The organism is Shimia sediminis (genome assembly GCF_003990645.1).
Classification (GTDB): Bacteria; Pseudomonadota; Alphaproteobacteria; order Rhodobacterales; family Rhodobacteraceae; genus Shimia; species Shimia sediminis.
The window spans coordinates 1-115,343 of sequence record NZ_RYZK01000002.1 but is presented as its reverse complement, the minus strand read 5'-3'; the positions used below and the strand labels follow the sequence as shown (position 1 = coordinate 115,343).

Genomic DNA, 115,343 nt, shown 5'->3' with positions numbered 1-115,343 from the left:
CCGCACAAACGACATCCGGCGTCAATCAGCACCACCATGTCGGGCTGCAAGACATCGAGGCTCGTGTGATGGTGCGGATAGGCACTGTTCCTGCCAAAAGCAACGATGCAAAAGGCAGGCTCCGCCCCATTTGCCATGTAGTGATCGATGATGATATCGCGCACTTCGAGTTCGGTTATGCCAGTGCGCAAGGCGTTGAACGCCTGCTCAAAGGCGGCATCGTTCAAAAGGGCGCTGTCTTTCAAGAGCCTACGCTCCTCGGCATCTTTCTCCGCGCGTAAGAGGCCAACTGTGTCCAGCGTAAAGCGGTGTGTTGGGGCATCGAGCTGATCAAGCAAAAGGAACGAGAAATCGGTGCGCATCATCTCGTCCAGCACGATGTTGAGGCCGGGACGTGTGGCGTTTGCATCGCTTAAGAGATGCTTGAAGGCACCGAGAGGACCGTCGGCGTCGCTCCATTCATAAAACGGCACGTCTGCGCATTGGGCGCGCGACGCCTCGGCGTTCAGAGAGGGCATAAGTACGCCAATGTGGTTGGCAGTGACAATCGCCATGACCGGGCGTTCGTCGCCATGGGGGTTCAGCCCCAGAAGCCATTGCATGTGGCTGCCCGGTCCGATGGCGACCAGATCTGTGTTGGTTTCAGCCATGCGCTTGCGCAGCCGCGCCAACCTGTTTTCTTCAATGTCAGACATGGAACTTCTCCAGAGTGGCGCAGTATTTGATGGGGTCAATCCCGATGGCCGGGCAGGCGACTTTTCTGTCCACCTTGCAGAACAACCAAGGTGCCCGTCCACAGCATGCGGGCAGGGGCATCTCCCAAGGTTTTCCACGCATGAGGCGTCATTCCGTTGTAATGCAGACTGTCGCCTTCGCGCAGGGTAAAGGTTTCGCCATCCAGGCTTTGTTCGATAGAGCCGCTGAGGATGTAGATGAACTCTTCACCCTCGTGTTGAAAGGTCTCGGACTGAAATCCCGGAGGGCAGTTCATGATGAAGGCGGACAGCTCGTAACCAGGAAACTCGGTACTAAGCGCCTCATAGGTTACACCAGAGTCCGAAATCGAGAACTTGCGCCGATGGTCAGCGTAGGAAACCGCATCCCCTGGCCGGGGGCGGGTAACAAAGTAATCAAGCCCGAGGTCAAGCGCGCGTGCAATCTGTGCCAAGGTGCCAAGTGAGGGCGTCGCATTGCCCCGCTCGACCTGCGACAGGTAGCCGACAGATACCCCCGCCTGGTTGCAGAGCTCTTTGAGCGTCAGCTTACGCTTCTGGCGGCAATTGCGGATCAAATTGCCCAGCTTGGCCGGTTCGATCTGATCAGATGCTAACATGCAACTCTTCTCCGATTTCCAGAGTAATGGCCCACGCAGGCGGTCGGGGGTATAACAATGCGATGCATTCCGTCAGCTCGACAACTGCGCCAGTCGAGGCATTAGATCGAGCAACTGCGCCGTATAGTCCTGCTCTGGATTGGCAAAGAGAGTTTCAGTGTCCTGTACCTCAATCAACTGTCCTTGCTTCATCACGCCAACGCGGTCACACATCTGACGCACAACTGGAAGGTCATGGCTGATGAACAACATGGTAAGGCCAAGATGTTCCTGCAAATCCTTAAGAATATTGAGGATTTGCGCCTGAATGGACACGTCCAAGGCACTGGTGGGTTCATCGCAGATCAGGAAACGTGGCTGAGTCGCCAAGGCGCGGGCAATCGAGATTCGCTGCCGTTGCCCACCGGAGAACTCATGCGGATACTTGGCTGCTGCGGCGCGGGTCAGGCCGACACGATCCAGCAATTCATGCACCCGCCCGCTGATCTGATCCGGCGGCAAGATTTTGTGGTGCATCAGAGGCTCGGCCACGATGCTTTCCACTTTCATGCGCGGGTTCAGGCTCGAGAATGGATCCTGAAAAATCATCTGGATCTGTTTTCGATAGTTCGCCATTTCAACCTTCGACATCTCGGTGACGTCATCGCCATCAAAATGGATTTGGCCACCGTCAACCGGCAAAAGCGTGCCGATCATGCGCGCGACGGTGGATTTGCCCGATCCGCTTTCCCCGACCAGGCCAAAAACCTCACCGTCCTTGATGTCGAATGACACGTCATCAACGGCGGTGAAGTAGGTGCGCTGCGATGGCAGAATGGCGGATTTTTCGAGAAACTTCTTGGTGATGCCTTTGACCTCAACCAGCTTGCCGGATTTGGACGGCTCTGGTTTGTGCCAGTTGCGGGCGAGGTCTTCGATCTTGAACGTGGTTTCACGGCCGCCATAGCTGACCTGCGGGAAACGATGCAGTTTCACCTGCGGGCGCGGCACGGCAGAGATCAGCGACTTGGTATATTCATGTTCCGGGGCGCTGAGGACCTTGTCGGTCGGCCCGCTCTCGACAACCTCACCCGAATACATGACGGTGACCTGCTCGGTGGTGTCGGCGATCACACCCATGTCATGGGTAACAAGGATTACCCCAACTTGCGTTTCCGAGGCCAGCTCCTTGATCAGGTCCAATACCTGCGCCTGAATGGAGACGTCCAATGCTGTCGTCGGCTCATCAGCGACAATGACCGAGGGTTCGGAACATAGGGCAAGCGCGATCACAACTCGCTGGCGCATGCCGCCCGAGAACTGGTGCGGATACTGGTCGAACCTCGTCTTTGGGTCCGGGATGGATACCCGGTCCAGCAGGGCGAGCGCGCGTTCCTTTGCCTCAGCGGCAGAGACCTTGAGGTGCAGCTGAATGGTTTCGACCAACTGCTCGCCAATGGTGAACAACGGGTTCAGCGAGGTCAGGGGATCTTGAAAGATCATTCCGATCTCGCGGCCGCGAATGGCGCGCTTTTCCTCGGCGCCGAGGTTGTCGATGCGGCGTCCCTTGAGCCATATCTCCCCGGATGCGATGCGCGCGGGATCATCCAATAGGCCGATAACGGCATTGCCGGTCATCGACTTGCCCGCGCCACTTTCGCCGACAACACCGCGAATTTCGCCGGGGTGGATGTCATAACTGACATTCTGCACGGGTTTGAACAGCCCGTGGCGGGTGGGGATTTCGACCGTCAGGTTACGAATGGACAATACGGGTTCGGTCATTTCAGCCTCGGGTTCAATACATCACGCAGCCAGTCACCCAGCATGTTCACACTCAGTGCTAGGGCCAGCAGGGTGCAGGCCGGGAAGAACAGGATCCACCATTCGCCGGAAAACAGGTAGCCTTGGCCGATACGGATCAGGGTACCCAAAGAGGGCTGCGTCGGCGGCGCACCCACGCCGAGGAAACTGAGCGTGGCTTCGGCGATGATCGCCAGCGCCAGTGAAATGGTGGCAATCACCAGCACAGGCGACAGGATATTGGGCAGAATGTGGCGCACCATAATGGCCGAAGGGCGCCGCCCGATCAGCCGGGCCGCTGACACATAGTCCTTGTTCTTTTCCACCAATGTCGCGCCGCGTACAACGCGGGCAAACTGCACCCAGTCACTCAGGCCAATAGCAAGGATCAGTACCCATATCGCCATTTGGTCCCGGTGTTCGATCGGAGTGATGCCCTTGGCAATACCAAAGATCAGCATCGCAACAAGGATGGAGGGAAAGGTCAGCTGCACGTCGGCGGTGCGCATGATGAAACTGTCGATCCAGCCTCCGAAGTATCCGGCCAAAAGACCGAGAAAAATGCCCAGCACCACCGCGAACAGCACGGCTGCAAAGCCCACGAACAGCGAAATCCGCATGCCGTAAAGGATGGTGGAAAACACATCCCGTCCCTGATCGTCGGTGCCCATCAGGAAGGTCTCGCCAGTAAAGGCATTCTGGGCCATCGGCGGTGTGAACCCGTTCATCAGGTTCAGCGACGTAGGATCGAACGGGTTGGTTGTCGCAATCAGAGGCGCGAATACGGCTGACAGGATCAAGAGAAGTGCCACGGCGGCCGACACCATCGCGACAGGCGAACGCTTAAAGGCGTAATAGAGATCGCTGTCCAGTGCGCGACGTAGTCTGGACGGGGTCACGGATTGCGGTTCGCTTTGCGCTGAGAGGGGTTGATCGGTCACTTGGCACTCACCCTTAAACGTGGATCGATGAAGGCATAGAGGATATCAACCAGCAGGTTGATGACGACGAACATCACCGAAATCATCATCAGGTATGCGGCCATGACCGGGATATCGACGAACTGGATTGCGTTGATGAACAAAAGCCCGAGGCCGGGCCACTGGAAAACAGTTTCGGTGATAATCGCAAAGGCGATGATGGCCCCCAACTGTAGGCCGATCACGGTGATGACCGGCACCATGGTGTTTTTCAGCGCATGGCGGTAATTGATAACCCGGTTGCTCAGGCCCCGTGCACGGGCAAAACGGATATAGTCCTGACGCAGAACTTCGAGCATCTCAGAGCGTACCAGCCGCATGATGAGGGTCATTTGATACAGCCCCAGCGTGATCGCTGGCAAGATCAGAGCTTTGAGGCCGGATTCGGTTAGAAAACCCGTGGTCCAGCCGCCGATCTTGGTGACCTCGCCGCGGCCAAAGCTGGGCAACCAGCCAAGCTCGACTGAAAACAGATAGATCAGTAGAATGCCGATCAAAAAAGTAGGCAGGGACACCCCAATCAGCGAGGCGGACATGATGAAATTGGCTGCAAACCCGTCGCGGCGAATGGCGGTAAACACTCCGAGCGCAATGCCCATGACCACGGCAAAGATCGCCGACAGAGCGGCGAGTTCAAGCGTGGCTGGAGCGCGTTCCATGATGATCTCGGAGACTTCGCGGCCCTGACGGTAGCTGACGCCGAAATTGCCTCTGACCGCTTCGTTGAGGAATTTGAAATACTGTACGGGAACCGGTCTATCGAGGCCCAACTGCGTGCGCAGACGCTCAACGTCTTCCATCGTGCGTTCCTGACCGAGCATGTTGTCAATCGGATCACCAACGAAAGTGAACATCGAAAACGCAATGGCGCCGGTAACGACCAGAACCAGAAATGACTGAAACACGCGTTTGAGGATGAATGGCAACATCGCAGAGGCTTTCTTATACCAATGGGCGCGGAGGCGCGTGGCAATTTATCGGGTCGCGGAAGGGATGCCTGCACAGGCGGAGGCATAACCCCACCCTGCAAAGAATGGGCCGCCGGCAACAGACAGGCGGCCCAGATTGGTTTAGTTCATAGTGAAGTATTTGACGCGCGGCTGATCTTCGGGATCAACCTCGATACCAACGCCTTCGCTCATGCCCCAGTTCAACACCTGGTGGTGAATCGGGATGTAGAGTTGTTCGTCCTGAACTACGCGCCAGATGGCGGCGATATCCGCGTTACGGGCGTCCAGATCGGTGTTGGAGGCCAGCGATTTGATCTTGGCGTTGATGTCGGCATTGTTAAAGCCGGTTCCGTTCCAAGTTCCGATGTCGCTTTCACGACCGTGCACGAGGAAGTTGAAAATGTACTCCGAATCGTACGTCGGAACACCCCAACCCAGCATGTAGAAGTCAGTCTTGCTGTCGGTGATCTTGGGGAAGTGCTGAGCCTTTGGAATGGCATCCAGGTTCACTGTGATGCCGATCTGACCCAGCATGCCAACGGCGGCCTGACAGATCGCTTCGTCATTGATGTAGCGGTCATTCGGGCAATCCAGACGGATCGAGAAACCGTCGCCGTAACCGGCTTCGGCCATCAGCGCCTTGGCGCCTTCCATGTCGGTGGAGCTTTCACCGTCCATCGCGGCGGTCCAGCCGTTCACGAAAGGCGGAGCGATCATGCCCGCGGGCTGGGACTGGCCACGCATCACGACCTGACGAATGGCGTCGCGGTTGATGGCCATGGACATCGCCTTGCGCACGCGCACGTCTGCCAGCGGGTTCTTGCCTTCGACGTTATCAGCCTCAAGGTCATCCGCGCCCTGGTTCATGCCAAAGAAGATCACGCGGTTTTGCGGGGCCTGTTTGACCACCAGGCCATCGGCGCTGTCCACGCGGGCCAAATCCTGTACCGGCATATCCTGGAGGAAGTTGATCTCACCCGACAGAAGTGCAGCAACGCGGGTCGCGGCGTTCTGGATTGGTGTATAAACGATTTCGCTAACTTCCATCGGGAAATCGTTGCGGCCCCAGTAATCTTCGTTGCGCGACATGACGGTTTTCACGTCTGGTTCGCGGCTGACCAGCCTGTAGGCGCCGGTGCCGTTCACATTGGTGGTCGCGAAGGTGATCTCGCCACCTTCAAAATCCTGCACGTTGACCGTGTTGTTCGCCTCGGTCCAGCCCTTGTCCATCATGAAAAGGTTGGTCAGGTTCGACGGCAGGATCGGGTTTGGACCGTCGGTTTCGATTTCAACCGTGTGGTCGCCGACTGCGCGCACTGCGGTGATAGAACCGATCAGTTCCTTCATATCCGAGTTTGGCTGTTTCGCACGTTCAAAGCTGAACACCACGTCTTCTGCGGTGAAGTCCGCTCCGTCGTGGAATTTAACGCCCTGGCGCAGGTTGAATACCCAGACGTTGGGGTTGTCAGCCTTGGGGGCCCAGTCTGTTGCCAGCGTTGGCACGAACGCCCCACTGGTGTCGCGGATAATCAGCGGCTCATACATCTGGTGACGCATGGTGTGGCTGGGACCTTCGTTTTGTGAGTGCGGATCCAATGTCAGAGCGTCACCCGCGCGTGCCCATTTAAGGGTTTCCGCGTTGACCACGGCCGTTGACGACAAAAGCGCCGCAACCGCCAGGATTGTTGATGTTTTTTTCATGGTTTCCTCGCTGTTAGTAAGTGTTTTCCACAAGCAGTTTTTTGTTTCTCCTGATCGAAAACTCGTCAGAAATGCTTCTTTGATACTCTGGGTCGCTTGTTTTTTTTTGAACAAGAACGCCTCATCTCAGTGAATGTCGCATGTGTTTTAGGCTTGCAGGTGCTGCTCCGCCAAAGCCTGACGTTGCGCAGGCAGGACACTATGAAAATTAGTTGAGGTATACAATAATAATTTTTCTACCCTATAGGTGGTGGACTTTCGTCGGTTTCTTTCGAGAGGCCTAAAAAGAAGTCGAGATCGAGACGTACGAGGCGTTGTGCGAGCGGTTCCATTCGCCAACACACCCTCTTTCCCGCTAAAGCGCCCGATTAAAAACCTGAATCGCGAAGGATTCCCATAAGCGCTGATTTGTGATTCACCCTGTTTGGGAGGATGGATCATGTCAGCACCGATGCCGTATGCGCTTCGAGCGCGGTTTCAGGAACTGGTTGAAGGAGGGTTGAGCGGGCGCGCCGCGGCGTTGCGCCTGAAGCTCTCGCCTGCCACCGGGGCGCGGTGGGGTCTTGCGATCCGGCGCACGGGACAGGCCAGAGCTGCGCCTCAGGGACGCCCGCGCGGCAAGGGCAAGCTTGATCCGCATCGCTCATTTCTGATCGAATTGATTGATCAGGACGGCGATATGACCATGCCCGAACTGGCAGGTGCGCTGGCGGATGCGACCGGAGTTCAGGCGCACCCGGATGCGATTGGCCGGGTCCTGCGCAAGCTTGGCTTCACTTATAAAAAAAGACGCTGGTCGCGACCGAGCGACGCCGTGCAAAGGTAAGGAAGCAGCGCGAGGATTGGGTCAGATACCGCCTGCCAGCGGTCGCAGCCCGGCCGGAACGTGTTGTCTTCATTGACGAAACCTCTGTCAAAACGAACCTGACCCGCCAACGTGGGTGGTCACAACGGGGCGCGCGGCTGGTGATGGGTGCGCCCTTTGAGTTTTGAGGAACGCAGACCTTTATCGCAGGCCTCGGCGCTGACGCGCTGATTGCACCTTGGGTCATCAAGGGCGCGATGGATGGCGAAGCTTTTGCTGCTTACATTGAACAGGTGCTGATACCAGAACTGGAACCGGGCACCGTCGTCATCCTGGACAACCTGGCCACGCACAAGAATGCCGCAGCCGCCAAAGCCATGCGTGAAACTGGGTGTTGGGTCTTGTTCCTGCCGCCATACAGCCCCGACTTGAACCCGATCGAGATGGCGTTCTCGAAGCTGAAAGCTTACCTGCGAAGGGTCGGCGTGCGAACCTACACGGACATGTTGCACGCTCTCACAGAAATCTGCGACCTCTATAAGCCAGAAGAATGCTGGAACTACTTCAAGGCTGCCGGGTATGTCTCAGGTTAAAGGTCGGATGCTTTAGGGCAGATCAAAACTCATGGTGAACCGCACTGCAGCACTGACCGAGCCGTGCGGTCTTTGCGAAAAATAGGGACAGTGATCTTGTCCATTTAGGGAAGGTTTCGAGTTGGCTGGCAGTGCCTTTCAAAAAAATCAACTCGATTGAGCGTCGCAAGTATTTAGTTGTTCGTGGATATGCTTGCGCATCCTGTTGGCAACCGCAGACCAGTCATAGCGGTCCTCGGCGAGCTGTCTGCCGGCGTTTCCCATGTCCGCCCGCATTGTTTGATCGTTCAAAATCGTGTCCAATCGGTTGGCTAGCGCGTCGACATCGCCAGGCTGGATCAGAAAACCGTTAAGACTGTCTATGACCATATCCGGAACCGCGCCGACGCGGGTGGCGAGGATGGGCAGCGATTGCCACATCGCCTCAACGAAAACGATGCCAAAGGGCTCGACGCGGGTAGGCAGGCAGAAGACAGATGCCTCTTCGTACCATTTCGGCATTTCCTCCAAGGGCACACGCCCAACAACTTTGCATTGCGGCGTTTGCCCAATGTCAGGTGAACACCCAACAATGGTAAGGCTAGCATCAGGGTGGCGCGGTAGTATCTTTTGAAACGCTGCCAGCAAGGTTGGTCCACCTTTTCGAATCCAGTCCACGCCAGCGAAAAGAATGTTCTTCTGACTATACCGGTCAGGGGTAGGCATTGGCGTGGTCGGGGCCGCTGCATTGCTGCCTGCGTACACACATCGGATCTTGTCCGCCCCGCATTGGTATTGGTCCTCAAGCGAGGCGCTCACATTGGAACTGCGTGTGAACACTGTTGTCGCGTTTTGGTAGATAGTTTTTTCACAGTCGATCCAGCCCTTGCTATAGAGCGCCGAAGGGTCGAAGTCTTCGAAGTTAAGGTTCTCCAGATGGGTGTGGTCCGTGTAGATAAAGTGCGGCACTCCCTTCACACTGGCGTCAAACAGAGACTGCATCTGAAACGTGAAGGCATATTGCTCCGGGTCAATCAGCTTTCCGGCTTGCTGTTTGATCCAGTCAAAAACCCAAGGTGTTCGAAAGGCGGCGTACTTGAATTTCTTGTGCCCTCTCAGCAAATCGGGGGCGTACGTTACTCCGGCAACTCCGGCTGCAGTGAGCATCGCCAGCGGTGCATTTTTTAAAAGAGGCAGAATGTAGAACTCGTCAATTTGAGAGTCGGGATACGCTGCCTTCAACGCTTCCAGCGTCTTTTGGTTGGCAGGAGGTGCTGGTGGGGATGGCGTAAGGGAAAAAAAAGCAATTTTGCGCAACGATCCACCTGTTCGCACTGGGGTTTGCTAATGCTGCGCAGACAATAGAGAATTTTCAAGCTGAAACGTGAAAGGGCAATCGTGATTTACAAAGGCTGGAAATCCGACGATACTTTTCCGTCAAGGGGCGAGACAGCATAGACAGGATATGTCTCTGCTGTACTAAACGAGGTTTTCAAGGTTTGATCCAGTGGCGCTCGATTTCAATCTCCGAAGCACGTGGAAAAATTTTGAAATCCAGCGGTTGGTTGCTCGCACGTCAGGCGATCAACATGCTCAACACGTTGGTTCTTGGAATCCTGATCGCCCGACACTTGGGGCCAGAGGAATTTGGTGTTCTGAGCTACGCGACCTCGCTTGTGGCTGTACTCGCTCCTCTGACGACCCTCGGGTTGAGAAACCTGTCTTTGCGCGAGTACACACAGAAGCCTGAGGAAGCGGACCGCATTCTGGGAACAGTCGCGGTTATGCGAATGTGTGGGGCACTGCTGGCTGTTGCCGCCGCATATTACGTCGCGACCCGCTTTCCTATCGAGCACGAGAATATCGCCATGCTTTGTGTGATCCTCGCCGGAGCCGTTCTGTTCCGGACGTTCGACACTATACAAGAACACTTTATCGCGGATCAGAATCCTCGGCCGTTTGTGGTCTATTCAGTGATAATCCTTTTGGCCTTTTCGGTGATAAAGATTGCGCTCATTGTGGGGGATGGTTCCGTAAACGCCTTCATCATGACCAATGCAGCACAGACAGCTGCCCAAGGTGTGGGCATTGCTGTTGCTTACCGCCGCAATCGTGGGTCTTTTCCCGGGTTCAAATTCGAATGGAGCCGGATGAAACTCTATGCACGGCAGGGCTTTCCACTCATGCTGGGTGCGATGTCTGCTGTTATCTACCTTAAGATCGACATTCTGTTTCTTTCAAACATGGCGGGAAAAGAAGTCACGGGTCTTTACAGTGTAGCGGCGCGACTTTCAGAGGCCTGGTATGCATTGCCTGCTACCCTTGCGCTGGCAGCGTTTCCCAGAATGGTTCAGCTCCGGGCTGAGTCACCGCGACGGTACAGGCGCCGTATGCAGGATGCTTTGGATCTTTTTGCGGCATTCGGCACATTGGTGGCGATCACTTCAATATTCTGGGCCGAACCGTTGATAGCTCTTTTGTTCGGAGCACCATATGTTGGGTCGGTCCTTGTATTGCAGATCTATGTTTGGGTCGGCATCGTATTCGCAACACGATCGCTGCTGCACAAATGGTTGTTGGCTGAGGGCTTTTTCTGGGGGTCCGCAATGATCAACATGACCGGTGCAGTCACCAACATAGTTCTGAACCTGCTCTTGATTCCGCGCTACGGAGCCGAGGGGGCGGCGGTTGCGACAGTTTTGTCCTACACACTCGCCCCACTATTGCTGGCGCCTCTGGTACCCGGTTTACGCCCAGTTGCAGCTATGCAATTGAAGGCGATAGCCTGGCCGCGGAGAGTTTTCTGGCCTGAGGGTCGCACAGGTGCGGGAACGGGCTGACAAGGAGTTTTGGGATGGCGATCAGTAAACGAAAGGCACTGGCGAGGGCAATTACGCCTTTTCGGGCTATCTTTGGACAGGGGTTTCGCAACTGGACAACCCGAATGTTAAACCGCAAGGGAAAACTGTATGTTCCCAGACATCTGGGTGTTGCTGGTTTCTTTCGGGCTCTGAGCGATGCCGATGCGGATCATGTTGTTTTGAGGTGGTTCGAGGATCTGCCACATGTTGATCGCGGCCACGATCTGGACATTCTCGTTTCAGACCGCTCGATAGATACTGTGCGCAACCTATTGTCGGAGTGGCCAGATGGCCAGATTATCGATTTCTACTCTGAGACTGGATTGCGTGGCACTGGGTACAAGCCGAATTCAATCCATAATGTTCCGGCTTTTGCGCCCCGCATCGCAAGAGAGATTCTTGTATCCGCACAGCCACAGGACGGGGGATGGTCGATACCGGACGCACGCACACATTTCCTGGGACTTGCCTATCACGCCGTTTATCTCAAGGGATATGCATCGGGCCTTCCGCCCGACGAAAACTCGCCACCGCGCCGGGAAGGGTCACGTGATTACGCATCCGTGCTCACCGAGTTAGGCCAGCGCGCAGGCTTTGAGCTGGCCCAGCCGGTGACACTCGCCAGTCTGGACGCATTCTTGCGCTCTGAAGGATGGTATCCGGATGATGCGCATTTGAAGGCTCTCGCTCCAACCAATTCATGGATAGAAGTTCTGTCGTGAAGGAGCTCCTGGTCATCCTGCTTGCCAAGACCGACCTGCCGCGAATGCGTGCGCAAGTTGAGATGTCATTGCGCGATAGAGGGTTTGAAGTTTTTACGGAAAAGCCATTCAAACATCTTTCGTCAGTGCATTTACCTGATGGCTTTGCGACGGGTGGTGCCGCCATCATTGCGTTTAACCCGTTAATGCTTGGGAAGCAGCGTCGGGATAAGTCAACTTTCCCTGATCTGGAAATCGAAAAGGCGGCCCATTTGTTGGCTGTCTCAGTCGGAGGCGCCAAAGAAACATTGCGCGTGGCGACGGACACGATGCAGGCCGAAGCGCTTGCCAGACATCTACTCACTACGCACGAAATTAAGGAGTTAGAAGACCGCATTCTACAAAGCCAACGCGAACTGGAAACACCAGAGCCCGTCCTTGCTGACTTGAGCCGGTTCAAGTACCGGGCCAAAGTTGAGTTGATCGAGTGGAATGGAAAGCCCGCCGTGAAAAAGACGTTCAGGCCCTCGGCATTGGACGCAATGGAGCGCGAACTGGCCTTTTTCGAGGATATGTCGCCAATCAGCGATGTGCCGGCCAAAATTGTTTCAAGGACCGGCAATGCATTGATTTATGAGTTCATCGATAATGGTTTGCGGTCGCGGCGGTTGTTTGGATTTCGTTTGCCGATACCCTTGCGTTTGAAGGCGGTAAGGGAGCTGGCAGAATTTGTTCACCTTGTCGCTGACCGAGGATGGGACCCATTGGACCTCACTCCAGGGAACAATGTTTTAATCGAAAAGAACACGGGCCGTTTGCGTGCGATTGATTTTGAATTTGCTCACCATTGGGACGATCCGGTCCCTGCTCATCTAGCCTACTTTCTTGCTGGTGTGCCTGCCGAAGCTACCGTGGCGCGCCCGTTGAACAATGATATGGAGCGAGACCCCTACCCCTCAAAATGGCGTCCATACACGGGGTTGAGCAAGACCAGCTTTTTGAATGATCCCATCTGGTTGCAAGCGTCAAAAAGGGTATTTGTTCATCCGGTATGGTTGATAGTCCACGCGCTGCGATCACTGCTCAAAAGACGCCGTTCAACGTCTGGACGCGATGCTGATCTGCTGCAGATAGCGTTGAGTAAATGAACGACGATTTAGCTAACGGCGCAGCAGAGATTTTGCTCGGGAGCGGGTTCTGCGGTAGGTTTTCTTACAAAAATCGGCAAAACGCTCTACAACTCTGACGGACGGCGAAATCACTATTCGGAACATGGCGATGGTTGCTGTGTGCCCATTTACTACAATGATCTTGGGCACGCCGAGTTGCTTCGTCCACTGTGTATTGTACGACTGTTGAAGGGCTTGCCGGTGGAGCGACGACGGTGTCGTGCCAATTATCTGTTCCGATTCAGAGGTCTCCAGCTTGTCAAATCCTACGATCATAGAGCCTGCATGCTCTGAAGATAGGCAGATGTCGCATTCGGGATTCCAAGCAACGGGGGCAAATCCCGCGCTCTTGACGGCTTTCAATACCTTGCGCAGTCTGAGAATTGTAGCAAGCCGGGGTAGTTCGGTCGCAGATCCAAGCGGTTCCATCGATATGTCTGATACCGCTAAGTCCAGATAGCCGTCTTGCTGGTCTATAACAGCTGGGATTTCCGGCCAGTCGTCTGAAAGCGCCTCATGCAGCCTTGCAACATTGTCGAGACACTCGGCGAACTGCGGGCGAAAAACCTTTCGCAGGCGAACTTCCCCCTGCTCTTCAACCCAGAAGCTTGCGGAAATAGGGGTGGTATTCCATAACAACCTACCGTCGCCAATCAGTTCCGAAGCTCTTCCACTGCTGGAGAAGAATTCATCCGAAAGGGATTTGAACTCATTTTTGGGAAGGACCATTTCCGCCAAATGCAGGGCCTCTGCGGAATTGTCGGAGGAATGCAGTGGGTTGAAATGTTGCGACGAAGGTAAAGTGGACAGTACATTGTCTCGTGCAAAATTCTTGGTTGACAGGCTCGTTTCATTGTCGAGAAACGGGTGCTGACCCAATAGCGAACGGGCCGGTTTGACCGGAAATACATCCACTGCAAAAATCAGGTGAACCGGAGGGCCTCCGCTGACCGGAAATGGGCCTGCCCCCCAGTTTCCGCCGCGGGTTGAATCCCGTAGCTTTCGGGCAATTTCGCCCTCAAGCGGCGTTGAGAAAAGGATTTTGTATCCCTTTGCCTCAATGGAGTTGCGGATCGTCTCAAAAAAGCCAAGTTCAATGGCATGTTTCCGGCAAAAAAAGACAGCCAGCCCAGGGGGGACGTCCCTGTATTGTGTCAGGCTGGGCAAAAGCTCTTCTGCAATCCAGGGGTCGGTCAGACCAAGCCTTTCCAACATGTCGACTGGAGGCTGCCACCCGATAGATGCAAGGTACCGATCCTGAGACGTTCGGTCTGTGCCAAGCGACGGTACCAAGCCGACGTTATCATCGGAATTGGTGATTTCACGTTCATCGCAACTTTCCACAGAAAGCCCAACAAGGCGGGCGACTGAGCCGAAATAGGTTTTGACGTATATTGCGAGCTGGTGCCGCATCAACGCATTTACCCCACCATTGTCACCTGCGTGTTTCAAAAGCTCTTGGGCGATCCTGACCGGTAGCACTGCCATTGAAATCGCGTGATATCTGGGATCTTCAAGCCGGAAAGAACCACCTTTCCTGCCGCTGGACGTCAAAAAATGAACCTTGGACGCGCCACTTTTTCGAGCAACAAGTTTTGCGGCCTCGGCGTCGTCGTCATCAACAAGAATGGCAACGTGATCACGACCGTTCAAAATAACCGCTCCGAAGGTAACCGAGGCGATTCCAGAGGCAGCCAGTTTATCTTCTAAGTACGTGAGAAAAGCGGGCATCTCGTCATCAATCGGCAGTTTACGAGTCATTTACCAGCTTTCTTGCGTCTAATTCGGGCTTTGGCATCAGGTTCATCTAGGCCCAGAACCAACTAGCACACGCACGTAGTCGTCAACAACCGAGCGGGTAGAAAAGCTTTTAGCGCGCGTCAATGATTTGTGTTCGAATTCTGTTCTTTTTGGCTGGTCATCCAAGTCGTCCATCGCCGCAGTAATGGCTTGAATGTCGTCAACCGGAAAAAGGATCCCCCATCGTGCCTGCGTCATCTCACCTATTTCGCCAGCCCTGGTTTGAGCGAGGATTTCTGCTGGTCCTGCATGACAATCGGAGACTGCGATGGGACGGCTCAGTGCCATCGCCTCAAGTAATGCATTGGGAAAGCCTTCACTTCTGGAGGCGGACACATAGGCTGTGGCTCGACCCACGATGGCGTGCGGATTGTCGACATAGCCGGGCATTACAATACGATCTGAGATGCCAAGTTGATTTGCCAGAGCCACAAGCTTCGCCCGATCTGGGCCTTCTCCCAACATGACAAGATAGCGCTTCTTGTTTTTGTGTGCTGCAAAGGCTCGTAGCAGTGCTTCACAACCTTTGTTGGGGACAAGGCGGCCAACGCTCACAAAAAAATCCTTTGGCAGCTGAATTTCTGGCTCCAGTGCTGCCTTCTGTTGCAACTCGGTGAGGTCGACCGGGTTATGAATGGTCACGAGCTTGCTTTCCAAGACGTTGTATTTGTGGCCGAGTTCGTCGGCAACGCCCTGTGATACCGCAACAACGGCGTCTGCTCTCGGATACAACATCCCAACGATGCCGCGTTGAAGACGCGCGCGGAAACCAGTGCCAAGATGGCTGGTTGTGTGGACGCGCTCGCTTATGACGCATCGGAAGGAATGAGTGCGTCGCGCAAGCACGGCCGCACAGTTGGCTCTTGTCAGGAAGCTGAGGACATAATCTGGTTTGACACGTTGGAAGAGTTTTCGGGTCTCAAAGACGCTTGTTATCAGTGATCCCTTGCAATCAAGGCGGTGCAACACAACATCCGCTGGCGGGGCATAAGCATCAGGCAGGCTGTCCAGAAGAGCCAAGTGTACTTCACAGTTCGCGAACCTTGTTGAGAATTCTGCCGCAAGCCGCGCCATTACTTTCTCGGCGCCCCCCCCTTCGAGAGAGTTGATCAGAAGCATTATCCGTTTTTTCAAATCAAGACATCCCTTTGGTGTTCGCAGCCGAGTTGTCCTGGGACAAAAGAGTTTCTCCCGCCGGGGCTAATTCTTCAAATTCATTAAGCGTGAGTTGGGCGATCCTGGCCCAATCAAAAACTGTGGGATCAAAGTTTCGCACGACATAGTTTTCATAGTTAGCCGCAAGCTTTTCACTCAAATCGGAGATGGAACCGGTCTTGAAATAGTGGTGTTCCGGGAGTCCGATATCGAGGTTCGGCCTGATATCGCTCAGCAACATGGGGGCTTCCGAGAAGAGTGCTTCGAGGGCCGCGATCGACAACCCCTCGTGATAGGATGGAAGAACGAACAACGCAGCTTGTTGGTTAAGCGCCATGACAGTGTCTCTTGGCAGGCGTCCGGCGAAGATGATGCTTTGATTGGCCCTGGCAGTTAGTTGCTGAGTGTAATCGCTTTCATGGTCGGCAGCGCCAACGACCAGCAATTTGAGAGGCACGTGTTCTTTGGAGAGCTCCGAGCGTTCAAAGGCCTCGACAAGATCGTCCTGCGCCTTTTCCGGTACAAGCCGTCCGACAGTGATAATGTACTGCCCAGATGTGAGACCTAGCTTTTCCAAAACAGAATCAACATTTTCTATCTGCCGCGGTGGAGTAATCCCGTTCGGAATATGGGTGATCCGGTCCGCTTTTTGTGGAAAGCGCTCTCGAAGAGACTCGGCTGTGGACATGGAAACTGTAATAACGCGGTTGGCAAATGTGACGGCAAGTACTTCGCCGACGCGCAGCATTGCTTTTGCCAACCGTCCCCATTTTTGTCGCTTATAGTCCTCGCCGTGGTGTGTAAAAAGCAGCTTTAATCCAAACAGGCGGAACAACGGTGCAGCGAGACCGGGTCCAATTCCATGCAAATGTACGCAATCTGCGCGCAACACAAAACGCGCATAGAATGCGGCAACAAATGTATGGGCAATTGTTTCGAGACGACTGTGACGCGGTGACCAAAGCGGGATTTGCCTGATACCATCGTGGTTTTTGGATTGCGTTACGTACGGACGTCGCGCCAGAACGGTTACTGTCAAGTTTTTGTTGCCCGCTTGGGAAACCATTCTTGGTAACAAAACAGCGCAATGGGTTTCGATACCGCCCATGACGTCTGGAACACCTCTCAGTCCGATGACGGCAATGTGCAAACCCAATACTCCCCTTTTCTCCTTAGCAGGCATTAAGCCACGGGCCTTCACAACCGTGGTGCTTGTGACGCGGTGGTTATGCATACATACTAAATACTGATGGGACACGCAGAGAAAGCGCTATGTTGGTTTTTCACTCTGACGCTGACACTTGGGCTGAACTAAAAAAACGAAAGCCCGTCGAGCCAGAAAAGGTGAACCAGAATACTGATGGCCGATCCTCATGAACCATTGTGTTTTCCGGTCATACTTTGTGAAATCCAGGCAATAATACATGCAGTGAGAATTGTCAGAGGAGCCAGATGGCTGAGCTAAAGATCAGTGTCGTCGTTCCAACTTGTGATCGCCACGAGTTGTTGCAGCAAGCCGTGCGAAGTGCATTGGAGCAAACCGTCGAAGTTTCTGAAGTCATTGTTGTTGACGATGCGTCTGGCCACGACCCGGAAGCGGTCCTGAAGAAGTTCGGTCCGAAGGTTAGGCTGGAGCGACTCGAGGAGAAAGGTGGCGCAAACGTTGCCCGCAACCGCGGCATTGAGATGGCCTTGGGCAATCTGATTGCGTTTCTTGATGACGACGACGTGTGGCTTACAAACAAGCTGGAGCTTCAAATCGCTGCCATGGGCGACAGCTACGAGGCATGTCTTTGTACAAGCCGTGAGGCATCTGGGGCGCCAAGGCCACCGAAGGGTTGGCAAGAAGTGCGGGAAGAACACTTAAAGTACCGCACGCCATGCGGGACCAGCGGCCTCCTTGCAACCAGTGAGGTTCTCAAGTCAGAGAAGTTTGATCCAGCCATTCCTCGTGGGCAGGACTGGGATTTGTTTGTCAGGCTGGTGCAGCGTCAGCCGATCGCCTTTGTGGATCAGCCGCTTTACATTAGGCAAACCGGGCACGACCGCATAACAACGCTAGCGCGGGATAAGACGCCGGAGGAACTGCTTACTCGGGCCGCTGCGGTCGTCAAGCACCGCGCTTGGTTGGGTGAAGAGGCCTATCGGCAGCGGATTGCTGGAAACCTGTTGGCGTTCATAACACATCGAAGCGGTAAAATGCGCTATCTTCAAGCGTCACTCAAACACGCAGGGCTTCGGGCGACTGTTAACCACTTTGCCAAAACTGTCAGGAAAAAATCAGAGCAAAGAGGAACGGCATCGAAGTCACGGCAGCCCTGAAAATGCTCAACAATTCTTCAAAACCCACAATGAACAGCGGTAAAGACAAAGTCGCTGGTGACGACGATCAAAAACAAATCCCCGCAAACCGTTGCAAGGGCAGATTCTGCGCGCGCCAGGAGTTTTGGGTCGTTTGTTTTTCTTTTGCTCTTTCCCTTCCCTTTTTGTGGTTTGGGCTGCCCGCACAAGGACAGGAGCGAGACAGCGAGCTTCCCGTAGTTGGGGCAACCTGTGAAGACTCTCTGGCAGCCGGGTGGATACAAAAAAATCTGGCGGAAGTTCCGATTTTGTCAGGGGAGTTTGAGGGGCGTGTCGAGGTTGAGGCGCCCATGGTGTTAGATGGGGTAATGGTTTCTGAGGCGCGCTATGCGCTGTCGGTTCGCGATCAAAAACTGCCATTCGATCCTCGGGCTGCGTTACTGAATGTCCATGTTTCCGATCTTCGTTCAAAAACCAAGTTTGGAGGGGGAATCAAAACGCATAAAGCCAGTCCAAATATGGAATTGTTTCTCGTCAACGTAACAATTGACCCGAATTGGCCGCATTGGATCTCATACGCGAACACAAACTATGACGGGCTTGTTCTGGATGGGGCCGAGGCGATTTATGCGCAAAACTTAACCATTATGAACTGGAACGCAGACGCCGCAATCGACAACAAGGCGCGCATGTCGCAGCTGGTTGATCTCACAATCTCAGGCCCAGGGTACCGACCGATAAGATATTGGCGCCCCGGTCCTCATTATCTCGTCAATGCAAGTATTCGGCGAGAAGGAGAAGGCATTCTTTTCTGGTTCAAGGAGTGTGAGGGGACCACAGTTTTTGTTCATAACTCTGTTTTTAATGGCGAACCACAAGTGCCCAACGACATGATTGACTGTGAGCAGGGGAGCAGTCCAAACATCGTTTACCTGCCTGAAGACCCAAGAATTAAAGGGGAAATGCACCCAATGTTCCAGGTCTGTGCCAAAGAGTAGCACGGGTTTTCAGATCAGTCCGCGCATTTTGCGCGCGAAATGCCAACTACAGTTGAAAAGCCCAATGAAAGCCTTGAAGCTCAGCAGGCTACTGCCACATAGATCTGCGGTCGAGGCCGCTGTTGCTCGGAGTGAGGGGCGGCTTCGTCACATGAAGATGTGTGTTTATCGGGTCTGTCCGTCTCACGGATCAGAGGATTGTACAGGGGTGGTTTTCGCAGGAATTTTTTACCCAAAAGCTCAAATAGGAGTGCCAAAGGGTTGAGGATTTTGGCACAATTTTTCGCGAAATTGTAAATTAGGCCTGCCAGTTTACGTCGGAAGCAGGTAAGTTGCGTCTCGGGTGGGTGCTGAATGTCTATTGAGGGTTGAGAATAGTTTCCTATGGAGCGATCGGGAACACCTGCTTACACATCAAACGACCAACAAACTTCGACCGCTGGACAAATGCATGACGAGGGTTCCACTTTGTGGAGCGTCGCCTGGCAATCCCGGTGGGCCTTGGTTGTTGGAAGTATTCTTGCAGCCGCGATAACCTTTGTCGCGCTCTTGTACGTAACACCCATCTATCGGGCCAAGACACATGTATTGTTGGGCGGTAGCGGGATGGTCATTGAGATGCCGACCTCCGTACAACAACGTCCAGTCAACGCGGCACTTTCGGAAAGCGCCGTGATTGTCATGAAGTCAAATGACGTCTTGAGGGCAGTTGTCGAGGACCTGGAGTTGAACAAGCGCGCGGAATTCAACCCAGCTCTGCGCGACAAGGGGATCTCGGATCGCGCAAAAAACTGGCTCTCAGGAATTGCTGCAACTGTTAGGGGGAAGGCAGACCAGCTCGAGTCTGAAATGGCTGACCCATTGCGACCCAGCGACCCACTTGCTGGCACAGTAAGAGGGCTTCGCTCAAAGGTGACCTCCAAGGTTCTTGGGGAATCATTTGTTATTGAGGTCGCGGCTCAGTCCAGCGACCCGCGGCTGGCTGCGATGATAAGTGATAAAATCGCTCAAGAGTATCTTGAAAAGCAGCTTGAGCAGAACGCGCGGGCTGGCGGGAAGGCGACAGTATGGCTGGAGGAAAGGGTTTCAGAACTCCGGGCTGATGTCGCCGCAGCAGAATTAAAAGTAGCTGAATTTCGAACTAACACTTTGAATTCTGGCGAACAAATGACCCAAGATTTGGAACCTCGGATTGAAGAGCTGAATGCTCATTTGGCCCGTCTCACGACAGAGGCATCTGACCTGAAGGCTCGGACAGACGAGATTCGGGAGCTGTTTGAAACCTCAAACTACATCGCATTAACCGAAATCCTTAACCTTGCCGTTGTATCCGAGCTAATTGGGGAACTAAGTGAAGAGGAAGCACGAGTCGCTGACCTGAAAGCGCGCTACGACGATCATCCCGGGGTTGCCAAAGCGATCGAGGAACGCAATCTGGTCGCCAGGCAACTGGACGAACAGATTGAGCGAGCTCTTTCAGGGTTGGATATTCGCAGCGAGATCATTGCTGAACAACGCGAGACTCTTAGAGCCGAATTGCAATCGGCACGTCGTGCGCTTGCCGACTCGCGGCAAAAGGAGCTTTTGTTTCACGAACTTGAAAGAGAGGCTGAAGCGTCTCGTGATGTGTACAACCGGTTCTTGCTTCAACTGAAGGAAGTACGGGAACAGAGCCTGCTCCAGGCGCCCGAAGCCTCTATCGTGTCATATGCCGAAGTTCCGGTACATCCAGTTGCACCGCAGAAAAAGAAGATGGCAGCTGTCGCGGGTGTTGGCGGCGGCTTGTTTGTTTTAGCACTGATCGTTTTGACAGGTGGGTCCGTTGGGCGCGTTAGAACTCCGCTTGCGGTCTCTGCCCAAACCGGTGTGTCATCAGTCATACAAATCCCCTATGTGCGTGGCGCGAAATCGCCGATCGAGCTTCTTAACAAGGCCCGTCAGCCTTCGGGTTCTGACTTGCTTCGGGCTGTAAACTGGCTCCGACTGCGGATATCGGGGCGTGAAACCAACGGTGTTCAGGTCATTATGATTACCTCAACTGCTCCGGGAGAAGGTAAATCGGCCCTTAGCCTGCTTTTGGCGGAGGCGTATGAGGCGGGGGGGTATGAGACGCTATTGGTTAACGCAGATCCGGCCCAAGGTGGCATTTCGGAACTGGAAGGAACGGAAGAGTTTCGCAAATCAAAATTTAGTTTTCTAGACTACTCTGAAGAGGCAGTGCATTCACTGGAAAGCAACGGTGGTCTAGAAAACGCTTTGAAGAAACGGCAACGAGAAATGAGGCGAACGGACGCGATCATTGTAGATGGGCCAGTCGCTTTATCGTCGCCCGAATTCATCGAATTCGGTCTGTTGGCTGATCATGTCATTATGGCATGTGAGTGGAACAAGACCGGCACCGAAGAATTGAAACATAGCATTGATCTCCTCAAGGCTGAGGGATTGAACGTCACTGCCGTAGCCATCAACAAAGTTCCAACCAAAGAGATGACTCCCGTTACGGTACCCTTGTCCACAACTCGACGGCCTTTGTCTTTGCCACCGCCGAACGCGACTTGACTGCTGAGTATTTCGGACCGGTTCCGTGTTACAAGCTGCCATATACCTGCTGATACCAGCCAGCCTTGCCCTTCTGTCCGTGCAACTTCGCAATTTCGGAACTGACAGGCTGTCAAAGCTTGCAATGATCATCATCTGGGGCCGGTTCGCTTTGTCGTCACTTGGCGAAGTGGGGGTCAAGACGAGTGTTGCTGGTTTTTCTCTGGTCGCTCTTGGGACGATCATTATGACTGCAGTCTGCATTCTGGCCATGCCAATGCGGATGTTTCGGGTTAGCTGGATACTGCCCTTTTACGCCATCATTGCTCTGGGTGCTTTGAGTGGTTTTCTGAACGGCCAATACGTCGAGCTTGTTTCGTTTGTGGTGACGTGGTGCTATTTTCTCGCCTGCGCCTTGTTGCTTTTCAGAGCGTACGGTTTGCATGATTTTCGAGTTGTCGTCGGATGCCTGCTTTCGGTTTTTTCCCTGCCATTGGCGGGGCAGGCCCTGTCCTTTGCGCTAAGGGCGCCAAAAGTGGGGCCAGACGGGTCATTCAGCTATATCGGGGTCTATGGACACGAGGCAGTGTTCGCTTTGGTTCTCATGGGTGCCCTGTTTCTCGTGGCGATCTATCCTTGGCAACGTCGGCGCGACGTGCTTGGAGTGTTGCTTCTTATGGTTGCGAGTTTCTTGATTGCAAATTATCGGACCATGATCATTGCCGCCCTGCCTTTGATCACTGTCATCGTCATTCAAGCCACACAGCCTAAGCGGCATGCGTTACGAAAATTTGCTGTGATCGCTCTCGTACTTCTGCTTGTGGCCCCCGAGGTGGTTCCAAGGTTGGTTGGTGATCGGTTTGACGAGATCGGTACATTAACCAGCAGCAGCTCAGAGCTGATCAAACCACCTGAAGAATACACCGCGCGTGAAAAGGACATTCTCTCTGCACGGTTATACATCTGGGCATCTCACCTTTACGGTACGACGCGCGCAAGTCCCGTTCAGCTATTGATTGGCCATGGGCCCGATGTGCGTGCGCCAGATTTGACTGTTCATGCCCATAACGAGTTTTTGAGAATTCTTTTTGAGTTCGGGTTCGTTGGCTTGTGTTTGTGGTTCGGTGTTTTCGCTTTTCAGGTTTCGCTTGTTCTGCGTGCACGTGAGTGTCCCGCAAGGCTACCCGTTTTAGCGGGATACGCCTCGGTTTTCCTTGGATCTCTGGGCACAGCGTTTTTTAATCGACCTGAAGGCATGATTTTCGTCGCATTGTTGTGTTCCGTGACGTGGTTCATTGCGAATCGCGACCGCGTGCAGGGCAATGGAACGCCGCAGCGGTGAACCTCGTCGTGTGAATCCCGTCAGGCAAAGTCACAAAAAAGACATTTTTCACACAACTTCTGCTTATTGAGGCGGATAACAATTTGTTTCTTTTTTTATGATAATTCAACAAGTTTAGAGCTCATTTACAGACAATGTGCCAGTTTCTAATCTGACTGTTTCCTCAAGCAATACAGTTGCACTTAGAAACAGTGAAAATCCTGATAAGTCATTATCTTCAATTTGTTTTTTCCAAACTTGGAATGGTCGAATTGCGGCGAAAGTGATACCAATTGTGACAGCAATATGGCGAAGATATGACGTGTTTGGGGGCTGACACGTCACAATTCACATTCATGGCGCCGTAGATTGCTCATTTCTTTGGGGGGAGTGACAACCATTGAGTTATCAAGACTGGGAGCGATCCGAATACGCAAGTAGGCCCCGGATCAAGCTGGCGTTGCCTTGGAATCAAGGATTTTACAACCGCCTGGGAAAACGAACGCTAGACATCTGTGTCGTGCTTTTCGTTGCACCATTTGTTTTACCGATTGTCGTCTTTTCGGCGCTCGTCATTGCGTTAGACGGAACCAATCCGTTTTATGTGCAGGAAAGGGTCGGTTTCGGTAACAAGGTTTTCAAGATGTGGAAGCTTCGAAGCATGGTTCCCAATTCCAAGAAGGTGCTGGAGGACCTTCTTGAGAATGACCCTAAATCCCGCCACGAATGGGGTGAGAACCAAAAGCTGAAACGCGACCCGCGCATTACTTGGTTTGGTCGTTTCATTCGAAAATTCTCGATCGATGAACTTCCTCAGTTTTGGAATGTGGCACGAGGTGACATGAGTGTTGTAGGTCCGCGTCCGATGATGCCGGAACAGCGCTGCTTGTATCCAGGTACGTCCTATTACCGACTGCGTCCGGGCATCACCGGGCTTTGGCAAGTGACTGACCGCAACAAGAGCACCTTTGCCGCGCGGTCCGAATTTGACCTCACTTATGCGAACTCAGTTTCAGCCAAACTCGACATTCTCATTCTGCTGTTGACGTTGAAGGTTGTGGTCAAAGGGACAGGGTACTGATCCGAAGACACTGATTGGGCTTTTAGATTATCCCGACTTGGGGGAGATATGGCAGGGCGCCAGCGTTCTGCCGTACCAAACCATCACCTCCACCTCCACCCCTGTTTTCACCATCTCTGGTATTGGGAAGGCTGTTCCTCTTCTAAGGCACAAAATGAGTTGAGCAGTTCTGCTTTGCACACAGAAGAGAACATTCTTTGTGAGGTACAAGACTGGCAGAGTGGCTGCTTGCACTGAGCCGGGGCTGAGACCGTTCGACAATACCCCACAAGTCCATCTGCCTGTGCCAGTGTTTCAAGGCCGATTTCTCAGGTCGATCGCCTGTATCCCTTGCTGAAGGCAATTGCTCTAATATGAACAGGCGTGTCATATTAGAACCGGAAACCTCATATGAAGCAGCAGTCACGGGGCAGTGCATGAAACCAGCGAAACTTGACACTGGCTACTCTGTTCCTCCAGTTGAGCGTGCAATTGCACTGCTGCGGTACATCGGGAATGGCAACCGGGGCCGCAACATAAGCAAGACGTCCAAAGAGTTGGGGATCAATCGCACCACGCTGATCCGGCTGATTCACACGTTGTTGTCCAGCCGGATGATCGAGGAGATCGAGGAGGGCGCAGGCTATCGACTGGGACCTGGCCTGATTGGTCTCGCGGCGCAGGCCATACATTCCCGCGACATCGTCCGCGTCACGCAACCCATTCTGGAAACGCTTTCGGCGGAAACAGGGTTGTCGGCGCATATGGGTATCCTGGATGGTCGCGATATTGTTTATCTCGCGCGCGAAGCGCCCAACACTCATCTGGTCAGTAACATGCACGCAGGCTCCAGGTTGCCGGCTCATGCCTCTTCCATCGGCCGGGCCATCCTGTCGGAAATGCCCGAAGATGACATAAGGAAGTTGTTTCAAGGTCATACTCTGACTGCGCTTACCGACAAGACGCCCGTGTCGGTCGATCAGCTACTGGAACAGGCTCACCAGGACCAGGAACTGGGGTATGCGTGGAGTTCGGGGAACTTTGAACGCGGCATTGGGTCGTGCGGCGCCGCGATTCTTGATCACAGTGGTGCGCCGGCAGGCGGTTTGAATGTGTCGGGTCCGCAAGAGTTGTTTGCCGACTCAAAAAACGAGGACGCGGACCGAGTTCGGGAATCAGTTGTCAAAGCTGCCCGCGACGCATCGATCGCGCTGGGTTTCACCGGGAGCCGCTGGTTGCACTCCCAGCAGGATAGCTGACCAGCGGCTCACGGTGCCGTTTCAGGAAGATCCGGTCTGCGCGTCGGACCACGGGTTGGGCTGCCCAGTCAGGTCGAAATAGAAGGATTTCTGTGCCATATAGGCGCGAATGCCATCTCGTCCTTTCTCTCGTCCCATTCCGCTGTCCTTTTCACCTCCAAAAGGTGTGGATATTGAAAACTGCTTGTAAGTGTTGACCCAGACCGTGCCGCTGTTGATCGCGCGCCCGATGCGCCAGGCTTTGGCCATGTCACCGGTCCAAACCCCGCAGGCCAAACCGTAGTCGTTGTCATTTGATTGCGCGATGACGTCTGCTTCATCATCGAATGGCAATGCAACGAGAACAGGACCAAATACCTCTTCGCGGCAAATCCGGGCTGTGTTCGGTACATCCGCAAGAATGGTTGGCAGGTAGTAGGCGCCGCCTTGATACTTGTTGCCCCGAGGTTCTTCGCCGCCGCACAGCACCGTTGCCCCCTCTTGCTTTGCCATTTGGACAAAGTCCGCAACGCTGTCGCGGTGGTCGGGGTGCACCATACAGGAGACTTGTGTTTCCTCGTCAAAAGGATGCCCAACTGCCAGGGCCCGGGTCGACGATACCAGACGCTCAATGAACCGGTCGTAGACTGAGCGTTGCACAAACAAGCGCGCGCCCGCAATGCAGCTTTGACCGGTTGAAGAAAACACCCCGAACATTACGCCTGCAACTGCCACGTCAATATCAGCGTCGTCAAACACGATCGTCGGTGACTTACCTCCCAGTTCTAGGGAGACGGGCATCAGTTTTTCCGCGGCTTTCAGGGCTAGCGACCGACCTGTTTCCGTCCCTCCTGTAAAGCTGACTTTTGCGATGTCGGGATGCTCTACAAGGAGGTTTCCGATCTCGCGTCCTGCGCCGGGCAGAACCGAGAGCAGACCTTTTGGCAACCCGGCCTCTTCGACAATCCGAGCCAATTCGAGGCTCACCAACGGTGACCACGAGGCAGGTTTCAGCAGTACTGCGTTTCCCGCGGCCAGGGCAGGGGCCACTTTTTGAGCGTCAGAGGCGATCGGTGAGTTCCACGGAGTGATTGCTGCCACGAGGCCAAGGGGCTCATGAACCGACATGGTCAGTGCGCCCCCTCGCTGCACGGTCAAGGCCTCATCCGAAGTCTCCAAGACGGCGCCAAAATACCGGAACGTACCGGCGGCTGATTTGGCCAGGAGTGCGGTTTCACGCAGGGTTTTTCCGGTATCGCGACTCTGAATATAGGCGATACGATCGCAGTTAGCTTCAATGCCGTCGGCAATTGCATACAGGTATTTGGCGCGCTCATGCGGCAACATCTGGCGCCAGGCAGGATCGGCTTGTGCTACTTTGGCCCGGGCAATGGCGCGCAAACCATCTTCGCGCGAAGCACCATGGAAGATCCGGTTTACCGTACCGTCAGCCGGAAAGATCGAAGTGATCTCGGCACCTGAACCTGGCTCCCATTCACCGGCGATGAACAGGTTGCCTTGGGGGAGTTCAAACATGGTTTTGTCCTCTAGATGGCCAGCGGGCCAATGCGATTTGTGATTTCCCGTAGCAAACTGTACACAGTCGAAACCGACGTTTTGGCGTTGCCATGGGAGGGTTGGTTTTCGACCCGTAGAGTGTAGTGTGCCAGGGGGGAGGTCACCGAGTATTCATGGATGTTCCCAGCGGCGTTCGGGTCCGCGACCAATTCGGCCCTCGTCTGATCAAACCCGGCACCTGCTAGCGCCAGAGTTGCCGCCACATTGGCATTTTTGGGAAAGGCAGAGGCCGCTTCCCTGGCTGTGCCTGTAAAGAACACTGTCTTTTCCTGAACACTCTCCAAATCCAGTTGCGCCTCGGCCTTGGTACCCTTCCAGGCATTCGGGGGTTTGATCCCGCGGTAGGTCACTTGCAGGTTTCCCGCTGGACGCAATGCAGCCAAAAGATCAATACCGCCAATGGCGCCAGCGGGTAACACCAGCCGAGACTTTGCATTTTCAGCGGCTTGGATCAGGTCCAGTTCAAGTCTGGCATCTGATAGGGCTCCGATAGAGGCCAATACAAAGTCGACACCCTGCGCGAGAACGGCAACGCCATGTGTCTTGACCGCTGTATGGGAAGCACATTCCAAAACAAGGTCCGGGCGGGTTGCCAAAAGATCCTGTGTCGTTGAAACGACCTTCAGCGTATCTGCGATGTCAAAAAACCTGGCCAATGCCTCGGCTTCAATCGCTTTTTCTCGCCCTGGGCTGCTGACAATGGTCAGATTCTCCAAGGGAAATTTCTGAGTGCTTTGCAACAGCCCGAGCAACGTCGTGGCAATGTTGCCAAACCCAATCAACGCAAGGCGCATGGTTTAGACCTTATTGCCAGCAGCACCGGCGGGCGGCCCTGAGAAAGCTTCAGCAAAAGGCCCAATCGTGCACATATCGATTTCGATGACCTGCGGACCTTTTGCGGCGACGGCGGCATCAAACGCCTCTTCAAAATCCCGAATGTCCCGCACAGAACGGTGCGGCATGTTGATTGATTTGCAGAAAGTTTCGAAGTCCGGAACTGCCAAGGCCGAATAGTGCTTTCGGCAGTCGTATTGAGCGTCCTGTATGTTTTGAATGACGCCATAGGCCTGATCGTTCATCAGAACATAGACCAAGGGCGCCTGTTCATCGACTGCAGTGATCATTTCTGCCAACCCCAACATCGTGCCTCCATCGCCCAAGAGAGTGATCGCCTTGGCGCCGTCAGAAGCAATAGCTGCTCCAATTCCCATGGACACACCCTGACCGATCCCGCCGCCCAATGCATGCACGCCGTGTTGGGGTTTGGAGAACGGGATGTAGCGATTGCCAAAAGTTGAATTGGATATTGTCACATCGCGAACCCAAGGATGCCCGCCTGCAAGAACCTTCTGAGCCAGAACGTCTGCAAGTTCGCGGTATGGGCCAAGAGTGTCTCGAAGCCGCCCTTCGGACATCGCCCGGGCTTTCGCGATATCAAAGCCAAACTCGGGATCAATGTCGAGTGTATCCGGGAGCAGATCAAGCAAACGTTGCAGGGTGTCAGTGGCATCACCGTGTGCGAATATCTCTACAGGATAATTGCGTCCGCCCTGATAAGCCTCGGCGTCGATCTGGATCAGAGGTTTTGGCAGCGGCATCTTGTTGTTGCGCGTCTCATTGCCCCGCAACCTTGATCCGACGACAATCATCAGGTCAGAAGTGGCGAAGAGATCAGCCGCTTCAGGCGTCATGTTGAACGCTCCGAGACTGGCTTTTTCGTCTTCCGGCACGATGGCGCGGCCATTGGTAGAGGACACGACACCAAAACCTTTTGCCATCAACTCTCTGGCTTGCCAGCTTGCCTCTCGAGCCCCCCCGCCGAGCCAAAGCAGGGGACGTTTGGCAGATTTGACCAGATCAGCAATCTCGGCAATCACCGAATCCGAGGCAAGCGGCACGATCGGGCGGGGTTTGCTGATCCGAGTTTCCTTGATCGCAGGGCTACGTTGCACGTCTACCGGGATCTCCAGACTAACTGGGCCAGTTGGGGCTGAACATGCGGCTGAGACCGCGGCAGCCAGGGCGCCAATAACGCCATTCGCATCCCACATTCTGAAATAAGCTTTGGAAACGCCTTTCAGCATTTCGGGCTGGCGGGGCACATCATGAATGGCGGCGCGATCCCTGTCGGCAAACTCGGTGTCGACCTGCGTCGTGATGTGGAGCAGACGAGAGCCTGCGGTCAGTGCTTCGGCTTGGGCCCCTGCAGCATTCCCAGCAGCGGTTCCTGTGGATGTCACACAGACGCCAAGTTTGCCCGAAACGCGTGCATATGCATCCGCCATGTTCAGCGCCCCGGCCTCTCCACGCGCTGGGACAAAGCGGATTTTCCCTTGTCGGGCGATCGCGTCAAGGATCGGCATGTTGTGGATTGATATCACCCCAAAAATTGTTGTGACTCCAATTTCAGCCAGGTAGCGGGCAATGAAGTCGCCAACGGATTCCGTTTGGTCTATAGTCCCGAGTTTCATTGGTCGGCTCCTTAAATATGACGCGACAGGCCGCCCGAGACTTCGAGCTGCGCACCGGTGATGTAGCTGGCACTGGTTGAGCCCAAAAAGGCGATAGCGTTGGCGGCTTCCACGGGATCGCCCAATCGGGCAAGAGGAATGCCTTTTTGCTTTGCCAGAATGCCATACCACTCGGAGCGGCTTTGGTTCTGGTCTTCGCGTTCTGCAAAGCGCCGGGTCCATTGGCCGGATTCAACCAAACCCAAAAGTACGGAATTGACTCGAATATCCGGTGCCAGCTCAATGCTGAGAGATTTCAGCAGGTTCTGCACACCTGCCCGCGCCGAAGAGGTGCAGACCATGTGCGGTTCCGGCTGGTAAGCCAAAAGCGAATTGACGGCGACAATCGCACCATTTGCCTGCTTGAGCATCGGCTGAAAGGCCCGGATCGGATAGATCTGGCTGAAGAGCTTCAGTTCATACTCGGCCCGCCAATCGTCATCCATGGTGTCTGCAAAAGTTGAAACCCGTCCTTGTCCGGCATTGTTGACCAGCAGGTCACATTGGCCGAACCGGTTTTCAACATCCTTGGCAAAACTGGAGACCTCTTCCGGTTCAAGCACTGAAAGGGATTTGGCAAACACCTTGTCGTTACCGAAATCCCGCTGCAGGACACTGAGGACATCGTTCAGGCGTCCTTCATTGCGAGCGCAAAGCGCGACCCGGGCGCCCGAACGCAAGAGCACTCTTACCGTTGCAAGCCCAATGCCTGAAGATCCGCCTGTCACCACTGCAACCCGGTTGTCATAGTCGAAATTGATCACGTCGCGCCCTCTTGGCTGAGGAGCTCAGGAAAACCTGGGTCGGGCCGACCTTGCATCAACGCACGCTGAGCGGTTGTTGGCGGGCCTGCAGTCATCCATTGGTCCATGGCTTCGGGGTCCGTTCGTGACCAAACCTGCGCCTGATGTGTTTCTTCGTCGATCAATGAAAGTTCGGTCGTGAACTCGATCACAAAGCCGGACGGAGACACAAAATAGGCAAAGGGATTGTTGCCCGGCCCGTGGCGGCCGGGGCCCCAGGAAGGCACGTGTCCCTTGTGTTTCATGCGACCGATGCCGCGCATGAACTCATTCATGGTCGGCATCTCAAAGGCCACGTGGTTGACCGAAGGATACTGTCCGCGAACAAGGGCAATCGAGTGGTGATCCGAGTTGCAGCGCAGGAAAACCATCTGGTCAGCCGAATAGTCGGACACACGAAACCCAAGCACGCCTTCATAGAATGCCTGCAGACCTTCCATGTCCGGAGTGTTCAGGACCACATGGCTTATTTTTCGTGGCTTCGCAAAGTCGCCAGTATCCTCAAGCGTGCGAGCTTCTGTGCGAAACCGCAGGCGGCGGTTGTCAGGGTCAAGAATCTCGAACCCATAGCCACCGGCAAAATCATCAAACAGAGCAGGATCACCAAGAACTTTTGCCCCCTTGGCGGAAACCTGGGCGTGCAGCGCATCCATCGTGACCCGGTCGTCCATGGCAAAATGTACATAGTCGATACCAAAGACGGGGCCATCTGTCAGACCATAGAGAAATGGTTCCGGTCCGGTTCCTCGCAAGAGCGCGGTGCCATCTTCGGCATGAGACAAACTCAGGCCCCACAGGTCCTCGTAAAAGGGCAATGTCTCGGTGATCGCCGGGCCACGCATCATGATCCCGCGTAAACTGTGAACACGTACTTTTTCGGTCATCTCATGGTCCTTTCGTCACGCCGAGCCGGGCTCAGCGAGGGTTTGAAGGGCAGCAGCAAACGCCGCGGGGTTTTGTTGGTGAATGGCGTGGCCAGTAACCGGTAGCTGGGTCAGAGAGCCCCGAATGTCTGGATTCAACGCGGCATGTGTTTTCAGAGCGGAGCTGGGGGGGGTCACCACGTCTCCTGAACCAACCAGCACGTTGGTTGGCACCGTGATAGATGCGGCATCATCGAGCAAACGCCCTGACGAAAGCATTTTTGCCGCCTGTGAATATCCACGAAGATGCACCTTGGACATGCCGCCCTGGACAAGCTCAACAACATCCGGATTGTTGGCAGCATCATAGACAAGGCGTGCAGCTCGGCTGTGAGCGAAAGCATCAGCACCAAGGTTGGAAAGGTCATTGATACGCGCCTGTGTCGCTTGGTCCATCGAGCCACCGGGTTCAACACCGTACCCAAGCGCAGGAGAGGCAAGTAGTAGTTTCGCCAACCTATCAGGGTATTTTTTTGCAAACGCGGCACCGATAAGCGTGCCTAGGGAATGCCCGGCCAAAAAGGGAGAGGCCAGGTCAAGGCGGTCCAGAAAACCCTTTAGAGCGTCGGCGTAATCTTCGGCAGTGGGCCAGTCCTGTTGCAGCGAGTCCGACGCGCCGTAACCTGGAGCATTCCAGGCAATCACACGCCAGCTTTGGGGGAGCAGTCTCATCACTGCCCCGAACGCCGCCGCGTTTGATCCGATCCCGTGCAACAGGACGACCGCAGGACCGTCACCTTCGCTTTCGAGGTACTCCACCGAGAGTGGGGTATGTGTTTGAAAACTCAATATCACCTCACGCAAACACAAAGCCTTTGTTGACCGGCAGGATCTGCCCGGTCAGGGTCAACGCCCCTTCACTCAACAAAAACGCCACAACGTCAGTTACGTCTCTGGGCGTTTGCGACCCCGGGACGGCGCTGCCATTGGCATAGGCGTCGTGTCGTTCTTGCGGCACATAGTCAGTGGATTGGGTGGCCAGGATGCCAGGCGCAATCGCTGTAACACCAACCTGATCCGGCCCCAGCTCGCGCGCCAAAGAGCGTGTCATCGAAATCACGGCACCTTTGCTAGCGACATATGACATCAGGTTCGGCGCGCCCCACAGAGCGGTGTCCGAGGCCACGTTGACCACCCGGCCCGATCCGGAGGCCCGCAACATGGAGGCCACAGCACGGGTCATCAGCCAAGTGCCGCGCACATTCACACGCTGAACCAGATCCCAACTGTCAATTTCTATCTCATCAAAGGGAACGCCGCCGATGCCAGTGGCAATGGCTGCATTGTTAACCAGACCGTGGAGGGTTCCGCCCGTGTTTTCGCGCACAGTTCCTGCCAGTCTGCCAATGGAATCCGGATCTCCGAGATCGACGGCGACAAACCGGGCCCCAACGCGCTCTGCCGTCGCGCGCCCATCATCTTCGGAGACATCAGCGACGATCAGATTTGCCCCATGCTCAGCCAGAGTGCCAGCGATCACGGCACCAAGACCGCGGGCGGCGCCGGTCAGCAAAATTGTGCGGTTCCTGAGTAGCATTTAAGGCCTTTCGAAAAGGGGCTGGGGCGCGAAGCAAGCTGCGCCCCCCAATGATCTAGATCAGAGCTTTGGGCGCTTGATTTTGGACACCGGATGATTGGGCGGGTAAGTCGGCGTGACAGGTTTTGGATTGCCGATCATCACACACATCAACGCTTCTTCGATGCCTTCATTGCGCAAGCCACGATATACTCCTGGAGGAACCGAAATGATATCGCGCTCGGTCAGCACAGTTTCGATCTCTTCACCCTGATGTTCGATAAACAGGCGAATCTTGTGCCCTTTGAGGATGAAAAACACCTCTTCCGCATCACGGTGAATGTGGCTCGGGCCTTCGCAACCGGCGGGCAGGACCATTGTGGAAAAGGTAAAATGTTCGGCTGGCACAACATTGTCATCACTGGACACACCAGTTGCGCCTGTCCCGATATAGCGCATTTGAGCACGTTTGTATTTGGGATCATGGTCAGCCTGAAACTTCAGGGCATTCCAGTCCAGCGTACGCGTCTCGTAGCGCGCGACGCGGCTTTCGATCCATTCACCCAGCGACTTACCCTCAGGGATCTGAACATCATCCGGTTCAACCGTGGGGAAATTGGTCGAATTTGCAGACATGGGTCTTCCTTTCTTCTTCAATGTGCAATTGTTTAAAGATCAAGGACCAGACGCTTCCCTGCACAGCGGGAAACACAGATCATCATTGTTCGATTGCTTTCCTGTTCTTTCTTAGTGAGGACCGAGTCACGATGCTCGGGCACGCCTTCTAGAACGCGGGTTTCGCAGGTGCCGCAAATTCCATCTTCGCAAGATAAATCCACTTTGACGCCAGCGGCTTGAATAGCTTCAGCCACCGTCTCTTCTGCGTCGACTTCGACGGTCTTACCGGACTTGTTCAGGACCACGGTGAAGCCATTGGCCTCGGTGACATCTTCGATCACCTTGGGCGCGAAATACTCAACATGGATGTTCTCGTCAGGCAGATCTGCCGTTGCTGTCTCGAACGCGGTCATCATACCCGCAGGGCCACAACAATAAAAATGCGTGCCTTTCGGTTGGTCGGAGATAACTTCCGCCAGGTTGATCGGGCCGCCGTTTTCATTGTCGATATGCAGTCGCAGGTCGATATCCAGCGCTTGCAATTCGGTCAGGAACGCCGCCCGGTCATTGCTGCGGATGGCATAGACAAGTTGGCAGGCTTGCCCCAGTTCTGACAGACGACGCGCCATGCAGACCATGGGGGTGGCACCGATGCCACCGGCGATCAGTACCACCTTTTCTGCGGTCTCGATGAGCGGGAAATGATTGCGTGGTCGAGATACGTTGATCACATCGCCAACGCGCATGTTTTTGTGAATGTATTTTGACCCACCGCGGCTGGCAGTATCCAGACCGACACCGACGACATAGCGATCGCTTTGCGCTGGGTCGCCTTTTATCGAATAGCTTCGGGTAATCCCGTTTGGTAGTTCCAGATCAATGTGTGCCCCAGGTTGGTAGGTGGGTATCTCGCTGCCATCAGGCAGGCGTAGTTCCAGTTCAATAACGTCTGTCGCAGCCCACTCCATGCGTTGTACGCGCATAATCAAGTTTTGGGCCTGCTCCCCGGCTGTATGGGACATGATGAGTTTCCTGCATTGGTAAAGGCGCGAAAGGCCTGGGCCATCTGGGGCCGGAACGCCGTGGTCGCGTTCCGGCATTAGCAAACGATGTTAGCCCGCGTTGGCTTGCGCTTCGGCTTCCAGCTGTTCCCGCGCGAGATTGGCCAGGCGGCGGCGCAACCTGACAAGGCCTATGTCATGCGAATAAAGGATCTCTCGTCCACGTGGATCGCACTGAAGGTCTTCCAACATCACTCGGTCCTGCTCCAGAACGTGGTGGTGCCGCGCTTCCAGTCGGTTTTTGTACAGGAACCGCCAAGTGTCGCGCTGCCAGCCGTCGACTTTGCGGGCGCGCCAGAAAAACACGGCCACTTTGCCGTCTTCACATGGCGTAAACATTCCAACGATGTGGAAGTTGCCGCCAGGACCGCCGGTTTTTGGATAGGGGATTTCCAAACGCATCCAATGGCATCCGGTTTCTCCCCATTCGGCGAAATCGAAGTTGACGCCACGCTGCCCCTCTTTTTCAAAGATAAAGCCGGTTTCAGTCGGAGTAATCACAAAGTCCGCCGAGGCTTCTCCTTCGGCCATCGAATGCGATTGCTTGTGCAGGTAGGTGCCGTGCATCGGGTCCATGACATTGTCGATAACAAAGCGATAGTCGGCAAACCACTCACAGTAGTTGATGAATGAACTGTACTCCGGCGAAGTCAGCTGTTCAGGCAACTCCAAGGGGGGTGCCGAGGGATTGGGGGTGTTCTTGTCTGAGAGGTAGGCAAAGATTACGCCATTGCGTTCTTCAACAGGGAATGTGCGAACACACTTCATACCTTCGAGTTTGCACCCCGGGCTGCCGGGCACACTGACGGCGGTGCCAGTTTCGTCGACTTGAACACCGTGGTATCCGCAAGCAATACGATCATCCATCGCAATGCCGCGAGACAGTGGTACTCCGCGATGCGGGCAGAAATCTTCCAAAATCACGACCGATCCGTCCAGCTTTCGCCACAGAACAAGCCGGTATCCCAACCTGAACAACGAAATCGGTTTGTCTTGGAGCATGGTTGACGGGCAAAGAGCCCACCACTGATTGCGAAGGCCAACTTTGAGGCGCGCTTCAATGTCTTCGTCTGTGATTTCCGGGACGTCCGGCAGAGCTGTATCGTGCATCTGATTTCCTCCAATCAGAATGGCGCTGCATAAGCGCCGGGAATTAGCCTAGGCGCTCAGGCGCTTCATTTCGGCGAGAAACAAATCTGTCGTCCACGTCTCGTTGCGTGGTGACGGCGCGTCCAAAGCGTTCAGTGCAGCGACGAGGCTATCTAGGTCACTGATGCCATCAGCAAAGGCACGCTCCAACGCGTCGCCTAACAGATCCTCGTACTCTGTCGGCTCGCGGTCTCGCGACTGGTGCACAACTAGGTATCTCTCAGGTTTCATCAGTTCCTCCATAACCTGTGTATCTATTTTTTCGTGCTTCCATCCCGGCGCGGGATGACGGTCTTTTGGGTGATTCGTCCCGTATTGAAGTTTGTTCTCCCCCGCCTTCGTATTTGGTTGCCCTGCTTTTCATGCTTTCCCCAGAAAGTCGGCGTTCAATTGAGTGCGCATCCAAGGGCTTGCGTTGTGATGATCTCTAGCATAGTATTAATTCGTGAACAACATGTTCATTATTGAACTTTTTCTCAAAACCAGCCAGGCGCCGAGTTTCGGCGTTTCAGTCGGTAGCGGGTCGAAACAAGGTAAGGGAAATCCCAATGGCGCTCGAATTTTGCTCTGTCACAAAGACATTTGGGGGTGGGGCCTCGCCAGCGATCACAGCCGTCGAGGATGTCAGCTTTAGGATCGAGGAAGGTGAGTTTGTGGCAGTTGTGGGCCCGTCAGGGTGCGGGAAGAGCACAATCTTGAATATGACTGCTGGCCTTTATCAACCTACAAGCGGAAAGGTATTTGTTTCCGGCGAGCATGTCACAAAGCCCAACTCCCACGTTGGCTTCATGCTACAGAAAGACCTTTTGTTGCCGTGGCGAACCATCGAAAAAAACGTCAGCTTTGGCCTGGAGGCGCGTGGTGTACCCCGCAAGGAGTGCAAAGAAATTGCGGCGAAGAAGCTGGACGAGTGTCACCTGCACGGATTTGGCGCCTACTATCCACATCAGCTTTCTGGAGGCATGCGCCAGCGCGCGGCTCTGGCTCGCACACTCGCCATCGAACCAGATGTCATTTTGCTGGATGAACCGTTTTCGGCTCTGGATGCACAGACAAAAATCATCATTCAGCGCAACTTTGGCGAAACCATTCAGGAAGAGGGAATCACAACTCTTCTTATCACGCACGATCTGGCTGAGGCCGTCTTCATGGCCGACCGCATTCTGGTGCTGAGTGGTCGCCCCGGAACCGTGGCCGAGGAAATTGAAGTTGATCTGCCTGATCGTGGCAATCCAACGGCACGCCGACAAAATCCTAACGCGCAAAACTACATCAACCAACTGTTCGATCTGCTCAAACTCCGTGACGCGGAAGAGCTGGAATAGAACTATCTAACAGGAGACCGTCAATGAAACTTCGTACACTGATCGCCGGGATTGGGATGTCCATTCTCGCAACAACCACACTGGCACAGGAAAAGATGACCTATCTTTTTCCAGCGCCTGACTTCTTGCCGGCCTTCGCTCCGTTCAAGCTGGCGCAGGCCCGTGGGTATTATGCCGAGGCGGGACTGGACGTGACGTTCCAGGTTGGTAAAGGTGGCGCCGATGTGGCGAAACAAGTTGCGGTTGGCAATGCCGACCTGGGCGGTGGCATCGGTGATACCCCACTGATCGTGCGCGCCAACGGGCTGGGTGTCAAAAGTGTCGCTGTGCTTGGAAGCAAGGCGCTGACCCAGATTAACTACCGTACTGACGCAGGAATCACCTCGATTGCCGATCTTAAAGGCAAGTCCATCGGTGTTCTCTCGTTTAAGGACACCACCTACTACAACCTTCTGGCGGTCCTTGCTGATGCCGGCCTGAGCAAGAATGATGTTGATATTCAAGCAGTCGGACCCGGAGGGATCATCAAACTGATGATTTCGGGGGACATCCAAGCAATGTCCGGTGTTCCAGAATGGGCCGCGGCCATTCGGGGCGCAGGTGTCGAAATTGTCACTGTTCCGATCAACGATATCTTTCCGGCCATGGCACAAGCCATTCTGGCATCGGACAGTGCGATTGCCGAGCGTCCAGAGGTTGTTCGGGCCTTTGTACAGGCTACTGTTCGTGCCTATCGCGATGTGATTGCTGATCCCGAAGCTGCGGCCAAAGACTATGTCGCTGCGGTTCCTCAACATGAGGGCAAGGAAAAGATCATGGAAGGAATAATGCGTAGTTACATCGATCTGGTTTACGGATCTGACAGTGACCAGTTCGGTATGATGGACGAAGCGCGCTTGCAAGACGTCCAGGAATTCTACGTGGCAAACGAAATTGTGCGCCAGGCTGTTCCCGTTGCAGAGGCATACACCAATCAGTTTGTTATGAACTGAAGCCCTCCATACCGGGGTAGCCCAAGGGCTCCCCGGTTTTGATGCTCGAAGGATCAATACGCATGAAAGCCCCCATCGCCTTGATGACCGCCCTGGTCGCCATTGTTTTTCTCGCTCTATGGGAAATCTTGCCGCCTGTGTTCGGTATTCCCCAGTACATTATCCCCACAGCAAGTCTGTGCCTGGAAGAAATGTTTCGCATGCTGCGGTTGGACAACCTTGTGGGACACTCGCTATCGACATTCTGGATGACGCTGGTCGGCTTTAGTATCGGCAGCGCCATGGGGGCCGCGATTGGTTACCTGCTAGGACTGTCTGAGTTCTGGGAAAGAGTTCTATCTCCGTATATTCTGGCCCTTCAGATTGCACCAAAAGTGGCCTTTGCACCGCTATTCATTATGTGGTTCGGCTTTACGTTCTGGCCAAAGCTCTTGGTGACGATCCTGATTGTCTTCTTCCCCATTCTTGTCAACGTCCTACAGGCGATGAAAACAGTAGACCGCGATATCATCAACCTGGCGCGAGCCTACAACCTGACACGCATGCAGATTTTCTGGAAGATCGAGTTTCCCTCGACGCTGCCTGCCTTGATGGCTGGTTTGCGCATTGGGTCTACTTTAGCCGTGATTGGCGTCACGGTGGGCGAACTGGTCGGCGGCAACACGGGGTTGGGATTTCTCATCTCTTATGGCGAAGGCCAGGCGAATGCGGCGATGGTTTTCAATGCGATTCTTTTGCTGACCCTGATCGGTATTCTGCTCTACTCTGTCGTGACATATGTCGAGGCAAAGTTGCTGCACTACATCCCGAAAGCCGAACACTGACACCGTTTGGCGGCCCAGATTTGCAAGGGCTGCATTTGAAGACTATCTGGCCTGTCCGATTGTCACTGGGCGGGCTTTGATATTGAGTGTTTTGCTCTAGGAGACGCTATGAGCAGTGGTGAACCTACTTCGCGCGCCCTGCACTTACTCTAGGGCGATGACCGGCCGTACATCCAGGCAAAAAATCGCTATACCGTTATCGTGTAAATGGGTCTGAATGGGGTCGAGAACAGCCCAATACATCACCATCGACGTCCTTTGACCCTTACAGGTTTCACTTCGTTCTGTGGTTTGCGAGAACACCGTCTGGTTGTCTTGGGGCAGGTGTCAGGTCAATTGTGTTCGGGAAAGGGTTCCAGCATGCGCTCTATGAAGTCGCGGGCGCCTTTGATGGCCATTTCGCGTGAGCAGCTTTCCGGAAAAAGGTGCATTCGTTGCCAATAGCCGTCGGTCAGCGTATCGATCCAACGGGACAATTCTTGAGCTTTTGCCCGGTCTTCCGTTGGGAACAGTTCCTGGCAAACCTTTTCAATCGCTTCGGTCCGGTTGTTGTCAAATCGCTGGGTGATGCTGGCATATTGCGGTGTAAAGTTCTGTTCACCCCAAAAGGCAAACCAGATTGAGAGCGACGCGCGGTTGCAGATGGATTCGTCGAAATCGGCATCAGTCAAGGCCAGCAAGCGTTCTTTTGGTGTGTCTCCGGAAGACACAAGTGCTTTGCGCCAGTGGTTTTCGTATTGCAGATACAGATCTTCCAGCGCGGCCATGAGTAAGCCATTCTTGGACTTGTAGTAGAAGACAGCGACACCCTGCGACAAGCCGGCCTCGTTGGCGACAGTGGCCAATGTCGTTTTGGCCAACCCATTACGCTCGACCGAACGCAGCGTTGCATCCAAAAGCTGCCGCCGACGCTTGTCAGCATTTTCCTTGCGTTCCTTGCGCGGGCCCTTGCCCGGAAATTCCTGTGCGGTCATTGCGAAAGCTCTTTTTGTTCTCAACGCTGTTCTTTCACATAAGCGTCAGACTGTCAGCCCCTTCGTGGGTTTAGGAATAAATTTGTTTAAGCGCTCAAAAAAACTCTAGACCGGCATTTGGCGATCCCCTACAGTCTGTGCACGCAAGGGGAGTCTCATGGGCCAACACGACAAATTTGATGCGATTATCGCAGGTGCCGGGCACAACGGTCTGACAACGGCTTGTTATCTGGCCAAGGCCGGTCTCAAGGTATTGGTGGTAGAAAAGAACGACTGGATCGGGGGCGCTTCGGTGAGCCGCTCGTTGCATGACGGCTGGACCTACTCCAACTGTTCGTACGTTTGTTCGCTGCTTCGCCGCGAAATCGTGCGCGACCTTGAATTGCCGCGATTTGGCTTGCAGGTCATCCCCTATGAAGGTGGCGCAAGCTTTACTCCGGATGGCGATTACTTTGCCTACTACTCGGATCACGATGCGTTGCGTCGCGAGATGTTCCGTCACAGCCCCGCAGATGTGGATGCTTATGAGCGCTTCAGCCAAACGGTTATTCGTCAATGTCGTTTCATTCGGCCGTTCCTGCTGAGAAACGCGCCTGACCCGTCTTCGTTGAGGCCTCGTGACCTGAACGAATTGCTGTTTCTCCTGAAAAAGGCGCACGGTCTAGGAGCGCGCGAACTGGGCGAGACATTGCGCTTTTGGACCATGTCGATTGGTGACTTTCTCGACGAGCATTTTGAAAGCGATCTCATCAAGGCCCATATCGCCGGGGCGGGGATCATTGGCACGGGTCTTGGCGTCTATTCGCCCGGTACGGCCTATGTCCTTTTGCACCACTACATGGGGGATGTTGACGGCTCGATCGGGGCTTGGGGCTTTGCCCGTGGCGGGATGGGTGCGATCGCAAATGCGCTGGGTGCGTGTCTCGAAGAGGCTGGCGGAACAATCGTTACTGGCTCGGGTGTGGATGAGTTTCTTGTGAAAGACGGCAGGATCACAGGCGTCGCATTGGAAAACGGAGACACCTACGAGGCGCCGATCGTGGCGTCGAACATGGATGTGAAGCGGACATTTCTGGAGCATACAGAGGAAAAGCATCTGCCAGAGGATTTCACGCGCGCAGTGAAGCGGTTCAAGATCCGAGGGTCGTCGGGCAAGTTGAACATCGCATTGGATGCTCTGCCCGAGTTTCCTGCCGCCCCCAAGGGCGCGCCGTTCCTGCGCGGTGATATGCATTGCTCTCAGTCTCTTAACGAGCTTGAGCGCGCTTATGACGACTGGAAAGAGGGGCGCTGGTCGCAGCAGCCCTATTTCGACATGCTGATCCCCAGTCAGATTGACCCGACAATGGCACCTCCTGGCAAGCATATGATGACAGTATTCGTGCAGTACGCGCCCTATGATCTTGAGGTGAATGGGATCCGGTCGGGAGAGAACTGGAATGACGAGACCCGCAAGCAGTTTGCAGATTGCGTGTTCGACAAGATCGAAATCGCAATGCCGGACATTCGCAAACATGTTTTGCACGCTGAAATTCGCACGCCTTGGGACATTGAAAACGAAGTCGGCCTTACCGAAGGTAACATTTTCCAGGGCGAGCTGACCTTTGATCAGCTTTTGTTCAACCGTCCGGTGCCGGGTTACTCCCAGTACAGAACTCCAATCGACGGCATGTATCTGGTCGGTTCGTCGGCGCATCCGGGCGGAGGGGTAATGGCTGCTCCGGGCGCCAATGCGGCACGTGAAATTCTTCGCAACGTTGGCAAGGGCAACCTGATGCCCAGCCACGCGGCATAAGAGGGCAATCATGACAGTTTCTGCAACCTATGACGTGCTGGTGATCGGCGGCGGGCACAATGGCCTGACCGCGGCTGCTACTCTTGCAAAGAAGGGTAAGTCGGTCTGCGTGATCGAAAAATCGGAGCAGTTGGGCGGGATGGCGCGTGAGGTTGCCCATCTTCTTTACAACCTGCACCCGAAGGTGGTGCGAGAGTTGGGCCTGAAGGGTTTGGCTGATGGCAAACCGCTTGCAACGGTATCTCTGGTCGAAGACGGCAAACATGTCGAGATTGCTGGCGATACTGTCCGGTTTGCGGATGGCACCACGCATCCCGATGCAGTGGCCTATGTGGAGCTGACCTCGCGGCTTAAGAAATTCGCAGCGTTGTTGGGGCAGCTCTCGAGCCATTCACCGCCCAAACTCGACGGTGGGCTGACCAGCCTTGCGACGCTGGGCGAATTGGCTGGGCTTGCCAAGCTGGGCCTGAACCTCAAGCTTCTTGGCAAGAAGGACATGAACGAATTTCTGCGTGTGATCCTGACGAATGCTTATGACCTAGTGCTCGATGAAATGCCTGATGGTCCGCTGGCGGGTGCGCTTTGTGCGGATGCCGTAAGGGGGAACTATGTTGGCCCACGTTCACCGGGTACCGTGTTCAATCTGATGTATCGGCTGGGGCAGGGCGGAGAGGCTTATTTGCCCAAGGGGGGCATGGAGGCGGTGGTTTGTGCCTTTGAGTCGGCGGCCAGAACAGCCGGTGCCGAGGTGCGGACAGGGCAGGGTGTGAAACGAATCCTGGTCGAGGATGACAAGGCCACAGGCGTAGAGCTTGAGGATGGAACGCACATCGCGGCACGAACCGTGATGGCGTCGACCGGCCCGCAGGCAGTTATGCAGATGGCCGGGGTCGAACACTTTGATGTCGAAGCTGCGCGACGTATCCGAAACACCCGCTGCAAAGGGACTGTGGCCAAGCTGAGCCTCGTTCTTAAGGATGCGCCATCGATCGTAGGTCTGAGCCGTGAGCAGATGAGGTCGCGTTTTCTGATTGCGCCTTCTGCTGCCGTTGTCGAGCGGTCGTTCAATCCCGCCAAGTACAATGAGCTGCCTGCCGCACCCGTGATCGAAGCGGTTATCCTGACGCCGAGCGATCCTGATCTTGCTGCGAAAGGCCAACACATCCTCTCGCTCAACGTGCAGCACATTCCTCACACGCCCGAGGGCGGTTGGGATGAGGCAAAGCGCCAACAGGTCATCGACACGGTGGTCGCACAACTTGAGGTCTATATGCCCGGGGTGTCAGCTTCCATCGAACGTGCCGACCTGTTGACGCCTGCGGATATCGAAGAGCTGACAGGCGCACCCGGCGGGCATTGGCATCATGCCGAAATGGGCGTGGACCAGATCCTGACCGTGCGGCCAGTGAATGGCCTGGCTCATTATGGATTTGCGGTACAGGGGCTCTATCTGTGTGGCGCATCAGCCCATCCCGGGGGCGATGTGACAGGGTTGCCGGGGCGCAACAGTGCGATCCAACTTCTCAAAGACGGGGTGTTGTCATGAACCAGCTACCGACTGCAGTACCTATCGGCGTCATCCCAACACCGCTCCAGACGCGGTTGGAAGATCTCAGTACCGCCAAGAGCTGGACCAATTGGGCAGGGTTCATTTCGCCGCTTGTTCTGGACACGGTCGAGTTTGAGTATTTCGCGATCCGCAACCAATCAACATTGTTCGACATATCACCGATGCACAAGTACCGGGTCACGGGACCGGACGCGCTGCGGGTGGTGAATCGCATGGTCACACGTGATGTCAGCCGTATGCGCGACAATCGGGTAGGGTATGCGCTGTGGTGTGACGAAGAGGGTATGGTGATCGATGACGGCACTGTGTTCCGCTTTTCTGACAGCGACTTTCGTATCTGCTGTCAGGAAACGATGCACAGCTGGATTCTTGATACGGCATGGGGTTTCGATGTCGACATCGTCGACGAAAGCCACCAAGTCGCGGGTGTGTCGTTACAGGGGCCAACGACCTTTTCCCTGCTAAGTGATGCAGGTCTGACCGTAGCAGGTGCGCTAAAGCCCTTCGATATGGCAGAGGTCGAGCCCGGTCTATGGATATCGCGTACCGGATTTACCGGCGACCTTGGGTATGAGCTTTGGACCAGTTGGGACAAGATCGCTGAACTCTGGGATCGCCTGTGGGCCGCGGGCGATCACTGGGGCCTGCGTGCCATCGGGTATGAGGCCCTGAACATTTGCCGGATCGAAGCCGGTTTTATCGCGGCTGGAATTGATTTTCAGCCCGTTCACACAGCCATGCGTCTGCATCGTGGCCGCAGCCCGATAGAGTTGGGTTTTGAAAAGCTCGTACATTTTGACAAAGGGCACTTCAACGGCCGCCGCGCGCTTTTGAAGCAAAAAGACGCGGGACCACGACACGTTCTGCGCAAGATTGACCTGGCCGGGTTCAAGCCAGCCGATGGTGCCCTGCTGTACTACAAGAAAAAGAAAGAGGTTGGCCATGTTACATCCGGTGTGTGGTCTCCGACCACCAAACGCAACATCGCACTTGCCGAGTTTAAGGCGCCGTACGGTTATTCCATAACCGATGATCTCTGGGCTGAAATCTACGTATTCGAAGAGGGAGTGTGGGACAAACGCTTGGTGCCCGTGACCTTCGAGGACAAACCATTCTTTATCAATGACCGGTCCAGGGCCACGCCGCCAAGACCGTTCTGATCCAGTTGACAGGATTAAAAATGACCGAACTGAGCAAAATCACCGGTTCGAATGAACCCAGTGCCGAAACTCTGCTCCAGTGGGATCGCGAGCATCAGATTCACCCATGGGCAGCAATGGATGACTGGCGTGACTATGACAATATGCTCATAGACACGGCTGACGGCATCTACATGTGGGATGCACAAGGCAAGCGCTATATTGATGGCCCTGCGGGCATGTGGTGCACCCAGATCGGGTATGGCCGCCGGGACATGGCAGAGGCCATTGCCGCCCAGGTCATGAAGCTGCCTTACACCTCGCCCTTTACAAACGTGACCGAACCTTCTGCGGTCCTGGCCAAGAAAATCGCCGACATGGCGCCCGGTGACCTGAACAATGTGTTCTTCACAACCGGTGGCTCAACCGCTGTGGACACGGCGCTCCGGACGATGATGTACTATAACAACCGCCGCGGTCTGCCGGAAAAAAAGATGATCCTTGCACGGGAAAAAGGCTATCATGGCTCGACCTATCTGGCGCATTCGGTAACCGGTAAAGAGCGCGACAAAAGCCATTTCGACTTTGAATCCCGGTTGGTGCATTTCTTGCCCGACGTGAATCCCTATCGTCGAGCGGCAGGGCAAAGCGTTGAGGCGTTTTGCGACGAGAAAGTCGCGGATCTAGAGAACGCCATTGCAGAAATCGGGGCCGACAGGATTGGGGCCTTCATTGCTGAGCCGATCCTGTCTTCTGGCGGTGTAATCGTTCCTGCCCCTGGCTATCACAAGCGGACGTGGGAGATTTGCAAGGCTAACGACATTCTTTACATTTCGGACGAAGTGGTAACCGGTTTTGGCCGGCTGGGACATTGGTTCGCGTCGGAAGAGGTGTTTGGCATTCAGCCTGACATGATCACCTGCGCCAAGGGTCTGACGTCGGGCTATCTGCCGCTTGGCGCCTGTATCATTGCCGATCACGTGCTGGAGGCAATGAGCCATCTGGGCGAGCCATCGAGCTATACAAACGGATACACCTATTCCGGCCATCCGGTCAGCTGTGTAGCTGCCCTGAAAAACATCGAAATCTTCGAAGACGAAGGCATTCTGGAGCACGTACGCTCCGTGAGCCCTCATTTCCAGAAACGCTTGGCTGAGCTGGTGAAGTACGACATCGTTGGTGACGTACGTGGTATGGGTCTTTTGGGTTGTATCGAAGGCAAAGCCGAAGACCTCGAGGCCGAGCGCACGCTGGGCAACAAGATCGACGCAGCCTGCGAAGCACGTGGTCTGATCGTGCGTCCTCTGATAAATATGGCGGTATTCTCGCCACCGCTCATCATTACGATCGAGCAGATCGACGAGATGTTCGACATCATCGAAGACGCCTTGCAAGAGGTCGAAGCCGAGCTCAAGGCTTAGGGGCAACCTTTGTCGTGACAGGAAAGCCCCCGGTGTCGAGATGACATTGGGGGCGTTTGTCTTTTGTGAGGGGCGGCCAAGGCTTAGAAGCTGTGCTCTCGTCGGCCGTAGGTTTGGGCCAGATCAATCTCGCGTCCCAAGTCCATGCCAGCGCGGTAGCCCGCGTGCACTGCCGCGGCGATTGTGCTGGGGGCTTCCGCATCACCGATCCGAATGACGGATTTCAGGTTGTCGTTTTGCGTTGCCCGCAACCCGTCATAAAGGTCCAGAACCGGAAGGCGCCGACACAGGGGGATCACCACATCACAAGCCAGCTCGTAGGGGCGTCCGGCAAAGGTGCATTCCAACCGTGCCAACCCTGGTTCGACGGCGGTCATCATCCGGTTGGTGACAATCTCAACACCCGCTTCAACAAGAGCGGCATTTGAGCTGTAGATTTCCGTCGTGAAGACGCCAAACTCACAGGGTTTTCCGGCAGGCGTTACCAGGGTCACTCGGTGCCCTTGTTTGCGAAGCAACAAGGCGATGACCGACCCCATGTAGTAGTGATCATCGTCGTAGATCACGACGTGATCGCCGGTGATCTGTTCTTCATTGAGCACGGTTTCGGCGCTGAGAACCATACCGGGCGCGGCCTGGATCAAACCTGTCGCCGAATGCCGTCCAATCGTGTCTGCCGCCCATTTTGAGCCTGTGGCAACGACCACATGATCGACGTCTAGAACGGAAACATCCGCTGCAGTCATCCTGCTTTCTGGAAAGACATCGACATTGTCGAGCTTATCGATCTGACCGACACGCCAGTCTCGCACGCGACCCCACTCGATCAAGCCGGGTAACTTGGCTTCGCGCGTCGCGCGCCCCCCAAGTGTGCGTTTGGCTTCGGCCAACATGACCGAATGGCCGCGTTCCCCGAGCACGCGCGCAGCTTCGAGGCCCGCGGGGCCCGCGCCAACAACCAGAACTTTTTCCGCCTTGTCGGCCCGACCTGTGCGTTCGGGGTGCCAGCCAAGCCGCCATTCCTCGCCCATGGTTGCGTTCTGGGTGCAGCGCAAAGGTACCCCCAGCGAGTCATGCGCATAGCAGATGTTGCAGCCAATACACTCGCGAATGTCTTCGGAGCGACCTTCGGCAATTTTCTGTGGCAGGAAAGGATCGGCGATTGACGGGCGTGCCGCACCGATCAGGTCCTGATGCCCGGCCCGGATCACCTGCGCCATCGTGTCAGGCGAGGTAAAGCGCCCCACTGCGACCACGGGTTTCGATGTCAGAGACTTGGCCTTGGCAATCGACTCGACAAACGAGGCTTCCTTAACGAACCGACTGGCCCCCATTTCAACACCATAGTCCGGCACGGTGAGGTCCCAAAGATCGGGCAGATCGGCCATTGTGGCGAATGCGTCGTATGTTTCGGTGTCGTTCAGATCAACACTGAACCGGCTTGCGACAGCGACCTTGTCACCGACAGCCTCGCGGGTTTCTTCGATCAGCTCGCGGATCAGTCGCGTGCGATTTTCGACGGAACCACCATACTCGTCCGTTCTGTTGTTCACGGTCGGGTCCAGAAACTCAGACAAAAGATAGCCGTGGGTGGCATAGACATAAACGATGTCAAATCCTGCTTGTACAGCACGCTTTGCGGCATCTCGATGCCAGCGTCTTAGGTCACGGATATCCTGCTTGTCGATCTTGCGTGTCTGGCCCGGGTTCACCACTCCACTGTCGGTTTGAGGGCGGTTACGCAGGCCATAGGCAGGCAAGCGCGTTCCCAGGTTGGCAACCATTCCCCCCCCCAACCACAGTTCGACCCCTGCCAGTGCTCCGTGTTCATGCACAGCCTCGGTCATCAGTGCATTGGCACGGATGTCATCGTTGTCCCAAAGGGCAGCATAGGGAAAGGCATCATTGTCTGATGTCGGGTGGACCGAGCAGAACTCGGTGTTCACAACCCCCCAGCCTCCTTCCGCTTTGACACCGCGCATAGCTGCCAGTGTCTGCGGGCGCCGCCATCCCATGCCGGTGCAGTGTGGAACCTGATAAAATCGGTTCCTGGTGGTGACAGGCCCAATTTTCAGGGGCTCAAACAGGATATCGTGCCTGGAATCTCGCATAAATCGCCCTTTGCTCTGCGGAACTGTCGCTTCTTTATTTGAGCGCTCAAATAATCCTTGTGTCAATCCCTCAACCCTTTTAACTTTTCTGTGGATAATCAGGTTTGGCGGATCGGCTGAGCCTGTGCCGTGAAACAGGGAGATGAAAATGAAACATACGACCAAAACGGCCACCAGCGTCGTTGCCGCCCTTGCGCTTTCGGCGGGGACGGTTCTGGCTGCTGATGCAGAGCTGACCATATTTGATTGGGCAGGCTATGAGGATCCAGAATTCTTCAAAGCCTATTCTGCCAAACATGGGGATGCTCCGACATTCGCATTCTTTGGAGACGAAGAAGAAGCATTTCAGAAACTGCGCTCAGGTTTCAAGGCGGATGTGGCTCATCCGTGCTCGCAATCCGTGCCCAAATGGATCGAGGCAGGGCTGCTGGCACCACTCGACACCAGCCGCATTGACCGTTGGGACGAATTGGAAACGTCTTTCCGGGATATCGAGGCATTCCAAAAAGACGGCAACCACTACTTTGTGCCCGTTGACTGGGGCAATACTCTGGTCACCTATCACACCGAGCACCTGACTGAAGCTGATGTGCAATCGCTGCAAGCCTTTGCAGATCCAAAGCACGCAGGCCGTATTTCAATCGGTGACAATGTGGACGATGCCTATGCGCTGGGCTTTCTGGCGACAGGCGTGAAGGATTGGACCACGGCCACGGAAGAGGACTTTGAAAAGGCATCGGGCTTTCTTCGTGAAGTCCACAAGAATGTGCGAACCTATTGGGCCGACGGTGCGTCTTTGGCGCAGCTGATGCAGTCCGGCGAGGTGTATCTGGCGTGGGCTTGGAACGAAACTTATTCGACCATGACCTACGAAGGTCATCCGATCGCGATTAACAAGAACACCGATGAAGGCGTGTCAAGCTGGGTCTGTGGGTACGCCAAGCTGAACGATGCACCAGGCTCTGAAGATAAGTTTTACGACTTCATCAACGCCTGGCTTGAGCACGAGACCGCCAACTATCTTGTCAGCGCCTGGGGCTATGGCCACGGCAACGCTACGGCAATGGCTGCCATGGCCAAGGAAGATCTCGCTGCGGTAGGCCTGGAAAGCAGCGATCAGATTCGCCAAAACACCCTGTGGCAGGCGCCTATGAACTCGGATTTGCGGGAAAAGATGATCGCAGAGTTTGAGTTGATAAAAGCCGGGTTCTGAGGCCGCATCCTACAGATAAGACGAGTGAGCCCCGATCATTCTGATCGGGGCTTCTTTATGTTCGAGGCTTCAAAGCTATTATTGTGCTGGTTGGAAGGAACCGGGAGAAACTTGACCTTCCCTGCTGGTACTTAATCCGGTTTCTGGCCTCGGATGTGGTGCGGGCAATGCTCCCCAGATTGCAAAACCGGCAGCATGAGAGACCATGTAGACACCTGTCCGGCGATAAAGTCGGCCCCGTGCGCAGCTTCAAGCAAAGTACGCTCGTTCCCGGTCAGGCGCTCTAGCTCTTCTGCCGCGACGTCACGGTACCATGCATTGCGGTTCCGCAAGGCGATATTGGTAAATCCAGCGGCCTGCATTGCTGTGTTGTACCGCGCCGGCGACGCCATGGCGAAATCCAGGTCTTCGGCGCGAATGTAGTCTCGCATTTCGGGTGACGGTTCATCATCGTGCTTGATAAGCCAATCTGACGCGGCCAGCCATCCGCCGGGACGCAACACGCGATAGGCATCCGTGCACAACGCTTCCTTGTCAGGAATGTGGATGATCGAATCCTTGGAATAGACGACATCAAAGCTTTCGTTGTCAAAGGGCAGGGGGCCGGGTTCAACCAGTCGTATTTCGATCCGGTCTGACAAGCCTTTTTGCTCAGCGCGGTTGCGTGCAGCCGCACAGACGGGCTCTTCCACGTCAATGCCGACCACCCTGGCGGCCCCAAGCTTTTCTGCCAGCAGCACAGCGATTGCGCCCGAGCCGCATCCGATGTCCAGCACAGTCTTTCCGCTCAGGTCCAATCCTTCGACTACCAGTGCCGCCTCGTCCGCACCGCCAGGCGACAGGAACCCCTCGCCCCACATATCTTCGAGGAACCGTATGTGGCTATCATCGTAAAGGATCTCGTCGCTCATGCACTGTTCCTCATTTTGTCTCACTCAAACAGCACGATGGAATCGGCTCCCCAACCAACAGAAACTTCGCTGCCTTGGGGAAGGACCGAGCGCCCGGCTGTATTGCGCATCGAGATTGTCACCGGCGCGCCGTCCCCGGGCAGTTGCACGTCATAATAGGTCATGTCACCGTAATAGGATGTGGCGGTGATCGTGCCCTTGACCGAGCGCTCTGCCGTGTCAGTTTCATCCATCAGGACGGTCAGCATCTCGGGGCGAATGCCAACCGCATCAATCCCGGCCGGATCAAGACCAATGGGCGCAATGCTTCTGGGAACGGTAACGTCGCCCAGTGCGTCGATCGTTAGGGTCAGGGCGTCGTCTTTCTCACCCGTTAGCTTGGCTGACAGAAAGTTCATGACGCCAATAAAGGATGCCACCCGCTTGGTGCGCGGTCGACGATAGAGCCCTTCTGGCGTGTCCAGCTGTGCAATCTCGCCCTCAAACATGACCGCAATGCGATCTGACATGATGAGCGCTTCTTCCTGGTCGTGGGTGACTAGGATGAAAGTGATGCCAAGCGATTGCTGCAACGAACGTAGCTCAACCTGCATCTGGTCGCGTAGTTTCTTGTCTAGTGCAGAAAGCGGTTCGTCCAGCAGGATCACCTTGGGCTTCATCACCAGAGCGCGGGCCAATGCCACACGTTGCCGTTGACCACCGGACAGCTCATGGGCGCCGCGATGGCCCAGCCCGTGCAGGTCAACCATGTCCAGGGCCTTGCCTACCTCTGCCGCGATCTCCTTTTTCGGCAGCTTTCGAGTCTTGAGACCGTAGCCCACGTTCTCGGCGACGGTGAGATGCGGAAAGATTGCGTAAGACTGGAAAACCATGTTGGTGGGACGTTTGTTTGCGGAGATCCCGGCCATCGGCTTGTCGTCGATTGAAATTGAACCCGTGGTCGGCTCGTCAAACCCCGCAATCATCCGCAGCAGCGTGGTTTTGCCACATCCCGAAGGCCCAAGCAGTGAAAAGAACTCACCTTCTTGAATCGTCGCGTTGATACCTTTGAGCGCTTGAAAAGTGCCGAAGGCCTTTGTCACATCGCTCAACACGATGATGTCATTTGTTTCGATTGCGGCCATTTACATGAATCCTCCGGCGGCAGAAGCTTCGAGTCCTTGTTTGCGCGCAGATCGGCGACGGAACCATTCCGCGAGGATCAGCAGCACAACAGAAAGAGCTAGCAGTATGGTTCCGAGCGCCATGACCGAGGGCAATTTGGTCGGAAAACGCAGCTGGCTCCAGATATAGACGGGCAGCGTGACATCCGTGCCGGTCAGGAAAAACGCGATGATGAACTCGTCCAGCGAGATGGTGAAACAAATTAGAAGGCTCGAGATCACACCAGGCATCACCAACGGCAGGATCACCCGGTAGAAGGTGCCCCAGCGGGTTTCGCCCAGATCGAAAGAGGCCTCTTCCAGGCTTGTGTCCAGCCCCTGAAATGCGCTCGACAGGATGGCAATGGAAAAGGGTGTGCAGATAAGCACATGGCCCAGAATTACGGTCCAGAGTGACAGTGACATGCCCAGTTGCATCAACAGCACCAGCAGGGCAACGGCCACAATGATCTCGGGCAGGACCAGCGGCAGCATGATGAACCCCATGACGGGTCGCTTGCCGGGGAAACGATAGCGTGACGAGGCGCGCGCTGCGCAGGCTCCCAGCACTGTGCTGAGCAGGGCCGTGGACACAGCGACGATCATGCTGTTCCTGACCGCACCATGCAACGCCTCGGTCGTCCACAGGACATCAAACCACTTTGTTGTGAACCCTTTCAGCGGAAAGGACACAATAGTGGCGTCGTTAAATGCAAAGAGCGGCAGCAGGATGACCGGCGCATATAGGAACAGCATGTACAGCAACGCATAGACCGTCAGCGCCCTTGCCGAAAAAGCCTTTCGGGATCTGCTCATTCGACCTTTCCTCCAAACTTCTTGCCCGCGAAGTAGATTAGCAGGCTGATCGACGCGACGATGACCATCGAGGAAATCGCCAGTGCTGCGCCCAACGGAGCATTGTTGGCCTTGCCGAACTGAATCTGGATCATATTGGCAATCATCAGGCCGTCCGTGCCTCCGACCAGACGCGGCGTGATGAAATCTCCTACAGTGGGGATTAGAACAATAAGGGTCGCGGCAATGACCCCTGGCATCGCCAGAGGCAGGGTAACTCGAAAGAACTGACGCACCGGACCATCCCCCAGATCTTCCGCCGCTTCCAGCAGAGATCGGTCGATTTTTTCCAGAGCGACAAAGATGGGCAGGATCGCAAACGGTGCCCAGGCGTGGGCGAGTGTCAGGACAACGGCGTTGGCATTGTAGAGGATAAAGGTCAGCGGCTCATCTATCAGCCCGACTTGCATCAGGGCTGTGTTCAGCACACCGTTAAAGCCCAAAATGACCTTCCAGAGAAAGACCCGCAGCAGATAGCTGGTCCAAAATGGCACCGTGATCAGGAACAACCACAAAGCCTTGCGTTGTTTGACGTGGAAGGAAATGTAATAGGCAATCGGAAAGGCCAACAGCACGGTCACCACCGTGACGGTAAGCGAAATTCTGAGGGATCGGAACATCAACACCTGATAAATCGGTTTGCTCCACGCCTCGCGGTAATTGTCGAGCGTGGGCGTTGTGTCGATATCCAGATAGTTCTGTGTCCAGAAGCTGAACGTCACCACCATCGCCAGAGGCGCCGCCAGCATCAACAGCGCATATAGAGCTGCTGGGCTGAGCAATGTAAGCCCCTGGCGGGCTTCTTTGTCGAGCGTCACACCCATGTTTGTGGCCCTCTTCCTGTTGGTATCTCCGTCTATCGAGCCCAAACCAGACCCGCGGAGCAACCGTTTCTTTAGGGTTTAATACATGAGAATCATGTTTGAGCAATAATTTTATTTGAGCGCTCAAAAAAATTATTGCCAGAAAGGTGTAGCGCAGACTAGCCTGAGGGCCACTCACAAATAAAATCCAACTGTAAGCAAGGAAGTGCCATGCGACGCGGCCGTACGCGGAAGAAACCTGAAACAAGTGTTGCCCGAGGACCCGAGACCAAACACTTCGGTCCAACACCGGCCTATGGCCCGCTGCGGGATGATGAAGTTGCCAAGGTGATTGATACGGCTATTGGGTTGATGGAGTCTTCTGGCATCGTGTTCGAACCAGGCACCGAGGCAGACGACCTGTTGCACGACTATGGCTGTGATGTTGGTTCAAACGGGATTGTGAAATTCCCCAGAGAAGTGACCCGAAGGGCGCTGAAGACTATGGCGCACGAGGTCGAGATCTTTGATCGCAACGCCGAAAATCCGGTCACGATCAGCACCAATCACACTCTTTTCCTGCCCGGGATGACCTGCATTGCCGTTTATGGTGAAGACGGTGAGCCACGCCCTTCGACCCGCGAAGATCTTGCCGCTATTACGCGGCTGGCTGACGGTTTGCCCAATATCGATGCGGTTTGTGTGTCCGTGAAAAATGTGGCGGATTCCACAATGCATGGCGAAATCGACGAGTTTCTGTGCATGGCTCAGAACACCGTGAAACCTTTGGAGTATCTTTGCGAGTATCCTGACTCTCTGAAGGCGGTGATTGAGATCGCCAGCGCCGTTCGCGGTGGGGCTGACGCATTGCGCGCCAAACCCTATTTCTTTCACATCATCACGCCTCTGCCGGTGAATTTTGCGAAAATCCACATCGACCAGATCATATCGGGCGTGCGTGCGGGTATTCCAATTGGTGTCGGCACCCTGCCAATCGGAGGAGCGTCGTCGCCAATCACGTTGGCGGGCTGTCTGGTTCATGCGTTGATGACGGACTTTGCCGCCATGGTTTTGGGACAAGCCGTCGAAGAGGGTAGCTTCTGCATTGGTGGATCAGATGTGTTTTTCATGGAGCCCGCGACAGGCGCCATTGGCAGCTTTTCGCAAACTGCCATGGCCGACATGGCCGCGTGTCAGGTGCGCCGTGCAATGAACATCCCGCCCCTGACCGGTTCAGGGGGCTGTTCGGTCGCGCGCCGTTTCAATCAGGACGCAGTTTGGGAAATCTCGGCCAACATGATGCAGATGTTCTACAATCGCCCTGCAACCTGCGACTATCTGGGGTCTTTGGATCAGGGGTTAACCTTTTCCGAGCCAGCGCTGCTGCTGTGCGATGACATGGCAGGCCTCTTGCGCAAGATGTGGGAAGGCGCTGAGATTTCGGATGCGATGATCGGCACGGACCTGATAGACAGTCTTGGCCCTCGTGGTCAGTTTCTTGCCGAGCAACACACGGTTGACCATTGTCGGACGCAGGTTTGGAACTCTCGCTACCTTGGGGCGAACATTCCCCTCAGCTCCAGCGGATTGGACGATCTGGATCTGTTCGAACGTATCGAGCTGGATCTGGCCGAGCGTCGCGCAGCGCCCCCGCCACCAGAGCTGGATGAAAACGTGGCTCAAACTGCACAGGCAGTGTTGAGCCGGTTTCGAGACTGATCTTAGAATGCAACAGACCACAAATCGCCGGGCTTGACGCTGCTGCACAGGTTTCAGTTTGCGGCATGCATACGATCCTTTGGCAGCAGGATCGGGAATTTGTCGCGAATTGCCTTGTCGGCATCTGCCGGAATGGCGTCGACAAAATGCTCCGACAACAACTTGCCCACCGCTTCATGCGCACGTTCGTCGATGGTTTGTGCACCATCATCAATCCACACTTGTTGTGATGAACGGTCGGCTGTTTCGGGATAGACGTACTCAGTTTCCATCGATTTCAACGTGTCTCCTGCACCCAGGTAGTGGCCTTCACCCAAGACAGCCGCCTTGATTGTATCAACGCTCAGGGTCTCTTCGCTGACCTCGATGCCACGAACCACGCGTTGCGCCATGCCAAGCATGTCGTTGTCAATCACAAGGGCCTCGTAAGAGCACCCCATCAGGCTGGCCATCATGCCTGCCGATTCCAACACGCGGTTGGCCCCCGCCAGCCCCGCCACGACCGAAGTGATACCTTTTTCATAGCCCATTTGCGCGTCCGGCATCTTGGCATCCGACATGGAAGCAGCAACCGTTGTGGGCAAGTCATAGAACCTGCCGATCTGGGCAATTGCAGCCATGGACACAGCGACCTCGGCCGAGCCACCAGCAAAGGCACCGGTGCGCAGGTCAACGGCGAATGGCCAGGCGGCAAAGGACATCGGACACCCGGGACGCACCATGTTCACAACGCAAAGGCAGGCTAGCGCTTCTGCCACGACCTGAACCAGCGCGCCGGCAAGGAACGACGGTGCCGTCGCCCCAGACTGTGGCGCTATGGCGATGTCGTTGACCAAACCCAAACGGCTGGTTGCGACCAGAACGTCGAGGTTGTCCTTTGCAAACCGCAAAGGTGAAACGATGGGGCATCCGCCAAAGCTCACGAACGGGCGTTCCCGAAACTTGGCCTCAGACCCCGCAACCATCGAGTAGATTTCCAGTGCTGCAGGCAGCGAGTCTACCGTGTTGAACGTGTGTTCCACCGGCTTTGTTGTACCGGCAAGCACGGCGTAAACAACGTTGATGTCGTGAACAAACAAATCGGTCAGTTCCGTCGGGACAACGGTTTGCCCAAACTGATGAATGTTCTGCAGTGCGTCAACAACCCGGGCGGTGTCGTAGAGGTCCAGCAAGGTCGACGGGCGGTAGCTTCGCGAGGTGTAGTCAAGAATTGAAACCGCCTCGCCGCTTGTGCAGTAGTTGACCTTGTTGCCACCCACATGCACATCGGCATGGGCAGGATCGCGGCTGTAGATCACATATTCGCGTGCGGCTGTGGTCAACAACTCTTCGACAAGGGAACGGGGAAAGCTTAGCCGTCCATGGGCGTTGATGTAGCAGCCCCGGGCACTGGCAAGTTCGATGACTTCATCGGTGGCGTCGGCAATTCCAACATCCGCCAGAATATCAAGTGCGGCGTCATGAATCGCGCGCAAGTCATGGTCGCTAAGCGGGTTGTATGTGCCGCCTTCAAGACCGGCGCGCACAGCTTGACGGGTTTCAGTACGCGCGGATTCACGCATGGCAACTCGGGCGGCGCGGCCCCCGGAACGACGCGATCGGCCAGAGTGTGCGGTCATATTCTTTCCTCGATTCGTAACTGTGACGTCTGTCTTAGCAGTAATTTGAGTGCTCAGTCAAAAAAAATTGAGCTACCACTCAAAAAATTGCAAATACGGTAGAGTGATGCTAAACCAAAGGCATGAATGACCATGCTCTTGTCGATCACGACTCTCCAACCAGCCGGCGCATGAAGCGGCGAATACTGCACGCAACGATAGACGTAGTGGCCGAGTACGGGCTTAGCGCCACGACACTGGCGCGCGTTGCCAGCCATGCAGACGTCAGCCAGGGAGTGTTGGTGTTTCACTTCAAGTCTAAGTCAGGGCTTTTGAACGCAACCTGTCGCCATTTGGTGGACGAGTATCAGGCCCTCTGGCTATCCGTTCTAGAAGAACAAGACCCGGCGCGCCGATTGGTTGGCCTGGTCAAAGCGGATTTTCATCCGTCGATCTGCTCGCCTCAGCAATTGGCCCTTTGGTTTGCTTTCTGGGGCGAAAGCAGGACCCAAATCTGGTATGACGAAGAATGCCGCCAAGCTGAAGAGCGACGTGCACAAGTAATGATCGAAACCTGCCACGCACTTTCAGAACGCGTTGCGATAGACGATCCCGACATGTTGGCGGTCGCAATAGACGGGTTTACCGATGGGTTGTGGTTGCAAATGCACATGAAACATGGGGTGCTTAACTGCGATAACGCCTTGGAGCTGGCGATCAAGCTTTTGAAAAAGCTTGTTCCGGAAATCAATCTCGACCACTGAGATCCACTTGTATCCAGTCTATGTGGCGGCGGTGGAAGCACTCACCTCAATAGAATACTGAACTCAACTCGGCAACATACACGTTTAAGGGTGAGCATGTGGACAACTAAGACCATGCAACGACGGCCTGTGAGTTGGAAACCTGATTGTCAGCTTGCTTTCTCAAGTGAGTTTCGTGAGACAACGTGCGTGCTGATGCAGGTCGAGCACCCTTCAGATTTACCTTCAGCCATGGTCATCAGATTGTGCGCAATTTTCTGACCATTTTCTGATGGGGCATGCACCTGCAGTAGCCCCTGAAAGAGGTCCACCAACTGATGGAGCCGCATCCGGTCAGGTTCCGCTTTCAAGAATGCCTTCGTTGTGAAGCGCGGACAACTTGTTGGCTGCGGTCCGCAATGGCTCAAAGAACCCAATGATCTGATCAATGCTGTGGCGTTGCACCGGGGCATGCACCGAAAGCGTTGCCATCAGCCGGTTGCGCTGGTCAAGGATGGGCACCGCGATGGCAGCCATTCCCGCCATGAACTCTTCATCGTCCGTCGAGTACCCTCGCTGGCGAATGCGCTTCAACTCTTCCATCAGGGCATCAGGAGAGGTAAGTGTCTTGTCCGTATTGCGCTCAAGTGGTCGGGCGTTCAGAACCCCTTTGAGGGTCGAGGCGCGTAGGCTGGACAGATACATCTTGCCACTGGCAGTACAATGGAACGGCACCTGCGTGCCAACCGGCAACTGGATGCGCAGCGGCCATTTGGTCTCGACTCGATCAAGATAGGTCATGCCTTCGCGGTCGGGTGTCGCAAGGTTGCAGGTTTCCCCAATCTCTTCCGCCACTCCCTTGAGTATGGCCGATCGCGCTGTCCTCAGTCTCTCGGACGAAATCGTGTCGATGGCCAGGGCCCGTAGTCTAGGTCCAGGGCCGTATGCTACGCCGTCCAGATCACGCTGCAAAAACCCTTCTGCCTCGGCAGTGTGTAACAATCGGTGCAGAGTTGGTTTCGGCAGGCCCAGAGTCTCGATCAACTGAACAGGTCTCACAGGGACACCAAGTCGGGCAACTTCCTCGAGTATCAAAAGCAATCGCAGATTGGTTGGCAGCTGGGATGATTTGGAAGTCGCGTCGTTGGGCATCGCATCCCTGTCTATCTGTTTGGCTGCAGCGCCAGAGCGAGATCCGGAACCGGTTAGACCAATATCCACATACCGACCAAAGCTGCAAGATTGGCTCACGTATAACCGACGATGCGGAATTTAGGAACATCCGTCACGCCACACGCGTATTGGTGGTTCAAACAAATACCTCTGAGGTCGATACAAACCCAGCAGATTTGAGAGGTCCGCAACGCAAGCGCCCTGGTGCGTCAAGCCCACCAATTGCGGGGCAGGGCGCCGCCGCTTGCGAAACAAACCATAGGCACGCCACAGGTTGGTTCGAACGGTTTTCAGGGCCGGAAGGGTCTGATCACCGTGGTCCCTGCAAATTCAGGATAGCCCGGCAAGCGCTCTGGTTTGGTCCCAGACAGCAGACTCCAGCTGCACTGGATTCTGATCCAGCTTACCTTGACCAGGCATACGTGACCCTTCATCCATGGCGATGCCTTCTGCGATCTGATGGAAGCGGTCAAAAAAAGCTGGCGAATTGTCTGGATCAATCAGCAGATAGTACTGTCCCAAATCATGAGGCGGGCCTTCGGGTGCTTTCAACGGCTTCACATCCCGGCTCACGACGCCTCCGGTCATTCCTGCCGCCAACAACTCTGCCATCAGGCCAAAGCCCCAGCCCTTGTATCCCCCGACACTGACCAGCGACCCAGCCAGCGCCGCTTCGGGGTCGGTCGTGGGGTTGCCATCGGCGTCTACGGCCCAGCCTTCGGGAATGCGTTCTCCTGCGGCCTTGGCCATAGTGATCTTACCAAGCGCCACAGTGGTGGTGGACTGGTCGAACTGCATGGCGATCCCGCCTTTTCCGTCCGGCACGGAAAAGGCAATTGGGTTGGTGCCGATCACCCGCGTTTTTCCGCCCGGAGGGGCAACAATCGGAGAGGCATTGGTCAGGCCCAGGCCGATCAACCCTGCGCGCGCGATCTGTTCGGTGAAATACCCAAGAGACGTGCAGGTATGCGCATGTCCGATGGCAAGGCTCGCCACGCCGCAGTCTTTCGCCGCTGCGACAGCCTTGGGCAATCCATGCGTGAAGGCTGGCTGCGCAAAGCCAAGCTTTGCATCCACCACAACTGTGGCGGCGCGGGGGTGTGACACAACCGGATCAACAGTTCCGTCAACACGCCCGCTGTGCAATTGCTGGCAATAGCTTTCCAGATAATAAAGCCCGCAAATCCGGTTGCCGACCGCCTCGGCCTTGCGCACTGCACGTGCGACTTCGTCGGCTATCCACGGCAATGCCCCATGTCTTTCCAGTGCCGCTTTGGTGGTTCTTTCGATTTCATCAAGGGAAATTGCGGGCATCTGGGGTCCTTTGCACGTAGTTGTTTTTCCCTTATTGCAGGCTTTTGTCCGGTTGTCTTGCCTCAGTCGTTGTCGTTCAGCCCTGCGCCCGCGCCTTTTAACCGTGATTCTTCGGTATCGGGCGCATAGGTACGGTGCGCAAACTGGTTCAAGGTGGACCAATCTGCATCAGACGGGATTGCGCGTGTTTGTGCGGGCAACGCCTGAGACACCTCTCCGCCGCATCGCACGACGACAGTCTCGGCGCTGTCAGCGGCAGGGTCGCCTGAAACCACGCTGGCAACATAGCCATCCGTCGCAATCTGTGTACTACCCCAGGACAGGGTGACGACCTTATCCAGTTGGCGCGCAGCATTCGCGGCAAAGGGCAGCAACAGAACGGGGACGACAACACCGTCGATACGTTTGCCTTCTTCCGCCCAAAATACCGCTGCATCGGACAATGCCGCGCCTGCGGACAGTGGGCACATAAGCCCTTGTTCGGACCGCCAGTCGCCACCAAGCGCCGTGGGCGTCAAGTCGGCGAGGGTTTTACCATCGACCTTTTCCAAGGCTCGGGCGAGCGCGGCAACCCCGTCAATGCCAGCAGCGCACAGCCAGCGCGCTGCCTTTGAGGCTTCTTCTGCCACGCCCCATCCATATCCTGCGCCACGGGCAGCTTTTTTGGCGGTGGCTTCCACTTCGATCAATGCAAAACTCATGACAAACCCTCCGGATACACCCAATAGTCCGCGTTCTCAGGGCTCAGGTCTTCGGGGTAGGGCGCATTGCCATACATGCTGATGCGTACCCAGCGATCCGAGCGCGGATCAAAATGTGTCGCCCCGAAAAACGCCAATTTCACGCGCAGGAAGTCGACCGGAAACATCTCGGCCGAAATGGTGTTGTCCCGGATCTCGCTGTAAGGAGCGGTGGCGCTGATCTGCGCCCGACGGATCGTGTGCCGGTGTTCAGGGTGGCGCAACAAGAATGCAGCGATGGGCTTGGTGTCTGTCCAGTCCTTCAACGCTGTGTGGGCTGCAGCCGCATCCCGCGCGGGCGCCAGAGGTGTTTCATAGGGCGCAATTGGCTCTTCAAAGCGCTCGCCAACGCGTGGCTCCAGTTTTTCTTCGGAAACGTACCAGGCACGAGCGCAGTTCTCTCTCGCTGACCAATCCACGTCCAACGCCCAGCCAAAGCTGGCCTCAATCAACGCGCGCACTTTAGAAATCGGCATTCGCCCATCAATTCTGAATGCCTCAGAATCAACGTCCGCCAGTGAGGGCGCCAGATCATCCACAAGCGCGCCATAAGGTTCCAGGATCAAAGACGCGATGAACTCTTGTCCCTCTTCGCTCAGGGCGGTTTCGCTCCAGCGGACCAATGCGTCCCATGGTTGGGCACCATCCAGCGCGTCGCCTGAGAGGTGATCCTGCAAGCGAGTGATATCCGTGCGCAACGCGGCCAGCTTGTCGATCTGAACAGGATGTTCCGAACGCCAATTGGCAACGAGCGCCTGACTACGTGCAAAAACCTGCCGAAAGGCGCTGATCTCGTCCGCAGTTGCCGTTTCAACGGCGCGGACACGTTGGATGGCCGTTTCGCGGGTCTCGATCCAGTTGTTGAACAGCAAAGGATGGTTGACAATAAACGGTCCCAGTCCCAGGCCGGTTGAGTTTCCAATGCCAAGGCTACCGGCAATCTCGGGCGACATTTCAACAGCTTTGTCACCGCCCCTTGCGCGGGCCATATGGTTGACCAGATCGCGCACGAAAGCACGTGTCAGAAAGACTGACAGCATCTCGACCTGAAACGGCACCCGCAACTCGTCACGGTCGGAGATGGCGTCATAGTCCGAGGCCCCCAACTTGCCCGAGCCATAGACCGCCGTGGTCCGCATCAGGTATCCCACCGCTTCTATCTTGTCTGTGTCTGGTTGTTCACCGCGAGACAGGGCCTCGAGAAAATGCTCCCACAGACGCACCGAGCGATTGGCGCGGCTGACCGAGAGGCTTTTTTCGTTTACACGGCCCGCTTCCTGGTAGGGCACGTTTTGCGACAGGCTTTCGATGTCTGCCTCGGACGGGATTCCGTCAAACAAGGTGAATGTTGCATCCCATGCCGTGGCAATCACCCGATCAGAGCGCATTTCCGGCGGCAGGTCGTGAGCAAAGACCACCAGAGAATAAGTGCGCTCCGGTCCTTGTGCTGAATAGACCGCGTGGCCGACGCCCTTGTCGTCAATGTTGAAGACCGGGCGCGCAAACTGCCAGCCTTCTTGTGCCATGCGGCGGGTCAGAACGCGCATGAAACTCAACCGGCATTGATGCATTGATCCAAGACGGGAAAGACGCATCACGCGCGCAGGATCACGCAGAGGGATATCGGGGGATAGGGATGTTGCCATGCAGGTTATCCTTGTGGGCCAAAGTTTTCAGCAAAGAACCGATACCAGTTCCCGCCCATGATCCCGGCGACCTCGTCGTCGCTCAGGCCCGTCGCGCGTAGTCCATTTTCAATATTGCCAAAGTCGCGGTTGTCGCGGAACCATTCTGGCATGGGCGGGAAGCCGGGCGCAGAAGCCGAGCCTTCGCCATAGTCGATTTCCTTGGTCCAGCGGCCGACGCGCATCCATTCAACGATGCTGTCTGGCTGGTCCTGACACAGGTCGGTGCCGATCCCCAGATGTTCGGCTCCATAGGTTTCAGCGGTGCGTGCAATCATCTCGCAAAAGCTTTGCAGGGTGCAGTCGGATTTGTCTTTCAGGTGATGAGGGTAGACCGAAAAGCCCAGCATGCCACCATTTTCAACCACGGCCCGGATCACCTCGGGCTTTTTGTTGCGCAGGGCAGGGGACCACTCGAAAGGATTGGCATGAGTAATGGCGATGGGGCGTTCGGACAGCTCTGCGGCTTCGATCGTGGAACGGTCCCCGGAATGGCTCATGTCCACGACCAACCCGACGCGGTTCATTTCCTTGATAACCTGCCGCCCCATGCGAGTGATTCCGCTGTCGTAATCCTCGTAACATCCCGTCGCCAGAAGCGACTGGTTGTTATAGGTCAGCTGCATGAACCGCGCACCAAGCGTGTGCAGGATTTCAACCAGCCCAATGTCGTCTTCGATGGGCGAGGGGTTCTGAAAGCCAAAGAACACCGCCGTGCGCCCGGTCTCTCGGGCAACATCGATATCGCTGGCCCATTGGCCTTTCATGATCAGGTCCGGGTATTGCTCGAACCAGCGGTTCCACTGTTCAAAGTTCAGGACCGTCTCGCGGAACGTCTCGTGATAGGCGATGGTAACATGGATCGCGTCAACACCGCCCTCACGCAATTGGCGAAAGATCTTTTCCGACCAGTTGGCGTATTGCAGACAGTCGATGCGCATCAGACAGGTCCTGCGCTGATGTAGGCGGTTTTGACCGTGGTGTAGAACTCGGCCGCTGCCTTGCCCTGTTCGCGGGGACCATAAGAGCTGTCACCGCGCCCGCCAAAGGGCACGTGGTAGTCAGTGCCTGCGGTAGGCAGGTTCACGGTAACAACGCCGGTCCGTGCGTTGCGACGGAAATGTGTCGCCCGCGCAAGCGATGTGGTCACGATGCCCGAGGTCAGGCCGAAGTTGGTGTCATTCACGACGCTCAGCGCTTCGTCGTAGCTGCCAACCTTGATGACGCTTGTGAGCGGCGCAAACATTTCTTCGCGGTTGATGCGCATATCGTTGGTGGTGTTCAGAAATACACCCGGTGACATGTAAAAACCTTCGTGTGGCATTTCGAGCCGTACACCACCGCAGGCCAGCTCGGCGCCTTCGGATTGGCCGAGCGCGGCATAGGCCAGGTTTTCGTCCAGCTGTTGCTGACTGACCACTGGTCCCATCTGCGTGCCTTCCTGCAGCGCGTGGCCAACCTTCATGGCCTGCGTGCCCGCCACCAGTTTCTCAACAAAGGCATCATGCACAGCTTCATGCACCACCAGCCGTGACGATGCCGTGCATTTCTGGCCCGTACCGCCAAAAGCTCCGCCCAGTGCCAGCGTTACAGCCAGATCAAGGTCAGCGTCATCCATCACGGCGAGCGCGTTTTTCGAGCCCATTTCCATCTGTACCTTGGTCAGGTTCTGGATGGCTGCCGAGGCGATGCCTTTGCCCACCGGGACAGACCCGGTGAAGGAAATTGCATTGACCATCGGGCTTTCCACCAGCTGTTGCCCAATATCGCGTCCCGATCCCATCACCAGGCTGAAAAGCCCTTTGGGAATGTCCTGACGGTTGATGATCTCGCTCAGAGCGACGGCAGAGGCCGGGGTGATGTTGGCCGGTTTCCAGACCACGGCGTTGCCATAGCACAGCGCCGGCGCGATCTTCCACGAGGCCGTGGCTGTAGGGAAGTTCCACGGCGAGATGATTGCCACGGTGCCAACCGGCTCGCGCCGAACGTCAATCTCAACGCCCTCGCGCACGCTGTCTGCGTTCTCGCCAAGCTGGCGCAGACACTCTGCTGCGTAATATGTAAAGAACTGACCAGCTCGGAACACCTCGCCTTTGCCTTCGGCCAGCGGCTTGCCTTCTTCCCGGCTGAGCAAAGTACCCAGCTCTTCGGCGCGGGCCATCAGCTCAGTGCCAATTGCCATCAGAACGCCCTGTTTGCGCTCCATTCCGTAAGCGGCCCATTCGGTTTGCGCACGGGCTGCAGCGGTCAACGTATCGTGCAGCTGATCCGCGCTGGCCTGCGCGAACACGCCCACAACATCAGACAGATCCGACGGGTTGCGGTTTTCGACTTCCGAGATCCCGGAGACCCACTCGCCTGCGATCAAATTGCGGCCTGTTTCCTGCATGGTACTTCCTTTTAATGCGCGATTGTTACCACTGACATATGCGAAGACGAAGATTCAGACACTCAGAAACTTCTGATGATATTTTCAAATTTTCTGAATTATGGGTTTTTCCTTGTGTTTGTTGTCTCGCACCGTTTCAGACAATGTGCTCAGAAAGGCGCGGGCGGCAGGCATCAGTAAGTGTGCCGGTGCAGAGACGGCCTCAACCTTTCGCCGCGCCGTCAGGTCCGTGAGCGGTAGGAACACGAGATCGCCCTGGCGCTCTGACAAAACCATACGAGGCAGTACGGTGATGCCTACGCCTTCACGCACCAATGACAACAAAGAGGTGGTGTTAGGCACTCGCAGACGGGATCGGGACAAGATCTCCTCAAAGTCCGGATCAGTGATCGTATCGCACAGCCCGTTTGCAATCAGCACGACGTCCGCCATATGGCTCCAGGTCAGTTGATCCCAGTCCCGAGCCAGCGGATCATCCTTGCGGCAAACAACTCCAAAAGCGTCGCTGAACAACTCGACGCGTGCCATGCCATCAATCTCGGGCAAGGATCCAATGCCAATATCTGCCCGCTCGCGGATTAACTCATTGGTAATTGCTGCTGAGTCCATGTCGCGAATGTCGATCTGCACCTTCGGGTGATTGGCGGTAAAAGCATGGATCACCGGTGGCAGAATGGTCGCGGCCACCGAAGGTGTGACCGCCAGGCGAAGATACCCCATTTCGGACCGGGAAATACCTTCGATCACCGCGACCGTGTTCTCAAAGTGGCGAACGCCGCGCTGGGCCTCTTCAAAGATCAAGGCACCCACGGCGGTCAGGCGTGATTTACGCCCAGTTTCAAAAAGCGGCGAGCCAACGTGATCTTCAAATTGCTTCAACATCATCGACACGGCCGAAGGCGTCCGGCCCAGGGCTTCTGCCGCATCCGCAAGGCTGCCGTGCTGTGCCACTGTAGAGAAGCATTTCAGCATTTCGAGTTTGACTGCCAAATTTCAGACGTCCTGAAGCAAGGGGTAATACTTCATGATTGCCTTAAATTAAATCAAAGTCCATGCCAGAGACCCCAGTACACACGGCTCAGAAATCTGCACCCTTTTCGACTGGGTCGCTGCGCTTGATCTTTGCGGAGGGATGCGCGCAGCCACGGTCTGTTCGAGAACGAGAGCCTTTTCCCACCAGAAATTTGATGCTGTGAAACTGGGGATGTGGATTAGCCAGATACCTTGTCAGTGCAGAGCCGGTCACACCAAAGAAAAGGCACCGTCTCCGGTGCCTTTTCTGTTTGTGATAGTCATAACAGCATGAGTAACCACTAGGAGTGGCCAAGGCGCCCAAATCTTACGTCAAAACCCGTGAGCGGTGCTAAAACCTTGGGCAAGCACACCAAAACTACGCGTTAATGATGTTGTGACCGGGCCCATAGGGAAAGCCGGTGATGTTCTCGGCGCCATCTTCTCCCACGACCAGAATGTCATGTTCGCGGTAGCCGCCAGCACCGGGCTGACCTTCGGGAATCCAGATCATCGGCTCGATGGAGACCACCATGCCGGGTTCCAGCACCGTGTCGATATCCTCACGCAGCTCCAGACCTGCCTCGCGGCCGTAGTAGTGGCTGAGAATACCGAAACTGTGGCCGTAGCCGAACGAGCGATACTGCAAGAGTCCTTCCTGCTCAAAGAAGCGGTTGATCTCTGCCGTGATGCCCGAACAGGTCGCGCCGGGTTTGATCAGGCTCAGGCCCAGCTCATGCGCTGCGACATTGGCCTCCCACATCTTCAGCGAGGCTGCATCCGGTTCGCCCAGGAACAAGGTACGTTCCAGCGCTGTGTAATACCCCGAGATCATCGGGAAGGTGTTCAGCGACAGAATATCGCCTTTCTCCAACGCGCGTTTGGTCACCGGGTTGTGGGCACCGTCGGTGTTGATGCCGGACTGGAACCAGACCCAAGTATCGCGGTATTCGGCTTCGGGATAGGCGCGGGCGATTTCACGGTCCATCGCGTCGCGGCCTGCCATGGCGATGTCGATCTCCGTTGCGCCTTCACGGATCGCTGCGTGGATCGCTGCACCGCCGACGTCTGCGGTATGGGCTCCACCTTTGATCAGCGCGATCTCTTCGGCGGATTTCACCATGCGCGCCGCCATCGTCGCGGGGGCGATATCCACCAACTCTGGTGAGCCTAGGAACTCCATCGCCAGGTCACGTGCAGCGAGGGTCATGTGGTCGCCTTCGATGCCAACACGACCCGGCGTGCCTCCGGCCAGCTCGACCACTGCACGCCAGTAGTTGTTGCGCTTCCAGTCGGTGTAGATGACGTTGTCTTCAACCGAGCGCCGCCAGGGTTGACCAGCGTCGATATTGGCCGACACAGTTGTGCAGGCGTCCTGCGTGACAACACAGCCATAGGCGCGGCCAAAGCTGCAATAAAGGAACCCCGAGTAATAGGCGATGTTCTGCATCGAGGTCAGCAGCACCACGGGAATATCCCGTGCCGCCATGACCGCGCGCAGCTTGGCGAGACGGCGGTCATATTCGCCTTTTGAAAACGGCAAAGGGGCCTTCTCACCATTGTGCGAGGTGAAAAACTCGGGTCGTTGGGTTTGGTCGAGCATTGCGCTTCTCCTGTCCAAGGGCCGGACAGGGTCTGTCAGGTCCGGCCACAAGTCCCGGCGTTCAGGACAGGGGCGGCCTTAGTGGAGCGCGACGCCATCGCGCTCCGACACGCATGTACAGCGCTAAATCATCAAGAGATTCGCGTCAAGACGGAGACATGCCCCGCAGCCGCTCTGAACGACGGCGCAGCAGTTCCACGGTAGTCAGCAATGCGATCGAAATCACCACAAGGATCGTCGCCACGGCCAGGATGGTCGGGCTGATCTGCTCGCGCAGACCGGTGAACATCTGCCAAGGCAGAGTCTTCTGGCTGGCGGATCCGATGAACAGCACAACAACCACTTCATCAAACGAGGTGATAAAGGCAAACAAACCACCCGAAATCACGCCGGGCAGGATCAGAGGCATCTGCACCCGGAAAAAGGTGGTGACCGGGTTCGCACCCATGTTGGCCGCTGCTCGCGTCAGCGAACGGTCAAAGCCAACCAGCGTGGCGGTCACTGTGATGATGACAAAGGGAATACCCAGCACCGCATGCGCCAGAACCACTTTGACATAGCCGACAAAGGTCTTGGGCAGACCCAATGTGCCTTCGAGCCAGTTGCCGATATCCGAGTAGAAAAAGAACATGCCAGTGGCCGAGATGATCAGCGGCACGATCATGGGCGAGATCAGGATTGCCATGATGGCGCGGCGTCCCGGCACGTGCGACTGTGACAGGCCGATGGCCGCCAGCGTACCGAGGCTGACTGAGATCACTGTCGCAATCGGTGCGATCAGTAGTGAGTTCTTGAACGACCGCTGCCATTCGTTGTTGGTGAAAAAGTCACGGTAGTGCTTCAGCGAATAGCCTTCCGGATCAAACCGCAGCATCTCGGGCGTAAAGGTGAAAAAGTCCTGCGCGTTGAAGCTGAGCGGCATCACCACGAGGATCGGCGTGATGAGGAATACAAAGATCGCGCCACAGATCACCAGAAACGAATAGTGCCACAGCACTTGTCCCGGAGTGAGATAGGGCAAGAGGCGCGCGCGGTAGCGACCCTCATAAAGCCAGTAGGTAAACCAGTGGAAGAACCAGCCAAAGATGGCACCCAGAATAAAGCCGGGAATACCGCCAAGAACAAAGCCCGCCACGGCGACCAGCACAATTGAGATCCACTTGGAAAGCTGTTCGTTCTTCAGCACGCCGATAAAGAACAGCCCCAATGCGGCGACCACGACCGCCCCGATGACCAGCCCCATGAGGGTGCTGCCATTGGAGGCGCCGACAAAGATGCCCAGGAAGCCTCCGGCTGCCGCAATTGTCGGCAGAACCAGAGACATGGGTTTACGCGAGATGGGTGTGAGTGCAGCCATTTTTCTTATCCCAGTTTCACGTTGTCGATGCCTACGATCTTGTCATAGGCCCAGTAGAGGATCAGCACGACCGCCAGCAGGATACTGCCCAGTGCTGCGGCCAGACCCCAGTTAAGCGAGCTCGAGATGTGGAAGGCGATCCGGTTCGAGATGAAGACACCTTTGGTGCCGCCAACCAGTTCCGGCGTGATGTAGTAGCCGATGGACAGGATGAAGACGAGGATTGAGCCCGCCCCGATACCCGGCACCGACAGCGGGAAATAAACCCGCCAGAATGCCGTCCAGTTGGTTGCGCCCATCGATTTGGCCGCACGCAGATAGGTCGGCTGGATGGTCTGCATCACCGAATACATCGGCAGGATCATGAAGGGTAGCAGGATATGCGTCATCGCAATGATGGTCCCCAGCTGGTTGTTGATCATCACCAGCCGCGCGTCATCCGCCACAAGTCCCAGCCAGACGAGCACATCATTGATGACCCCCTGTTGCTGCAACATGACTTTCCAGGCCGAGGTCCGTACCAGCAGTGATGTCCAGAACGGCAAGAGTACGAGGATCATCAACAGGTTCGCCTTGGCCGCGGGCAGGTTCGCCAGAATCCACGCCACCGGATAGGCCAGCACGATACACGAGCCGGTGATAATCAGCGACATGATCAGCGTGCGTTTGAACAGGGTGATGTAGATGCGTTCGGACTCGGGTCGGATCTCGGCTCCGTCTGCGCCCTTTTGCATGTCGGCCGCGTTCAGGAAGTATCCATTGGTGTATTTCGGACTATAAGTCTGGATTGTGCGCCACACATCCGGGTCGCCCCAGCCCTTGGCAATCTTGATGAACTGTTCCTTGAAAGGGCCGTCCGCCTCAACATCCCACTTCTTGGCCTTGCGACCAGCCTTGCGGAACAGCGAGCTGATGCCAGGCGTTTCATAGTTCAGGCGGCTGCCGACACGTGTATGGGTCTTGGCCTTGGCGGCGTCATGCAGGTCAGCTGCAAGCGCGGTATAGACCGCTTCGTCAGGCGCCACGCCCGAGGCCGCATCCCACGACTGCAACGCGACGACGGTCCTTGGCAGGGTGGTGGCGACAATATCATTCTCGACCGACCGGAACAGCATTTGTCCGATTGGGATAATGAAAGTCAGCAAAACAAACAGCAGCAGCGGGGCAATCAACGCCAATGCGCGCATTTTTTGCAAGCGCAGTGCGCGGTTCAAGCTGCGTTTCAATGGCGTTCCGTCAGCGGCCAGTACCGGGCCCGATTGGGTTGTGTCGCTCATTGATGGTCCCCGTTCTTTGTCTGAAGTGCCGGCTTTTTGATCCGGCTTGTTTCTTTTCAGAGTGGTGCGAAAAGGCGCAGGGCGCCTTTCCACGGTGTTTCGAGTCGACTTATTTGGCCAGCCATGCCTGGAATTTTGCGTCCAGATCATCGCGGTTGTCGGCCCACCATTCGTAGTCATAGATGTGCACGTTGCCAGCGTTGGCCGGGTCGGTTGGCATGTGAGGCGCCATGTCGATGCCGAGGCTGGCGTGCTTGCCAACCAGCGGAGCCGACGATTTGCGGGCCGGACCGTACGAGATGTACTTGGCCTGATCTGCCAGACGCTGAGTGTCGGTTGCAAAGAACAGATACTCCAGCGCGCGCTGCTTGCGCTCGTCGCTCAGACCGGCAGGAATGATCCAGCCATCAAGGTCAAAGGACTGCATGTCCCAGAGCATGCCGATCGGCTGGCCCTGTTCAGCAATGGCCGAGAACAGACGACCGTTAAAGGTCGACCCCATCACAACTTCACCGTCAGCCAGCAGCTGCGGGGTTTCCGCGCCTGCAGTCCACCAGACAACGCTGTCTTTGATGGTGTCCAGTTTGGCCAGACCACGCTCAACACCTTCGGGGGTGCCCAGCACGTCATAGATGTCTTCCTTGGCAACGCCGTCGCAGTACAGAGCCCACTCCATGTTGTCGATCGGACGCTTTTGCAGCGAACGCTTGCCGGGATACTTCTCCAGGTCAAAGACATCGCAGATCGACGATGGTGGAGTGTCACCGACCATGTCGGTACGATACCCGAAAGTGGTCGAGTACACGATCTGCGGTACAAAGCAGTCGCTGACGATCAGGTCACCAAAGTCTTCGGTGGCCGAAGTGCCGTCAGGTGCGGCTGCCAGAACGGCATCATGGTCCAGCTCTTCCGCAAGACCTTCGTCACACAGACGCATCGCGTCCGAGGCCACAACGTCGACCACATCCCAGGTCACGTTGCCGGCTTCGTTCATCGCGCGGATTTTGGCCACGGCTTCTGCCGAGCTGTCATCATTGATGATAGTGATGCCGGTCTTGGCGGTGTAGGGCTCGTGATAAGCCAGCTGTTGCGACTTTGAATAAGAGCCGCCCCATGACACGATGGTCATTTCCTGCGCAAAAGCAGATGGCGCCACCAGCGCGGCGGAGATCGCCAATGCTGTCACTTTGGATTTCATGTTATAACTCTCCTTGTTGAACTTTCTTCTTTGTTGTTCCGGGCTTGCCCCCGGTTGCACGCAAGAATGCCGGTTAGGCATCCAATGCGCGACAATCTTCCGGCAGCCAACCCACTTCGATCTGCTGTCCGGGTTGCAAACGTACCTGATCGGGCGCGTTGCGGGTCTTGATGATGAACTCGTCATTTCCGGCGACGCGCAGACGCGTGCGGAAGATGTCACCCATGTAGATGAACTCGAGCACCTCGGCCTTGACCGTGTGTGTGCCTTCCTGCAGGCGGTCCTTGTTGAACTCGACCCGCTCTGGGCGGATCGATACACGGGTGCGATCGCCTACACCCACGTTGATCGGGTTGCAGTCGATCAGCTCGCCGTCGTCCAGCTGAACAAGGGCCACGTTGTTGTTGATCTCTTTGACCGTGCCCTCGAGCGTGTTGTTTTCGCCAATGAACTGCGCCACGAAACTGTTCTGCGGTTCTTCATACAGCGTGTCCGGCGGTGCCAGCTGCTGAATGCGTCCGTCATCAAAGACGGCCACGCGGTCGGACATCGTCATCGCTTCGGTCTGGTCGTGGGTCACATAGACTGTGGTAATGCCAAGACTATGCGCGAGATGTGTGATCTCGAACTGCATCTTTTCGCGCAGTTGCTTGTCCAGCGCGCCAAGCGGTTCGTCCATCAGCACCAGTTCCGGCTCAAACACCAAGGCTCGCGCCAGCGCAATGCGCTGCTGCTGGCCACCCGACAATTGTGCCGGACGGCGACCACCAAAGGCCCCCATTTCGACCATGTCGAGTGCGCGCTTGATCTTTTCTTCGCGCTCAGACTTGCCCATCTTGCGCACTTCAAGCGGAAAGCCGAGGTTCTCGGCAATCGTCATATGCGGAAACAGGGCATAGTTCTGGAACACCATTCCGATGCCGCGTTTGTGCGGTGGAATATTGTTGATCGACGTCCCGCCAAGGCGGATATCGCCGTGGGTTGCGGTCTCGAACCCGGCCAGCATCATCAGACAGGTTGTCTTGCCAGACCCAGAGGGCCCGAGCATCGTCAGAAACTCGCCCTTCGGCATGGACAGGTTCAGGTCCTTAACGACGAGCGTCTCGCCGTCATACGATTTCTGCACGCGCTCGAATTCCACGAACGCGGCGTCACTCCCCTTATCGGCCACGTGGCCTCCCATGTTGTTGTGGGTCGATCATGTGCCGACCTTTGTTTTTGACAGGCCCCATTAAAGAGCAAGGCCTACGGATCGTGCAAGCCCTTTGATTCCACCCCTTGTCGCAATTGTATGAAATCAAAAGGTTCTTTCCTGATTTTGTTCAACGAATCGGCGCATATGCCATGCCAAAGCCTGATTGCTGGACATCACAGGTTTGCCGATTTCTTTCTCAATCTCGTGCAGGGCGTCGATCGTGCGCAGATTCGTGCAGCTCAGAAAAACCGCTTCGACGGCAGAATCACGTCCCAGGGTCACGGCCGCTTCGATGATCGAAGCCTGTGAGAGTCGCACCACCTTGGCCTCTTCCCGGACGCCAAAGGTTCCGAACACTTCCATCGAGACCCCCTGCCGGGCGAAGGCCGCGCGCAACGTTGCGTTGACCTCTTCGATATAGGGCGACAACAGCGCGAAACGTGAGACGCCACGCGCCCCGGCACAGGCCACCGTCGCGCGCAACGGATCGGTCACATGTTCCGTATTACAAGTACGTTTCACCATGGCTTCCACGGTCTCAGACCCGATCACCGAACTGCCCGAGGTGCAGCCGTAACCGACAACGCGAAAGGCGCGCGCGGCAGGCAGCAATGCGGCTGCGGCCGGCAGGTTGGCCTCCATCGCCGCGAGCGTTTCTGTCGTGACATCCTCGCCACTCGGCACGCGGGTCACATACAGCGGCCCCTCATAATCCCGAAAGTAACGGGAAAACTCCGGTTCGATGGTTTCATCGGTCTGCAAGGCCACCAACCCGATGGGCGGGATCGCGGGGTCGTCTTGGTCCAGCGTATAGGGCAGAGTTGTCATAGCACGATCATCTCCCGGCCATAGCGCGGCGACAGGAAGCGTGGTGCGCCTTCGGTGATCAGGATGTTCTCCTCATGCACCACGATCCGCCCGTCCGCTCCCTTTGTGGCGATTCCGGGTTCCAGCGTCAGAACCATGCCCGGCTCCAGCACCGTGTGATCCGTTGCGATCAACGAAGGCCACTCGGTCAACGACATGCCCAGTCCGTGCCCCAGACGCCCCGCATCAGTGCCTTCACCACCTGCTTTCAGCACCTTGTTCATCGCGTGAAACACATCTGAGGCCGTGGCCCCGGGACGTGCGGCCTCGGCGCCTGCGTCCGTGGCGTCGATCAATTGCCCATGGGCGTCGGCGGCTTCTTTGCTGGGGGTGCTGACAGACCAATTCCGGTCGTAGTCGCAGAAATAGCCGTCATGCACTAACCCAGTGTCCAGCATCAAGACATCCCCCGCCGCCAAGGGCGTCGGCGTTGCGGGTGATATGACATCCGCGTACCCCCCCTGACCGGCACCTCCGGCCAGATAGGGCACCCAGTCTGCACCTTCTTCGAGGCACAGGATTTGAAACTGGCGAAAAATCCGCTCCAGAGGCACACCCTCTGCCGCAATCTCCGGCACGCGCGCATAGCTGCGTCCGGCGATGGCACAGGCCGTTTCAATCTTGTCCACCTCTGCCGCGCTCTTCACCATCCGTATGGCCCGGATCAACCCGCTGTCGCCACAAATCTCTCGCGGCCCGATTGCCTGCCGCAGACGTTCCAGATCGGCCAACGGCATCCGCAACTGCGTTTCATGTCCATCCGGCAACCCAACCTTGGCGCCCACGGGGACAACCTCGCGCAAGGTCTCTGCCAAGAGGCTCACGCCATCGTCTGCCAAGTCCGGCGCGCTCCAGCATCGAATGTCGTCGATCCAGGTTTCCCCCATCAGCGCTGCGCCGATCGAGGGGATCACCGCGATCGGCTTGCCACTCGCCGGAACGACCAGGAACCAGGGGCGTGTCGGACTCTCCCAGAAACGGGTCAGATAGCCGGTGAAATAGCGCACCTCCGGTTCCGTTGTCAGCATCAGGGCGGCCAGACCTGCCTCGGCCATCAGGCCTTGCGCCCGCGCGCAACGGGCTTCGAACTCGCTTCGCGCAAACCCCCTCATTCAGGGGCCTCCGACAGGAAACACAACACGCGCGACGTCTCGGTCACGGCAACAGCCTCACGCACCTCGCCTGACATCACTGCCGCAATACCAGCCCCACCCGAGGCTGTTGTCTCCAAACCTGCCGCTGCCATGGCTGGCAGATGCATGGCCACCTCGTCATCGCTCACGGTCACAAAGTAATCTGCATCCCGTGCCAGGCCATTGAGAGCGATCAACGACGGTTCCTTGCAGTCGAGCCGCCCCATGATGCTGTCGGGACCATCGGCATAGACCGCCTTGCCCTCGATGACACTTTGCATCAGGGCAGGGGCTGCGTCGGGTTCCACCACGACAATGGTTGGATCGTCACCCCAGCGTTTGCGCACATAGGCTGCCACCGCACCGGCCAGCCCGCCAACCCCGGCTTGCAGGAATACATGTGTGGGCACTTCCGGACACTGGCGCACGGCTTCGTCCGCCATCTGCAAGTAACCTTCCATCAAGGTATATGGCGCTTCGGTGTAACCATCCCACGAACTGTCCGATAGCAATGTCCAGCCCTCGGCCTCGGCCGCTGCCAAGGCTGCTGCCATTGACGCCGCATAGTCGGCGCCTTCGCGTACCACCCGCGCGCCTTGCGCACGCAACCGGTCTGCAAAGCTTTCCGGCACAGTTTCGGCAATGTAAATCACCGCCTCAGCGCCGAATGCCCGCGCCCCTGCCGCGACACTCATCCCATGATTTCCGGCACTGGCCGTCACATATGTGTGCCCTGCCAAGCTACCCCGTCCCGGTGCATGGCCCGCCGCGTCAACTGCCTGACGTGCGATTACATAGGCAGCGCCGAGCGCCTTGAACGAGCCAAGGTTCATTCGCGCCCGCTCGTCCTTGACCCACAAGGCTGCCACTGGCGCTAATCCCTCGGTCACGGTCAAAGGGGTTTCCCCGGTCGAAGGGCATTGTTTCAAAAGAGAGGCCACGCGTGTCTCGTCGGTAGACGGATACGGCGCATTGGAGGCGAGCCTGTCGCCGCCGCGGTGTGGGTTCTTCATGGCCTGTGCCATTGGCGGCCTCCTTGATGGTTTCGGGCGTCACCCGGTCAGATTTCCGCCACGCTGTCACATTCTGAGTGATGTGGGGAGTCTTTTGCGTGGCACGTTCATAAAACGTGGTTTCGGCACTTTCGGTGCAAATACCGACGTAATACCGACGTAATACCGACTTGATACAGATGCGGTTTTTCAGTCTTTGCCGTGGCTTCGGTCATAGGCGCTCGGGGCGGGTATTTCATGCGCCGCGCGTGCTGTTTCGCCGGGATCAAACACTTCGACCAGCAGGGGGTAGCATGCCGCCTCATCCGACGAGTGTTCTGCCGAGCAATCCCCACCCGGACAGGCCGAAAGCCCCACCAGAAGGTCGATTTCGGCGTGGAATTCCAGATAGTCGCCAGGCCGTACCGGGCTGGCCTTCATAAAGTATTGACCGGTGTCGCGGGCAAAGCCTGTGCACATGAAAACATTAAGAACATCATGTACATAGCGCTCTGCCTCATGCAGCGGCAGACCGGTGTGCCCGGCCAGCGCACGGGTCAGATTCGAGTGGCAACAGTAGTGATAGTTGTCTCCAGACAGCAGCCGCCCGGTATAGGGATCACAGCGCGTGCCAATGACGTCATGCACCGAGCCGCCAAAGGCATCGAACCCATACCAATCCAACGTATCGTCAATGATCGTCGCCATGGCCCGCATGTGTGGAAACGACGACCACATCCGATCCCCCGTCGACAAGTGTGTTCCATGCAGGGCCCGCGTTTTCCCCGAATAGAACTTTTCGTCTAAATCTCTGAGATTCCATAGGTTTAGGTCGCCTACCTGCGCGCCTTCAACTGATGAAATACGAAAGAAAGCACCTGCCGGAACCTCGATGCACCCTGCATCCCGGGGCTGTACCAGTACCTCCCCTGACTTAGTCGCCTGTGCCCTGACTGTGCGCAATCCCGCCACATCAACCGGCGGCAGGGATTCAGGTGGATAGCAGATCACCGGAGCAATATCCCGCCGGGTTGCCGCGTCATTCGGAGCAGAGTGGTTGGGGTGTTTCAACTTCACGGAGTTACCTCATTCCTTGCCCGGTGTCACACCAGCTTGGTTGAAAGTTTTTCTAGCATTTCAAGACATTGCGCCATTTGTTCTATGGACACATATTCGTCTGGCTTGTGCGCCTGCTCAATGGACCCGGGGCCGCAGACCACGACGCTCATGCCCAGTGTTTGAAAGATTCCAGCCTCGGTGCCAAAGGGCACAACCTCCGCGCCATTGGCCCCGGTCAGTGCCATCACAAGGTCGCGGGCTTCATTGTCATCCATCGGCTCCAGCCCGTCGACTTCGCCAATCACCTCGGTCTCGATCCCTGCTTCTGGGTGCACAGCCTGCATTGCTGGCATCAACTCGTCCGCACAATATAGATGCAAAGCGTCCTTGACGTAGTCAGCATCTTCTTTCTGCACAGGGCGCATTTCCCATTCCACTCGGGCCTTGCCCGGGATCACATTGTGTGCGACGCCCCCGACCAAAGCACCTGTGTTGATAGTTGTCCATGGCGGATCAAAGCGACTATTGACAGGGGCGCGGCCCCGCAGGTTTGCCTTTAGCTCCAAAAGCTTACCGACATACCGTACCGCATATTCCACGGCGTTTACACCTCGGTCGGGGCCGCTTCCGTGCCCCTCGAGCCCGGTGAAATGAGTGGTGTATTCATAGCAACCCTTATGCCCCTCAATAACCTGCATCGAGGTTGGCTCTCCGATAATCGCGATTGTAGGTTTCAAGCCCTTGGACTGCAGCATCCCAGCCAGTGCCTGAGCCCCGAAGCAGCCGATCTCTTCGTCATAGGTAAAGGCGAAATGTAGCGGGCGTTGAAGGTCCAAGGCCGCGTAATGTGGCGCCATGGCCATCACTGCGGCAATGAACCCCTTCATGTCGCAGGTGCCGCGCCCATACCATTTGCCATCCCGTTCCTCAAATATGAACGGATCGCTGGACCAGTCCTGATCCGTGACCGGCACAACGTCGCAATGACCCGATAAAACGATGCCGCCGTCGCGCATGGGTCCAAATGTGGCGAATAGGTTGGCCTTGGATCCAGTTTCATCATGCCAGATTTCCACCTTGGCCCCGCAGGCTTGCAACTGCTCGGACAGGAATGCGATCATGTCCAGATTGCTGTTTGACGACACTGTGGGAAAGCTGACCAGCTTTTGCAGCAGGGCTTTGGTTTGCTCTAAGGGCGGCACAGTCAATCCTTCACAAACAACTTCCGCTCGACTTTACTGAGGGCTTCTGCCGGACCGTCTTCGGTGATGACAATGGTCTCGGTAGTCTCCAACCCCCAGCTGTCCATCCACAGCGCAGGCATGAAGTGAAACACCATTCCGGGTTCGAGAACTGTTTTGTCCTCACTGCGGAGTGATGCCGTGCGCTCCCCCCAATCCGGCGGATAGCTAAGTCCCACCGGATATCCCATGCGTCCTTCGCGATGGATGCCGTGCTTCGCCAGAACCGACATGAACGCCTCGACAATATCACTGGTCAGGTTGCCCGCGCGCGCCGCGTTCAGGCCGGCACTGATGCCCTCAATTTGCGCCTGTTCCGCGTTTCGCATCTCTTGTGGAGGTGTGCCAAGGTAAACGGTCCGGCAAAGCGGCGCATGGTAACGGCGATAACAGCCTGAGAGTTCAAAAAATGTTGCTTCCCCAGCTTTCATCGGCGCCCCATTCCACGTGAGGTGGGCCGCCGTGGCATCGAGCCCCGACGGGGTCAATGGGACAATCGCCGGATAATCCCCCCAATCGTCGTCAACTCCGGTTATCCCTGCATGAAAAATATCTGCCACCAGGTCGTTTTTGCGAACTCCGGGCGCAGCACGGTCAATAGCGGTTCGGATCACCTTATCTGAAATTCGGGCAGCCCTGCGGATAAACGAGATTTCTTCGTCCGACTTGATCAGGCGTTGCCAGTTTACCAGTGCGGTTGCATCTCCAACGCTTGCATTCGGCAGCTCCTCGCACAGAACGGAATGAGCTTTGGCCGAATAATAATAGTTCTCCATTTCCACGCCGATACGCGCACTTTCGTAGCCGAGTGAACGAATATGTTGCGCGAGATCCTGCATGGGGTGGCGTTCGGTCGACTGCACGAAATTGTCCGTGTAGCCAATGACATTTTCCGCGGTCATCCAGCAGGTTCGTCGGCCACCTATGGCGTCCATCTGCCGTCCCCACCAGATCGGCTCTCCTTCCAACCCGAGCAGGACGCCTTGGTGCACATAAAATGACCAGCCATCGTACCCGGTGAGCCATGCCTGGTTTGATGGATCGGCGACAAAAAGCAACTCGAGCCCCTGGAGTTCCATAGCCTTACGGGTTTTGACGATTCGCCGATCATACTCGGCCTGGCTGAATGGGGCATGTTCGATGGGCATTAGGACCTCATGCATTCGTGCGAGGGGCGCCAGGCCTTCATCGAATCAATGAAGGCGGGGCGACCGGTGTGTCATGTTAGTGGGAGATTGCTATTTGGGAATAGAGACGTTCAGCCCTGCATATCGCCAGCCGAAATTGGACTTTGGACTTAACGTGCACCGGCACAACCTGACAGCAGCCAGTATTGTTTTGCTGGGGGACCTGAAAGGCCGGGATCAACTGAGAAGCAATAAATCCCAGCTGTTCGAAGGATAGATGACAGAAGACAGGTTTTGTTCTCTGTTTTGTATCGCGGTTGCGCTTGATCCGCGTTTGGAACGACCAGCCTAAATGCAGCGCCCTCCGTCGACTTCCATAAGCACGCCGGTGATCATGCTGGCCTCGTCCGAACACAGGAAAGCAGCAGCGTTGCCCATGTCTTCGGGCTGCGAGAAGCGCCCCAAAGGGATCGTGGACAGAAACTTGGCGCGAACTTCGGGGGTATCTTCGCCCATAAAGCTTTTGAGCAAGGGCGTTTCACCGGCTACCGGATTGATGGCGTTGACGCGGATACCATGGGGGGCAAGTTCCACTGCCATGGATTTGGTGGCGGTGTTCACCCAGCCTTTGGACGCATTGTACCAGCTGAGGTTGGGCCGGGGCGAAAGGCCCGCGGTGGAAGAGACATTCAAGATTGCGCCTGATCTACGTTCTTTCATATGCGGAACAAGGGCGCGGGACAGCAGAAAGATGGACTTGCAGTTGACGTCCAGGACCCGGTCGAAATCATCTTCGCTGATTGTCTCCATCGCTTCAGGCAAGTGCGTGACGCCTGCGTTGTTGACCAATATGTCAACGTGACCCCATTGCCCAAGCGCGTAATTGACCATGGCCTGTACGCTGTTGCCATCGGCGACGTTCACGGCACATGGGGTCGCGTTCGCATGTTCCGATGCCTTTGTTTGTGCTGCTTCGGCGTTGATGTCAGCTACAAGAACCAAGGCGCCTTCTGCCAGGAATTTGTCGACGATCCCGGCACCAAAGCCTTGGGCGCCGCCGGTAATGATTGCTGTTTTGTTTGCAAGACGCATGGGGTGTCTTTCTTATTTGTTGCGTTCCGTCTGAGGTGTTGTCGGTGACGTTGGCGGACGCTTTCGGGGAAGAAAAAGTGATTGGCCGGGCGTTAGCCGTGCAAGGCGGCAACGGTTTTAAGCTGGGAGAAGTGCAATAGGGCTTCGAACCCCTTTTCGCGGCCATGACCGGATTTGCCGGTGCCGCCAAAGGGCAATTCGACGCCGCCACCGGCGCCATAGTTGTTGAGGAAAACCTGTCCCGAACGCAAGGCGCGCGCCAGACGCATCTGGCGGGCACCGTCGCGCGACCAGACGCTGGCAACAAGACCATAGTCCGTGCCATTGGCAATGCTTAGGGCTTCTTCCTCGGTATCGAAAGGGATCAACACCTGCACGGGACCGAAAATCTCGTCCTGAGCCAGTGTGTGGTTGGCAGGCACATCGGCAAAAAGTGTGGGCGCAACATAAGCCCCGTTGGCTGGCGCATTTGAGACAATCTTACCTGTGGCAGCGGTTTCAAGGTCGCTGCCTTTGTCGATAAAGCTTTGCACGATGGCTTGTTGCCGCGTGGAAATCAGGGGGCCAAGTTCCAAGTTCTCTGTCGCCGGTGCAGCGCGCAGATTGCCATAGGAGGCCGACATGCGAGCGCGGACTTCGTCGTAGACCGGGCGCTGCACAAGGATACGGGATGAGGCCGAGCATGTCTGACCTGCATTTTGGATGCCAGCATTTACCAGGAACGGCAGGGCGGCGTCGAGATCCGCGTCGGAAAAGACCAGTTGCGGAGACTTGCCGCCCAGTTCCAGCGTCACTGGAACGACGTTTTTTGCAGCGGCCGACTGTATCAAGCTACCCGTCGCAACGGACCCCGTGAATGAAATATGCTGGATGCCGGGATGTTCAGCCAGTGCGGCGCCTGCCTCGGCTCCAAGACCAGGCACCACGTTGAGCGCCCCGGCAGGCAGCCCAGCCTTTTGCGCCAGATCGGCAAAGGCCAGCGCGGTGAGGCAGGCTTCTTCGGCTGGTTTCAACACACAGGCGTTCCCCATGGCGAGCGCCGCCCCAACCGAGCGGCCAATAATCTGCATGGGATAGTTCCAGGGCACGATATGGCCGGTCACGCCGTAGGGCTCGCGCAGAGTGTAGACCGTGTAACCATCGAGATAAGGGATCGTCTCGCCGTGAATCTTGTCAGCGGCGCCTCCGTAAAACTCGCAATAGCGGGCGAGTGCGATCACGTCGTTTCGGGCTTGGGTCAGGGGCTTGCCCACATCCAATGCTTCGAGCAAAGCCAGAGTGTCGATGTGTTCCAACACCAATTGCCCCATGCGTGTCAGAATGCGCCCACGCTCGACAGCAGTTGTCCGCCCCCATTCGCCCATTCGCGCCGACTGGGCCGAAGCAACCGCGGCATCAATGTCAGCCGAGGTGCCACGAGCGATTGCGGTGAGCGAGGTTCCGTCTGAGGGGTTTGTCAGATCCAGAGTGTCTCCGGTAGCGGGCGGCACCCATTGGCCGCCGATCAGGCAGAGGGAGGGATCAAACCAGAGGTCAGGCAGCATCGATGTCTCCAGCAATTGAGAATGTTAACTTTGTAGATTGGTTTGGCAGGTCGGGCGCGTGTTCCTGCAACACGGACACATTGGGAATGGCCCTGAGGACCGATTGCCAAAAGCCCGCCGCGTGTGTGCTGGCAGCGGAAATGCCGAGAGACCATGTTCCGGGGCGGTCCTTGAACAAGGCCGTCACAGCCTGCCGTCCAATGCCTTTGCGTCGAAGGGGTGCAAAGATGGTAAACTCGCGCAAGGTCAACTGTCCGGGCGGGGTTTCTTGGACCACTGTAAAGCCCACCCTGGACTTGTCGTGCACAATCCAGTGGCTTTCATGGTCTGGCAGACATAGCGCCCGATCGGCGATCAGTTCGGCAGACAGCGCAATATCTGGTGCGACCTCGTCAAGGTAGGTGTCGAGATGCGCCACGAAGCAAGGCTGGTCTTCGGCCCGGATTTGAGAAAGGTGTACAGTCATGCTGCCCCTTGGCCGACAATGGGTAGAACGGGGGCAGCATTTATCAGCGTCTGTGTGTAGCTATGCTGCGGGTTGGAAAAGACCTCTTGGGTTTCACCCTGCTCGACAATTTCCCCCGCCTTCATCACCAGGACACGATCGGTGACGGTGCGCACGACCGAAAGATCGTGCGAAATGAAAAGATATGACAGATTGTGCGAGCGGCTGAGGTCAGCAATCAGATCAAGGATCTGGGCGCGGATCGAAACATCGAGTGCTGAGACAGCCTCGTCAAAGATAATCAGCTCAGGTCGGATGATCAGGGCTCGGGCGATGGCAATGCGTTGGCGTTGTCCTCCGGAAAACTCATGGATGTATTTGCCCGCATCAGAAGGTTGAAGCCCGACTGCCACCAGCGCTTCTGCAATGGCCCTATCGCGGGCCTCTCCGGTGGGCGGGTCGGGCATCAGGTGAAATGGTTCTGTGATGATCCTCGCGACCTTGTGGCGGGGATTGAAGCTGCCGTAAGGATCTTGGAACACCACTTGGAGACCTGAACGCAGGGCTGGATTTTGGCCTGGCCCAACCTCTTGCCCAAATGCAGTTATCGACCCCGATTGAAGAGGTTCAAGTCCAAGAATGGCGCGTGTAAGTGTTGATTTACCGCAGCCGGATTCACCAACCAGTCCCACCCGCTCACCATGATGGATCGTGAACGAGATTTCATTGACTGCGCGATGATATTGCCGTGGCGCGAAAAGTTGGGTGCGGGGCAGGACATAATCCCTTACCGCGTTCCTGACCTCCAGGATTGGTTCGGGGACTTCCGCGCGTTCGGGCAGATTGACTTGGTGGCCAGAAGCTTCGAACAGAGCACGGGTGTAGGGGTGTTTCATTTCTTCAAAGAGCGCACGGGTTTTGCCCTGTTCGACAATCTCACCGTGGCGCATGACTACGATGCGGTCCGCCATCTCTGACACTACAGCAAGGTCATGCGTGATCATCATCAATCCCATACCAAATTCGACCACCAGCTCTTTGAGAAGGTCGAGGATCTGGGCTTGGGTGGTGACATCGAGCGCGGTTGTGGGCTCGTCGGCAATCAAAAGACGCGGGCGCAGTGCGATTGCCATAGCGATAACAACCCTCTGGCGTTGACCGCCACTGAGCTCGTGAGGATAGCGTGACAATGGAAAACGATCAGTGGGAAGACCGACGCGTGTAAGCATTTCTCGGGCTTGCTCTTCCGCTTGGGCACGCGTCATTGTGGTGTGGATCTGGATAGTTTCCATCACCTGGTCCCCGATGGTTTTCACCGGGTTAAGCGCGGTCATCGGCTCCTGAAAGACCATGCCCATATCCTTACCCCGCATGGCACAAAGCTGAGGTTCTGTTTGTGCAAGCAGATCGAGATCGCCCAAAAGGATGGCACCTTTGGTTTCGGCGCTTTCGGGCAACAGCTGCATCGTGGCAAGGGCCGTCATGGATTTTCCTGAGCCGCTTTCGCCAGTGACGGCGACGATTTCACCAGGGGCAATGGAAAATGAGACGTTCTTGAGGATTTTGTGCGGGCCGATCGACAAGGACAGGTCTTCAATTCTGAGCAAGGTCATGACCGCACCACGCGAATTTTCGGGTCAAGCATATCTCGCAGGCCGTCTCCCATCAGGTTCAACCCAAGGACGGCAAATACAATGGCGAGCCCGGGAACAAGTGCGAGGTGGGGCGCAAAGCTGACCATGGTCTGAGCATCTGCCAACATGCGGCCCCAGGAAGGTGTTGGCGGCTGGGCGCCAAGGCCAACATACGAGAGACCCGCCTCGGCAAGGATGCCAAGCGAGAATTGGATCGTGCCTTGAACGATCAAAAGGTTCGCGACGTTGGGCAGGATGTGCTCAAAACTGATGCGGATTTTACTTTTGCCCGCAACGCGCGCAGCAAGGATGAATTCGCGCTCCCAAAGCGACAGTGCGCCCGATCGCGTTAGGCGGGCAAAGACGGGTATGTTGAAAATTCCGATGGCAATAATGGCATTGATGGCGCCAGCACCCATGATGGCCGTAATCAGGATGGCAATGACGAGGCTTGGGAAAGCAAAGACCAAATCATTGCCGCGCATGATTATCTCATCTGCCCAGCCACCTTTCTTGGCGGCTGCCCAAAGACCGAGTGGCACGCCCACGCCCATGCCAATGCCCACAGCGACAATGGCCACGGCCAAAGATGTTCGGGCCCCGATCATGATCATCGAAAAGATATCTCTCCCGAAATGATCTGTTCCGAACCAATTCTGGGCGTTCGGCGTTTTTAGCTTGTTGGGGATGTCCATCGTTGTGATGTCGTAAGGCGTCCAGAAGAAGCTGACGAAAGCTGCAACGAGCACGATCATGCACAACAGGCCACCGATAAAGAGATTGCGAGAGCGGATCATGTACGTGCCCTCAGGCGGGGATCAACGGCGGCATAGGCGAGATCGACAATGAAATTCACAAGGATCACGGCAAAGACCAGCAACATGACCACGCTTTCCACCACGATAAGATCGCGGGCCGAGATGGCCTGAAAGATCAGGCGGCCAAGTCCAGGTAGGAAGAACACCTGTTCAATGATGATACCGCCCGCAAGTAAAAAGGCGAACTGCATGCCAATGATGGTGAGCACCGGGATAAGTGCATTCCTGAGCCCGTGGCGCCATAAGGCCTGGCGCCGAGAGAGGCCTTTGGCACGGGCAGATCGCATAAAGTCCTCGCCAAGGATATCCAACAGGGACGAGCGCATGACCCGTGCAAGGATAGCAGATTGTGGCAGAGCCAGAGCGATGGCTGGCAGTGTGAGAGATTTCAATGCCAGCCAAAAACCTTCGTCCCAACCCGGGAAGCCTCCTGCAGAAAACCAACGCAGATTGATAGCAAAGACCAATACGAGCATCATGGCGAACCAAAAGTTAGGCACAGCGACGCCCAGCTGGGTTGCGCCCATGACTGCCATGTCTCCGGGTTTTCCCCGGCGCGCAGCGGCATAGATGCCCGCAGGAAAGGCAATAATTGTGGACAGCGCCAAAGCATAGAGTGCCAGAGGCAACGAAACCCACATACGGTCGGCAATCATCTGACCCACCGGTGTGCGGTAGGTGTACGAGGTTCCAAAATCACCCCGCACCATGCCGCCGATCCAGTTCAGATATCTTTCAGCCTTGGAAACATCCAAACCCAATTCGGACCGGAGGGCAGCGACCGTGTCTGGTTGTGCATTGATGCCCAGCATAAAGGATGCCGGATCACCAGGAGCTACTTCGATCACTGCGAAGATCACCAGCGAAGCGACTACGAGGCTGATGGCAAGCGACAAAAGGCGTTTAAGGGCGTATCGCAGCATGGTTGGTCAGGCCGGGGGTGCTAGGTAATCTTGGTCTGTGACGTGCTCTAGCCAGTCCGCCGCCGATCCATCGAGGGCTTCCTGAATGGCAAGGTGCTCCATCGCAACATTTGGCGCGGCACCGTGCCAATGCTCCACCCCAGGCTCAATCCAGACTGTGTCTCCTGCGCGCATGACCCGCGGGCGCTCACCACGTACCCCATAAAGTCCAACACCAGAGAGAACATGCAGCGTTTGCCCCAGCGGGTGGGTGTGCCAGGCGGTACGCGCGCCCGGCTCGAACGTCACTCGCAACGCATTCACGCGGGAGGGCGGATGGCTGTCGATCACCGGGTCCATCCGAACACAGCCGGTGAAGTAGTTTTCGGGCGCTACGCGGCTCGGACGCATACCTGCCGGGAAAAACTCTGTAGCCATCAACCCATCCGTTCAATTAGGTCAGGAGCCCCGCAAGTGGGACTCCCTGATTTTTGGGCAGCCTCAGTCAGCCCAGCTCATCGCGGGCAAATCGACTGCAGCGGTCGGCGCGTTCTTCCAAAGGCCCTGTACCCCGGCCTTGGCAATGGTCGGTGTGGACAGCTGGAAAAGATAGCCGTTGACGTAATCCTCGGAGATCATTGTTTGCAGGGTGGCCGACATCTCGGACCGCTTGGCTGGGTCCGTGGTGCGATTCAGTTCTGCATAAAGCTCCTGGAAGGCCGGATTGTCATACTGGAAGTAGTAATCAGGCCGGGCATAGATGCCGATGTCAAAAGGTTCGGTGTGACTGACGATGGTCAGGCCATAATCTTTGCCACGAAACACCTGTTCCAACCATTGCGCCCACTCCAGGTTCGAGGTCTCGGTTTCGATCCCTACGGCGCGCAGCTGTGCGGCGATGATCTCGCCTCCGCGACGGGCGTATGAGGGGGGAGGCAATTTCAGTGTGGTGGTGAACCCGTCTGGAAAACCCGCTTCGGCCAACAGCTGTTTGGCCATTTCCGGATCATATTTCGAATTGCCAGTCAGGTCGACATAGTCGGGGTGGTGTGGCGCAAAGTGGGTGCCAATGGGGGTGCCCATGCCGAACATGGCACCGTCGATGATGGCTTGACGATCGATTGCGTGAGCAATGGCTTTGCGCACTTTGACGTTGTCGAGCGGCGCCATCTTGTTGTTGGTCGACAGAATGGTTTCACCCTCGGTGGCGACATTCAGCACCTGAAAGCGCGGATCAGCCTCAAACTGTGGCACGTTTTCCGGGGCCGGGTAGCCGGTAAAGACATCCACGTCCTCGGCCATTACTGCGCCAAAAGCGGCTGTGGGGTCCGAGATGAATTTAAAGGTGGCTGACTTGATTGCAGGCGCTGCACCCCAATAGCTGTCACTTGCCACCAGTTCGATCTTGTCGCCCTGCACCCAATTCGAGAACTTGTATGGGCCCGTGCCAACCGGATTGGTTTTGATGTTTTCAATGCTTTCCGGTGCAACGATCACAGCGTCGCCCCAGGCCATGTTGAAGAGAAAGTTCCCGTTCGGTTCGCTGAGTGTGACCTTGACGGTTGCCGCATCCACAACGTCGACGCTGGCAATAGATCCAAACAGCGCCTTTTGCGCATTGGCGCTGTCTTCGGCGCGGGCACGATCAAGACTGAACTTAACGTCTTCTGCATCCATGGCAGAGCCGTCATGGAAGTTCACCCCGGAATTCAGGTGGAAGGTATAGGTCAGGCCGTCCTCGGAGATGTCCCAGCTTTTGGCCAACGCGGGTGCAATGGAGCCGTCATCCATAAAGCGGGTCAGGCCTTCGAAGATGTTGATGTAGACCACCGAGTCAATTGCCTGCGCTGCTGCGCTGGTTGGATCGAGGTGCGGCGGTTCAAGTTGCATGGCGACAGTGATGTCGTCCTGCGCGGCTTGCGCTGCCCCGAACCCTGCGCAGAGGGCAATGGCGCTGGCCATGGCCAGTTTCCCAGATAGAAAGCTCATATTAGTTCCTCCCTTGATATTCCTAAAGCTCAGTCATTGTCTGTTGGTAGCAATAGCTGCGCAAGGCTGTGAGCCATAACCTTTGCACTATCCAGCATGTCATCAATGCCAATGTACTCGTCCGGCTTATGTGCCAGCTCAAGAAGACCTGGCCCATAGGCGATACAGTTCTTCAGCTTGCCGATACGATCAATATGTTTTTGGTCGTAGGTTCCTGGCGACGCAACGTACTCGGGTGATTTTCCAAGGATTTCGGTGATTGAACGATCCACGGTGGATACGACCGGCGCGGCCTTGTCTGTCATGGACGGCGCAACGTGGTTCACTTCTCGGATATCAAATCGGAAGTTTTCTCGGTTGGTTTCCAAGTCCTTTAGAATTGCCTCAATTTCTCCAGAGACACCGGCATGGGTTTCCTCTGCCAAGTAGCGGCGGTCGATCATGATGCGACAGCTGTCGGGCACACAGTGCGCAGGCAGTCCGGTGTAGTCTTCGGCCTGTTCGGGTTGGCCGCCATGAATCGAGTTGATGTTCATTGTTGAAGAGCGAGCGCCTTCGGGGACAACAGGCATGTCCGTTGTGCGTGCAGCCATCGCGGGGAACAGATCTGTTTCGAACTTGTCCAAAACTGCTCCCATGTGGCGCACTGCGCAATCTCCGAGAAAGGGCATGGCACCATGGGCGATTTCGCCAAACGTTTCAATCTCGGCCCACCAACCTCCTCGGTGCCCCAAGCAAATTCGATCCTTTTGCAATGGTTCCGGGATGATCACATGCTGAACACGTTCCGGAGCAAAAAAACCCTTCTCCGCCAGATACGCCACACCACCATAGCCGCCGGATTCTTCATCAGCTGTTCCGGATATCTCAATGGCACCGGCGAAATCGGGAAACTCCTGGATAAAGGCTTCGGCGGCGATGATTGATGCGGCCAGCCCACCTTTCATATCGCATGCGCCACGGCCATAGATCTTGCCATCGGACACTTCGCCGCCAAAGGGATCAAAGGTCCAGCCAGCGCCAACTTCCACCACATCGGTGTGCGAGTTAAAGTGCACGCATTCGCCGGGGCGGCGCCCTTCCTTACGAGCGACAATGTTCCAGCGTGGGTATTTTTCGCTGTCCCCGGGCGCACCAATGGCGCGGACCAGTTGTGTTTCAAATCCATGGGCCGAAAGCCGGGCATCCAAATAGTCACAGATGTCCCGATAGCAATCGCCCGGAGGGTTCAGCGTGGGGATGCGAATGAGATCCTGGGTGAGCGCCACAAGATCATCGCGCAGGGCATCGATTCGTTTGATCAGACTTGAGAGGTTTTTGGTAGTTGTCTCTGGCATCTAGTGGTTGTCACTTTGATCGGCAGGGCTAAGCATATGCAGGAGCGCAAGTGCATTGGCGGGTTACGGTGGTCAAACTGGCAGCGACGACGCGCTGTCTTTGAGTATAGTGATCATGCGGCATTGCATGGTACGGTATCAACACCGTAGGAGTACGGTGTTGGGAGAGCATAACTGTGGATCTGGATCATCTCGCATATGAGTACGCGCCCGTCGGAATTGTACTGACGGAGCACAGGGTTATTAAGGCCTGTAACGCCGCCTTTGCACAAATCCTAGGGTACGAACGAAATGCTCTCATAGGGCAGTCTTTTCGCGTGCTCTATGGGTCAGCCGACGAGTTTGAGAGGGTTCGCGATATTGGGCTGGTGCCTTTGCAGAAAAACAACCTCTATACTGATGAACGTATGATGCGGCGCCGTGACGGCAGCCCCTTGTGGTGCAGATTTAGAGCCCAATCTTTGACACCGGACGATCCTTTGGCGCAGTTGGTAATGACCTTTGCGATAATTTCTGAGACCCCACCACTGGCGCTTACTCGTCGCGAGCGGCAGGTTGTCGGGGGGCTTGGGCGTGGTTTGACAAGCAAAGAGATTGCCCGGGAACTGGACCTGTCGCCCAGAACGATTGAAGACGTGCGCGCGAGGTTGTTAAAGCGTTTCGAGGTCAAAAATGCGGCCGAGCTACTTGGTCGCCTAACGTATTTGACACCTTAGGTGGCGTACGTTGGCGTGAAGATACAATCGAAATTAATTTCGACCGATCTTAGCGCCAGAGTTCCTTTACTCCGTGCCAAGTCTAACCTTTCAATAACCCCAGCAAATATTGGCCATACGAGTTCTTAGACAATGCCGATGCCCGAGCATGCAGTTGGCTTGCATTGATCCAGCCCTGAGCATAGGCAATTTCATCCGGGCTTCCGACTTGCATTCCCTGACGTTCAGAAAGCGTGCGTACAAAGTTTCCAGCGTCGAGCAAACTCGCATGCGTCCCGGTGTCCAGCCACGCATAGCCACGCCCCAAGTTTCGAACACTCAGGGTTTCTTCAGCAAGATACATCTCTAACAATGTAGTGATCTCAAGTTCTCCGCGTGCAGACCGGTTCACAGCTTTTGCACGTTCCGAGGCCGTCTCATCGAGAAAGTAAAGACCGGCAACTGCAAATGGAGAAGGAGCGACTTCAGGTTTTTCGATGATCGCCCGAACCGTCCCGTCTGCGTCAAAGTCCACTACCCCATAGCGCTCTGGGTCGCTGACACGATAGCCAAACACTGTACCACCATTGGTGTTTGCGTCCGCAATCGCCAGCTCCTGTGGTAACCCATGGCCAAAAAAAATGTTGTCACCCAAAACCATGGCAGAAGGGGCACCTGCCAAGAACTGCTCTGCCAGCAAATAGGCCTGCGCGAGCCCATCTGGGGATGGTTGAACAATGTACGTCAGCGATAGGCCCCACTGGCTACCATCCCCCAGAGTGCGCTTGAATTGTTCCTGATCACCCGGAGTGGTTATTATGGCGATTTCCCGAATGCCGGTCAGCATCAGCACGCTCAGCGGATAATAAATCATCGGTTTGTCATATATCGGGAGAAGTTGTTTAGAGACACCAACTGTTACTGGATAGAGCCGAGTGCCTGACCCTCCGGCCAGAATAATTCCTTTTCGTGTGCTCATCTTGCGTAGCTCATGAATTTGTTTCTCACTTCTCGCCCAGCAATCTAACCGTTACATTTTGCGCGTGAACCTTAACGCTTAGAATGCTGGTTCCAACTCGGTTGATACGTTTTTTGCGGGCGTGTGTTTGCATTTGTCAGCAAGGCAGTATTTTGCGCAGGGTCTGCCATAGGATCCAAATGTCAAGCCTTAGGCTGCGATTGTTTGCGTAGATCTGATCCAGTCGCGCTTTGCGTGGAATACAAACGCGTACATAGGTTTCTTCGGTTTCCTGTGGCGTCTTGCAGTGCGACAATAGGCGTTCTTCATGTCGGTGGAAAACCAACGTGGCCAATCCAGTGACACCCGGGCGGCTTTGCAAGACGGGGCCATAGATTTTTGGGTAGCGTTCCACATAGTGGGGCAACGGAGGCCGCGGGCCCACTAGGCTCATGTCTCCACGTAGTACGTTCCAAAGCTGTGGGATCTCGTCCAGCCGAAGTTTTCGCAGAATGTGGCCAATCGGCGTGATGCGGTCCGCTTTGTCTCCACCTGTGACACCGCTATCTTGAAGGTCTGTACGCATAGTGCGCAGTTTCCAAAGGCGAAAAGAGCGGTCGGGCGTGCGCATGCGTTCGCTAACATAGAACACCGGGGGGCCATCAGAGATGGCGATTAGGAGTGCAAAAGCGATCACCACTGGCATCAGAATGACTCCGAGCGACAACGCAACAAAGATGTCAAACAATCGCTTGGCAAACGCGCTCACAGGGGGCGCCCTCCTGTAATACTTAGCCAGTCAGAGACAATGTTCTGCGGATGTGCATCCTTGGCGTGAAGGGATGTAAGGCTTTGAAGCAAGCTTGTGTCCAGTGTGAGAGATGCAGGAAGGTCGGGTGGCGCTGGACGGGTTGAGAACCGGATATCCGCGGCTTTCAGAAGCTCTGCCATATCCACAGGTTCCGGCGCTGCCACGTTGATGCAGTTTGGTAATGGATCGCGACTGCAAATCAGTTCAGCAAGGACGCGTCCCATCGCAGTTGGGCCAATGTAACTGCGTTTCGGGCTCCGGCCGTCTGCAAAAACATCGAGGATCACGTCTCGTCGTCCAGGCCCCAGCAGTTGGTCTGCTCCGGCCACGTTCCCTAAACGCAAGACTGTTACGCCTTCATAGGCTTTGGCCATTTGCTCCATCGCAAGTTTAGAGGTCCCATAAGAACTACTCGGCCGCGTAAGCATAGACTCAATCCATCCGGATCCAGTGCCGTAAACCGCCGCCGTAGAGATTAAGAACACCCTTTTCACGTTCGCCCGAACTGCGGCCGACAAAGCCGCCTGTGCCAAAATGACATTCAACTTGTAGTCTGGATTCGACGTCTTGCTAGAAGGGGTGACCCCAGCCAGAACCAACATTGCGTCCATCCCACTAGCAAGGCTCGCGAGCTTCATCTCGTTGTTCAAAAGACTGATCTCAGTCGTATTCACGTTCGGCTCGGCTGGGAAGGAGGCCTGCAATGGGCGGTGCTGCCAATGGGGCAACACCCCATAATGGGTCCCGTTGCCCCAGACGCGTGCAAGCAAACGCCCAATACGGCTGTTGGAGCCAAGGACAAGAACGCGTCTGTGAGGGGCGAAAGGGGCCATTGGGTTAACTAAGGGCATTAACTGGCTTAGCAGTAGATAGAGGGAGTTTGGTGGGAGAGTATGGTTTCATACTATCAGTGGTGTCCTAAATGCGCCCGAGCATTGCTGCCAGATAGAATAAACAGGTATTGGAAACGCGTTGCCGATGCAAACCTGCACGCAGCATGGTCAAAAACCGAAAAACACCGCGACGCGTTCTCGCGAGTTTTTGCACGGTTTCTCGATAGCTAGGGTCAAGTTCACCGGACACCTCAACCAATGCGGCGAGGTTGGAATCTATCCACCGTCCATAGGTTCCGTCAAACACCAATCTTAGACGCTGGTATAAAGCTGCAAATCCCCTATGGGCACCGAGAAGGTTCTGTTCGTGTTGCCGATAGCATAGCACTGTGTGGTCATCGACTAGAACCGTCCCCCCAGCACCGGAAACCAATTGATAGAGCCACCAGTCGTGAAAGGGAACGTTGGCTGGAACCCCCGCGCGCCGCACCAATGCCAATCCGGTAACATTTAGTGCAGCACTGTGCCCACTTACGACGTTCTGGGTGAGTGCATTTGCAAAGCTCGGTGGGCGCCTAAGGGGTATAGAAGGGCCCATTGAGCTCAAGTTCGCGTCTGTGTGCGTACTCTGGGCACCGTAAAGCGTTGGCTGATCAGCCGGAGCTGTCGCCATGTATTCAAGGGCACGGGCAAGCTTTTCTGTGTGCCACACATCATCCTGGTCTGAAAGGACGACGTGGCATTGTGGAAGGTCGGCATGCGTCAACAGCGACAGGAAGTTTGATGCCGCGCCTTTTCCGGAACCCTTGATCAGCCTGACCTCGTGATGTCCTTTCCAGCGCATCTTCCAACGTTGCAGAATTTCAACTGTTGCGTCCTGCGAGCCATCGTCGCTAGCCCACAACTGCCAACACTTGTGGGTTTGCGCCTCAAAGGAAGCCAGTTGTTCGTCCAGGTGCTCTGCCCCGTTGTAGGTGCAGAGAAGAATTGCAACTGGAATTTCTGACTGGGGAAGCATTCTGCACGGTCTTTTCACGCATCGGATCGGTTCATTGTTCTATCTCTTCGGCGCGATCGAGGTCAAATCGTATCAAACTCAAATTCAATTTTGATTGATAGTCGCAGGGTTGCCGCATTTTGCCGCCAAATTCGACGTGCCGATATCCGACTTTTCTCTCTGTGCCGTGGGGGCATTTGGGTGAGTAAAGCGGGTGGTCAATTTAACGTTTAGCGGAACCTTTACAGGTGGAGTAGAAGCAACGACCGGAGGCATAGGGGACCTCGTGGTCTATCAGAGTGATGCCGGGTTGCGAGTTTACATGGTGTCTGCGGATGGTGGGTCTGTGTTCGTCTACGACGCCGAGAACAGCATGGCGCTTGTGGATCAATGGCATTTTTCCGGGACTGCCGCCCCCGGAACCTTGGCGCGATTGGTTCTAGATACAGATGAATCTCAACCAACATTGATGGTCTACGGAGTGGCTGGCGTCGGTATTCTTCAAAGCGACATCACTGCTGAGGGAACTTTGCAAGGCGCGCGGACATATGTCAGCAGCGAAAGCCCATTTTTGGCCACCGAGATAGTGCGTGTGGGGAGCCAGGAGTTCGTTTTCAGTGCCTCACGCAACGACGATTGGATCGTCTGTTGGGAAGAAGACCCCGGCGGGCAAATGCAGATCGCTGCGCAGGTTAATATCGGTTCTGATGGTGGGGTCGGAGAGGTTCGGGCAATGGCCCAGATTTCTCGAAGCGGAGAGAGCTTTTTGTTGGTGGCGTCTGGCGAGAACAACACGCTGACAGCCATTCGCGTCGATGAATCCGGTGATGCCTGAATGACGGGTCAACTCACTTCTGGACTTGAGATGTGGATTGAGTCGCCCACTGCACTTCATACGGCCCAAGTGGACGGAGAAGACTTTGTCTTGTTAGCCGCTAGCGGGTCTAACTCGCTGGTCGTGGCGCGGCTGGATGCCGAAGGCAATCTTGAGGTGGCTGACCAGGTTAACGACAATCGAGACACAAGGTTTGAGAGCATCACCGACTTTGAAGTTGTTGATGTTGATGGGCAGATCTTTGTGATTGTCGGGGGCGGCGATGATGGCCTGACATTGTTGCGGCTATTACCTGGCGGGCGGTTAATTCACGAGGAAACAATTAGCGGCTCCGAAACCATGCCGCTGGATAACATCAGTTCGGTCACGGCAATGGCCGTGGAGGGCGAGATCCGGATCTACGTCGCGGGAGAAAACGATCCTTCAATCGTGACGTTGCAAGTCTCAACTGAGCATTTGGGAGAGCAGCAGGTTGGCACATCTTTAAACGACATTTTGACGGGCGGGTCACAAGATGACGTTCTTTCTGGTGGTGACGGGAACGACACCCTGATTGGCGGTGAAGGCGAAGATACTCTGATGGATGGCCGAGGCGCCGATGTGCTTTACGGAGGTGATGGCGCAGATGTCTTTGTATTTTCCAGAGATGGTCAGAGCGACAGAATCATGGACTTTGAGATCGGCGTTGATCGCTTGGACCTTTCGGGACTTGGTAACGTCTATTCTCTCAGTGCTTTGCAGTTTGAAAGCACGGCCAACGGCGTGCGCATCACATTTCAGAACGAAACCATAGACATTGTCTCACACGACAACAGCCCCTTGGACATTTCCGATTTTTCGCACGCGGACCTTTTTGACCTTTGGCACATTACCAACGATTTGGAGCAGGACACTGGCCCACTTAATGTGATTGCTGGGGGTATGGGCTCTGATACGTTGTTGGGAGGAGGCGCGAACGACTTTCTTCGCGGAGACCCCAGCAACGGCGATTTTGATAGCGTTTCGGGCCAGGTCTTTCGCCTTTATCATGCGACGTTGGACCGTGATCCAGACGTGGCAGGTCATTCTGGCTGGACCCAGGAGTTACTCGGCGGGCAAACGCTAGAAGGAATTGTCTCGGGTTTTGTCAACAGCGTGGAGTTTCAGTCCAAGTACGGATCGACCACCAACACCGAGTTTGTAACACTGCTTTATAACAATGTACTTGATCGTGATCCCGAAGCGCAGGGACTCACAAACTGGGTAAATGCGCTGGAAAATGGGGTTTTGACTCGTGAGCAGGTGGTACTGGGATTCTCTGAGAGTGCAGAGTTTCAAGCTGCTACTTCTATTCCCAGTTTAACCTACAGTTGGGCAAGTTTTCAGGCAGGCTGGACAGACAACGTGTTCCGCCTCTATCAAGCTGCGTTCGATCGTGCGCCAGATCTTGGAGGATTGACAAACTGGACTGCTGCTCTCGCCAACGGGATGACACTTGAAGAGGCAGTTGCAGGATTTGTGGGCAGTGCAGAGTTTCAGCTCACTTACGGAGCAACAATGAACACGCAGTTTGTAACGCTGCTCTATAACAACGTTTTGGATCGCGATCCTGACATGGGTGGATTAGCGGCTTGGGTTGACCAACTTGAGAGCGGAACTCTTACCCGAGAGCAGGTTGTTATAGGTTTTGCGGAGAGTCCCGAATTCATCTCCAACTCTTTCGAAAGCCTAGTGACATACTTAAGGGAGCTGGGCGAGGGAGACCGGCTGTCGGGTGGTACCGGCGAAAACATTCTTTTTGGCGGCTGGCAGGCTGACACCTTTGTGTTCAACGCTGGCCAACCTGGGTCGCACGCCGTGATCGGCCTCGAGGCATGGGACATGATTGAGTTGCAGCAATTTAGCTTTGCTGACAGCGAGGCTGCTTTGGCAGCACTAAGACAGGTCGGAGATGACGTAACCCTGAGTGAAGGTAACATAACAATCACCTTTGAGGGCACGCAGGTCTCAGAATTCTCAGTGGATATGTTTGTTCTCGTTTGATCTCTGCACAGATGCGAAGCCGTTGCGCAATCGCTTGGTTGAGCGTTCTGTTGCCTAGGTGGCCGTTAAGCCGATGACAGTAGACCCTTTCTTCAGTAATTTTGGAGAGAGCCATGTCCGACGCAAGCGCGATACTGTCGCTTCCCTTTATCCAGCCATCACAAGCGCAAAAGCATGTCACCCACAATGAAGCACTGAAAGTGCTGGACGCCATTGTGCAACTGGCCGTGATAGAACGCAGCCAGACTGCACCGCCCACGCTCGCCTCGATTGGCGACCGCTATATCGTTCCACAGGCTGCAACGGGAGCCTGGGCTGGCAAAACCAATGACATCGCTGTTTATGACGGTGCGAGTTGGATTTTTTTAACTCCATTGCCGGGTTGGCGTGCTGAGGTGATTTCTGAATCTGAGGAGGTCGTATTTGACGAGGTTTCAGGTTGGCAAACAGGGGTTCAACGCCCATTTTCAGCCAATCGCCTAGGTATCAGCGCTACGGCGGATGCCACAAACCGATTAACTGTTTCATCGGATGCGACGTTGCTCAACAATGCTGGCTATGGGCATCAACTGAAGATTAACAAATCCTTGATGGGTGACACGGCAAGCATGATGTTCCAGACCGGGTACTCCGGGAGGGCGGAAATCGGATTGGCTGGAAATGATGATCTATCTATCAAAGTCTCTGACGATGGTGGGGCATGGTCTACCGGCCTGTCCATCGCGGCTGGCAGTGGCGCAGTGACTTTTGCTCAGGATGTGACGATTTCCGGCCAGGTTCAGGGCGATGCAGTCATGCAGAGCGCAAATGATGTCACACCGGGCCGTCTAATGAGGGTCGATTATGGCTACTGTCCGGGCAATCTGCTGGGGCCCGTTTCGCAGTCAGGCGCTATGCCGACTGGCGCCGTACTTGAAAGGGGGAGCAACGCTGATGGTGAATATCTGAAGCTTGCTGACGGAACGCTGATATGCACAAGCCCGGCGTTTGTCGGAGACGCGACGACGCCAATCGGTGGGCTGTTTCGTTGGGTGGCAGGACAGACGTGGTCATTCCCGGAAGCGTTTATTACTGCGCCGCATATTATGCCGGGTGCAACACAAGACTCTGCTCTGTGCTGGGCCACCGCGCAAACAGCATCGGCTACATCGGTCATTGTGAACATGATGTCGGCCACTTCTGCAACAGGGTGTTCCGCACAGTATGCTGCCATAGGTCGCTGGTTCTGAGTTCATAAGGCATTTGCGCTCCACAAGTGCACCTAAGAAGGGTCCAGTGGAGCGCCTTAAATTTTGAGAACAATCAGCTTCGGGAGTAGACATCCTCATACCGGACGATGTCATCTTCACCAAGGTAGCTACCCGTTTGAACTTCAATCAGTACCATCGGTACTTTGCCTGGGTTTTCCATTCGGTGTACCGCGCCAAGGGGTATGTAGATTGATTGGTTTTCAGACAAGAGTGTGATTTCGTCGTTCACCGTTACTTTTGCGGTGCCGGCAACAACAATCCAATGTTCAGAACGGTGTACATGGCTTTGCAGACTCAAAGCCGCGCCGGGATGAACATGGATGCGCTTAACTTGAAACCTGTCAGCGAGGATCAAGGTTTCAAACCACCCCCATGGACGGTGATCCACAGGTAATTGAACTGCCTGTTTCGCGCCGCGCGCATTGAGTGTCTGCACAGCTTTCTTGACGCTCTGCGCCTTGGAAACGTCAGCCACCATTACGGCGTCAGGCATTGCAACAGCTACGATGTTTTCCAACCCAATGCCCACCAATTCGATGGCTTCATTTTCTGAACGCAGAAGCGTGTTTTTGCAATCAATTGCCGTGGCATGTTTTGTGACAGCATTTCCAAAAGCGTCGTGAGGCGACTCCTGCCAAACAGCTTCCCAACTGCCGAGATCCGACCACGCGCCGTCAAAGCGCGCAACGCTTACGTTCTTGGCCTTTTCCATGATCGCATAGTCAATCGAATCTTCCGGAACCTGTGACCAGAGATCAGGATCAATACGACAGAAACCAAGATCGATCTTGGATGCATGTACAGCGGCTTTGACAGTACCATGGATTTCGGGTGCGTGATCAGCGAAGGCCTCTATCAGCACACTGGCTTTGGCCAGAAAAACTCCCGCGTTCCAAAGATTTTTGTCGTCTTGCAACAAGGCTTGGGCTTTGGTTGAGTCGGGCTTTTCAATGAACCGTTCCAACGATTTTACACCGGGATGGGTCTGCGGACCGCTTTCCAGCCAGCCAAAACCAGTTTCCGGCCGGGTAGGGGTAATACCAAAGGTAACAATCTGACCTTCCTGAGCGGCTACGGCTCCTTGCAGAACGGCCTTTCTGAACAGGGCAGCGTCTGGCACAGCGTGATCGCTTGGCACCAAGAGCATCATCGCTTCCGGGTCTTGATCGTGTAAGTACAGGGCCGCGGCAATTGCCGCAGGCGCTGTATTGCGTCCGTCCGGTTCGATCAACACGCCGGTTGGATCCAGCTGGCAGGCCGCGAGCTGTTCTGTCACGATAAAACGGAACCTGTCCCCGGTGACCGCCAGTGGATTGGCAAACCCGGCACCTGTGAAGCGACGCGCAGCTTGTTGAAACAAGCTTTCGGGCCCGGTGATTTGTGCAAACTGCTTGGGATAGCTTTGTCGGGACAGCGGCCAAAGCCGAGTGCCGGCGCCGCCGCAAAGGAGAACGGGTGTAATCATACGGTTAATATTCCTTTACTTTCCACCGTTGTCCATCTCATCCCACCAAGATTTGTAACCCTATGAAAACTGGCTATTGGGCTGCCTTATTGGTGACAAAATCCGGTGAATAAAGTCTGTGCTTTCGCAAGTTTGAAATTCCAACATCCGAGCTTCTGGAACATCGCTTCCCATGCAAATGTTGTAAACTTCATTCACTTCATTTCGTGTCAGCTTCAACCTGTCCAAAAGCTCGAACAAGTCGGAAGAGTAGTGTCGAAATGTCGAAACGTCTCTACGAGTGTGCACGCCAACGGCCTGTAGACGGGTTACATTGCGGTGTTCAATTCTTTCGCCATCAACTTCTGCAAGGGCGGTGCGAATGCGATTTGTTGAGACAGTCTCGCCTGGTAAAAAAAAGCGCACGGCATCTGCGAGGCTCCCTTCGGGGTCGTCCAAGAGCTGGTCGTAGTCTAGTTTCAGGAGATTTTTGTTTGAAGGGGGCTCAATCCATTTCCGCAAGAAATCCTGGTAACGATCGAATTCATAGCTTGCAAATCGACGGAAAGCCAACGCGCTATCCTCATTGCCGTTTCGCACGTTTAGCTCGTAGTTGGATACGACAGATGCTGAAAATTTCCGATATTGGACTAGGTACTTTTGATTTGAAATCAGCGGAACATCCAAGTCAAAGTCATGGCTTTTTGTGAAATGTATTCGGCCGGCATACTTGCAGGGAACTGTTTGGCAACAGGCATCGATCCCGTCCAATTGAGGCGGCGGCGCACCATAGAACTGGCAGTATTTGAAATCGGGCCCAAAGTAATGTGTCAGCAATCGCACCAGCAAGTGGTGTCCGCTGCGTGGCCAACTGACGCCAATTACGAAATCCATTTAGGCTCCCAATTCAAAGTCAATGTCTCGTGTTATTGCCCATCAGGCACATCTGATGAAGTTGCGGGAACATCTTGATACGGCCACGATTGTAGATCACCCAATTCCATGGTGCCAAGCCGTTCCACGGCATTTCGGTATGCATTTGAAGGCTATGGAAGAAGAAAGCATGCGGTTTGCAAAAGATACGTCCGATTTCGAAGGAGTGGTCATGGCCAGGGTAAGATGGCCGAGAGAAAGGTATTGAAGAAAACATGAACTAGTCATTAATGAATGATGGATTGGCCCACATCTGAACCCCATTAATGCGCAGTTCGGCGGCGCCCGAAACCACTGCATGTGACACAGCACGGTCCATTTCCAACCGCCATCCGGCTGTCTCGAACCAATCGAAAAGCCATCCTTCATTGCTGCGGCTGTGCGTGCCAATCAGGACACGTTTCACGTGGGACGACAAGGCAGGAAAATTCCCCTCAACAAACTCGCATTCCGCACCTTGGATATCGATGTGCAGCAAATCAATTGGCTTGTCGCCGGATAACTGAGGGAGTGTAAAGCAGTTGAGAATCTGCCAATTGTCTGGTTCAGCGCGAAACTCTTCGATCTGTTGTTCATCGGGACAGAATACAGCCTGACCACCCCAATCACTTTCCCCTTCAATACTGACAGGGAATGCGGCCAAGCCGGTTTGCGGAGCTGCGATGCCTAAATGCAGATGTACATTGTCACCCGCAAACCCGTTCATTTCCAACGTAACCCGCGCATTTTCGAGGTGGGATGCATTGACGTCGATCCCAATTAATTCGACGGACAATCCGCGGCTACGGGCAGCAACCCCCATGTTGGTCAACCAGCATCCCCAGCCACAGTCCAACTCTACAATGCGATAGGTATCGCCAGCCAGTTCAACGCTTCGCAGCGCCGAAGCCCATTCTGCGATGTCTGCATGCCAGTTTCCAGGCAGAGGCAAACCTTCGATTGTGCCCGCCAGTGGCGCGAGAATTGATGGATGAACTTGAGGAGGGGTTAAGGTGCCAAGAAAGTTTGTGACCATGTCCGGATGTGCGGATCTATCTTCAGCTTGAAAGCTTTCGAGTACCTTAACCGCGTCGAAGTCACAGAAGTATGCCCAAAGCGCAGCATAAATGCGTTCGGTCTGATCCTGAGATGCGATACGGGCTGCTTCCAGGTCATTCATTTCTGTCGTTCCGAATTTTGCTCCTGCTCGGACAGTTCGGTCAGAATCTCGCGCAAACGCTCTTCGTAGCGTGCCGAAATAGCCTTGGGCGCAAAGTGCTGTTGTACGTAGTCCCAAGCGGCTTCGGCCTTTTCAACACGCGCCTCCGGTTGTTCATAAACAGCGCGCATCTTTGCGGCTGCATCGTTCTGATCCGGCTCGGCCCAAACCTGTCCCCGGCGCACAAAGATGTAGTCATCTTCCAACAGCGGAGTTTCTTCGAAATCGACCATCCAAGCTGTTTCATCATTGCAAAACTCAAGGTTCCCAGAATACCCAGTGCAGACCACTGGAACCTTAAGATTCATCGCTTCAATCATGCCAAAGCCCCAGCCTTCGGACTTGTGCAAGGAGATGTAACAGTCTGCGCCTTTCTTGAGACGCAAGAGGTTTTCATATGTCAGGGTTTCGTTCAGCACCTGAATGCGGTGATCCCCTTCAACAATGGTTTCTACCTGTTTCCAGATGCGACCCTGAACCGGATCCAGAACATTGTCCCGGTTTTGGGTTTTGACGATCAGCCGAACGTCGCTCATGCCTTCAAATGCTTTTTGGAAAGCGCGCAGAACACCAATGGGGTTTTTTCTTTGAACGAATGAAAAGGAGTCAAAGGCGACCAGGAAAACAAACTCGTCTCCGGTCAGGCGAAAACGCTTTGTCACAAAGTCCCGCGCCTCTTGGCGCGTCAGGTTCGGCACCTCTTCAAAGCACATGCCGACATTTGTGACCGGCTTGCCCGTTTCGGGTTTGTAAATTGAAACCCCGTACTCAGTTGACACCCAAATCTCATCCAGCATTTCCATACCCAGATAGTGACAGGATGCAGGCGAGTTCAGTTCCCAAAAGAAATAGCCGATATTATAGGCATCGCTGAATACATCCGGCTCATAGGCAAATGCCAACGGAATGGATTCCGCGTTGAGGTGTATCAAGTTGATTTTGGCGCGCTTGTGGTCAGAAAGGGCGCCAACCTTTGAAAAGCCTTCGGGTGCAGGGTTGTCCAAGCCAAAATCAACGGCGTTTATGCTTAGGCCGGACTGTTCCAACGCAGTCTGCGAAAGGCGCGTTGCCTGTCCCAGGCCGGATGCCTTTTCAAACGGGCCAATCATCTGGACATCGACGGTGTCAGTGTCCTCTGAAACTGCTGGCAATGCCGCTGCCTCGAACCTATCCCCCGATGGTGTGACGGATAAGAAGCTTTGACTGGTGAGGTCGTATCCTACATTCCTGAGCAACGACTGATATCGTGCGTAGGTCATCGGATGTTCGGGGGCGTTTTCTCCGGCCAAAGCAGCCACAAACTGTGCAAACGGCGGCTCCAATCCATCGTGGCTTTCAAATGCAGAGAGCAACGATCGACCGGGGATATATCGCAACAGGTCTGGTCGTGTGACAGCCATAACCATGAGCGCCAAAGTCAGCGTTTCTCGATCGCTGGTGTTGGCTGGATTGAGGAACTTGTACCCTGGATTTTTTCTGTAAAACAATTCCAGAAAGGTACTCATCGGGTACAGATCGTCTCTACGGTTGGGGTGAACCGCGCGTAGCATGTCCCGAAAACGGCGCGGCACCAGGCAGTCTTCGAAATAGCGTTCACGAGCTTCGTGGAAAGCCCACCAGTAAAGCGCATCGTTGAACCAGTTCGCGTTGGCCAGATCAATTGAGTTCAATAGAGGGCGGTTGTGCATAAGCCGCCACCACATGACACGGCTCAACGTGTAAGGCAGTCCACCCATAGTAACCGGTGCGTTGAGGTATTCGATCACGTCTTTAGAGAGGGGGATTCGAAGACCATGACGAAGGCGAGCGTAGTCGATCAAGTACCAGTTCAAGCAATGATCAAAATCGCCAGGGCTGCCATCGGTGTCAAAGCGCCGATCCAACTTCATTCGACGTTTCATGAACTCAATGTAAGCTGGCAGCTTTGTCGCTTTGTCTTGCAGTGGCATATCGTCTTTGCCAAAGCTTATGTGGTCGAACATGGCTTGGTGTTTTGTGAGTTTGGGCAAGGGCGCCAAAGCTGCATCTGCTGACAGCTCGTTGTCGAGTTTCAACAAAAGCTCCAGGTCGCCATACAAAAGACTGTTCAGTGTTTTGATCTGAGGCGACTTCGCATTGAAAGAGCCAATCGGCCGTGCGTCAAAGAAGTGTTTGCCAATTTCAAAGTTGCTGTCGTCCAGAACGTGCACACTTGCCTCACCGCCATTGGCAATGATGGTTTCGAGGGTCGTGTCATCAATGGGAAAAGCGAAACCGCTTTTGCCGTCGCCATATCCCGCCGCTTGCACATCTGGCCGGTTTTGATTGGCCACTCGGGTTGCGATCATCCCGCCATCGACAAACAAGCCGACGCGAAGTGGGTCATGCTGTTCCTTGCGCCGAACGACCCAACCTTGCAACACGCCACCGCCATAGCCATCGACGTTGCCGCGATATGGTGTGGAAAGCTTCTTGAGATCGTCGGTGCTGCCGCTGAGGATGCGGCCAAAAACGCGTCTGGCACGCTCAAGTTGTTGCTTTGCCGAGAGTGGCGCCATTGGGTTACCTCAAATCGTCATAGTCGGATTTTGCCATCATTTCAGCCAGTTCCCGGATCTCAACAGTAGCCTTCCAACCCAGCTCGGCCTGTGCTTTCGAGGCGTCCCCAATCAACAGGTCAACCTCGGCAGGGCGGAAAAACTGTTCACTGACTTCGACGACCTTCTGGCCGGTCTTCTTGTTTATGGCGATCTCGTTGACACCTTCTCCGTCGAACTCCAACTCCATGCCCAGGCACTCTGCAGCGAAACGCACGAAATCGCGAATGGGCGTCGTTACCCCAGTCGCCAACACATAGTTGTTAGCTTCTTCTTGTTGAAGCATGCGCCACATGCCCTCGACGTAATCTCCGGCAAATCCCCAGTCGCGCTGGGCTTCAAGGTTGCCGAGGATCAAAGGCTGTGCTGAACCTCGTGCGATTTTTGCCAGTGCCATTGTGATTTTGCGGGTCACAAACTCTTGGCCACGCAATGGGCTTTCATGATTGAACAGAATACCGCTCGAGGCATGCATTCCAAAGCTCTCGCGGTAGTTCGTTGTGATGTAGTGCCCATAAACCTTGGATACGCCATACGGAGAACGCGGATAAAACCTTGTGGTTTCACGCTGTGGAACTTCCTGAACGAGACCAAACATCTCTGACGTTGAAGCTTGGTAAAACCGTGTCTCGGGATGGTAGGTGCGCAGGCTGTCCAGAATACGAACGACCCCAAGCCCATTGACGTCGCCAGCATAAATCGGTTGATCCCACGAGGACCCAACAAAGCTTTGTGCGGCCAGATTGTAGAACTCATCAACGGGGTTGTCGCGGATCAGTCGTGTGATGTTGTTCATCTCGCTCAGATCAAATTCGCTTAGGCGAACGTCCTGCAAGATGCCCAGTTTTTCCAAGCGCAGCGTTTCCTGATGGGATATTCTGCGAACACCACCGTGCACATGATAGCCTTTTTCCAACAAGAGCTTGGCAAGATAGGCACCGTCCTGCCCGGTAATTCCCGTGATAAATGCCTTTGAGGTCATTGCTGGAGGCTCCAAAAACTAAGAAAGCTACATCAGTTCGAACGCATAACGAGCTATTTCAAAGGGCGCAACCCGAGAGGGCAGCGCCCGAATGTGAATGCAATTTTAGGGCCGTAGATCGTGTTCTTTAGAGATTGCGAAGTATAAGTGCCAAACTGGCTTTCCAATCTGGCTGAACAATTCCAAAGTCGTCACTCAGCGTGCTGCAATCCAATCTCGAATTTAACGGGCGTTGTGCGGCCGTGGGATACTCTGTGGTTTTAATGTCGTGAACCCGGACGTCGCGTTGGGCCTGTTTGAAAATCTCTCGCGCAAAATCGGCCCAACTAACCGCTGGCGCTCCGCAATAATGATATGTCCCGCCCATGTGTTGGGTTGAGATCATATGTCTCGCCATAATAACCAGGGTCGCAGCAATGTCGGCTGCCGAGGTAGGACCACCAATCTGGTCAGCGACCAGATTAAGCGTTCGGTGGGTCTCTGAGAGCCGCAGCATGGTTTTGACAAAGTTCGTGCCGTGTGCGGAAAAGACCCAGGACGTGCGCAGGATCACATGCGCACCACACGCTGCGCGCACCCCGTTTTCGCCCTCTAGTTTCGAACGGCCATACATGTTTATCGGAGTGGTGGCAGCATCTGTTGCAAGAGCCTCATTTCCAGATCCGTCAAACACATAGTCCGTCGAAATATGTAGGAACGGAATGCCCCTTTGCGCCGCAGCTTGCGCCATCTGGGTGGGTGCCGTTCCGTTGACGAGCATGGCGAGCGCTGGTTCTTCTTCAGCCCGATCCACAGCAGTATAGGCCGCTGCATTGATCACGGCATCGGCGTCAGTTTCAGAGATCAACAATGCACAGGCTTTCGGATCTCTTAGGTCCGCTTGATCTCTCCCAAGCGCCGTCACCCCAGGAAATTTTTGCAACTCGGTGGCTACTTGCCCGGTCTTTCCGAAAACCAGAACCTTCATGTTGTCCCCAGCCTCTGACCGACCCCAGAACGTGATTGCAGTGGCCGCCACCAGGTTTCGTTGTCCAGATACCACTCAACTGTCTTACGCAGGCCGTTCTCCAGTGAAATGGATGGTTGCCAACCCAGCTCCTGACGAATTCGGGTTGGATCGATTGCGTAGCGCAAATCGTGTCCCGGTCGGTCGGCGACCAATCGGATCAGATCGCGGTACGGGTTGGTCGCAGGCCGAAGCTCGTCCAGAATGGCGCAGATCATATGTGCCAGATCAAGGTTGCCCACTTCGTTTTCACCACCGATATTGTAGGTCCGACCGGTTTCACCAGACTTTAGAACATGCAAAAGGGCGTCGGCGTGGTCCTCAACATAAAGCCAATCGCGAATGTTCTTACCAGTGCCATAAATTGGTATTTCTTTGCCTGACAACGTGTTCAAGATCACCACAGGGATCAGTTTTTCCGGGAACTGATAGGGGCCGTAGTTGTTCGAACAATTCGTGATTACAATTGGAAGCCCATAGGTTTCCCACCATGCCCGTACCAGATGGTCACTGGCCGCTTTCGAGGCTGAATAGGGAGAGTTAGGCGCGTAGGGCGTCGTTTCGGTGAAAAAACCTGTGGCGCCAAGGGATCCATAAACCTCATCCGTCGAGATGTGGTGAAATCGAAAGCTGTCAGCGCGGCCTGAGTTTTCCCAATATGCGCGGGCTGCTTGCAGCAGATTGAAGGTGCCAGTCACGTTTGTCTCGACAAAGACCCCGGGGCCGTCGATGGAGCGGTCGACGTGGCTTTCTGCGGCCAGGTGCATCACCGCATCTGGTTTGTGGGCCCGAAACACATGTTCCAAGGCTGCAGGATTGCGGATATCTTCGTGAACAAATGTATAGGATGGATTGTTTGCCACCGAGGCCAAGCTATCCAGACAAGCTGCATAAGTAAGCGCATCGAGATTGACCACGTCATGCCCTGCTGCAATGGCCTGCCGTACAACGGCTGATCCAATGAAACCCGCCCCTCCGGTTACCAATATCTTCATTGCCGGGGTCCCCATGTGAACGGAGAGTCAATTTCCTTTAGTGCGGGGGCGGCCTTATCCTTGTCGCTCAAGAAGACACTCGAAAGGTCCACGCCCCAGTCAATAGCAATATCTTTGTCATCAAAACGCACCGCACGATCACAATCAGGGCTATAATAATCCGTGCATTTGTACAGTACTTCCGTGTTGGGCCGCAGGGTCACGAACCCATGCAGAAATCCCTCAGGAATCAACAGTTGGTGCCCGTTTTCGGCGCTGAGTTCTTCGGCAATCCAATGACCGTAGGTTGGTGACCCTTTGCGGATATCCACGGCTACATCCAGCAAAGCGCCGCGCCCGCAACGGACCAGTTTGGTTTGCGCATGGGGCGGGCATTGAAAGTGTAGGCCACGAATTGTGCCCTGACGTTCCGAAAGCGACTGATTGTCTTGCACAAATTCATGGGTAAGGCCGTGTTCGGCCATCCGGCTTTGATTCCAGGTTTCGCAAAAGAAACCACGGTCGTCCCCAAATCGTTTTGGCGTAATTCGCAAAACGCCCTGCAATGCGGTTTCTTTGATTTCCAGCACGCTCAGCTCCTTGTCGTAGACATCTACGTGTCAGTTGGGGATTCCATTACTTTAGGCACAAACCGTCAAACGCGCGCGATTTTCACCGATTAACTTGCCTCATGTTTCGGTTATGCAAGGCAATCGCCTCTTCAATGTCGTCAAAATATGTCAGGTGCCCGTTTTCCAGTACCGCACCGGCTGTGCACATATCCCGCATTTGATCTGGAGAATGTGTGACAACTACAGCGCCGGCGTTTTTCATTCTGGCCTTGAAAACTTGGGCACTCTTTTTGCGAAAGGCGGCATCGCCGACCGATGTGACTTCGTCGACGAGATAGGTATCAAAGGGAACCCCCATCGAGACTCCAAATGCGAGGCGCGATTTCATACCTGCGGAGTAGGTTCGGAAAGGCAGGTGAAAGTGTACACCCAACCCGGCGAAATCTTCGACGAAGGCCACAAGCTCGTCAGTATCAACGCCATAAATCCGTGCAATAAAGCGGGCATTTTGCGCCCCTGTCAGGTCGCCATGAAATGAGCCGGCAAATCCAACTGTCCAGGAAATTGTACCCGTCGAGTGTATGCGGCCTTTGGTGGGGTTCATAGTTCCGGCGACCATGCTCAGCAGTGTCGACTTTCCCGCGCCATTGCGGCCAAGCAGGCCCACCGACACGCCTGAAGGAAAAACCGCGTTGATCCGTTCGGCAACCACTTTGCTGCGGCCGTTGATAACAAATTCCTTTGTCAGATTCTCAAAACGGATCATGGGCGAGTGTCCGACTATCGGCGGTCCTTGAGCGAATAGCCGACCAATGCGGCAATCGACCAGATCAAGAACAGGAAAAGCGAGATCAAAGCCAGCAACAAGCCCCGTTCCGGGAACCTTGATGTCTCGGCTTCGGTCGGGCGCATGTAGGCGGCAAGATAGCGGCTTTTGCGGCGTGCCTCGGCAAGCGATGCATCATATGTGGCGAGGGCCGAGATATAGGTTTTTTCTGCAAATTCTCTTTCCACAACAAGGCGCTCGTACTCACCGATCAAGTCGGCAAACACTTGGCTTACCGTCCCGTCGCTTCCAACGCCCAGCTTGTGTCGTTCTGCTGCTATGCGGTCTTCGATAACCTTGACGCGGCGCAGACCTTTTTCAAGCCGCGGGTCATTCTCTCCAACGCCTTCACGCAATAGATCCAGTTGAATCAGTGTGTTTGCCAGTTGCGCCTGCAAGGAGCCGATCAATTGCGATTGGCTTTCCACTTCGATTGAGGGATCAACCAGTTGATGCTGATTGCGAAAGGCCAGTACAGCCGCTCGGGCACTGGTCAGGCGAACCTTTGCCTCGTCCAATTCTTCGCGAGAGTATCGGATCGCATCCTCGCGCGCGATGGCGCTCAGATCATTGATCATTTCCGAGCTTTCGTTGAACAAGGTTGTTGCGATCCGCGTGGCATCCTCCGCGGAAAAGGCCAGAACCCGGACCTCGATCAAACCGGCGGTACGGTCGTAGTAGATTTTGACCATACGGTCCCAGTAAGCGATCAAGTCCTCAATGCTCCCCGACGGTTCAAAAGCAAAGAACCAGTCATCCTCGGGTTTCGACCAAAGAGCTTTCAAATCGAGTGCGGCATCCATATCCGCCACAAGTTTTTGGCTTTGGATGAACTCGTAGAGGATATCCGTATCCGTTGAACTGGATCCACTCAAGCCAGCCAGATTTCCCCCCAGAATGTCCAATGCCGACACGCTCTCTTCGTGCCGTACAGAAAACCCAACCGTTGAGGCATATTGATCTGCAGCGCGCACCCAAAGGTAAGCAGCCGTCAGCGCCGCTGGCAAAAGGACGGCAAGAACAAAGCTTAGCGCCAGAATTCCATGGCGCCTGCGCAATTTGGTTGGCCCTGCGGTTGGAGCGACATCAACGCCCGGAGTTGGGGCCTTTGCAGGCGTTGCCACAGGTTGGAGGCCGGGTTTTGCAGCCGGGTCGGGCATGAATGCATCCACTCCGATTTCGTTGAACGTGTTGATAGAGCTATAATAGTTCCGGTTTATTGACCAGAGGTAAGCCCAGGACACGACCATGGATGGATGGGTGCCCAGGCTATGATGTCTGTGCTACCACATCAAAGTATGAGTATGGATTCGACAACACCATCATTGCCTACACGTCGCAAGGGGTCCTATCCCAGAAGGCCCCTGGCCACTTTACGCGCGATTACCGCTTTGATCCTTCGTGAAATGGCAACAACGTATGGCCGATCACCCGGAGGCTATCTCTGGGCGGTCATGGAACCTGTCGCAGGAATTGCGCTTTTGTCGGCTGTGTTTTCAATCGGTTTCATTGCACCGCAGCTTGGGATCAGCTTTGCGATGTTTTATGCAACTGGTATGGTGCCGTTCTTGTTCTACGCCGATATCGCAGGCAAGATTGCAACCTCTTTGATGTTCTCCAAACCACTGCTGGCCTACCCCAGCGTTACTTATGTCGATGCGATCCTTGCACGGTTCATCCTGAATGTGCTGACACAGTTGATGGTCGCCTATGTGGTTCTTGTCGGGATTATGCTGACGCTCGAGACCCGCGTGATCCCGGATCTTTTGATTATAGTGCAGGCTTTTGCGTTGTCGGCCGCGCTGGCGCTGGGGATCGGTGTTCTGAACGCCTTTCTCTTTACAAAGTACAATGTGTGGCAGCGCGCTTGGTCGATCCTGATGCGCCCTTTGTTCATCATCTCCGGGATCTTCTTTCTGCCCGAGAGCATACCAGAACCCTATCAGGGCTTTCTGCTCTACAATCCCCTGGTGCATATTGTCGGCCTGATGCGCCGTGGCTTTTATGCCAGCTATGATGCCCCATACGTGTCTGTCACCTTCGTACTCGGCCTCAGCCTTACCTGTCTGGTGATTGGGCTTTTGTTGTTGCGGCGATATCATCGCGATCTGCTTAACAACTAGGGTCTGGCACCTCGGCACCTGTTCGGCGCAGCATTTCAAGGTATTGCTCTGCAATCCTTTTATTAAGAGCACCCGATTGAACTTTTAAGGCAGGTTCACGTACCGTGAACTCTGGGTCTGGTCTATTACAGAACTCTAGGACTTGGCGCAGGCACGTGTTCGGATCTTGGCACAACGCTTCGTATACAACGCTGTGACGCGGGATGCCCAGCATCTTTGCTATCAGCGCAATTAGATCGTTTTCCTGCCGTTGCGCTTGAATAATCCGTCCGAGGCTCTTGATGTCTACCTCAACATCTTCTGTTGCCATCCCGGGGGTCTGAAGGGATGTCCATTGTTGTGTTTTGTCTGCTATTAATAGCGAGACCGCCTGGGCTAGAAAATTCTCGCGATTGATATGCAGCATCCTGACTTCGGGAAACATAGTGAGGATGTTCCACTGTGCGAGCATTTGGACCTGATCCCAGGAAGCTTTCAGGCCCAATGCTTTGTGCCCGGTACAGCACGCATCCAGATGGCGAATATAGTCTGGAAAACACGATAGCCCTAGCGTGCCCATCTTGCGCAAAACAAAGTCATGGTTCAGGAACTCACCCAACCCAAAGAGCACGTCTGATTGCCGCATGTAGTCGGCAAGAAGGTTGGAGCCGGATCGATTGGTGAAAGCAAGCAAAATCAATGGCCTGTCAAAAGCCGGCTCCGCTCCGCCAAACTTGCACTGGGCAGCGGATAGTTGCTCCTCCAGCGCCCTCTGATGCACACCTTTGCTTCCAATGCGGGCTTGATAAGGGTCAGATTGAACGCCCAACGCCTGTGCCATGGTCGCTTGGTTTCTGGAACCGGCGGCTTGAGCGGTCAGGGATTTCAGCCAACCAATCACCAAGATGCCTCGCTCAGGTCGATAATAGTTGGTTCAAAGCGCGGACCTTTTTGAAGCTCCACAACCCCTGGAACAAAGGCGTGCAAGTTTGTGGGGTCCAAATGTTGCAACTGCCAAGGCGCAAACTGCCACCACTGACAACGCAACATCGGGGAAATCAGAAGAGGGTCGATTCTGTACCGTTTTATAACGGCCGGATTGCCGGCAACCACGGCATAGGGGGGCACATCCTTGGTGACAACGGAATGGGCGCCGACGACGGCCCCCTGACCGATTGTTACTCCGGCTGCAACATATGCACCGTGGCCTATCCAGACATCGTGACCAATGTGCGTGACTTTGACCTGGGTCGGAGGTTTTTTGACGTCCGGCCTAAAGGCCTTGTACTCATTGGCTCCCTCGAACTTGTTTCCAACGTTGAATAGGTTATCCTGCGCATAAAAGCTTGGGTTGGTCGAAACCCAGTCCATGGGGTGGTTCTGGCGGCCAATCTGTACCTCTTCCCCAAACGAACAATAGCGCCCGATTCTGGCGGCAAAACAGTACCCGGAAACCTGATACGAAAAGGCCCCTAGATGGAGCGAGTGTTCGTACTGCGTCCATTTCAACGAGCTCGGGGCCTCTAGCCGTGTCGCCGTCGGAAGAGTGATACTCGAGGTCAATCCCGGTCGATTCAGGACTTCAATACCCCGATCTTTCAGGGCGCGAATAGAGACAGATTTCTTACTCATGCCCAGTTTCATGACTTATCTCTGACACGAGGTCTAGCAGATTGTCCAAGTCAGGCATCCCATCGCTAATGGGCAGCACATGTCCATTTGGCGCGGAAGTCAGCAGATCGCCCTGAGCACCTAGGTCAAAACCAATGACCGGTAGCCCCGTAGCCAGAGCTTCATGGGTTGTGAACGAAAATGTCTCTGGCCAAACCGATGGGATCAACCAGCAACAAATTTTGTAGCGCACCACCAGATCAGGTATCTCTTCGACCCCATAATCGCCATGCACAACAGAATGCTTGGTCACCTGAAAACTGGGATCCAGATTGCCAATCAATACCATCTTAGCTGCGCGTATACGCGACAGCCGCTTGTCGAGTTTGGTAAGAACATGCGCGCCTTTGTGGGGGCCAATATTGCCCAAAACGCCGATAACAGGCACTTGCTCTGGCATTGAGGTTTTTGGCACTTGGGGGACAGGAGCCAACAGCGTGTGCGGGGCGACTGCAATGGCCCTGGCAAGGGCAGGATAAGCTTCGGCTACAAGATCGCGGCTACTTTGCGAGAACACTTCGATCCGATTGGCGGCAGCCAAAAGCCCGCTCCAAGCCTTACGCCACGCAGCGAGGTCGACAGGCGTCCCATTTGCGCGTCGAGCGATATGGGCGCGGTCTTTGGTGCCAGGCTCGGGGACACCTCGCCAAGATCCATCCGAATCCAGTAACGTGTATGATGGGCTAAGAGGTAGGTAGTCGTGAAACAGCACCTCGATACCGCCCACGGCGCCCTTGGCGAGCTTCAACAGGCAGCCCGGCAATTCAGCCGGGTCTCTGTCCCCGACGCCACAGGAATAGATGATCCGACGCTTGGGCAGAAATGACATCAATCGCGTCATGAACTTGATGTCGTCCGTGGCCCCTCGGGTAATCCCAGCAGCGCTGTGGATCTCTATCTGCCAGCGGAGTGAGCCGCCAACACGCAATACGACTGCTGCGCCTTGTCTCGTTATGTCTTGATCCACCCGACGCATCAGATCCATTTCCGCGCCGCCACCCATGCTATGACCGACATAAACCGGCACATTCGTAGCGCCGTTTGCTTCAGCTTCTGCCGAGACCCATGCCAGTCCCAGAACGATCCGTATGCTTAACAGGGGGTCATCGGCGATGAAGTCCTGTACCTGCTGGTCAAACCTTGGATATCGCCGAGAAATGAGCGCGCCATTATTGGCCAACAACTGCGTTTTTTGTTCGGATCCAAATGACGCACCGCCATGGTGCTCAACAAATAGGCGTGGCTGAGCGACATGGCGTCCGCCATGTTCGATGATCTTCTGACACCAATCGACCTCTTCCCCATATCCTGCGCCAAACGCCCGATCGAACTCTGGAAGCCAACGCAGGTAGCGCAATCCGAGGGCCATGCAAAAACCTACACCCGTCGGCATGTCTGCTGTACCTCGTTGCGCATCCCGCAAAAAAGAGCTGTCAGGGAGAGCGGCCGCGATTTCATCAATATGCTCAGCTACACCTTTGCTGAGCACATGTCGGGCGCATAGTGTTGGAACAGTCAGCAATTCCGCGTCGTTGGACATGGGCGTCACGCTGGCAATCGTAGGATCCTCGGACAGCGGCGCCGTCAAGCGTTCCGCCCATCCCTCTGGCACCAGAGCATCCGAATTCAGCACCACAACCGCCGCGCGGCTATCGTCTGGTTGGTCCTGAAACAACTCTAGCGCATGGGCGAAACCCCGGTTTACCGCACCGATGAACCCAAGGTTTTTCCCGTTCTTCAGCAAAGTGACGTGAGGCCCTTGATTGGTCGACCAATCACTAAGATATGGCGCTACCCGCGGATCGGTTGAGCCGTCATCGACCAAAACCATACGCCAAGACCCGTGCGTGTTGCGACTGACCCGATCCAGGGCTTCCTGCAAAACGTCGAAAGCATTGTAGACCGGCATGACGATCACAATGGGTGGCATCAGATGTGCCACGCTGGTCTTGCGATTCTCTGCCTCCGCCTCGTTGAAAAACGCTTCGTCCAGTCTCAGCGCGTCACCAAGGGGCGCGAGACCCAGGAGATTACGAACATCGGTCCGCGCTGATGGATCGTGAAACCGATACCACCGCACCGCGACTGGGATCGCACTCGCCAGAGCCCTGAAGAACCCGGGCAGTAGCAACAATTGTCCCCATAAGATCCGCACAGACGAGAACTCTGGCAACAGCGCAAACTCCATGTCCTGCCCATCGCCAAAGGCAATGCGTGTTTCACCACCGTCAAAGGGCAACTGCACGCCGAACTGCCGTTCTTCATAATCGTTGGGCACCTCAAGGTGCACAACGCGTCTCGCCTTGCCGTTTTCTGCAATGACTTGCTCGGTGTGCGCGGCACCCTTGATAATCAGATGATTATTTTGCAGCACGACCTGTTGAACGTGGCCGGGTGCAGGGCCTGTTTCTGCGTTCGTGAACAACTGCCGATCTGCGAGCGACAACTCGATTTTGAGATGCCGAGCAGAGTATCGGGTGAACAATCTTTTGATCCGTCCAATCACAAAAAACCGCCCTGCTGCCACCTTCATGTTTACAGCCGCCCAGATTGCTTGCCGTGAGCTGGAGAGGCCGATGATATGCGAATGCCACATTCGGTTTGCGAACAACAAGTGTTTTCCAACGATACGCGATGGTTGGACCACAACCCAATGCACTTAGACTATGCAAAGCCTGCATGCGATTTGCCAAATTTGAGCGGCATTCCTGTTCTGCCGCTATGAAAGCAAAACAACTACTGTTGTATCTGGAAAATGGCAGGGGCAGCAGGGTTCGAACCCGCGACCTACGGTTTTGGAGACCGTCGCTCTACCAGCTGAGCTATACCCCTATGGCCGCGTGTTTCCTATGCCACCGTGACGCGGGACTCAAGAGGAAAATGCGTCTCTACCTTCTGTTGCCCGTTTGCGCTTTACCTAGTAAACCACGCCTCGCAAAGGAGCGCCATTTTGAGCCTACGAAAAAAAATCGCCGACAGTCCGCGTGTTCAGCGATTTGTTGCAAGGCGTATTGAGTCTCTGGTGCGCCGGGCCTATCGCAAATCGACATGGGAGCGTATTGGCTTTGAGCCGATGGAGGCCTGTTTGCGCAATGGTGAACCCGTCATCGTTGCGCTTTGGCACCAAAGACTGATGATGTCGCCTTACCTGTTTCCGATTGAGTTGGGGAAAATCTTTACACTGACGTCTGGCGCCCGCGCCGGCCGGATGGCGGGCCTCTTTCAAACTCAGTTCGGAATGGAAACGGTGGCGATGTCGTCTAATAAGCGGCATGTTGCAATGTCCCGGGAGATTTTGGGCAAAATTCGCCAGGGGTATTCCATTGGCATTGCCGCTGATGGCCCCAGTGGCCCGGCCCGTGTGTGCTCCACTGTGCCATTGGTTTGGGCCAGGTCCTCAGGCAAACGCGTGTTTGTCGTGACGTTTTCTGCGGACAAAGTCGGCGAGTTGCCAACCTGGGATCGCATGTGGGTGCCCAAGGCCGGGTCCAACGGCGTTTTGATGTGTAAAGAGTGGGACATGGCGGTGCCTCGAAAAATGACCGAAGAGACCGAAGAAGCGCTGCGTCTGAACCTGCAGCAGGCTCTTGAGAACCTGCGTGAAGAGGCCGATTTGCGCGTGGGGCGTTCTCTGACCTAACCAGTTTCGTGGTCAGCCTCGAGGTTTCGTTTGCCTCACCTCCGCACGATCTAAGGAATCGGATTGGTTGTCTGGGTAGAGCGACAGGCAGGAGGTCTTTCAGCCAGCATCAAATACGGCCATCATCTTGGCGCGGAGCCGCGACACGTCCTCATCAACAGATACGCTTGGATCACACCTGAATGCCGGCAATACCTCGATCCTGATTGTGCCGCTCGCGGGAACGAATTTGCCCTTCGGCAACAGGCGATCCGAGTCCAAAATGACGATAGGGCGGATGCTGCGTCCAGTCTCACGCGCAACGACAACGGCACCAGCCTTGAAAGCGCCCAGAGATTCCGTTTTGGTTCTGGTGCCTTCCGGAAACAGAACCACTGATCGTCTGTCCGGCATCTCTTCAACGGCTTGCCGGAGCGTGTCCATGGCGATCTTCCCGCTGCGCCGGTCTATCTCGACCAACCCGGCGCCAGTGAACCCAGTGCGCAGCAGCCGCGCGTCAAAGAGTTCCTTTTTTGCGGCGAAAGTGAACCACTTTTGATCCGGAATCACATCCATCAACGTGAAACCGTCCAAATGGCTGCGATGGTTGATCACAATGATACTGCCGGTGTCGGTGGCCAAAGCGTCGCGTTGTGACGGCGCCAGGTGCACGCGAATGCTCAGCAGCCACAACAGGCGCGAGCAGGCGCGCTTGACCAGACGCCAATACCATCCGCGAAAGCCTGACCGCCTGGCGCAGAGCAGGGGGGCAAATGCCAGGAAAAGAAAATAGAACGGGCCAAAACAGATCAATGCTGTGCGCTTCACCATGCGTATCGCAAAGGGATCAATCGGTTTTTGAAGCGCGCCGTGTGCGGAAGGGGTTTCTTTCATAGCATCCTGACGCAAAGTCCTGCCCGGCTTTGGGCTGTGGGGTCATGAATTCCGAATACGCGTGTTCAGAGATCAGCGTCATGACTTGCGCCAGTGGCTCCACCGTGAGTGCAAAGCTCCAAGGTGTCTACTCGGCCAACGTGGCGAGTGGCAATGAGATTTACTAAACTGCAACCAAAAAAGGCCGCCCTGTTTAGGGCGGCCTTTGATTTGTTTCGGAGATGATCCGACTTATTCGACGATTTTCGACACAACGCCCGACCCAACGGTGCGGCCGCCTTCGCGGATCGCAAAGCGCAGGCCTTGCTCCATGGCGATCGGGGCGATCAGTTCAACGTTGAACTTCAGGTTGTCGCCAGGCATCACCATCTCGGTGCCGGCAGGCAGTTCAACAGTGCCGGTCACGTCGGTGGTGCGGAAGTAGAACTGCGGACGGTAGTTCGCGAAGAACGGCGTGTGACGGCC

General features: G+C 55.4%; 99 protein-coding genes, 1 tRNA gene and 1 pseudogene (1 of these 101 running past the window's edge). 26 read left to right on the top strand and 75 right to left on the bottom strand.

What is annotated here, in order from left to right; all coding sequences use genetic code 11:
• The 6 genes from EK369_RS05085 to EK369_RS05060 all read right to left on the bottom strand — a co-directional run.
• Positions 1-695: the 5' portion of a M24 family metallopeptidase gene (locus EK369_RS05085; protein WP_127112623.1), read on the bottom strand. Its footprint begins 421 nt before the window's first position; 695 of the gene's 1,116 nt are visible here — the first part of the coding sequence; its start codon is at positions 693-695; the stop codon falls past the left edge of the window.
• Positions 696-730: 35 nt separating this feature from the next.
• Positions 731-1,333: a helix-turn-helix domain-containing protein gene (locus EK369_RS05080; RefSeq protein ID WP_127112622.1), complete on the bottom strand. Its 603-nt coding sequence runs from the start codon at positions 1,331-1,333 to the stop codon at positions 731-733.
• Positions 1,334-1,405: 72 nt separating this feature from the next.
• A complete protein-coding gene (locus EK369_RS05075) occupies positions 1,406-3,097 on the bottom strand; it encodes an ABC transporter ATP-binding protein (protein ID WP_127112621.1) in 1,692 nt (563 codons plus the stop codon).
• Positions 3,094-4,056, bottom strand: a complete 963-nt coding sequence (locus EK369_RS05070; RefSeq protein ID WP_438672156.1) for an ABC transporter permease — start codon at positions 4,054-4,056, stop codon at positions 3,094-3,096. Before EK369_RS05070 ends, EK369_RS05075 begins: the two co-directional genes overlap by 4 nt.
• Positions 4,053-5,024 (bottom strand): ABC transporter permease, encoded by a 972-nt coding sequence (locus tag EK369_RS05065; RefSeq protein WP_127112620.1) that lies wholly within the window; start codon positions 5,022-5,024, stop codon positions 4,053-4,055. Before EK369_RS05065 ends, EK369_RS05070 begins: the two co-directional genes overlap by 4 nt.
• A 141-nt stretch (positions 5,025-5,165) precedes the next feature.
• Positions 5,166-6,746 (bottom strand): ABC transporter substrate-binding protein, encoded by a 1,581-nt coding sequence (locus EK369_RS05060; protein ID WP_127112619.1) that lies wholly within the window; start codon positions 6,744-6,746, stop codon positions 5,166-5,168.
• 439 nt (positions 6,747-7,185) lie between these two features.
• Between EK369_RS05060 and EK369_RS05055 the strand changes: the two are divergent.
• Positions 7,186-8,144, top strand: a pseudogene (locus EK369_RS05055) (IS630 family transposase).
• A 147-nt stretch (positions 8,145-8,291) separates the two neighbouring features.
• Here the strand turns inward: EK369_RS05055 and EK369_RS05050 are convergent.
• Complete coding sequence (locus EK369_RS05050) at positions 8,292-9,440, bottom strand: glycosyltransferase family 4 protein (RefSeq protein ID WP_127112618.1); 1,149 nt, start codon at positions 9,438-9,440, stop codon at positions 8,292-8,294.
• Positions 9,441-9,622: 182 nt separating this feature from the next.
• On the opposite strand from EK369_RS05050, the gene EK369_RS05045 reads away from it, so the two are divergent.
• Genes EK369_RS05045 through EK369_RS05035 form a run of 3 tightly spaced genes read left to right on the top strand, consistent with a single transcriptional unit; the run spans position 9,623 to position 12,833 of the window.
• Positions 9,623-10,963 carry a flippase gene (locus tag EK369_RS05045; RefSeq protein WP_235871346.1) on the top strand — a complete coding sequence of 447 codons (1,341 nt, stop codon included), beginning with the start codon at positions 9,623-9,625 and terminating at the stop codon, positions 10,961-10,963.
• A 14-nt stretch (positions 10,964-10,977) separates the two neighbouring features.
• The gene (locus EK369_RS05040) at positions 10,978-11,706 is read left to right on the top strand and encodes a hypothetical protein (protein ID WP_127112617.1); all 729 of its coding nucleotides are present in this window, start codon (positions 10,978-10,980) and stop codon (positions 11,704-11,706) included.
• Complete coding sequence (locus EK369_RS05035; RefSeq protein WP_127112616.1) at positions 11,703-12,833, top strand: hypothetical protein; 1,131 nt, start codon at positions 11,703-11,705, stop codon at positions 12,831-12,833. The genes EK369_RS05040 and EK369_RS05035 overlap by 4 nt, the downstream gene beginning before the upstream one ends.
• Before the next feature lie 12 nt (positions 12,834-12,845).
• Here the strand turns inward: EK369_RS05035 and EK369_RS05030 are convergent, their stop codons facing one another.
• The 3 genes from EK369_RS05030 to EK369_RS05020 are packed head-to-tail and all read right to left on the bottom strand — an operon-like array spanning position 12,846 to position 16,917.
• Positions 12,846-14,615 carry a hypothetical protein gene (locus EK369_RS05030; RefSeq protein WP_127112615.1) on the bottom strand — a complete coding sequence of 590 codons (1,770 nt, stop codon included), beginning with the start codon at positions 14,613-14,615 and terminating at the stop codon, positions 12,846-12,848.
• A 42-nt stretch (positions 14,616-14,657) separates the two neighbouring features.
• On the bottom strand, positions 14,658-15,773 hold the full coding sequence (locus tag EK369_RS05025; RefSeq protein WP_127112614.1) for a glycosyltransferase: 1,116 nt from the start codon (positions 15,771-15,773) through the stop codon (positions 14,658-14,660).
• A 16-nt stretch (positions 15,774-15,789) separates the two neighbouring features.
• Positions 15,790-16,917, bottom strand: coding sequence for a glycosyltransferase family 4 protein (locus EK369_RS05020; protein WP_164726878.1), 1,128 nt, complete (start codon positions 16,915-16,917; stop codon positions 15,790-15,792).
• Positions 16,918-17,261: 344 nt separating this feature from the next.
• Between EK369_RS05020 and EK369_RS05015 the strand changes: the two genes are divergently transcribed.
• The 6 genes from EK369_RS05015 (at position 17,262) to EK369_RS04990 (ending at position 25,286) form a co-directional block, all read left to right on the top strand.
• Positions 17,262-18,131, top strand: a complete 870-nt coding sequence (locus EK369_RS05015) for a glycosyltransferase family 2 protein (RefSeq protein ID WP_127112612.1) — start codon at positions 17,262-17,264, stop codon at positions 18,129-18,131.
• A 29-nt stretch (positions 18,132-18,160) separates the two neighbouring features.
• Positions 18,161-19,108, top strand: a complete 948-nt coding sequence (locus EK369_RS05010; protein WP_164726876.1) for a hypothetical protein — start codon at positions 18,161-18,163, stop codon at positions 19,106-19,108.
• A gap of 606 nt (positions 19,109-19,714) precedes the next feature.
• A complete protein-coding gene (locus EK369_RS05005) occupies positions 19,715-21,667 on the top strand; it encodes an exopolysaccharide transport family protein (protein WP_206198035.1) in 1,953 nt (650 codons plus the stop codon).
• Between the two features lie 124 nt (positions 21,668-21,791).
• Positions 21,792-22,988, top strand: coding sequence for an O-antigen ligase family protein (locus EK369_RS05000; RefSeq protein WP_127112609.1), 1,197 nt, complete (start codon positions 21,792-21,794; stop codon positions 22,986-22,988).
• A 379-nt stretch (positions 22,989-23,367) separates the two neighbouring features.
• Positions 23,368-24,048, top strand: a complete 681-nt coding sequence (locus EK369_RS04995) for a sugar transferase (RefSeq protein ID WP_127112608.1) — start codon at positions 23,368-23,370, stop codon at positions 24,046-24,048.
• Positions 24,049-24,464: 416 nt separating this feature from the next.
• On the top strand, positions 24,465-25,286 hold the full coding sequence (locus EK369_RS04990) for an IclR family transcriptional regulator (RefSeq protein WP_127112607.1): 822 nt from the start codon (positions 24,465-24,467) through the stop codon (positions 25,284-25,286).
• 21 nt (positions 25,287-25,307) lie between these two features.
• On the opposite strand, the gene EK369_RS04985 is transcribed toward EK369_RS04990, so the two are convergent.
• From EK369_RS04985 to EK369_RS04935, 11 genes are all read right to left on the bottom strand, one after another.
• On the bottom strand, positions 25,308-26,801 hold the full coding sequence (locus tag EK369_RS04985) for an aldehyde dehydrogenase (protein WP_127112606.1): 1,494 nt from the start codon (positions 26,799-26,801) through the stop codon (positions 25,308-25,310).
• A gap of 11 nt (positions 26,802-26,812) precedes the next feature.
• Positions 26,813-27,637 carry an aspartate dehydrogenase gene (locus EK369_RS04980; protein ID WP_127112605.1) on the bottom strand — a complete coding sequence of 275 codons (825 nt, stop codon included), beginning with the start codon at positions 27,635-27,637 and terminating at the stop codon, positions 26,813-26,815.
• A gap of 3 nt (positions 27,638-27,640) precedes the next feature.
• Positions 27,641-29,314, bottom strand: coding sequence for a thiamine pyrophosphate-binding protein (locus EK369_RS04975; protein ID WP_127112604.1), 1,674 nt, complete (start codon positions 29,312-29,314; stop codon positions 27,641-27,643).
• Between the two features lie 11 nt (positions 29,315-29,325).
• Positions 29,326-30,117, bottom strand: a complete 792-nt coding sequence (locus EK369_RS04970) for an SDR family oxidoreductase (RefSeq protein ID WP_206198034.1) — start codon at positions 30,115-30,117, stop codon at positions 29,326-29,328.
• Positions 30,114-31,040 (bottom strand): VOC family protein, encoded by a 927-nt coding sequence (locus tag EK369_RS04965; RefSeq protein ID WP_127112603.1) that lies wholly within the window; start codon positions 31,038-31,040, stop codon positions 30,114-30,116. Before EK369_RS04965 ends, EK369_RS04970 begins: the two co-directional genes overlap by 4 nt.
• Before the next feature lie 15 nt (positions 31,041-31,055).
• Entirely contained in the window at positions 31,056-31,868 is an 813-nt protein-coding gene (locus tag EK369_RS04960) for an alpha/beta fold hydrolase (RefSeq protein WP_127112602.1), read from the bottom strand.
• A 7-nt stretch (positions 31,869-31,875) separates the two neighbouring features.
• Positions 31,876-32,616 (bottom strand): SDR family oxidoreductase, encoded by a 741-nt coding sequence (locus EK369_RS04955; RefSeq protein WP_127112601.1) that lies wholly within the window; start codon positions 32,614-32,616, stop codon positions 31,876-31,878.
• A gap of 60 nt (positions 32,617-32,676) precedes the next feature.
• Positions 32,677-33,231, bottom strand: a complete 555-nt coding sequence (locus tag EK369_RS04950; RefSeq protein WP_127112600.1) for a cupin domain-containing protein — start codon at positions 33,229-33,231, stop codon at positions 32,677-32,679.
• 32 nt (positions 33,232-33,263) lie between these two features.
• The gene (locus EK369_RS04945; RefSeq protein WP_127112599.1) at positions 33,264-34,235 is read right to left on the bottom strand and encodes a PDR/VanB family oxidoreductase; all 972 of its coding nucleotides are present in this window, start codon (positions 34,233-34,235) and stop codon (positions 33,264-33,266) included.
• 90 nt (positions 34,236-34,325) lie between these two features.
• A complete protein-coding gene (locus EK369_RS04940) occupies positions 34,326-35,384 on the bottom strand; it encodes a Rieske 2Fe-2S domain-containing protein (protein ID WP_127112598.1) in 1,059 nt (352 codons plus the stop codon).
• A gap of 48 nt (positions 35,385-35,432) precedes the next feature.
• On the bottom strand, positions 35,433-35,654 hold the full coding sequence (locus EK369_RS04935; RefSeq protein ID WP_127112597.1) for a recombinase-like helix-turn-helix domain-containing protein: 222 nt from the start codon (positions 35,652-35,654) through the stop codon (positions 35,433-35,435).
• 317 nt (positions 35,655-35,971) lie between these two features.
• Here EK369_RS04935 and EK369_RS04930 point away from each other — a divergent pair, with 317 nt between their 5' ends.
• The 3 genes from EK369_RS04930 to EK369_RS04920 all read left to right on the top strand — a co-directional run bounded on the left by EK369_RS04930 (position 35,972) and on the right by EK369_RS04920 (position 38,564).
• Positions 35,972-36,748, top strand: coding sequence for an ABC transporter ATP-binding protein (locus tag EK369_RS04930; protein WP_127112596.1), 777 nt, complete (start codon positions 35,972-35,974; stop codon positions 36,746-36,748).
• Between the two features lie 23 nt (positions 36,749-36,771).
• A complete protein-coding gene (locus tag EK369_RS04925) occupies positions 36,772-37,740 on the top strand; it encodes an ABC transporter substrate-binding protein (RefSeq protein WP_127112595.1) in 969 nt (322 codons plus the stop codon).
• A 62-nt stretch (positions 37,741-37,802) separates the two neighbouring features.
• Complete coding sequence (locus EK369_RS04920) at positions 37,803-38,564, top strand: ABC transporter permease (RefSeq protein ID WP_206198033.1); 762 nt, start codon at positions 37,803-37,805, stop codon at positions 38,562-38,564.
• Positions 38,565-38,896: 332 nt separating this feature from the next.
• On the opposite strand, the gene betI is transcribed toward EK369_RS04920, so the two are convergent.
• The gene (gene betI / locus EK369_RS04915; RefSeq protein ID WP_127112594.1) at positions 38,897-39,538 is read right to left on the bottom strand and encodes a transcriptional regulator BetI; all 642 of its coding nucleotides are present in this window, start codon (positions 39,536-39,538) and stop codon (positions 38,897-38,899) included.
• Between the two features lie 157 nt (positions 39,539-39,695).
• On the opposite strand from betI, the gene EK369_RS04910 reads away from it, so the two are divergent.
• The 4 genes from EK369_RS04910 to EK369_RS04895 are packed head-to-tail and all read left to right on the top strand — an operon-like array spanning position 39,696 to position 45,463.
• A complete protein-coding gene (locus tag EK369_RS04910) occupies positions 39,696-41,333 on the top strand; it encodes a phytoene desaturase family protein (protein WP_127112593.1) in 1,638 nt (545 codons plus the stop codon).
• Between the two features lie 10 nt (positions 41,334-41,343).
• On the top strand, positions 41,344-42,879 hold the full coding sequence (locus EK369_RS04905) for a phytoene desaturase family protein (protein ID WP_127112592.1): 1,536 nt from the start codon (positions 41,344-41,346) through the stop codon (positions 42,877-42,879).
• Positions 42,876-44,063: an aminomethyl transferase family protein gene (locus EK369_RS04900; protein ID WP_127112591.1), complete on the top strand. Its 1,188-nt coding sequence runs from the start codon at positions 42,876-42,878 to the stop codon at positions 44,061-44,063. The genes EK369_RS04905 and EK369_RS04900 overlap by 4 nt, the downstream gene beginning before the upstream one ends.
• Before the next feature lie 20 nt (positions 44,064-44,083).
• The gene (locus EK369_RS04895) at positions 44,084-45,463 is read left to right on the top strand and encodes an aminotransferase (RefSeq protein WP_127112590.1); all 1,380 of its coding nucleotides are present in this window, start codon (positions 44,084-44,086) and stop codon (positions 45,461-45,463) included.
• 83 nt (positions 45,464-45,546) lie between these two features.
• On the opposite strand, the gene EK369_RS04890 is transcribed toward EK369_RS04895, so the two are convergent.
• Positions 45,547-47,574, bottom strand: a complete 2,028-nt coding sequence (locus EK369_RS04890) for an oxidoreductase (RefSeq protein ID WP_164726874.1) — start codon at positions 47,572-47,574, stop codon at positions 45,547-45,549.
• 148 nt (positions 47,575-47,722) lie between these two features.
• Between EK369_RS04890 and EK369_RS04885 the strand changes: the two genes are divergently transcribed.
• Positions 47,723-48,787: an extracellular solute-binding protein gene (locus tag EK369_RS04885; RefSeq protein WP_127112588.1), complete on the top strand. Its 1,065-nt coding sequence runs from the start codon at positions 47,723-47,725 to the stop codon at positions 48,785-48,787.
• 131 nt (positions 48,788-48,918) lie between these two features.
• On the opposite strand, the gene EK369_RS04880 is transcribed toward EK369_RS04885, so the two are convergent.
• The 4 genes from EK369_RS04880 to EK369_RS04865 are packed head-to-tail and all read right to left on the bottom strand — an operon-like array spanning position 48,919 to position 52,519.
• The gene (locus tag EK369_RS04880) at positions 48,919-49,698 is read right to left on the bottom strand and encodes a methyltransferase domain-containing protein (protein ID WP_127112587.1); all 780 of its coding nucleotides are present in this window, start codon (positions 49,696-49,698) and stop codon (positions 48,919-48,921) included.
• A 20-nt stretch (positions 49,699-49,718) separates the two neighbouring features.
• Positions 49,719-50,822: an ABC transporter ATP-binding protein gene (locus tag EK369_RS04875; RefSeq protein WP_127112586.1), complete on the bottom strand. Its 1,104-nt coding sequence runs from the start codon at positions 50,820-50,822 to the stop codon at positions 49,719-49,721.
• A complete protein-coding gene (locus tag EK369_RS04870; protein ID WP_127112585.1) occupies positions 50,823-51,656 on the bottom strand; it encodes an ABC transporter permease in 834 nt (277 codons plus the stop codon).
• Positions 51,653-52,519, bottom strand: a complete 867-nt coding sequence (locus EK369_RS04865; RefSeq protein WP_127112584.1) for an ABC transporter permease — start codon at positions 52,517-52,519, stop codon at positions 51,653-51,655. Before EK369_RS04865 ends, EK369_RS04870 begins: the two co-directional genes overlap by 4 nt.
• A 210-nt stretch (positions 52,520-52,729) precedes the next feature.
• On the opposite strand from EK369_RS04865, the gene EK369_RS04860 reads away from it, so the two are divergent.
• Positions 52,730-54,217: a trimethylamine methyltransferase family protein gene (locus EK369_RS04860; RefSeq protein ID WP_127112583.1), complete on the top strand. Its 1,488-nt coding sequence runs from the start codon at positions 52,730-52,732 to the stop codon at positions 54,215-54,217.
• 53 nt (positions 54,218-54,270) lie between these two features.
• Here EK369_RS04860 and EK369_RS04855 read toward each other — a convergent pair whose 3' ends face one another.
• Complete coding sequence (locus tag EK369_RS04855) at positions 54,271-55,836, bottom strand: trimethylamine methyltransferase family protein (protein WP_127112582.1); 1,566 nt, start codon at positions 55,834-55,836, stop codon at positions 54,271-54,273.
• A 122-nt stretch (positions 55,837-55,958) separates the two neighbouring features.
• On the opposite strand from EK369_RS04855, the gene EK369_RS04850 reads away from it, so the two are divergent.
• Complete coding sequence (locus tag EK369_RS04850; RefSeq protein WP_127112581.1) at positions 55,959-56,579, top strand: TetR/AcrR family transcriptional regulator; 621 nt, start codon at positions 55,959-55,961, stop codon at positions 56,577-56,579.
• 333 nt (positions 56,580-56,912) lie between these two features.
• Here EK369_RS04850 and EK369_RS04845 read toward each other — a convergent pair whose 3' ends face one another.
• The 27 genes from EK369_RS04845 to EK369_RS04715 all read right to left on the bottom strand — a co-directional run bounded on the left by EK369_RS04845 (position 56,913) and on the right by EK369_RS04715 (position 87,680).
• The gene (locus tag EK369_RS04845; protein WP_127112580.1) at positions 56,913-57,710 is read right to left on the bottom strand and encodes an IclR family transcriptional regulator; all 798 of its coding nucleotides are present in this window, start codon (positions 57,708-57,710) and stop codon (positions 56,913-56,915) included.
• Positions 57,711-58,061: 351 nt separating this feature from the next.
• Positions 58,062-59,045 (bottom strand): Ldh family oxidoreductase, encoded by a 984-nt coding sequence (locus tag EK369_RS04840; protein ID WP_127112579.1) that lies wholly within the window; start codon positions 59,043-59,045, stop codon positions 58,062-58,064.
• Between the two features lie 62 nt (positions 59,046-59,107).
• Complete coding sequence (locus EK369_RS04835) at positions 59,108-59,746, bottom strand: DUF3726 domain-containing protein (protein WP_127112578.1); 639 nt, start codon at positions 59,744-59,746, stop codon at positions 59,108-59,110.
• A complete protein-coding gene (locus EK369_RS04830) occupies positions 59,743-61,431 on the bottom strand; it encodes a hypothetical protein (protein ID WP_127112577.1) in 1,689 nt (562 codons plus the stop codon). Before EK369_RS04830 ends, EK369_RS04835 begins: the two co-directional genes overlap by 4 nt.
• Before the next feature lie 5 nt (positions 61,432-61,436).
• On the bottom strand, positions 61,437-62,411 hold the full coding sequence (locus EK369_RS04825; protein WP_127112576.1) for a membrane dipeptidase: 975 nt from the start codon (positions 62,409-62,411) through the stop codon (positions 61,437-61,439).
• Positions 62,411-63,859 carry an aldehyde dehydrogenase family protein gene (locus EK369_RS04820; RefSeq protein ID WP_127112575.1) on the bottom strand — a complete coding sequence of 483 codons (1,449 nt, stop codon included), beginning with the start codon at positions 63,857-63,859 and terminating at the stop codon, positions 62,411-62,413. The genes EK369_RS04825 and EK369_RS04820 overlap by 1 nt, the downstream gene beginning before the upstream one ends.
• Before the next feature lie 84 nt (positions 63,860-63,943).
• The gene (locus EK369_RS04815) at positions 63,944-64,849 is read right to left on the bottom strand and encodes a LysR family transcriptional regulator (RefSeq protein WP_127112574.1); all 906 of its coding nucleotides are present in this window, start codon (positions 64,847-64,849) and stop codon (positions 63,944-63,946) included.
• A 400-nt stretch (positions 64,850-65,249) separates the two neighbouring features.
• Positions 65,250-66,473 (bottom strand): aminopeptidase P family protein, encoded by a 1,224-nt coding sequence (locus EK369_RS04810; protein WP_127112573.1) that lies wholly within the window; start codon positions 66,471-66,473, stop codon positions 65,250-65,252.
• Between the two features lie 145 nt (positions 66,474-66,618).
• The gene (locus EK369_RS04805; RefSeq protein WP_127112572.1) at positions 66,619-67,830 is read right to left on the bottom strand and encodes an ABC transporter permease; all 1,212 of its coding nucleotides are present in this window, start codon (positions 67,828-67,830) and stop codon (positions 66,619-66,621) included.
• Between the two features lie 5 nt (positions 67,831-67,835).
• Positions 67,836-69,107: an ABC transporter permease gene (locus tag EK369_RS04800; protein ID WP_127112571.1), complete on the bottom strand. Its 1,272-nt coding sequence runs from the start codon at positions 69,105-69,107 to the stop codon at positions 67,836-67,838.
• Between the two features lie 109 nt (positions 69,108-69,216).
• Positions 69,217-70,305 (bottom strand): ABC transporter substrate-binding protein, encoded by a 1,089-nt coding sequence (locus EK369_RS04795; RefSeq protein ID WP_127112570.1) that lies wholly within the window; start codon positions 70,303-70,305, stop codon positions 69,217-69,219.
• 73 nt (positions 70,306-70,378) lie between these two features.
• Complete coding sequence (locus tag EK369_RS04790) at positions 70,379-71,476, bottom strand: ABC transporter ATP-binding protein (RefSeq protein ID WP_127112569.1); 1,098 nt, start codon at positions 71,474-71,476, stop codon at positions 70,379-70,381.
• 126 nt (positions 71,477-71,602) lie between these two features.
• Complete coding sequence (locus EK369_RS04785; RefSeq protein WP_127112568.1) at positions 71,603-72,328, bottom strand: maleate cis-trans isomerase family protein; 726 nt, start codon at positions 72,326-72,328, stop codon at positions 71,603-71,605.
• Positions 72,325-73,479, bottom strand: coding sequence for a M24 family metallopeptidase (locus EK369_RS04780; RefSeq protein ID WP_127112567.1), 1,155 nt, complete (start codon positions 73,477-73,479; stop codon positions 72,325-72,327). The genes EK369_RS04785 and EK369_RS04780 overlap by 4 nt, the downstream gene beginning before the upstream one ends.
• Positions 73,476-74,525, bottom strand: coding sequence for a pyridoxal-phosphate dependent enzyme (locus EK369_RS04775; RefSeq protein ID WP_127112566.1), 1,050 nt, complete (start codon positions 74,523-74,525; stop codon positions 73,476-73,478). The genes EK369_RS04780 and EK369_RS04775 overlap by 4 nt, the downstream gene beginning before the upstream one ends.
• Positions 74,526-74,702: 177 nt before the next feature.
• Entirely contained in the window at positions 74,703-75,569 is an 867-nt protein-coding gene (locus EK369_RS04770; protein ID WP_127112565.1) for an urea carboxylase-associated family protein, read from the bottom strand.
• A 26-nt stretch (positions 75,570-75,595) separates the two neighbouring features.
• The gene (gene argE / locus EK369_RS04765; RefSeq protein WP_127112564.1) at positions 75,596-76,753 is read right to left on the bottom strand and encodes an acetylornithine deacetylase; all 1,158 of its coding nucleotides are present in this window, start codon (positions 76,751-76,753) and stop codon (positions 75,596-75,598) included.
• 2 nt (positions 76,754-76,755) lie between these two features.
• Positions 76,756-77,940 carry a M24 family metallopeptidase gene (locus tag EK369_RS04760; RefSeq protein WP_127112563.1) on the bottom strand — a complete coding sequence of 395 codons (1,185 nt, stop codon included), beginning with the start codon at positions 77,938-77,940 and terminating at the stop codon, positions 76,756-76,758.
• Positions 77,941-78,267: 327 nt separating this feature from the next.
• The gene (locus EK369_RS04755) at positions 78,268-79,011 is read right to left on the bottom strand and encodes an SDR family oxidoreductase (protein WP_127112562.1); all 744 of its coding nucleotides are present in this window, start codon (positions 79,009-79,011) and stop codon (positions 78,268-78,270) included.
• A 92-nt stretch (positions 79,012-79,103) separates the two neighbouring features.
• Positions 79,104-80,555, bottom strand: a complete 1,452-nt coding sequence (locus tag EK369_RS04750) for an aldehyde dehydrogenase family protein (RefSeq protein ID WP_127112561.1) — start codon at positions 80,553-80,555, stop codon at positions 79,104-79,106.
• Positions 80,545-81,021: a hypothetical protein gene (locus tag EK369_RS04745; protein WP_127112560.1), complete on the bottom strand. Its 477-nt coding sequence runs from the start codon at positions 81,019-81,021 to the stop codon at positions 80,545-80,547. Before EK369_RS04745 ends, EK369_RS04750 begins: the two co-directional genes overlap by 11 nt.
• Positions 81,018-82,613, bottom strand: coding sequence for an ABC transporter ATP-binding protein (locus EK369_RS04740; RefSeq protein WP_127112559.1), 1,596 nt, complete (start codon positions 82,611-82,613; stop codon positions 81,018-81,020). Before EK369_RS04740 ends, EK369_RS04745 begins: the two co-directional genes overlap by 4 nt.
• Positions 82,610-83,431: an ABC transporter permease gene (locus EK369_RS04735; protein ID WP_127112558.1), complete on the bottom strand. Its 822-nt coding sequence runs from the start codon at positions 83,429-83,431 to the stop codon at positions 82,610-82,612. The genes EK369_RS04740 and EK369_RS04735 overlap by 4 nt, the downstream gene beginning before the upstream one ends.
• On the bottom strand, positions 83,428-84,375 hold the full coding sequence (locus EK369_RS04730; RefSeq protein WP_127112557.1) for an ABC transporter permease: 948 nt from the start codon (positions 84,373-84,375) through the stop codon (positions 83,428-83,430). Before EK369_RS04730 ends, EK369_RS04735 begins: the two co-directional genes overlap by 4 nt.
• A 6-nt stretch (positions 84,376-84,381) precedes the next feature.
• Positions 84,382-84,792, bottom strand: a complete 411-nt coding sequence (locus EK369_RS04725) for a (R)-mandelonitrile lyase (RefSeq protein WP_127112556.1) — start codon at positions 84,790-84,792, stop codon at positions 84,382-84,384.
• Positions 84,793-84,855: 63 nt separating this feature from the next.
• A complete protein-coding gene (locus EK369_RS04720; protein ID WP_127112555.1) occupies positions 84,856-86,343 on the bottom strand; it encodes an ABC transporter substrate-binding protein in 1,488 nt (495 codons plus the stop codon).
• Between the two features lie 29 nt (positions 86,344-86,372).
• The gene (locus tag EK369_RS04715) at positions 86,373-87,680 is read right to left on the bottom strand and encodes an acetylornithine deacetylase/succinyl-diaminopimelate desuccinylase family protein (protein WP_127112554.1); all 1,308 of its coding nucleotides are present in this window, start codon (positions 87,678-87,680) and stop codon (positions 86,373-86,375) included.
• A 176-nt stretch (positions 87,681-87,856) separates the two neighbouring features.
• Here EK369_RS04715 and EK369_RS04710 point away from each other — a divergent pair, with 176 nt between their 5' ends.
• Positions 87,857-88,396, top strand: a complete 540-nt coding sequence (locus EK369_RS04710) for a PAS and helix-turn-helix domain-containing protein (RefSeq protein ID WP_235871345.1) — start codon at positions 87,857-87,859, stop codon at positions 88,394-88,396.
• A gap of 82 nt (positions 88,397-88,478) precedes the next feature.
• Here the strand turns inward: EK369_RS04710 and rfbA are convergent, their stop codons facing one another.
• From rfbA to EK369_RS04690, 4 genes are all read right to left on the bottom strand, one after another.
• A complete protein-coding gene (gene rfbA / locus EK369_RS04705; RefSeq protein WP_127112552.1) occupies positions 88,479-89,354 on the bottom strand; it encodes a glucose-1-phosphate thymidylyltransferase RfbA in 876 nt (291 codons plus the stop codon).
• 136 nt (positions 89,355-89,490) lie between these two features.
• A complete protein-coding gene (locus EK369_RS04700; protein WP_127112551.1) occupies positions 89,491-90,102 on the bottom strand; it encodes a sugar transferase in 612 nt (203 codons plus the stop codon).
• Positions 90,099-90,977, bottom strand: coding sequence for an NAD-dependent epimerase/dehydratase family protein (locus EK369_RS04695; RefSeq protein ID WP_164726872.1), 879 nt, complete (start codon positions 90,975-90,977; stop codon positions 90,099-90,101). Before EK369_RS04695 ends, EK369_RS04700 begins: the two co-directional genes overlap by 4 nt.
• Positions 90,978-91,062: 85 nt before the next feature.
• A complete protein-coding gene (locus EK369_RS04690; protein WP_127112549.1) occupies positions 91,063-91,995 on the bottom strand; it encodes a glycosyltransferase in 933 nt (310 codons plus the stop codon).
• A 325-nt stretch (positions 91,996-92,320) separates the two neighbouring features.
• Between EK369_RS04690 and EK369_RS04685 the strand changes: the two genes are divergently transcribed.
• From EK369_RS04685 to EK369_RS04675, 3 genes are all read left to right on the top strand, one after another.
• Positions 92,321-92,809, top strand: a complete 489-nt coding sequence (locus EK369_RS04685) for a hypothetical protein (protein WP_127112548.1) — start codon at positions 92,321-92,323, stop codon at positions 92,807-92,809.
• Positions 92,810-94,831: a DUF4214 domain-containing protein gene (locus EK369_RS22275; RefSeq protein ID WP_127112547.1), complete on the top strand. Its 2,022-nt coding sequence runs from the start codon at positions 92,810-92,812 to the stop codon at positions 94,829-94,831. It begins immediately after the preceding gene.
• A 113-nt stretch (positions 94,832-94,944) separates the two neighbouring features.
• On the top strand, positions 94,945-96,060 hold the full coding sequence (locus EK369_RS04675) for a DUF2793 domain-containing protein (RefSeq protein ID WP_127112546.1): 1,116 nt from the start codon (positions 94,945-94,947) through the stop codon (positions 96,058-96,060).
• Positions 96,061-96,133: 73 nt separating this feature from the next.
• Here the strand turns inward: EK369_RS04675 and EK369_RS04670 are convergent, their stop codons facing one another.
• The 10 genes from EK369_RS04670 to EK369_RS04625 all read right to left on the bottom strand — a co-directional run bounded on the left by EK369_RS04670 (position 96,134) and on the right by EK369_RS04625 (position 107,752).
• Positions 96,134-97,546, bottom strand: coding sequence for a mannose-1-phosphate guanylyltransferase/mannose-6-phosphate isomerase (locus EK369_RS04670; RefSeq protein ID WP_127112545.1), 1,413 nt, complete (start codon positions 97,544-97,546; stop codon positions 96,134-96,136).
• A gap of 60 nt (positions 97,547-97,606) precedes the next feature.
• Entirely contained in the window at positions 97,607-98,419 is an 813-nt protein-coding gene (locus EK369_RS04665; RefSeq protein WP_127112544.1) for a hypothetical protein, read from the bottom strand.
• Positions 98,420-98,678: 259 nt separating this feature from the next.
• On the bottom strand, positions 98,679-99,617 hold the full coding sequence (locus EK369_RS04660; protein ID WP_127112543.1) for a class I SAM-dependent methyltransferase: 939 nt from the start codon (positions 99,615-99,617) through the stop codon (positions 98,679-98,681).
• Positions 99,614-102,193 carry a glycosyltransferase gene (locus EK369_RS04655; protein WP_127112542.1) on the bottom strand — a complete coding sequence of 860 codons (2,580 nt, stop codon included), beginning with the start codon at positions 102,191-102,193 and terminating at the stop codon, positions 99,614-99,616. Before EK369_RS04655 ends, EK369_RS04660 begins: the two co-directional genes overlap by 4 nt.
• Positions 102,194-102,197: 4 nt before the next feature.
• Positions 102,198-103,214: a GDP-mannose 4,6-dehydratase gene (gene gmd / locus EK369_RS04650; protein ID WP_127112541.1), complete on the bottom strand. Its 1,017-nt coding sequence runs from the start codon at positions 103,212-103,214 to the stop codon at positions 102,198-102,200.
• 127 nt (positions 103,215-103,341) lie between these two features.
• A complete protein-coding gene (rfbD, locus tag EK369_RS04645; protein ID WP_127112540.1) occupies positions 103,342-104,181 on the bottom strand; it encodes a dTDP-4-dehydrorhamnose reductase in 840 nt (279 codons plus the stop codon).
• Positions 104,178-105,215: a dTDP-glucose 4,6-dehydratase gene (gene rfbB / locus EK369_RS04640; RefSeq protein ID WP_127112539.1), complete on the bottom strand. Its 1,038-nt coding sequence runs from the start codon at positions 105,213-105,215 to the stop codon at positions 104,178-104,180. The genes rfbD and rfbB overlap by 4 nt, the downstream gene beginning before the upstream one ends.
• Entirely contained in the window at positions 105,212-105,781 is a 570-nt protein-coding gene (gene rfbC, locus EK369_RS04635; RefSeq protein ID WP_127113246.1) for a dTDP-4-dehydrorhamnose 3,5-epimerase, read from the bottom strand. Before rfbC ends, rfbB begins: the two co-directional genes overlap by 4 nt.
• 85 nt (positions 105,782-105,866) lie before the next feature.
• On the bottom strand, positions 105,867-106,532 hold the full coding sequence (locus tag EK369_RS04630) for an ABC transporter ATP-binding protein (RefSeq protein WP_127112538.1): 666 nt from the start codon (positions 106,530-106,532) through the stop codon (positions 105,867-105,869).
• A 14-nt stretch (positions 106,533-106,546) separates the two neighbouring features.
• Positions 106,547-107,752, bottom strand: a complete 1,206-nt coding sequence (locus tag EK369_RS04625) for a KpsE/RkpR family capsule polysaccharide export protein (RefSeq protein ID WP_235871344.1) — start codon at positions 107,750-107,752, stop codon at positions 106,547-106,549.
• Positions 107,753-107,848: 96 nt separating this feature from the next.
• Between EK369_RS04625 and EK369_RS04620 the strand changes: the two genes are divergently transcribed.
• Complete coding sequence (locus EK369_RS04620; protein WP_306461205.1) at positions 107,849-108,715, top strand: ABC transporter permease; 867 nt, start codon at positions 107,849-107,851, stop codon at positions 108,713-108,715.
• On the opposite strand, the gene EK369_RS04615 is transcribed toward EK369_RS04620, so the two are convergent.
• The 4 genes from EK369_RS04615 to EK369_RS04600 all read right to left on the bottom strand — a co-directional run bounded on the left by EK369_RS04615 (position 108,705) and on the right by EK369_RS04600 (position 113,197).
• Positions 108,705-109,595, bottom strand: coding sequence for a Stf0 family sulfotransferase (locus EK369_RS04615; protein WP_206198031.1), 891 nt, complete (start codon positions 109,593-109,595; stop codon positions 108,705-108,707). The two genes, EK369_RS04620 and EK369_RS04615, sit on opposite strands and share 11 nt — an antisense overlap.
• Positions 109,592-110,338 carry a CatB-related O-acetyltransferase gene (locus tag EK369_RS04610; RefSeq protein ID WP_306461204.1) on the bottom strand — a complete coding sequence of 249 codons (747 nt, stop codon included), beginning with the start codon at positions 110,336-110,338 and terminating at the stop codon, positions 109,592-109,594. Before EK369_RS04610 ends, EK369_RS04615 begins: the two co-directional genes overlap by 4 nt.
• Complete coding sequence (locus EK369_RS04605) at positions 110,319-112,979, bottom strand: glycosyltransferase (protein ID WP_206198030.1); 2,661 nt, start codon at positions 112,977-112,979, stop codon at positions 110,319-110,321. The genes EK369_RS04610 and EK369_RS04605 overlap by 20 nt, the downstream gene beginning before the upstream one ends.
• 142 nt (positions 112,980-113,121) lie before the next feature.
• Positions 113,122-113,197, bottom strand: a tRNA-Trp gene (locus EK369_RS04600).
• Between the two features lie 118 nt (positions 113,198-113,315).
• Here EK369_RS04600 and EK369_RS04595 point away from each other — a divergent pair.
• A complete protein-coding gene (locus EK369_RS04595) occupies positions 113,316-114,005 on the top strand; it encodes a lysophospholipid acyltransferase family protein (RefSeq protein ID WP_127112534.1) in 690 nt (229 codons plus the stop codon).
• A gap of 99 nt (positions 114,006-114,104) precedes the next feature.
• Here EK369_RS04595 and EK369_RS04590 read toward each other — a convergent pair whose 3' ends face one another.
• Positions 114,105-114,677: a lysophospholipid acyltransferase family protein gene (locus EK369_RS04590; protein WP_164726868.1), complete on the bottom strand. Its 573-nt coding sequence runs from the start codon at positions 114,675-114,677 to the stop codon at positions 114,105-114,107.
• A 432-nt stretch (positions 114,678-115,109) separates the two neighbouring features.
• Positions 115,110-115,343 (bottom strand): EF-Tu C-terminal domain-related protein (locus EK369_RS04585; RefSeq protein ID WP_497707112.1); only part of this gene is annotated, 234 nt, incomplete at its 5' end.

Excerpts from the sequence above, each read along its gene's own strand:
- EK369_RS04965 (WP_127112603.1), bottom strand. The coding sequence starts at position 31,040 with ATGACCGAAAAAGTACGTGTTCACAGTTTACGCGGGATCATGATGCGT.
- EK369_RS04740 (WP_127112559.1), bottom strand. The coding sequence starts at position 82,613 with ATGACCTTGCTCAGAATTGAAGACCTGTCCTTGTCGATCGGCCCGCAC.
- EK369_RS04720 (WP_127112555.1), bottom strand. The coding sequence starts at position 86,343 with ATGAGCTTTCTATCTGGGAAACTGGCCATGGCCAGCGCCATTGCCCTC.
- EK369_RS05075 (WP_127112621.1), bottom strand. The coding sequence starts at position 3,097 with ATGACCGAACCCGTATTGTCCATTCGTAACCTGACGGTCGAAATCCCC.
- EK369_RS04945 (WP_127112599.1), bottom strand. The coding sequence starts at position 34,235 with ATGTCCCATACAGCCGGGGAGCAGGCCCAAAACTTGATTATGCGCGTA.
- EK369_RS04950 (WP_127112600.1), bottom strand. The coding sequence starts at position 33,231 with ATGTCTGCAAATTCGACCAATTTCCCCACGGTTGAACCGGATGATGTT.
- EK369_RS05010 (WP_164726876.1), top strand. The coding sequence starts at position 18,161 with ATGAACAGCGGTAAAGACAAAGTCGCTGGTGACGACGATCAAAAACAA.
- EK369_RS04760 (WP_127112563.1), bottom strand. The coding sequence starts at position 77,940 with ATGCCCATCGAACATGCCCCATTCAGCCAGGCCGAGTATGATCGGCGA.
- EK369_RS04690 (WP_127112549.1), bottom strand. The coding sequence starts at position 91,995 with ATGCTTCCCCAGTCAGAAATTCCAGTTGCAATTCTTCTCTGCACCTAC.
- EK369_RS04880 (WP_127112587.1), bottom strand. The coding sequence starts at position 49,698 with ATGAGCGACGAGATCCTTTACGATGATAGCCACATACGGTTCCTCGAA.
- EK369_RS04660 (WP_127112543.1), bottom strand. The coding sequence starts at position 99,617 with ATGAATGACCTGGAAGCAGCCCGTATCGCATCTCAGGATCAGACCGAA.
- EK369_RS04980 (WP_127112605.1), bottom strand. The coding sequence starts at position 27,637 with ATGCGCCTTGCGTTGATTGGGTTTGGCAACATTGCCACGACGTTGCTC.
- EK369_RS04895 (WP_127112590.1), top strand. The coding sequence starts at position 44,084 with ATGACCGAACTGAGCAAAATCACCGGTTCGAATGAACCCAGTGCCGAA.
- rfbD (WP_127112540.1), bottom strand. The coding sequence starts at position 104,181 with ATGAAGGTTCTGGTTTTCGGAAAGACCGGGCAAGTAGCCACCGAGTTG.
- EK369_RS04670 (WP_127112545.1), bottom strand. The coding sequence starts at position 97,546 with ATGATTACACCCGTTCTCCTTTGCGGCGGCGCCGGCACTCGGCTTTGG.
- EK369_RS04675 (WP_127112546.1), top strand. The coding sequence starts at position 94,945 with ATGTCCGACGCAAGCGCGATACTGTCGCTTCCCTTTATCCAGCCATCA.
- EK369_RS05000 (WP_127112609.1), top strand. The coding sequence starts at position 21,792 with ATGATCATCATCTGGGGCCGGTTCGCTTTGTCGTCACTTGGCGAAGTG.
- betI (WP_127112594.1), bottom strand. The coding sequence starts at position 39,538 with ATGACCGCACAGGAATTTCCGGGCAAGGGCCCGCGCAAGGAACGCAAG.
- EK369_RS04620 (WP_306461205.1), top strand. The coding sequence starts at position 107,849 with ATGGGTGCCCAGGCTATGATGTCTGTGCTACCACATCAAAGTATGAGT.
- EK369_RS04755 (WP_127112562.1), bottom strand. The coding sequence starts at position 79,011 with ATGCGTCTTGCAAACAAAACAGCAATCATTACCGGCGGCGCCCAAGGC.
- EK369_RS04885 (WP_127112588.1), top strand. The coding sequence starts at position 47,723 with ATGAAACATACGACCAAAACGGCCACCAGCGTCGTTGCCGCCCTTGCG.
- gmd (WP_127112541.1), bottom strand. The coding sequence starts at position 103,214 with ATGACCTCAAAGGCATTTATCACGGGAATTACCGGGCAGGACGGTGCC.
- EK369_RS04745 (WP_127112560.1), bottom strand. The coding sequence starts at position 81,021 with ATGACTGTACACCTTTCTCAAATCCGGGCCGAAGACCAGCCTTGCTTC.
- EK369_RS04840 (WP_127112579.1), bottom strand. The coding sequence starts at position 59,045 with ATGCCCGCAATTTCCCTTGATGAAATCGAAAGAACCACCAAAGCGGCA.
- EK369_RS04935 (WP_127112597.1), bottom strand. The coding sequence starts at position 35,654 with ATGAAACCTGAGAGATACCTAGTTGTGCACCAGTCGCGAGACCGCGAG.
- EK369_RS04855 (WP_127112582.1), bottom strand. The coding sequence starts at position 55,836 with ATGACCGCACACTCTGGCCGATCGCGTCGTTCCGGGGGCCGCGCCGCC.
- EK369_RS04920 (WP_206198033.1), top strand. The coding sequence starts at position 37,803 with ATGAAAGCCCCCATCGCCTTGATGACCGCCCTGGTCGCCATTGTTTTT.
- EK369_RS04780 (WP_127112567.1), bottom strand. The coding sequence starts at position 73,479 with ATGAGGGGGTTTGCGCGAAGCGAGTTCGAAGCCCGTTGCGCGCGGGCG.
- EK369_RS04735 (WP_127112558.1), bottom strand. The coding sequence starts at position 83,431 with ATGATCCGCTCTCGCAATCTCTTTATCGGTGGCCTGTTGTGCATGATC.
- EK369_RS04940 (WP_127112598.1), bottom strand. The coding sequence starts at position 35,384 with ATGCACGATACAGCTCTGCCGGACGTCCCGGAAATCACAGACGAAGAC.
- EK369_RS04820 (WP_127112575.1), bottom strand. The coding sequence starts at position 63,859 with ATGCAGGAAACAGGCCGCAATTTGATCGCAGGCGAGTGGGTCTCCGGG.
- EK369_RS05030 (WP_127112615.1), bottom strand. The coding sequence starts at position 14,615 with ATGACTCGTAAACTGCCGATTGATGACGAGATGCCCGCTTTTCTCACG.
- EK369_RS04725 (WP_127112556.1), bottom strand. The coding sequence starts at position 84,792 with ATGGCTACAGAGTTTTTCCCGGCAGGTATGCGTCCGAGCCGCGTAGCG.
- EK369_RS05040 (WP_127112617.1), top strand. The coding sequence starts at position 10,978 with ATGGCGATCAGTAAACGAAAGGCACTGGCGAGGGCAATTACGCCTTTT.
- EK369_RS04990 (WP_127112607.1), top strand. The coding sequence starts at position 24,465 with ATGAAACCAGCGAAACTTGACACTGGCTACTCTGTTCCTCCAGTTGAG.
- EK369_RS04625 (WP_235871344.1), bottom strand. The coding sequence starts at position 107,752 with ATGCCCGACCCGGCTGCAAAACCCGGCCTCCAACCTGTGGCAACGCCT.
- EK369_RS04825 (WP_127112576.1), bottom strand. The coding sequence starts at position 62,411 with ATGCGCATCGACTGTCTGCAATACGCCAACTGGTCGGAAAAGATCTTT.
- EK369_RS05065 (WP_127112620.1), bottom strand. The coding sequence starts at position 5,024 with ATGTTGCCATTCATCCTCAAACGCGTGTTTCAGTCATTTCTGGTTCTG.
- EK369_RS04900 (WP_127112591.1), top strand. The coding sequence starts at position 42,876 with ATGAACCAGCTACCGACTGCAGTACCTATCGGCGTCATCCCAACACCG.
- EK369_RS04795 (WP_127112570.1), bottom strand. The coding sequence starts at position 70,305 with ATGAAATCCAAAGTGACAGCATTGGCGATCTCCGCCGCGCTGGTGGCG.
- EK369_RS05080 (WP_127112622.1), bottom strand. The coding sequence starts at position 1,333 with ATGTTAGCATCTGATCAGATCGAACCGGCCAAGCTGGGCAATTTGATC.
- EK369_RS05025 (WP_127112614.1), bottom strand. The coding sequence starts at position 15,773 with ATGCTTCTGATCAACTCTCTCGAAGGGGGGGGCGCCGAGAAAGTAATG.
- EK369_RS04810 (WP_127112573.1), bottom strand. The coding sequence starts at position 66,473 with ATGCTCGACCAAACCCAACGACCCGAGTTTTTCACCTCGCACAATGGT.
- EK369_RS04830 (WP_127112577.1), bottom strand. The coding sequence starts at position 61,431 with ATGGCAACATCCCTATCCCCCGATATCCCTCTGCGTGATCCTGCGCGC.
- EK369_RS04985 (WP_127112606.1), bottom strand. The coding sequence starts at position 26,801 with ATGTTTGAACTCCCCCAAGGCAACCTGTTCATCGCCGGTGAATGGGAG.
- EK369_RS04925 (WP_127112595.1), top strand. The coding sequence starts at position 36,772 with ATGAAACTTCGTACACTGATCGCCGGGATTGGGATGTCCATTCTCGCA.
- EK369_RS04785 (WP_127112568.1), bottom strand. The coding sequence starts at position 72,328 with ATGACAACTCTGCCCTATACGCTGGACCAAGACGACCCCGCGATCCCG.
- EK369_RS05060 (WP_127112619.1), bottom strand. The coding sequence starts at position 6,746 with ATGAAAAAAACATCAACAATCCTGGCGGTTGCGGCGCTTTTGTCGTCA.
- EK369_RS04865 (WP_127112584.1), bottom strand. The coding sequence starts at position 52,519 with ATGGGTGTGACGCTCGACAAAGAAGCCCGCCAGGGGCTTACATTGCTC.
- EK369_RS04860 (WP_127112583.1), top strand. The coding sequence starts at position 52,730 with ATGCGACGCGGCCGTACGCGGAAGAAACCTGAAACAAGTGTTGCCCGA.
- EK369_RS04955 (WP_127112601.1), bottom strand. The coding sequence starts at position 32,616 with ATGCTACTCAGGAACCGCACAATTTTGCTGACCGGCGCCGCCCGCGGT.
- EK369_RS04975 (WP_127112604.1), bottom strand. The coding sequence starts at position 29,314 with ATGAAACTCGGGACTATAGACCAAACGGAATCCGTTGGCGACTTCATT.
- EK369_RS04775 (WP_127112566.1), bottom strand. The coding sequence starts at position 74,525 with ATGGCACAGGCCATGAAGAACCCACACCGCGGCGGCGACAGGCTCGCC.
- EK369_RS04750 (WP_127112561.1), bottom strand. The coding sequence starts at position 80,555 with ATGCTGCCTGACCTCTGGTTTGATCCCTCCCTCTGCCTGATCGGCGGC.
- EK369_RS22275 (WP_127112547.1), top strand. The coding sequence starts at position 92,810 with ATGACGGGTCAACTCACTTCTGGACTTGAGATGTGGATTGAGTCGCCC.
- EK369_RS04835 (WP_127112578.1), bottom strand. The coding sequence starts at position 59,746 with ATGAGTTTTGCATTGATCGAAGTGGAAGCCACCGCCAAAAAAGCTGCC.
- EK369_RS04875 (WP_127112586.1), bottom strand. The coding sequence starts at position 50,822 with ATGGCCGCAATCGAAACAAATGACATCATCGTGTTGAGCGATGTGACA.
- EK369_RS04930 (WP_127112596.1), top strand. The coding sequence starts at position 35,972 with ATGGCGCTCGAATTTTGCTCTGTCACAAAGACATTTGGGGGTGGGGCC.
- EK369_RS04850 (WP_127112581.1), top strand. The coding sequence starts at position 55,959 with ATGAATGACCATGCTCTTGTCGATCACGACTCTCCAACCAGCCGGCGC.
- EK369_RS04665 (WP_127112544.1), bottom strand. The coding sequence starts at position 98,419 with ATGGATTTCGTAATTGGCGTCAGTTGGCCACGCAGCGGACACCACTTG.
- EK369_RS04870 (WP_127112585.1), bottom strand. The coding sequence starts at position 51,656 with ATGAGCAGATCCCGAAAGGCTTTTTCGGCAAGGGCGCTGACGGTCTAT.
- EK369_RS05020 (WP_164726878.1), bottom strand. The coding sequence starts at position 16,917 with ATGGGCGGTATCGAAACCCATTGCGCTGTTTTGTTACCAAGAATGGTT.
- EK369_RS04845 (WP_127112580.1), bottom strand. The coding sequence starts at position 57,710 with ATGCCCAACGACGCGACTTCCAAATCATCCCAGCTGCCAACCAATCTG.
- EK369_RS05015 (WP_127112612.1), top strand. The coding sequence starts at position 17,262 with ATGGCTGAGCTAAAGATCAGTGTCGTCGTTCCAACTTGTGATCGCCAC.
- EK369_RS04730 (WP_127112557.1), bottom strand. The coding sequence starts at position 84,375 with ATGCTGCGATACGCCCTTAAACGCCTTTTGTCGCTTGCCATCAGCCTC.
- EK369_RS04800 (WP_127112571.1), bottom strand. The coding sequence starts at position 69,107 with ATGAGCGACACAACCCAATCGGGCCCGGTACTGGCCGCTGACGGAACG.
- EK369_RS04695 (WP_164726872.1), bottom strand. The coding sequence starts at position 90,977 with ATGGCCCCTTTCGCCCCTCACAGACGCGTTCTTGTCCTTGGCTCCAAC.
- rfbA (WP_127112552.1), bottom strand. The coding sequence starts at position 89,354 with ATGAGCACACGAAAAGGAATTATTCTGGCCGGAGGGTCAGGCACTCGG.
- EK369_RS04610 (WP_306461204.1), bottom strand. The coding sequence starts at position 110,338 with ATGAAACTGGGCATGAGTAAGAAATCTGTCTCTATTCGCGCCCTGAAA.
- rfbB (WP_127112539.1), bottom strand. The coding sequence starts at position 105,215 with ATGAAGATATTGGTAACCGGAGGGGCGGGTTTCATTGGATCAGCCGTT.
- EK369_RS04805 (WP_127112572.1), bottom strand. The coding sequence starts at position 67,830 with ATGGCTGCACTCACACCCATCTCGCGTAAACCCATGTCTCTGGTTCTG.
- EK369_RS05005 (WP_206198035.1), top strand. The coding sequence starts at position 19,715 with ATGGTCATTGAGATGCCGACCTCCGTACAACAACGTCCAGTCAACGCG.
- EK369_RS04910 (WP_127112593.1), top strand. The coding sequence starts at position 39,696 with ATGGGCCAACACGACAAATTTGATGCGATTATCGCAGGTGCCGGGCAC.
- EK369_RS04715 (WP_127112554.1), bottom strand. The coding sequence starts at position 87,680 with ATGCCAGAGACAACTACCAAAAACCTCTCAAGTCTGATCAAACGAATC.
- EK369_RS04905 (WP_127112592.1), top strand. The coding sequence starts at position 41,344 with ATGACAGTTTCTGCAACCTATGACGTGCTGGTGATCGGCGGCGGGCAC.
- EK369_RS04890 (WP_164726874.1), bottom strand. The coding sequence starts at position 47,574 with ATGCGAGATTCCAGGCACGATATCCTGTTTGAGCCCCTGAAAATTGGG.
- EK369_RS04630 (WP_127112538.1), bottom strand. The coding sequence starts at position 106,532 with ATGATCCGTTTTGAGAATCTGACAAAGGAATTTGTTATCAACGGCCGC.
- EK369_RS04655 (WP_127112542.1), bottom strand. The coding sequence starts at position 102,193 with ATGGCGCCACTCTCGGCAAAGCAACAACTTGAGCGTGCCAGACGCGTT.